The sequence below is a fragment of the Streptomyces sp. NPDC048338 genome, from assembly GCF_043201055.1.
GTDB lineage: Bacteria > Actinomycetota > Actinomycetes > Streptomycetales > Streptomycetaceae > Streptomyces.
In genome coordinates, this window is sequence record NZ_JBICYQ010000004.1 from 171024 (window position 1) to 286366 (window position 115343).

Annotated in this window: 88 protein-coding genes, 1 tRNA gene and 1 pseudogene (2 of these 90 cut by a window edge); 55 read left to right on the forward strand and 35 right to left on the reverse strand. The window is 73.6% G+C overall.

What is annotated here, in order from left to right:
• From dpgA to ACGFZF_RS11180, 7 genes are all read right to left on the reverse strand, one after another.
• On the reverse strand, positions 1 to 585 hold the 5' portion of the coding sequence (dpgA, locus tag ACGFZF_RS11150; protein ID WP_393553217.1) for a 3,5-dihydroxyphenylacetyl-CoA synthase DpgA. It extends 540 nt beyond the left edge of the window; 585 of the gene's 1125 nt are visible here — the first part of the coding sequence; the start codon lies at positions 583 to 585; its stop codon lies beyond the left edge, outside the window.
• 256 nt (positions 586 to 841) lie between these two features.
• Positions 842 to 3604, reverse strand: a complete 2763-nt coding sequence (locus ACGFZF_RS11155) for an AAA family ATPase (RefSeq protein WP_393553220.1) — start codon at positions 3602 to 3604, stop codon at positions 842 to 844.
• 302 nt (positions 3605 to 3906) lie between these two features.
• Complete coding sequence (locus ACGFZF_RS11160; RefSeq protein WP_393553222.1) at positions 3907 to 5361, reverse strand: MFS transporter; 1455 nt, start codon at positions 5359 to 5361, stop codon at positions 3907 to 3909.
• Positions 5362 to 5467: 106 nt separating this feature from the next.
• On the reverse strand, positions 5468 to 6127 hold the full coding sequence (locus ACGFZF_RS11165) for an isochorismatase family protein (protein ID WP_393553225.1): 660 nt from the start codon (positions 6125 to 6127) through the stop codon (positions 5468 to 5470).
• A 37-nt stretch (positions 6128 to 6164) separates the two neighbouring features.
• Positions 6165 to 6692, reverse strand: coding sequence for a flavin reductase family protein (locus tag ACGFZF_RS11170; RefSeq protein ID WP_393553227.1), 528 nt, complete (start codon positions 6690 to 6692; stop codon positions 6165 to 6167).
• 180 nt (positions 6693 to 6872) lie between these two features.
• A complete protein-coding gene (locus ACGFZF_RS11175) occupies positions 6873 to 8558 on the reverse strand; it encodes an NAD(P)/FAD-dependent oxidoreductase (protein ID WP_393553229.1) in 1686 nt (561 codons plus the stop codon).
• Positions 8559 to 8594: 36 nt separating this feature from the next.
• Complete coding sequence (locus ACGFZF_RS11180) at positions 8595 to 9875, reverse strand: NAD(P)/FAD-dependent oxidoreductase (RefSeq protein ID WP_393553231.1); 1281 nt, start codon at positions 9873 to 9875, stop codon at positions 8595 to 8597.
• 343 nt (positions 9876 to 10218) lie between these two features.
• Between ACGFZF_RS11180 and ACGFZF_RS11185 the strand changes: the two genes are divergently transcribed.
• The 7 genes and pseudogenes from ACGFZF_RS11185 to ACGFZF_RS11215 all read left to right on the forward strand — a co-directional run bounded on the left by ACGFZF_RS11185 (position 10219) and on the right by ACGFZF_RS11215 (position 27661).
• Positions 10219 to 17106, forward strand: coding sequence for a beta-ketoacyl synthase N-terminal-like domain-containing protein (locus tag ACGFZF_RS11185; protein WP_393553233.1), 6888 nt, complete (start codon positions 10219 to 10221; stop codon positions 17104 to 17106).
• Positions 17107 to 17150: 44 nt separating this feature from the next.
• A pseudogene (locus ACGFZF_RS11190) lies at positions 17151 to 21056 on the forward strand (type I polyketide synthase); the annotation flags it as partial.
• Positions 21057 to 21365: 309 nt separating this feature from the next.
• Positions 21366 to 22199 (forward strand): M55 family metallopeptidase, encoded by an 834-nt coding sequence (locus ACGFZF_RS11195; protein ID WP_393553235.1) that lies wholly within the window; start codon positions 21366 to 21368, stop codon positions 22197 to 22199.
• Positions 22192 to 23547, forward strand: coding sequence for a M20/M25/M40 family metallo-hydrolase (locus ACGFZF_RS11200; protein WP_393553237.1), 1356 nt, complete (start codon positions 22192 to 22194; stop codon positions 23545 to 23547). Before ACGFZF_RS11195 ends, ACGFZF_RS11200 begins: the two co-directional genes overlap by 8 nt.
• A gap of 11 nt (positions 23548 to 23558) precedes the next feature.
• Positions 23559 to 25550 (forward strand): prolyl oligopeptidase family serine peptidase, encoded by a 1992-nt coding sequence (locus ACGFZF_RS11205; RefSeq protein ID WP_393553239.1) that lies wholly within the window; start codon positions 23559 to 23561, stop codon positions 25548 to 25550.
• Positions 25547 to 26497, forward strand: coding sequence for an LD-carboxypeptidase (locus tag ACGFZF_RS11210; RefSeq protein WP_393553241.1), 951 nt, complete (start codon positions 25547 to 25549; stop codon positions 26495 to 26497). Before ACGFZF_RS11205 ends, ACGFZF_RS11210 begins: the two co-directional genes overlap by 4 nt.
• A 78-nt stretch (positions 26498 to 26575) precedes the next feature.
• The gene (locus tag ACGFZF_RS11215; protein ID WP_393553242.1) at positions 26576 to 27661 is read left to right on the forward strand and encodes a saccharopine dehydrogenase; all 1086 of its coding nucleotides are present in this window, start codon (positions 26576 to 26578) and stop codon (positions 27659 to 27661) included.
• Positions 27662 to 29155: 1494 nt separating this feature from the next.
• On the opposite strand, the gene ACGFZF_RS11220 is transcribed toward ACGFZF_RS11215, so the two are convergent.
• Positions 29156 to 30265, reverse strand: a complete 1110-nt coding sequence (locus tag ACGFZF_RS11220) for an adenosine deaminase (RefSeq protein WP_393553244.1) — start codon at positions 30263 to 30265, stop codon at positions 29156 to 29158.
• A 76-nt stretch (positions 30266 to 30341) separates the two neighbouring features.
• Positions 30342 to 31091, reverse strand: coding sequence for a GntR family transcriptional regulator (locus tag ACGFZF_RS11225; protein WP_393553246.1), 750 nt, complete (start codon positions 31089 to 31091; stop codon positions 30342 to 30344).
• Positions 31092 to 31429: 338 nt separating this feature from the next.
• Between ACGFZF_RS11225 and ACGFZF_RS11230 the strand changes: the two genes are divergently transcribed.
• Together ACGFZF_RS11230 and ACGFZF_RS11235 are read left to right on the forward strand one after the other, a co-directional pair.
• Complete coding sequence (locus tag ACGFZF_RS11230) at positions 31430 to 31837, forward strand: hypothetical protein (RefSeq protein ID WP_393553248.1); 408 nt, start codon at positions 31430 to 31432, stop codon at positions 31835 to 31837.
• Positions 31838 to 31905: 68 nt separating this feature from the next.
• A complete protein-coding gene (locus ACGFZF_RS11235; protein ID WP_393553250.1) occupies positions 31906 to 32454 on the forward strand; it encodes a GNAT family N-acetyltransferase in 549 nt (182 codons plus the stop codon).
• 90 nt (positions 32455 to 32544) lie between these two features.
• Here ACGFZF_RS11235 and ACGFZF_RS11240 read toward each other — a convergent pair whose 3' ends face one another.
• Positions 32545 to 32877 (reverse strand): DUF6204 family protein, encoded by a 333-nt coding sequence (locus ACGFZF_RS11240; protein WP_356600665.1) that lies wholly within the window; start codon positions 32875 to 32877, stop codon positions 32545 to 32547.
• A gap of 79 nt (positions 32878 to 32956) precedes the next feature.
• Here ACGFZF_RS11240 and ACGFZF_RS11245 point away from each other — a divergent pair, with 79 nt between their 5' ends.
• Both ACGFZF_RS11245 and ACGFZF_RS11250 read left to right on the forward strand, forming a co-directional pair.
• Positions 32957 to 33862, forward strand: a complete 906-nt coding sequence (locus tag ACGFZF_RS11245; RefSeq protein WP_393553253.1) for an arginase family protein — start codon at positions 32957 to 32959, stop codon at positions 33860 to 33862.
• Between the two features lie 49 nt (positions 33863 to 33911).
• Positions 33912 to 35864 (forward strand): DUF5107 domain-containing protein, encoded by a 1953-nt coding sequence (locus ACGFZF_RS11250; RefSeq protein ID WP_393553255.1) that lies wholly within the window; start codon positions 33912 to 33914, stop codon positions 35862 to 35864.
• 22 nt (positions 35865 to 35886) lie between these two features.
• Here the strand turns inward: ACGFZF_RS11250 and ACGFZF_RS11255 are convergent, their stop codons facing one another.
• The 3 genes from ACGFZF_RS11255 to ACGFZF_RS11265 form a co-directional block, all read right to left on the reverse strand.
• Positions 35887 to 36234, reverse strand: a complete 348-nt coding sequence (locus ACGFZF_RS11255) for a VOC family protein (RefSeq protein WP_393553257.1) — start codon at positions 36232 to 36234, stop codon at positions 35887 to 35889.
• 118 nt (positions 36235 to 36352) lie between these two features.
• A complete protein-coding gene (locus tag ACGFZF_RS11260) occupies positions 36353 to 37189 on the reverse strand; it encodes a methyltransferase domain-containing protein (RefSeq protein ID WP_393553259.1) in 837 nt (278 codons plus the stop codon).
• Between the two features lie 250 nt (positions 37190 to 37439).
• On the reverse strand, positions 37440 to 38063 hold the full coding sequence (locus ACGFZF_RS11265; RefSeq protein WP_393553261.1) for a GNAT family N-acetyltransferase: 624 nt from the start codon (positions 38061 to 38063) through the stop codon (positions 37440 to 37442).
• A gap of 340 nt (positions 38064 to 38403) precedes the next feature.
• On the opposite strand from ACGFZF_RS11265, the gene ACGFZF_RS11270 reads away from it, so the two are divergent.
• The 3 genes from ACGFZF_RS11270 (at position 38404) to ACGFZF_RS11280 (ending at position 42032) form a co-directional block, all read left to right on the forward strand.
• Positions 38404 to 39612: a sulfite oxidase gene (locus ACGFZF_RS11270; protein ID WP_393553263.1), complete on the forward strand. Its 1209-nt coding sequence runs from the start codon at positions 38404 to 38406 to the stop codon at positions 39610 to 39612.
• 93 nt (positions 39613 to 39705) lie between these two features.
• Entirely contained in the window at positions 39706 to 40989 is a 1284-nt protein-coding gene (locus ACGFZF_RS11275) for an aminotransferase class I/II-fold pyridoxal phosphate-dependent enzyme (protein ID WP_393553265.1), read from the forward strand.
• 14 nt (positions 40990 to 41003) lie between these two features.
• Positions 41004 to 42032, forward strand: coding sequence for an MBL fold metallo-hydrolase (locus tag ACGFZF_RS11280; RefSeq protein WP_393553267.1), 1029 nt, complete (start codon positions 41004 to 41006; stop codon positions 42030 to 42032).
• Here ACGFZF_RS11280 and ACGFZF_RS11285 read toward each other — a convergent pair.
• Together ACGFZF_RS11285 and ACGFZF_RS11290 are read right to left on the reverse strand one after the other, a co-directional pair.
• Positions 42012 to 42710, reverse strand: coding sequence for a DedA family protein (locus tag ACGFZF_RS11285; protein WP_393553729.1), 699 nt, complete (start codon positions 42708 to 42710; stop codon positions 42012 to 42014). The two genes, ACGFZF_RS11280 and ACGFZF_RS11285, sit on opposite strands and share 21 nt — an antisense overlap.
• 11 nt (positions 42711 to 42721) lie before the next feature.
• Positions 42722 to 43501, reverse strand: a complete 780-nt coding sequence (locus ACGFZF_RS11290) for an MBL fold metallo-hydrolase (protein ID WP_393553269.1) — start codon at positions 43499 to 43501, stop codon at positions 42722 to 42724.
• A gap of 399 nt (positions 43502 to 43900) precedes the next feature.
• Here ACGFZF_RS11290 and ACGFZF_RS11295 point away from each other — a divergent pair, with 399 nt between their 5' ends.
• The 4 genes from ACGFZF_RS11295 to ACGFZF_RS11310 all read left to right on the forward strand — a co-directional run bounded on the left by ACGFZF_RS11295 (position 43901) and on the right by ACGFZF_RS11310 (position 47466).
• A complete protein-coding gene (locus ACGFZF_RS11295; RefSeq protein ID WP_393553271.1) occupies positions 43901 to 44305 on the forward strand; it encodes a hypothetical protein in 405 nt (134 codons plus the stop codon).
• A 126-nt stretch (positions 44306 to 44431) separates the two neighbouring features.
• The gene (locus tag ACGFZF_RS11300) at positions 44432 to 46573 is read left to right on the forward strand and encodes a phage holin family protein (RefSeq protein ID WP_393553273.1); all 2142 of its coding nucleotides are present in this window, start codon (positions 44432 to 44434) and stop codon (positions 46571 to 46573) included.
• 234 nt (positions 46574 to 46807) lie between these two features.
• Positions 46808 to 47227: a hypothetical protein gene (locus tag ACGFZF_RS11305; protein ID WP_393553275.1), complete on the forward strand. Its 420-nt coding sequence runs from the start codon at positions 46808 to 46810 to the stop codon at positions 47225 to 47227.
• A 53-nt stretch (positions 47228 to 47280) separates the two neighbouring features.
• A complete protein-coding gene (locus ACGFZF_RS11310; protein ID WP_393553277.1) occupies positions 47281 to 47466 on the forward strand; it encodes a hypothetical protein in 186 nt (61 codons plus the stop codon).
• A gap of 161 nt (positions 47467 to 47627) precedes the next feature.
• On the opposite strand, the gene ACGFZF_RS11315 is transcribed toward ACGFZF_RS11310, so the two are convergent.
• Positions 47628 to 48842, reverse strand: a complete 1215-nt coding sequence (locus ACGFZF_RS11315; RefSeq protein WP_393553279.1) for a low temperature requirement protein A — start codon at positions 48840 to 48842, stop codon at positions 47628 to 47630.
• A 271-nt stretch (positions 48843 to 49113) separates the two neighbouring features.
• Between ACGFZF_RS11315 and ACGFZF_RS11320 the strand changes: the two genes are divergently transcribed.
• Positions 49114 to 50235, forward strand: coding sequence for a serine hydrolase domain-containing protein (locus ACGFZF_RS11320; protein ID WP_393553281.1), 1122 nt, complete (start codon positions 49114 to 49116; stop codon positions 50233 to 50235).
• 152 nt (positions 50236 to 50387) lie between these two features.
• Entirely contained in the window at positions 50388 to 51164 is a 777-nt protein-coding gene (locus tag ACGFZF_RS11325; protein WP_393553283.1) for a MerR family transcriptional regulator, read from the forward strand.
• Between the two features lie 45 nt (positions 51165 to 51209).
• Here ACGFZF_RS11325 and catA read toward each other — a convergent pair whose 3' ends face one another.
• From catA to ACGFZF_RS11340, 3 genes are all read right to left on the reverse strand, one after another.
• Positions 51210 to 51878: a type A chloramphenicol O-acetyltransferase gene (gene catA / locus ACGFZF_RS11330; RefSeq protein ID WP_393553285.1), complete on the reverse strand. Its 669-nt coding sequence runs from the start codon at positions 51876 to 51878 to the stop codon at positions 51210 to 51212.
• A 205-nt stretch (positions 51879 to 52083) separates the two neighbouring features.
• Complete coding sequence (locus ACGFZF_RS11335) at positions 52084 to 52251, reverse strand: hypothetical protein (protein ID WP_393553287.1); 168 nt, start codon at positions 52249 to 52251, stop codon at positions 52084 to 52086.
• Between the two features lie 512 nt (positions 52252 to 52763).
• A complete protein-coding gene (locus ACGFZF_RS11340) occupies positions 52764 to 53225 on the reverse strand; it encodes a hypothetical protein (RefSeq protein ID WP_393553289.1) in 462 nt (153 codons plus the stop codon).
• Positions 53226 to 54361: 1136 nt separating this feature from the next.
• On the opposite strand from ACGFZF_RS11340, the gene ACGFZF_RS11345 reads away from it, so the two are divergent.
• A complete protein-coding gene (locus ACGFZF_RS11345) occupies positions 54362 to 54784 on the forward strand; it encodes a hypothetical protein (RefSeq protein WP_393553291.1) in 423 nt (140 codons plus the stop codon).
• Here the strand turns inward: ACGFZF_RS11345 and ACGFZF_RS11350 are convergent.
• Complete coding sequence (locus tag ACGFZF_RS11350; RefSeq protein WP_393553293.1) at positions 54774 to 55583, reverse strand: helix-turn-helix domain-containing protein; 810 nt, start codon at positions 55581 to 55583, stop codon at positions 54774 to 54776. The two genes, ACGFZF_RS11345 and ACGFZF_RS11350, sit on opposite strands and share 11 nt — an antisense overlap.
• A 209-nt stretch (positions 55584 to 55792) precedes the next feature.
• Here ACGFZF_RS11350 and ACGFZF_RS11355 point away from each other — a divergent pair, with 209 nt between their 5' ends.
• Positions 55793 to 56095, forward strand: coding sequence for a 4a-hydroxytetrahydrobiopterin dehydratase (locus tag ACGFZF_RS11355; RefSeq protein ID WP_147976635.1), 303 nt, complete (start codon positions 55793 to 55795; stop codon positions 56093 to 56095).
• Between the two features lie 149 nt (positions 56096 to 56244).
• Positions 56245 to 57000: a class I SAM-dependent methyltransferase gene (locus tag ACGFZF_RS11360; RefSeq protein WP_393553296.1), complete on the forward strand. Its 756-nt coding sequence runs from the start codon at positions 56245 to 56247 to the stop codon at positions 56998 to 57000.
• On the opposite strand, the gene ACGFZF_RS11365 is transcribed toward ACGFZF_RS11360, so the two are convergent.
• Together ACGFZF_RS11365 and ACGFZF_RS11370 are read right to left on the reverse strand one after the other, a co-directional pair.
• Positions 56978 to 57448 (reverse strand): hypothetical protein, encoded by a 471-nt coding sequence (locus ACGFZF_RS11365; RefSeq protein ID WP_393553298.1) that lies wholly within the window; start codon positions 57446 to 57448, stop codon positions 56978 to 56980. The two genes, ACGFZF_RS11360 and ACGFZF_RS11365, sit on opposite strands and share 23 nt — an antisense overlap.
• Positions 57445 to 57924, reverse strand: coding sequence for a hypothetical protein (locus ACGFZF_RS11370; protein WP_393553300.1), 480 nt, complete (start codon positions 57922 to 57924; stop codon positions 57445 to 57447). Before ACGFZF_RS11370 ends, ACGFZF_RS11365 begins: the two co-directional genes overlap by 4 nt.
• Before the next feature lie 39 nt (positions 57925 to 57963).
• Between ACGFZF_RS11370 and ACGFZF_RS11375 the strand changes: the two genes are divergently transcribed.
• Entirely contained in the window at positions 57964 to 58950 is a 987-nt protein-coding gene (locus tag ACGFZF_RS11375) for a helix-turn-helix transcriptional regulator (protein WP_393553302.1), read from the forward strand.
• 98 nt (positions 58951 to 59048) lie between these two features.
• Here the strand turns inward: ACGFZF_RS11375 and ACGFZF_RS11380 are convergent, their stop codons facing one another.
• A complete protein-coding gene (locus ACGFZF_RS11380) occupies positions 59049 to 59900 on the reverse strand; it encodes an NmrA family transcriptional regulator (RefSeq protein ID WP_393553304.1) in 852 nt (283 codons plus the stop codon).
• Positions 59901 to 60033: 133 nt separating this feature from the next.
• On the opposite strand from ACGFZF_RS11380, the gene ACGFZF_RS11385 reads away from it, so the two are divergent.
• On the forward strand, positions 60034 to 60966 hold the full coding sequence (locus ACGFZF_RS11385; protein WP_393553306.1) for an AraC family transcriptional regulator: 933 nt from the start codon (positions 60034 to 60036) through the stop codon (positions 60964 to 60966).
• A gap of 76 nt (positions 60967 to 61042) precedes the next feature.
• A complete protein-coding gene (locus tag ACGFZF_RS11390; protein WP_393553308.1) occupies positions 61043 to 62056 on the forward strand; it encodes a class I SAM-dependent methyltransferase in 1014 nt (337 codons plus the stop codon).
• An 85-nt stretch (positions 62057 to 62141) separates the two neighbouring features.
• Here the strand turns inward: ACGFZF_RS11390 and ACGFZF_RS11395 are convergent, their stop codons facing one another.
• The 8 genes from ACGFZF_RS11395 to ACGFZF_RS11430 form a co-directional block, all read right to left on the reverse strand.
• On the reverse strand, positions 62142 to 62606 hold the full coding sequence (locus ACGFZF_RS11395) for an RICIN domain-containing protein (protein WP_393553310.1): 465 nt from the start codon (positions 62604 to 62606) through the stop codon (positions 62142 to 62144).
• On the reverse strand, positions 62603 to 63658 hold the full coding sequence (locus tag ACGFZF_RS11400; RefSeq protein ID WP_393553312.1) for a GlxA family transcriptional regulator: 1056 nt from the start codon (positions 63656 to 63658) through the stop codon (positions 62603 to 62605). Before ACGFZF_RS11400 ends, ACGFZF_RS11395 begins: the two co-directional genes overlap by 4 nt.
• 142 nt (positions 63659 to 63800) lie before the next feature.
• Complete coding sequence (locus ACGFZF_RS11405) at positions 63801 to 64595, reverse strand: aldo/keto reductase (protein WP_393553731.1); 795 nt, start codon at positions 64593 to 64595, stop codon at positions 63801 to 63803.
• A 91-nt stretch (positions 64596 to 64686) separates the two neighbouring features.
• Positions 64687 to 65448 carry an ABC transporter ATP-binding protein gene (locus ACGFZF_RS11410; RefSeq protein ID WP_393553315.1) on the reverse strand — a complete coding sequence of 254 codons (762 nt, stop codon included), beginning with the start codon at positions 65446 to 65448 and terminating at the stop codon, positions 64687 to 64689.
• Entirely contained in the window at positions 65445 to 68186 is a 2742-nt protein-coding gene (locus ACGFZF_RS11415) for an ATP-binding cassette domain-containing protein (RefSeq protein WP_393553317.1), read from the reverse strand. The genes ACGFZF_RS11410 and ACGFZF_RS11415 overlap by 4 nt, the downstream gene beginning before the upstream one ends.
• A 12-nt stretch (positions 68187 to 68198) precedes the next feature.
• The gene (locus ACGFZF_RS11420) at positions 68199 to 69479 is read right to left on the reverse strand and encodes an ABC transporter substrate-binding protein (RefSeq protein ID WP_393553319.1); all 1281 of its coding nucleotides are present in this window, start codon (positions 69477 to 69479) and stop codon (positions 68199 to 68201) included.
• A 112-nt stretch (positions 69480 to 69591) separates the two neighbouring features.
• Positions 69592 to 71421 carry an AMP-dependent synthetase/ligase gene (locus tag ACGFZF_RS11425; protein WP_393553321.1) on the reverse strand — a complete coding sequence of 610 codons (1830 nt, stop codon included), beginning with the start codon at positions 71419 to 71421 and terminating at the stop codon, positions 69592 to 69594.
• A gap of 313 nt (positions 71422 to 71734) precedes the next feature.
• Positions 71735 to 72601, reverse strand: a complete 867-nt coding sequence (locus tag ACGFZF_RS11430; RefSeq protein ID WP_393553323.1) for a LysR substrate-binding domain-containing protein — start codon at positions 72599 to 72601, stop codon at positions 71735 to 71737.
• 240 nt (positions 72602 to 72841) lie between these two features.
• Between ACGFZF_RS11430 and ACGFZF_RS11435 the strand changes: the two genes are divergently transcribed.
• The 3 genes from ACGFZF_RS11435 to ACGFZF_RS11445 all read left to right on the forward strand — a co-directional run bounded on the left by ACGFZF_RS11435 (position 72842) and on the right by ACGFZF_RS11445 (position 74980).
• Positions 72842 to 73885, forward strand: coding sequence for a bile acid:sodium symporter family protein (locus tag ACGFZF_RS11435; protein ID WP_393553325.1), 1044 nt, complete (start codon positions 72842 to 72844; stop codon positions 73883 to 73885).
• Positions 73886 to 74057: 172 nt separating this feature from the next.
• Entirely contained in the window at positions 74058 to 74582 is a 525-nt protein-coding gene (locus ACGFZF_RS11440) for an isochorismatase family protein (RefSeq protein WP_393553327.1), read from the forward strand.
• Complete coding sequence (locus ACGFZF_RS11445; RefSeq protein WP_393553329.1) at positions 74579 to 74980, forward strand: (2Fe-2S) ferredoxin domain-containing protein; 402 nt, start codon at positions 74579 to 74581, stop codon at positions 74978 to 74980. The genes ACGFZF_RS11440 and ACGFZF_RS11445 overlap by 4 nt, the downstream gene beginning before the upstream one ends.
• A 283-nt stretch (positions 74981 to 75263) precedes the next feature.
• Here the strand turns inward: ACGFZF_RS11445 and fdhD are convergent, their stop codons facing one another.
• Positions 75264 to 76112, reverse strand: a complete 849-nt coding sequence (gene fdhD, locus ACGFZF_RS11450) for a formate dehydrogenase accessory sulfurtransferase FdhD (protein WP_393553331.1) — start codon at positions 76110 to 76112, stop codon at positions 75264 to 75266.
• 310 nt (positions 76113 to 76422) lie between these two features.
• Here fdhD and ACGFZF_RS11455 point away from each other — a divergent pair, with 310 nt between their 5' ends.
• The 18 genes from ACGFZF_RS11455 to ACGFZF_RS11540 all read left to right on the forward strand — a co-directional run bounded on the left by ACGFZF_RS11455 (position 76423) and on the right by ACGFZF_RS11540 (position 99384).
• Positions 76423 to 77370 carry a beta-ketoacyl-ACP synthase III gene (locus ACGFZF_RS11455; protein WP_393553333.1) on the forward strand — a complete coding sequence of 316 codons (948 nt, stop codon included), beginning with the start codon at positions 76423 to 76425 and terminating at the stop codon, positions 77368 to 77370.
• 226 nt (positions 77371 to 77596) lie between these two features.
• Positions 77597 to 78436, forward strand: a complete 840-nt coding sequence (locus ACGFZF_RS11460) for a hypothetical protein (RefSeq protein WP_393553335.1) — start codon at positions 77597 to 77599, stop codon at positions 78434 to 78436.
• 140 nt (positions 78437 to 78576) lie between these two features.
• Entirely contained in the window at positions 78577 to 79287 is a 711-nt protein-coding gene (locus tag ACGFZF_RS11465; protein ID WP_393553733.1) for a class F sortase, read from the forward strand.
• Between the two features lie 152 nt (positions 79288 to 79439).
• A complete protein-coding gene (locus ACGFZF_RS11470; RefSeq protein ID WP_356776584.1) occupies positions 79440 to 80621 on the forward strand; it encodes an ROK family transcriptional regulator in 1182 nt (393 codons plus the stop codon).
• Positions 80622 to 80818: 197 nt separating this feature from the next.
• Entirely contained in the window at positions 80819 to 82309 is a 1491-nt protein-coding gene (locus tag ACGFZF_RS11475) for a sugar ABC transporter ATP-binding protein (protein ID WP_393553735.1), read from the forward strand.
• Positions 82306 to 83313 carry an ABC transporter permease gene (locus tag ACGFZF_RS11480; RefSeq protein WP_393553338.1) on the forward strand — a complete coding sequence of 336 codons (1008 nt, stop codon included), beginning with the start codon at positions 82306 to 82308 and terminating at the stop codon, positions 83311 to 83313. The genes ACGFZF_RS11475 and ACGFZF_RS11480 overlap by 4 nt, the downstream gene beginning before the upstream one ends.
• A gap of 122 nt (positions 83314 to 83435) precedes the next feature.
• Positions 83436 to 84473: a substrate-binding domain-containing protein gene (locus ACGFZF_RS11485; protein WP_393553340.1), complete on the forward strand. Its 1038-nt coding sequence runs from the start codon at positions 83436 to 83438 to the stop codon at positions 84471 to 84473.
• 194 nt (positions 84474 to 84667) lie between these two features.
• The gene (locus tag ACGFZF_RS11490) at positions 84668 to 85819 is read left to right on the forward strand and encodes a Gfo/Idh/MocA family protein (RefSeq protein WP_393553738.1); all 1152 of its coding nucleotides are present in this window, start codon (positions 84668 to 84670) and stop codon (positions 85817 to 85819) included.
• Positions 85820 to 85912: 93 nt separating this feature from the next.
• A complete protein-coding gene (locus ACGFZF_RS11495; protein ID WP_393553342.1) occupies positions 85913 to 86917 on the forward strand; it encodes a sugar phosphate isomerase/epimerase family protein in 1005 nt (334 codons plus the stop codon).
• A gap of 258 nt (positions 86918 to 87175) precedes the next feature.
• On the forward strand, positions 87176 to 90874 hold the full coding sequence (locus tag ACGFZF_RS11500) for a ThuA domain-containing protein (RefSeq protein WP_393553344.1): 3699 nt from the start codon (positions 87176 to 87178) through the stop codon (positions 90872 to 90874).
• A 221-nt stretch (positions 90875 to 91095) separates the two neighbouring features.
• The gene (locus ACGFZF_RS11505) at positions 91096 to 92208 is read left to right on the forward strand and encodes an inositol-3-phosphate synthase (RefSeq protein ID WP_393553346.1); all 1113 of its coding nucleotides are present in this window, start codon (positions 91096 to 91098) and stop codon (positions 92206 to 92208) included.
• The gene (locus ACGFZF_RS11510) at positions 92205 to 93362 is read left to right on the forward strand and encodes an SCO3242 family prenyltransferase (protein ID WP_393553348.1); all 1158 of its coding nucleotides are present in this window, start codon (positions 92205 to 92207) and stop codon (positions 93360 to 93362) included. The genes ACGFZF_RS11505 and ACGFZF_RS11510 overlap by 4 nt, the downstream gene beginning before the upstream one ends.
• Positions 93359 to 94270 (forward strand): sugar phosphate isomerase/epimerase family protein, encoded by a 912-nt coding sequence (locus ACGFZF_RS11515; RefSeq protein ID WP_393553350.1) that lies wholly within the window; start codon positions 93359 to 93361, stop codon positions 94268 to 94270. Before ACGFZF_RS11510 ends, ACGFZF_RS11515 begins: the two co-directional genes overlap by 4 nt.
• Positions 94264 to 94818 (forward strand): EboA domain-containing protein, encoded by a 555-nt coding sequence (locus ACGFZF_RS11520; RefSeq protein WP_393553352.1) that lies wholly within the window; start codon positions 94264 to 94266, stop codon positions 94816 to 94818. Before ACGFZF_RS11515 ends, ACGFZF_RS11520 begins: the two co-directional genes overlap by 7 nt.
• Complete coding sequence (locus tag ACGFZF_RS11525; protein ID WP_393553354.1) at positions 94818 to 95666, forward strand: TatD family hydrolase; 849 nt, start codon at positions 94818 to 94820, stop codon at positions 95664 to 95666. The genes ACGFZF_RS11520 and ACGFZF_RS11525 overlap by 1 nt, the downstream gene beginning before the upstream one ends.
• A gap of 13 nt (positions 95667 to 95679) precedes the next feature.
• Positions 95680 to 96849 (forward strand): metabolite traffic protein EboE, encoded by a 1170-nt coding sequence (eboE, locus tag ACGFZF_RS11530; protein WP_393553356.1) that lies wholly within the window; start codon positions 95680 to 95682, stop codon positions 96847 to 96849.
• Complete coding sequence (locus ACGFZF_RS11535) at positions 96846 to 98252, forward strand: alkaline phosphatase family protein (RefSeq protein ID WP_393553358.1); 1407 nt, start codon at positions 96846 to 96848, stop codon at positions 98250 to 98252. Before eboE ends, ACGFZF_RS11535 begins: the two co-directional genes overlap by 4 nt.
• A gap of 64 nt (positions 98253 to 98316) precedes the next feature.
• Complete coding sequence (locus ACGFZF_RS11540; RefSeq protein ID WP_393553360.1) at positions 98317 to 99384, forward strand: sugar phosphate isomerase/epimerase family protein; 1068 nt, start codon at positions 98317 to 98319, stop codon at positions 99382 to 99384.
• A 45-nt stretch (positions 99385 to 99429) separates the two neighbouring features.
• Here ACGFZF_RS11540 and ACGFZF_RS11545 read toward each other — a convergent pair whose 3' ends face one another.
• The gene (locus tag ACGFZF_RS11545) at positions 99430 to 100731 is read right to left on the reverse strand and encodes a DUF2254 domain-containing protein (RefSeq protein WP_393553362.1); all 1302 of its coding nucleotides are present in this window, start codon (positions 100729 to 100731) and stop codon (positions 99430 to 99432) included.
• Between the two features lie 213 nt (positions 100732 to 100944).
• Here ACGFZF_RS11545 and ACGFZF_RS11550 point away from each other — a divergent pair.
• Both ACGFZF_RS11550 and ACGFZF_RS11555 read left to right on the forward strand, forming a co-directional pair.
• Positions 100945 to 101032, forward strand: a tRNA-Leu gene (locus tag ACGFZF_RS11550).
• 157 nt (positions 101033 to 101189) lie between these two features.
• The gene (locus ACGFZF_RS11555; protein WP_393553364.1) at positions 101190 to 103973 is read left to right on the forward strand and encodes a SpoIIE family protein phosphatase; all 2784 of its coding nucleotides are present in this window, start codon (positions 101190 to 101192) and stop codon (positions 103971 to 103973) included.
• 52 nt (positions 103974 to 104025) lie between these two features.
• Here ACGFZF_RS11555 and ACGFZF_RS11560 read toward each other — a convergent pair whose 3' ends face one another.
• Together ACGFZF_RS11560 and ACGFZF_RS11565 are read right to left on the reverse strand one after the other, a co-directional pair.
• Positions 104026 to 104865 carry an ABC transporter substrate-binding protein gene (locus tag ACGFZF_RS11560; protein ID WP_393553366.1) on the reverse strand — a complete coding sequence of 280 codons (840 nt, stop codon included), beginning with the start codon at positions 104863 to 104865 and terminating at the stop codon, positions 104026 to 104028.
• Positions 104866 to 105137: 272 nt separating this feature from the next.
• Positions 105138 to 106193, reverse strand: coding sequence for a glycosyltransferase (locus tag ACGFZF_RS11565; RefSeq protein ID WP_393553368.1), 1056 nt, complete (start codon positions 106191 to 106193; stop codon positions 105138 to 105140).
• A gap of 350 nt (positions 106194 to 106543) precedes the next feature.
• On the opposite strand from ACGFZF_RS11565, the gene ACGFZF_RS11570 reads away from it, so the two are divergent.
• From ACGFZF_RS11570 to ACGFZF_RS11595, 6 genes are all read left to right on the forward strand, one after another.
• Positions 106544 to 108013 (forward strand): sugar transferase, encoded by a 1470-nt coding sequence (locus ACGFZF_RS11570; RefSeq protein ID WP_393553370.1) that lies wholly within the window; start codon positions 106544 to 106546, stop codon positions 108011 to 108013.
• Positions 108014 to 108029: 16 nt separating this feature from the next.
• Entirely contained in the window at positions 108030 to 109139 is a 1110-nt protein-coding gene (locus tag ACGFZF_RS11575) for a Gfo/Idh/MocA family oxidoreductase (protein WP_356776610.1), read from the forward strand.
• Positions 109136 to 111331: an aminotransferase class I/II-fold pyridoxal phosphate-dependent enzyme gene (locus tag ACGFZF_RS11580; RefSeq protein WP_393553373.1), complete on the forward strand. Its 2196-nt coding sequence runs from the start codon at positions 109136 to 109138 to the stop codon at positions 111329 to 111331. Before ACGFZF_RS11575 ends, ACGFZF_RS11580 begins: the two co-directional genes overlap by 4 nt.
• Positions 111328 to 112053 (forward strand): acetyltransferase, encoded by a 726-nt coding sequence (locus ACGFZF_RS11585; RefSeq protein WP_393553375.1) that lies wholly within the window; start codon positions 111328 to 111330, stop codon positions 112051 to 112053. Before ACGFZF_RS11580 ends, ACGFZF_RS11585 begins: the two co-directional genes overlap by 4 nt.
• Positions 112050 to 113165, forward strand: a complete 1116-nt coding sequence (locus ACGFZF_RS11590; protein WP_393553377.1) for a DegT/DnrJ/EryC1/StrS family aminotransferase — start codon at positions 112050 to 112052, stop codon at positions 113163 to 113165. The genes ACGFZF_RS11585 and ACGFZF_RS11590 overlap by 4 nt, the downstream gene beginning before the upstream one ends.
• A 62-nt stretch (positions 113166 to 113227) precedes the next feature.
• Positions 113228 to 115343: the 5' portion of a DUF4082 domain-containing protein gene (locus tag ACGFZF_RS11595; RefSeq protein WP_393553379.1), read on the forward strand. The gene runs 1145 nt beyond the window's last position; only the first 2116 of its 3261 coding nucleotides appear in the window; it begins with the start codon at positions 113228 to 113230; its stop codon lies off the right edge, out of view.

Genomic DNA, 115343 nt, shown 5'->3' on the forward strand with positions numbered 1-115343 from the left:
GACGTAGGCGGCCGAGCACACCTCGATGCACACCATCAGCGCGATCCTGCCGGGGTTGGCCGAGGCCCAACCGGTGGTCGCGTTCAGCGCGTTGAGCCCGGCGTTGCAGCCCATGCCGACGACGTCGAGCCGGCTGCAGTCGGTCGGGATGCCCACCTCGCGGATGAGCAGCGCGCTGAAGCCGGGCGTGAGCAGCCCGGTGGAGGACACACAGACCAGGTAGCCGATGTCGCTGACCGCGGCGCCGATCTGCTTGAGGCAGGAATGGAGCGCCCGGGCGCCCATCTCGGTCCCGCGCGCCTTGTGCTTGGCCAGCAGCTCGCCCTGGGTCTCCATCCGGGGGCGGCCGTCGTCGCCGAAGGGCGGCACGTCGAGGAACCGCTTGTCGATCGCGCAGTTGAGGAAGACCGAACGGATGCGCCGGTCCTGGATGTCGTACAGATCGAGGAGGTCCTCCTGCGTGTAGGAGGAGTCCGGGTTCGAGGTGCCGACGCCCAGGATCGACGGGCCGCCGCGGGTCGCGGCCCAGGGGGCGTCGGAGAGTCGGATGTCGTCCTGCCGGACCGGGTTTTCGCTCAGGAGCATGCTGACCGCCCATTGCTGAGAGCCGGCGGAGAATCACGCCGGTGCATCGGGAGTTCGGGAGAATCGGCTTTCGAATGCTTCGGGAAAGAGCCGTGTCCTCAGCCTAGTTCGGACCGGGGAGGCGACGTCATCCCTGTTTCGTGTGAACGCCGTCACCGCCTTTACTAGGGGGACTAGGGGGTGAATGCGGGAATCGCGGAAGACATAAGGGGTCGGGTTGCGGGGTGGGTGTTCCGCATTCAGGGGTGGCGGTTCTTCAGCGGCACAGCGACGGGTTCTCCCGGGCCAGTCCGGAATCCGGTCCCTCTTCGTCCTCCAGGAAAACCGGGAGGTCGGTGCGGTTCTTCACCCGGAGTTTCCGGTAGACCTGCGTCAGATGCTGTTCGACGGTGCTGACGGTGATGCACAGCCGGTTCGCTATCTGCCGGTTGCTGTGACCCTGCGCGGCGAGACTGCCCACGCGGTGCTCGGCCGCGCTGAGTTCCGCCGCCCGGTCGCCGAGCAGCGCGCCCGCGCCCTGCGCCGACGACGTCGCCGAGAGCCCGGGCAGCAGGGACCTGCTCAGCCCCTCCGCCTGGCACTCCCGCGCGGTCCGCCAGGCCCGTCGCAGCGCCGGACGGGCACGTCGCGCGTCGCCCGTCGCGTGGTACGCGCCGCCCAGATCGGCCAGGGTGTGGGCGAGTTCGACCCGGTCGCCGGCCGACTGGAGCGCCTCCACGGCGTCGGTGAGCAGGGCCGGACGTTCGTGCGGCTCCAGCGCCGCAGCCAGGTGCCGCAGGGCCCGGCCGAGCGTCCGCCCGTCGTCCCCGGGCACCCCGTCCAGCTGCTCCTCCAGCAGGGCGCGCGCCTCGGCCCGGCGGCGCAGACGCAGCAGGGCCTGCGCGGCGTCGATCCGCCACGGCAGGGCCCGCGGTCCGTCGTCGCCCCAGTCGCGCAGGAGCTGCCCGCAGGTCTGGAAGTCGCTGAGTGCCGCGTACGGCCGGTTGACCGCCAGCTGGTACTGCCCGCGGGCCTGGAGGTACCGCAGCCCGAACGGGGTCTCCAGCAGGGCGGGCGGCACCGGCATCGTCAGGTACGCCGCGGCGTCCTCGTACCGGCCCGTGCGGACGGCCGTCGTGAGCAGGCAGGCGAGCGGCGCGCCGACCTGGACGCCCCAGCTCGGCAGGGACGTCTCGTCCAGGGCCGCGGCGGCGAGCTCGGCGGCGGCCGGCAGGTCGCCGCGCAGCAGCGCCGCCTCGGCACGCGCCGCCCGCAACAGCCCCGGCCACTCCGGGCCGTCCTCTCCGGCCGCGTCGTCCAGCATCGGCAGGCACCAGGGCGCCACCGCGGCCAGCCGCTCCGGCCGGGCCAGCGTCAGCAGCCCGAGGGAGATCCGGGACAGCGGCTCCTCGGGGCGCAGACCCGGCCAGAGGCGCTCCCCCGGCACCGCCTCGTCGCCGCCCATCGCGCGCAGCACGGTGCCGACGAGCGAGGGGGCGCCCTGCCCGGCGGACGGGCGGGCCGGTGGCGCCGGAGCCGCGCCGTCGCGGGGGCGCTGTCCCGGGTAGCAGAGTTCGAGGACGGCCCGGACCTCGCGCAGCTCCGCGGCGTCCGGCCCCGCCGTCGTCGCCGCGAGCTGGTGCAGCGCGGAGGCGGCGTCGTCGACCCGGCCGTGCCAGAGCAGGTACTCCAGCGTGGCGAGGCTGTCGCGGTGGGCCAGCAGTCGCCGGTCGACGGCCTCGGTGAGCTGCCCGAGGTGCCGGACCACGCGGGCGGGTTCGATCCGCCACTCGGCGTCGGCGAGCACCGCCCGGCTGACGGCCCGCTGATGCTCGTCGTCGGCGATCGTGTGGGCCAGTTTGAGGCAGTCGAGGGCGAAGTCGACCCGGCCGTCGGCGGTCGCGCCGGCCGCGGACTCGTGGAGCACGGCCGCCGCCCAGGGCTCGGTGGGCTCACCGGCGGCGACGAGGTGGTGCGCGATCGCGGTCGGCCGGCCGCCCTCCGCGTGCAGCATGCGGGCGGCGCGCCGGTGCCGGGCGACCCGCTCCCGTGCTCCGAGGTCCCGGAGCACCGCGGCCTGCGCCGCCTGGTGACGGAAGCGCCCCTGCCGCAGGACGCCGGAGTCCTCCAGGAGCTCGACGAGCGCGCGGGTCTCGATGCCGCCGAGTCCGGACAGCCCGGCGACCAGTCCGGCCGCGGGCGTCCCGCCGAGCACGGCGACCGCCCGGGCGACCGCCAGGGCGTCGGGTTCGACGCGGTGCAGGCAGCTCACGACGCGTTCGGCGAAGCGGTCCCCGACGACGAGGCCCGAGGGGCCGGCGCCGCCCGCCGTCCGCGCCGCCGCCTGCCAGTCCTCGGCCAGCGCCCGGACCAGCAGCGGATTCCCCCCGGTGACGGCGAACGCGCCGGCGGCCAGACTGTGGGCGACGTGGGCGTCCAGTTCGTGGGCGAGCAGCGCGGCGACGCCGTCGCAGCCGAGCGGGTCGAGCCGGAGCTGCCGGCAGTACGGATGGCGCGACAGCTCGGTCCGCAGGTCGGCGGAGCCGGAGCCGGCGCGGTCCTGGTCGCCGAGCACCAGCATGACGCGGGAACGGCGCAGCCGGCGGGCGAGGAAGAGCAGGCACTGGAGGGAGCCGGTGTCCGCGTGGTGGACGTCGTCGACGCCGATGAGCAGCGGCTCGGCGTCGCTCATGTCGAGGAAGACGCGCGAGACGCCCTCCAGGACCCGGGGTTCGATCGTGCCGTCCGTCCCGCCCGCCTCGGCGAGCACGGCGTCGGCCCGCCGCGCGTACGCGGCGTCGGCACCGTGCAGGAGCTGGCTGAGCAGCCCGAACGGCAGGTGGCGCTCGGCCGGGGAGGCCGCGGCCCCGAGCCGGCGCACCCGGTCCCCGGCCACCTGCTCGGAAAAGGTGTGCAGGAGTTCCGTCTTGCCGACGGCCACGGGCCCCCGGACGACCACGACGCTGCCGGATCCGTCCAGGCAGTCGGCCAGCAGGTCGGACAGCAGGGTGAGTTCGGGGTCGCGTTCGACCAGCACCATCCGTGTGCACCTCCTCCAGGCGTCCGTTCGCCCCTCAGCGACGGGCTGCGGCGTTCGGCGTGCCGGGCGCCGTGACCGGTTCAGTCTGCGGGAGATCGTCTGAACGACTGCTGGACGTTCTCTCCCCGTCGCCGGACGGGGGCGCGGCGGGCCGGATCGGGGGTGTGGCGGGCCGGGCGGCCACGGGTGGCGGAGCGGGCACGGAGCCGCGGGGGCCGCGCACGCGAACGACCGGCCGCGCCGGGGATCCGGTGCGGCCGGTCGTGTCGGACCGGGTCGTTCGGGCGACGGCCGGGCGGCCCTCAGGGACGCGGGCCCTCACCGCCGACCGTCTCGGGCCGGCGGCCGGGCGCGCCGTTCTGCCGGGCCACCGGGCTCGGGCCGAGGTTCGGCCCGCGGCGCGGCAGGACGAACAGCGCGACCAGGACGGCGACCAGCAGCAGACCGCTGTTGACCGTGAACACCATGCTGTAGCCGTGGGTGAGCCGGGCGCCGGGCGAGTCCGTGACCGGCGCGCCGTCGGTGCTCGCCAGGGCGATCGTGCTCATCGCGGCCAGTCCGATGCTTCCGCCGATCTGCCGCGCGCTGTTGAGCAGGCCGGAGGCCATGCCGGCCTCGTTCGGGGCGACGCCCGCGGTGGCGGCGTTGGCGATCGGGACGAGGAGCGGCCCGATGCCGAAGCTGGTCACCAGGGACGGGCCCAGGACGTCGACGAGGAAGTTGCCCGTGGGGCGGATCTGGCTGAACCAGAACATGCCGACGGCGCCGATGATCCCGCCCACGATCAGCAGGTGACGCGCCTCGAAGCGGGCGAGCAGCCGGACCGCGTAGAGCGAGCCCACGACCAGGCCCAGGCAGAACGGCAGGAAGGCGAGACCGGCGGTCAGCGCCCCCATCCCGAGGACTTCCTGGAGGTAGAGGGAGACGAAGTAGAACGAGGTGAAGATGTTGATCGAGACCATCATCATGTAGATGTTCGCCCCGGACACGGACCGGTTGGTCAGCACCCCGAGCCGGAGCAGCGGTTCCTTGGCCCGTGTGCCCTCGTAGACGAAGAAGCCGGCGAGCAGCACCGCCGCGACCGCCAGCGAACCGATGGTCGCCGCCGAGCCCCACGGCTCCACGTCGGTCCTCACCAGGGCGAAGACCAGCAGCGAGGTGCCGAGGGTGGCCAGGATCGCGCCCACGACGTCGAGCCGGCGCGCGGTGTCGCCCGCCTGGGCCGCCGGGACGTGACGGCCCGCCAGCAACAGGCCGACGACCGCCAGCGGGACGTTCACCAGCATGACCCAGCGCCAGTCGATGTACTCCGTGAGCAGGCCGCCCACCACCACGCCGACGGCCGCGCCGCCCGCGGTGACGGCGCTGTAGACGCCGAGCGCCTTCCCGCGCTGCGGGCCGGCCGGGAAGGTCGTGGTGAGCACGGCGAGCGCGGCCGGGGCGATCAGCGCAGCGCCGACACCCTGGGCGGCGCGCGCGGCGATCAGCTGGCCCGGGCCCTGCGCGAGACCGCCGAGCAGTGACGTCACGCCGAAGAGCGCGAGACCGATGAACAGCAGCGGCCGGCGGCCGAACCGGTCGGCCGCCCGGCCGCCCAGGAGCAGTAAGCCGCCGAAGGTCAGCGTGTACGCGTTGACCACCCAGGAGAGCCCCGACTCGTCGAAGCCGAGCGCCGTTCGCATCGACGGCAGGGCGACGTTCACCACCGAGACGTCCAGCGAGACCATCAGTTGGGCGATCGCGACCGTCCACAGCACCCCGCCGGGGCTAACGGAACGTTCCTCTCGTGCAGTATTTTTGTACATGTATAAATAGTAGCCACGCAGGGTGCCTCTGTCGAGCGGGACCGGGGCCGGCGGCGGGTCAGACGGCGGCGGAGCGGACCCCCGCCGACAGGGCGTCCGCGAGTTCCGCGGTGGACCGCACGACCGCGCAGCAGCTCGCCGCCCACTCCAGGGCCGCCCGGTGCCGGTGCGCGTCGAAGTCGGCGACCGCGTCGGAGGCGAGGAAGACCTCCATGTTGCGGTCGAAGGCGTCCAGGGCCGTCGTGACGCAGCCCAGGTGCGCGTACACCCCGCAGACGACCAACTGGTCGCGCCCCGCCGCGCGCAGCTCCCGGTCCAGGCCGGACCCCGAGAAGGCGCTGTACCGCCAGGCGGGCAGGACGACCCCGGCCGCGTCCGGGGCGACCTCGCCGACGATCGCCGCGTCCTCCAGGACGTCGTCGAGGCCCTTGCCCCAGAAGTCCGTGAGCAGCCCGCGCTCCCCGGGGGCCTGGGTGCCGGGCTGCACGGTGTGGATGACCGGCATCCGCAGCCGGCGGGAGAGCGCGACGAGGGCGGCGGCGTTCGCCAGCAGGCCGGTGAGGGGCGCTTCGCCCGGGGCGTAGGGACGCAGGAAGTAGCCCTGCATGTTCAGCAGGAGCAGCGCGGCCCTTCCGGGGTCGGGGATCCAGTCGACCCGGTTCACGACGGGCCGTTCCGCCCCGGGCATCGGGTACGGGGGGATCGCGGAGACGTCCATGGCCCTCCTCACCCTCCGGCGCGGGCCGCCGTGGCGGTCACGAGATGAAGTCGTAGGAGAGGAAGCCGTTCTCCGCGTCCTCCGCCCAGGACCCGTACCGCCGCATGCCGTACAGCAGCGGCAGGGGGGAGCGCAGCGAGGTCACCACGGTGACGCGCGCCATCACGATCGCGTGGTCGCCGACGGCCTGGTCCTCGGTGACCACGCAGTCGGCGATGGTGTGCGCGGCCTCGACCAGGTGGGGACCGCCGTCCGGCGCGGCCGCCCAGGGGGTCCGCTCGAAGCGGTCCGCCGCCCCGGAGCCGAACAGCTCGGCGGTGGAACGGGCGTGCTGGTGCAGCAGGTTGACCGACAGCCTCCCGCTGCCGAGCACCGCGCCCAGGGTGGGGCTGTCGCGGCGCAGGCAGACCAGGAGGGTCGGCGGGTCGAGGGCGACGCTGCACAGCGACGTGCACGTCATCCCCCAGGGGACACCGTCCGGGGCGGTGGCCGTCACGACCGAGACACCCGTGGGGAATCCGGCCATCAGGCGGCGCAGATCGGCTTCGTACCGCTGGTGCGACATGGGTCCTCACTTGTGTCGGTCACGAGTGGCCCGCTCGGCCACCGGTGACGCGTACGTGCGGGGCGGGAGCCGGACGGCCCCGTGGCCGGAGTACGGGTCCACGGGGCCGGCCGGGTGGTCATGGCCCCGGCGCCGGGGCCGGGCGCGGTCGTCCGCGGCCCGGGCGCCGGGAGGTCGGGCTCAGTAGTCCGAGGCCCCCGTGCCGCTCTCGGCCTCCTTGGCGAGCGCCATGCCCCGGCTCGCGTTGAGCATGCGCCGCCCGATCTCCGGCGGTGCCTGGGTGCGCGACCACTCCTCGGCCGCGTCCATGCGCTCCCGCGTCATGTTGAAGCAGCGGTTCTCCGGAAGGCCGAACTTGTCCGCGTGCGCGATGAAGTCGACCTCCTTGCGGATGTACTCGTGGATGCGCTCGGCCGCGACCTCCGGCGCGAGGGTGCCCGCCTCGACCGACTCGCACAGCTCCCGGGTCAGCGTCCCCAGGCGGACGAAGGTCTCGCTGATGGGGAGCGGGGAACCCGGGTTGCCGGAGCGCTCGGCCTCCAGGAAGACGTCGGGGTCGCCGCTCTCGCTGTACCGGTAGTAGGCGTCCTCGACCATCATGTTGCCGCTCATCGTGCCGAGCATCCACGTCCGGTTGACCGCGTTCCACAGGTCGTAGTGGCCGAAGCCGACGAACGAGCTGTAGACGAGGTCGTCGTGGAAGTCGAACAGCCCCTGCTGGAGGTCCTCCACGTGGGCGAAGCGCTCCCGGGACCAGTCGCCGTCGCGGGAGGCGGCGATCAGCCGCCAGCCGAGCGCGTTGACGAGCTCCAGCGTGTTGGCCAGACCGCGCGAGTACAGCGCGTCGATGAAACCGGCGGCGTGCGAGGTCAGGCAGAAGCGGTCGCCCACGACCTGCCCGGCCGAGTACTGCAGCCGGCCGGTGGACACCCACGGACGGACCGCCTTGGCGCCCTCGAACTGCCAGGCGATCTCCGGGAACCGCTCGAGGAAGTCCGCGAACTCCTCCTCCGGGGGCATCGAGCCCTTCGGGTACTTCCGCGGGTCCAGGGTCAGCCCGACGCTGCACAGCGGATTGCGCGCCTCGGCGTGGTTGTCGAACGGGATCACCCAGAGCCAGCCGCCGTCGAAGACGTGGTGCAGCGTGCCGTGGTGCCACGGGCTCGGCTGGTCGTGCGGCTGCGCCGTGGGCGAGTCGTCGAACGGCTTCACCCCGATCATGTGCGTGAACAGGCAGCGCGAATGGGTCCGGGCCCGCGTCGGCGTCTCCCGGAGGTCGAACTTCTCGGCCAGCGGCGAGCGGAAGCCGCTGCCGTCGACCACGTAGGACGCCCGGAACTCCTCGCCGTGCTCGGAGCGCAGCACCGCGCCCTCGTCCGGGTCGATGTCGATCTCGGTGATCCGGGTCCCGACCCGCGCGTCGGCCCCGTAGGTGATCGCGACGTGGAACAGGTGCGCGTCCACGTCCTGCCGGAACAGGTGCGTCTCGGTGCGCAGTTCGAGCGGGACGACCAGCTGGTTGATCTCCTGCGGGTTCTGCGGCTGCCCCTCACGGTGGTAGACGAAGCCGAAGTTCTGCTTCTGGCCGCAGTTGGGGGAGATCTCCTCGATGGTCCCCTTGTAGTTCGACAGCGCCTTCAGCTCCGGCACGTCGTAGCGCTTGGCGATGAGCCGCGCCATGCCCGAGGTGTACGGGATGGTCGACTCGCCCACCGCGAACCGCGGATGGGTGCCCGCGTCGACGATGAGGGTCCTGACCCCGTTGCGGGCCAGCACCGCGCCCAGCATGCCTCCGGCCATGCCGCTGCCGAGGATCACCACGTCGTATCGTTCTGCATCCGCGGAGGCGGAGTTCTTGCCTGGCACCAGATTGTCCTTTCCTGGACGGTCGACCGGGACGGCTCAGCCCTTGGCGGCGGGGGACAGGGGCTCCTGCGGGACGAGGTCGTCGACGGTGATGTTCAGCGCGAGGTGCTTGCCGCGCAGGCCGCCGAGCAGCGTGACGAAGTCGGTCGCCGGGGTGTTCTTCTCCTCCGGGTCGATGATCGACTGGGCCAGCTTGTGGTAGTCCTCCTTCTTCAGCGTCCGGTCGTAGAAGCGCTCCACGAAGGAGCGGACCTCGTTGAAGAAGCTCAGGTAGGCGGTGGCGTAGCGCTTGAGCGCCACCTCCTCGATCTCCGGGTACTGCAGGATCTTGTCGATGACCCGGGACAGGATGCTGCCCGCGGTCGTCGCCAGCGCGACACCGGTCGAGATCAGCGGGTCGACGAACGCGGCCGCGTCACCGACGGCGGCCCAGCCCTTCCCGTAGACGGTCTGGTTCGTGTACGACCAGTCCCGCGCGCTGCGGAAGCCGGCCGACTGGCGGGCGTCCCGCAGCATGTGCTTGAGCTTGGTGGTCTTCTCGACCTCGTCGTGGAAGAGCTGCTCCAGGTTCTGGTCGCTCTCGCCGGCGACCGAGCTCGGCGTCACGAAACCGACGCTGACCGTGCCCTTGTCGAGCGGGATCCCCCAGAACCAGCCGTTCTCGATGCCCTCGATGAGGATGTTGGTGTACTGGTCGCCGGGCAGCCGCTCGCAGTTGTCGAAGTACGTCCACACGGCGACGTTGCGCAGCTTGTCGTGCCAGTTGATCTCCGAGTACTTACGGGTGAGGACACGCGCCTGGCCCGAGGCGTCCACCACCATCGAGGCGCTGACCTCGTAGGTCTCCTTGCTGCCCCGCACGGTGAAGCGGACGCCGGTGACGCGCCCCTCCTCGTCCTCGACCGGCTCCTTCACGGTGGCGTCCTCGACGACGAACGCCCCCAGCTCGCGCGCCCGGTCCAGGATCAGCGCGTCCAGGTCGGCCCGCCGGGTGTGGTACGCGAAGGGGTAGTCCCCGCCGTCGACGAAGGAGAAGTCCCAGGCCGCCTGCTCGCTGCCCCACACGAACGTTCCGCCGTACTTGCGCTCGAATCCGCGCTGCTCCATCCGCTCGGTCAGCCCCATTTCCTCCATGGGGGCCATCACGACCGGAATCAGGGATTCTCCGACGTGGTATCGCGGAAAGCGCTCACGGTCGAAAACAAGGACCTTGTGTCCGCGCTTGGCCAGAAGTCCCGCGGTGGTGGCACCGGCCGGCCCGCCACCGATGACGATGACATCGAATTCAGTGGGTATGCCGGTGAGAGTGGACGGCATGTGCGACCTTCCCGATCTGCAACGTGCCACGTCCCGCCGAAGCGGGTATCAGCAGCACTGCGTTGGCTGGACCCAGCCAGATTCGAGCACGCACGCTGAACGCCTTCTGCACGCCGTCTGGACGCCTTCTTGGCGAATCCGGGCGTCCGCTGGATTAGGGGCGGGAACAGTGGTTCGGCGGATCGAATAGGGGTTGTATTCGCCGTCCCGCCCTTTCTAGCGTTACGCCAGGTGTGCTCACCGGGGCGCGGCCCGAAGGCGAGCGAGCCGGAGGAAACGGCGCCGCCCGGCCTCCCGGGTGCTGCGCCGGCGGTGGAGACTCAGAGCAGGCAGGAGCGTGCGAGTGACGCAGGTCGAAGGCATCCGGCCACTTCCCGAAGTGCTGCGCGAGCACGCACTCGACCGACCGGACCAGGTCGCGTTCGCCGACGAGGAACGACAGGTCACCTACCGCCGGCTGGAGGAGCGCACGGCGCGCCTCGCCGGCCACCTCGCGGCGCACGGCCTCGGCCGCGGCGACCGGGTCGCGCTCCTCCTCGGCAACACCGTCGCGACGGTGGAGAGCTACCTCGCCGTCACCCGCGCCGCCGCGGTCGGCGTCCCGGTCAACCCGCAGTCCTCGGACGCCGAGCTGTCCCACCAACTCGACGACAGCGGGGCGCGGTTCGTCGTCACCGACGGATCCCACCTCGACCAGGTCACCCGGCTGCGGGCGGAGCGCCCCCACCTCACGGTCGTCCTCGCGCACGGCGAGCACCCCGGCGCCCTCTCCTTCGACGCACTCACCACGACGGAGCCCGCACAGGGCCCGCGGGACGATCTCGGGCTCGACGAGCCGGCCTGGATCCTGTACACCTCCGGCACCACGGGTCAGGCCAAGGGCGTGGTCTCCACCCAGCGCGGCTGCCTCTGGTCGGTCCACTCCTCCTACCGCGGCGTCCTCGGACTCGCCCCGGACGACCGGTTGCTGTGGCCGCTGCCGCTCTTCCACAGCCTCGCCCACATCCTCTGCGTCCTCGGTGTCACCGTCACCGGCGCCACCGCGCGCATCCTTCCGGGCTTCGGCGCCCGGGACGTCCTGGAGGCGCTGCGCGCCGAGCCGTACACCATGCTGCTCGGCGTCCCCTCGATGTACTTCCGGCTCCTCGACGCGGTCGAGGAGTCCGGCCGGCCGGTCCCGGACCTCCGGGTCTGCCTGGTGACCGGCGCCGCCACCGGTCCGGCACTGGCCGAGGCGGTCGAGCGGGTGCTCGGCGCGCCCCTGGTGAACAGCTACGGCAGCACCGAGACCTGTGGCGCGATCACCATGAGCCGCCCCGACTCCCCGCGGGTCCCCGGGAGCTGCGGCACCGTCGTGCCCGGCGCCGCGCTGCGGCTCGTCGACCCGCGCACCGGCCGTGAGGTGGCCCCCGGCGAGGAGGGGGAGGTGCTGGTCAAGAGCCCCGGTCTGCTGCTGGGTTACCACGGCCTGCCCGAGGAGACCGCCGCCGCGCTGCGGGACGGCTGGTACCGCACCGGAGACCTGGCCACCCGCGACGAGGAGGGCCGGCTGGCCGTCACCGGCCGCGTCAAGGAACTCATCATCAGGGCGGGCGAGAACATCCAGCCCGGCGAGATCGAGGCGGTGCTGCGGACCGTCCCGGGCGTCCGCGACGTCGCCGTGACGGGCCGCCCCGACGAGGCCCTGGGCGAGGTCCCCGTCGCCTACGTCGTCCCCGGGCCCGAGGGCTGGTCGCCGGCCGCCGCGATCGCGGTCTGCCGGGACCGGCTCAGCTACTTCAAGGTCCCGGTCGCGCTGTACGAGACCACCGCCCTGCCGCTCACCGGCTCGGGCAAGGTCAGCCGGCGGCGACTGCGCGAACTCCCGGCACGGCTGCGGGGCCTCGGCACGACGCATCACGACCGGCTGTGGGAGACGTGCTGGGAGCCGTGGCAGGGCCCGCGGCCGCGGCGGGACACCGACGAGGGCGGGCGGCGGGGGACCGGGGACGGCCCACCCGGCAGCGCGGTGCGCTGGGCCGTGATCGGCGGCCGGGAACCGGCGTTCGCCGAGGCCGTACGCCGCGCGGGCGGCACGACCACCGCCTTCGCGGACCTGCCGGCGGCGCGCGCCGCGGGGCCCTTCGGCGGATACCTCTGCGTCGCGCCGCCGGTGGCGGGCGGCGCCGGCGGAGGCGAGGCGGCCGACGGACCGGGCGGGCAGGACCGGCTCTCGGTCCTCGACCGGCTCACCGGCCTCGACGGGCCGGACGGGGCAGCCCCGTCCGGCGGCCGGGGCGGTGCGGACGGGTTCGGTGCCCTGGTCGGCTTCGCGGACCTCGGCGCGGCGGCGCCGGCGCCTCGCGTCGTCGTCCTCACCCGGGGCGCGGTGGCCGCCCGGTCCGGCGAGGTGCCGGATCCGTACGGCGCGGCCCTGCGCGCCTGGGCCCGCGCCCACGGCCGGTCCGGCGCCCCGCTCCTCGTCGATGTCGATGCCGATGCGGACACCCGTACCGATGCCGATGCGGACACCTCTGCCGATGCCGAGGCGGTGACGGTGCCGGCCGGGCACGAGGAGGACCCGCTCGTGGCGGCCTGGAGCACCGTGCTGGCCGGACCGGGCGAGGAGCGGGAGTTCGCCGTCCGCGGCGGACGGGTCCTCGTGCCGCGGCTGTCCCGGGTACGGGCGACGGACGAGGCCGGCGGGAACACGGGCGCCGCGCCCGGCACCGTGACCGGAGCGCAGCCCACCCGTGCCGGGGTCCGGCCGACGGGCCACCCGCAGGAGCCCGCCGGGTCCGTATCGACCGGCACCGTCCTCGTGACGGGCGCGGAGACCGCCCTCGCCCGCGTCCTCGCCACCCACCTCGTGGCCGGGCACGGCGCCCGCTCCCTGGCCCTCGCCGCCGACGACCGGGCCGCGGCGGACGACCTGGCCGCCGAACTGACCGGTCTGGGCGCCCGGGTGACGGTCCACACGGCCCCGCCCGACACCGCGGCCGGCGTCGCCGACCTGCTCGCGGCCGTCGGCGCGGACGGCCCGCTCGGCGCGGTCGTCCACCCCCTCACCGGACCCGGCGCCGCACGGACCGCGGCCCTGCTGCTCGCACGGACCGACGGGACCACGCCGGCCCCCCTCACCCTCTGCGGCACGCTCGGCGACGGGCCGGCCCACGCCGGCTCCCCGGCGGAGGCCGCGGCCGACGCGTACCTCGCGGCACTCGCCCAGGCCGCGCCCCACGCCACCTTCGTCGCCTTCGCCCCCGGAGCGGCGACGGAGGCGGGCACCGGCCCCCACCCCGAGCGGGTCGTCCCCGGAGCCGGCCCGCTCGACGCGCGCGAGACCGCCGACGCCTTCGACCTCGCCCGGTCGCTACGGTCCCCGGTCCTGGCCCTGCGCGTCGACCCGTGGCGGCTGCGCTCCGACGAGGGCGCCCCGCTGCGCGCCCTGCTGCGCGACCGCGCCCCCGGCGACACCGGTCCCGACGGGGCCGGGGACCTGCGGGCCCGGTTCGGCGAACTGCCCGCCAGGGCCCGGTCGAAGGCCCTGACCGACCTCGTACGCGAGGAGGCCGCGCACGCCCTCGGCCTCGACGGGGCGAGCGGGATCGACGCCGCGCTCGCCTTCACGCACCTGGGCCTCACCTCGCTCACCGCGGTCGCCCTGCGCGACCGGCTGGCGGCCCGCACCGGACTGCGGCTGCCCGTCACCCTCGCCTTCGACCATCCGACGCCGGCCGCCGTGGCGGAGGTGCTCGCCGCGGAACTCTTCGGCCGCCCGGCCGCCGGCGCGGCGCCCGCCCCGCGCCGCACGCCCGCCGCCGACCGGGACGACCCGATCGTGCTCGTCGGCATGAGCTGCCGCTACCCGGGCGGCGTCGCGTCGCCCGAGGACCTGTGGCGGCTCGTCGCCGAAGGGCGCGACGCCATCGGAGCGTTCCCGGCCGACCGCGGCTGGGACCTGGACCGGCTGCTCAGCGGTGACGGCACCGCCCCGGGCACCAGCGCCACCGGCCACGGCGGATTCCTCGACGCGCCGGGCGACTTCGACGCCGGCTTCTTCGGCATCAGCCCCCGCGAGGCGCTGGCCATGGACCCGCAGCAGCGCCTGCTCCTCGAAGTGGGCTGGGAGGCCCTCGAACGCGCCGGCATCGATCCACGGTCGCTGCGGCACACCGACACCGGCGTGTACGTCGGGCTGATGTTCCACGACTACGCCCGGAACCCCGGCGTCCTCCCCGAGGACCTCGAACGCCTCCTCGGCACCGGCACCGCCGGCAGCGTCGCCTCCGGACGCCTCGCGTACACCCTCGGCCTCAGCGGCCCCGCCCTCACCGTCGACACGGCCTGCTCCTCCTCGCTCGTCGCCCTCCATCTGGCCGCCCAGGCACTGCGGCGCGGCGAGTGCTCGCTGGCCCTGGCCGGCGGTGTCGCGGTGATGGCGACCCCGAGCACCTTCGTGGAGTTCAGCCGTCAGCACGGACTGGCCGGCGACGGACGGTGCAAGGCCTTCGGCGCCGACGCCGACGGCACGGGCTGGTCCGAGGGCGTCGGCGCCGTCGTCCTGGAACGCCTCTCCGACGCGCGCCGCCACCACCACCCCGTCCTTGCCGTCCTGCGGGGCAGCGCGATCAACCAGGACGGCGCGAGCAACGGCCTGACCGCCCCGAGCGGACCGGCCCAGCAGCAGGTCATCCGGCGGGCCCTGGCCGACGCCGGACTGTCCCCGGCCGACGTGCACGCCGTCGAGGCCCACGGCACGGGCACCGTGCTCGGCGACCCCATCGAGGCGAACGCGCTCCTCGCGACGTACGGCAGGGACCGCGACCCCGCCCGCCCGCTGCTCCTCGGGTCGCTCAAGTCCAACATCGGCCATGCCCAGTCGGCGGCCGGGATCGGCGGCGTCATCAAGATGGTGGAGGCCATCCGGCGCGGCGAACTGCCCCGCACCCTGCACGCCGACCGTCCGACGGAGGCGGTCGACTGGGACGCGGGCGCCGTGCGCCTCCTCCGCGAGCACACCGCCTGGCCCGCGACCGAAGGACGGCGCCGCGCCGCGGTGTCCTCCTTCGGCGTCAGCGGCACCAACGCCCACCTCATCCTGGAACAGGCCCCGGACGTCCCCGAGCGGCCGTCCGCCGAGTCGCCCGCGCCGCCTTCCGCGCCCTCCGCACCCGGAGCCGGCCCGCGCACCGCCGGACCCGCCGTGCCGGTGGTGCTGTCGGCCCGGACCGCGACCGCGCTGCGCACCCGCGCCGCGCACCTCCTCGACCGTCTGCGCGCGGACCCGGAGCTCACGGTCCCCGACCTGGCCGCCGCGCTGGCCACCACCCGTACGTCCTTCCCGCGGCGGGCCGCCTTCGTCGTGACCGGACGGGCGGATCTGGAACGCCGGCTCACCGCACTCGCCGCCGGCGAGGCCAAGGGCGGCGAGGGCGCCGAGCCGGCGTCGGGCGGGCTCGCGCTCGCCTTCACCGGTCAGGGCAGCCAGCGACCCGGTATGGGAAAGGAGTCGTACGACGCCCACCCCGTCTTCGCCGAGGCGCTCGACGCGGCCTGCGCAGCACTCGACGCGCATCTGGAACGGCCTCTGCGGGAGGTGATGTGGGCCGCCGAGGGCACCCCGGAGGCGGCCCTGCTGGACCGGACCGACTTCACCCAGCCCGCGCTGTTCGCCCTGGAGACGGCGCTCTTCCGACTCGTCGAGTCCTGGGGGATCCTGCCCGACCTGGTCCTCGGTCACTCCGTCGGCGGACTGACCGCGGCGCACGCGGCCGGCGTGCTGTCGCTGCCGGACGCGGCCTCGCTCGTCGCCGCACGCGGCCGGCTGATGGCGGCCCTGCCCGCCGGCGGCGCCATGGCGGCACTGGAGGCGACCGAGGAGGAGGTCCGCGCGGCCCTCGCCGCGACGGCCGCGACCGGGTCCGCCGCGAACGGCGGGCTCGCCGAGATCGCCGCGGTCAACGGGCCGCGCGCCGTCGTGGTCTCCGGCGACGAGGACGCGGTCGACGCGGTCGCCGCCGGGTTCCGGGCCCGGGGACGGCGGGCCACCCGGTTGCGGGTCAGCCACGCCTTCCACTCACGTCACATGGAACCGATGCTGGACGACTTCCGGGCGGTGGCACGCACGGTCACGTTCCGGCCGCCGCTCGTCCCCGTGGTCTCCGACGTGACCGGCCGGCCCGCCGAACCGGCCGAGCTGCGGTCGCCCGACTACTGGGTCCGGCACGCCCGCGAGGCGGTCCGCTTCGTCGACGCCGTGCGCGCGCTGCCGGCGACGGGGATCGGCGCGCTCCTGGAGATCGGGCCCGACGCCGTACTGACCGCGATGGCGCGCGACTGCGCCACCGAGGACGAACTGGTCCCGTGCGGGGGGCTCCGCCGGGGCCGCCCCGAGGTCCGCGCGCTGCTCGACGCGGTGGCCAGGGCCCACACGCACGGCGTACCGGTCGACTGGACGGCGTACTTCGGCGGCCGCCCGGCACGGCCGGTGGACCTGCCCGTCTACCCCTTCGAGCACCGGCGGTACTGGCTCGCCTCGCTGCCGGCGCCCGGACCCGACGGCACCCCGCCCGCCGCTCCGCCGGCGGCCGGCACCGCCGGTGCACCCCCCGTCGGGAGCGACGCCGCGGCGGACACCCCGCCCGACGCCGTGGCACCGGCCGCCCGGCTGCGGGCCGCGCTGACGGCCCTCCCCGAGGACCGGCGCGAGCGCCGGCTGCTCGACCTCGTCCGTACGGAGATCGCCGATGTCGCGGGCTTCGAGGGGCCCGAGGACGTCGAGGTCCGGCGCAGCATGAAGGACCTGGGACTGGACTCCGTGTCCGCCGTGGAGCTGCGCAACCGGCTGGCCGCCGGCACCGGCGTGGACCTGCCCGCCTCCCTGGCGTTCGACCACCCGACCGCGGCCGCGATGGCCCGGCATCTGCTCGGCGCGCTCCGGCCGGTCCTCGACGGCGGGGGTTCCGGCGACGGCGAGGGAGGGGGCACGGCCGACGGCCCGCGCACCGTCTTCGGTGAACTCGCCCGGTTCGAGGCCGCCGTCGAGGCGGAGCGCCTCGACGGCGCCGCCCGCGACCGGATCGCCGCCCGTCTGCGCGCGCTGACCGAACGACTCGTCGACGGCCCGCCGAGGCTCGTGGACAGCGCCGAGGGCATGGCCGAGATGGATCTCGACGCACTGATCGGGGCGGCCACGGCCGACCAGCTCTTCGACCTCATCGACAACGAACTGAAGGGGGACGTCACGTGACGGGCACCGAGGAGAAGCTGGTCGGCTACCTGAAGAAGGTCACCGCCGAGCTGCACGAGACCCGTCGCCGGCTGCAGCGGGCCGAGTCGGCGAGCCACGAGCCGATCGCGGTCATCGGCATGGCCTGCCGCTACCCGGGCGGCGTCCGCTCCCCCGAGGACCTGTGGCGGCTCGTGCTGGAGGAGCGCGACGCCGTCTCCGGCTTTCCGACGAACCGGGGCTGGGACATCGACGGCATCTACCACCCCGACCCCGACCGGCCGGGCACCTGCTACGCCCGCCACGGCGGCTTCCTGCACGACGCGGCCCTGTTCGACCCGGAGTTCTTCGGGGTGTCGCCGCGCGAGGCCCTCGCGATGGACCCGCAGCAGCGGCTCCTGCTGGAGACCTCCTGGGAGGCGTTCGAACGCGCCGGGATCGATCCGACGTCGCTGCGCGGCAGCGACACCGGCGTCTTCACGGGCGTGGTGCACCACGACTACGCCACCCAGCAGGTGCCCGAGTCCGTCGAGCCGTACCTCGTCACCGGGCTCTCCGGCGGCGTGGCCTCCGGCCGGATCTCGTACACCCTCGGCTTCGAGGGGCCGGCGGTGACCCTGGACACGGCGTGCTCGTCCTCGCTGGTCGCCCTGCACGCGGCGGCGCAGGCACTGCGCGCCGGCGAGTGCGGGCTCGCGCTGGCCGGCGGCGTCACGGTCATGGCCACACCCCGTGCCTTCCTCTCCTTCAGCCGGCAGCGCGGACTGTCCCCCGACGGTCGGTGCAAGGCGTTCGGGGCCGGCGCCGACGGCACCGGCTGGGCCGAGGGCGCCGGCATGCTCCTCGTGGAGCGGCTCTCCGACGCCCGGCGCAACGGCCACCCCGTCCTCGCGCTGATGCGGGGCGTGGCGGTCAACCAGGACGGCGCCTCGAACGGCCTCTCCGCGCCGAACGGCCCCTCGCAGCAGCGGGTGATCCGCAAGGCCCTGGCCCACGCGGGCCTGTCCGCGCGGGACGTGGACGTCGTGGAGGGCCACGGCACCGGGACCAGGCTCGGCGACCCGATCGAGGCCCAGGCCCTGCTGGCCACGTACGGGCAGGAGCGCGACCCCGGGCAGCCGCTCCGCCTCGGTTCGATGAAGTCGAACGTCGGCCACACCCAGGCCGCCGCCGGAGTGGGCGGCGTGATCAAGATGGTGGAGGCGATGCGCCACGGCATCATGCCGCGCACACTCCACGCGGAGGAGCCCTCACCGCACGTCGACTGGTCCGCGGGAGCCGTCGAACTCCTGACGGAGCGCCGCGACTGGCCCCGCACGGACCGGCCGCGCCGGGCCGCCGTCTCCTCCTTCGGGATCAGCGGCACGAACGCGCACGTGATCCTGGAGGAGGCCCCCGACGAGGACACCGCCCCGCGGCCGGACACGGCCCCCGCGGCCCTCGTGCCCTGGCCGCTGTCCGCCCGGGACCCGCAGGCCCTGCACGAGCGGATCTCCGCGCTGCGCGCCTACGCCGAGGACGCGCCGGCCGACCCGGCGGACGTCGGCGCCTCGCTCGCCCGGCGCGCCGTCTTCCGGCACCGGGCGGTGCTGCTCGGTGCCGGCGCCGACCGGACCGTGGTCGGCGGCGTCGCCACGCCCGGCGCCACCGCCGTGCTCTTCTCCGGCCAGGGCAGCCAACGCTCCGGTATGGGAAAGGAGTTGTACGAGACCTACCCGGTGTTCGCGCGCTCCTTCGACGAGATCGCCGAGCTGACCGGGATGCCGCTCAAGGACCTGGTCTTCGCGGCGGACCCCGAGGGCGCACTCGACCGGACCGGCAACGCCCAGGTCGCCCTGTTCGCCGTCGAGGTCTCGCTCTTCCGGCTCGTCCGGTCCCTGGGCGTCGAGGTCGCCGCCGTGGTCGGCCACTCCGTCGGCGAGGTCGCCGCCGCACACGTCGCCGGCGTCCTGAACCTCGCGGACGCCTGCCGCCTGGTGGAGGCCCGCGGCCGGCTGATGCAGCAACTGCCGCCCGGGGGAGCCATGGTGGCGGTCGAACGCTCCGAGTCCGAGGTGACGGCCGAGCTCGACGGGCTCGCGGCCCGGGTCGCGATCGCGGCCGTCAACGGCTCGGCGTCCGTCGTGGTGTCGGGCGAGGAGGACGCCGTCCTGGCGCTCATGGAGAGCTGGCGCGCCCGGGGCCTGCGGACCACACGCCTGAAGGTCAGCCACGCCTTCCACTCGCCGCTGATGGATCCGATGCTGGAGGAGTTCCGTGATGTCGTGGCAGGGCTGGAACTGCGGGAACCGACGATGGCGGGACTCCCCGCCGAGGTCGTGGACCCCGAGCACTGGGTACGGCACGTCCGGCAGCCGGTGCGCTTCGCGGAGTCCGTGGAACGCGCCCGGGCCCACGGCGCGGTGCGCTGGCTGGAGGTGGGGCCCGGCGGGGTGCTGAGCGCACTCGCCCAGAAGATCGTCCCCGAGGCCGACGACCAGGTGTTCGCCGCCGCACTGCGCACCGGCCGCCCCGAGACGGAGTCGTTCCTCACGGCTCTGGCCCGCCTCCACGTCGACGGCGGGACGGTGGACTGGACCCGGCTGACCGAGGGCCGCGCCACCCTGACGGACGTGCCCACCTACCCCTTCCAGCGGCAGCACTACTGGCTGGAGGACCCGCCCGGACCCACCGTCCTCGGCTCCCCCTCGGCCCCGGCCGCCGCCGCCCGTCCCGGCACGCCCGCCGCGACGCGCGAGGCCGTGGAGACCGCGCCCGCCCCCGAGGGGTCCGCCCCCGCCCCCGAGGCGTCCGCTCCGGCCGACGACGGCGCCGACAGCACGGTCCGGCGCCGGCTCGCCGGCCTCACCGGGACGGAGCGCACCGACGCCCTGCGCGAACTCCTGCGCGCCGAAGCCTCGGAGACCCTCGGCCACTCCTCACCCACGACCGTCACCGCCGACCGCTCCTTCCAGGAACTGGGCTTCGACTCGCTCACCGCGATCGAGCTGCGCAACCGGCTCGGCGGAACGCTCGGCCTGCGCCTGCCCCGTACCGTCGTCTTCGACCACCCCGACCTGGACGCGCTCACGGCGTTCGTCGAGGGACGGCTGGACGAGACCGGCGCCGCCGTCCCGCGCGGCGCGCTCGACCCGGACCGGCCGGACGCGGAGGAGGGAGCGGGGCTGCTCACCGAGCTCTTCTGGCAGGCGGCCGGCGACGGACGGCTGAACGAGGCCGGTGTGATGATCGAGGCCGCCGCGCTGATGCGCAGGAGCTTCACGCATCCCGCAGAAGCGGGCACGAAACCCGCCCCGGTCTGGTTCGGCCGCCGCGGCACCCGGCCCACCGTGGTCTGCCTGCCCGCATTCAGCGCGATCTCCGGACCCCACGTGTACGCCCGGTTCGCCACCGGCTTCAGCGAGACCTGGCGGCTCGCCGCCCTGCCCCACCCCGGCTTCGCGTCCGGCGAGCCGCTGCCGGCCACGGTCGAGGCCCTGGCCGAACTGCACGCCCAGGCGGTGCTCGACGCCGCGCAGGGCGCCCCGGTGCTGCTCGTCGGCCGGTCCGCCGGCGGCTGGGTGGCCCACGCGATCGCGGACGCGCTGGAGCGCCGGCACGCCGTACCCGCCGGCGTGGCCCTCCTCGACACCCCCGCCTGCGCGGACGATCCGCGCGGCCGGGACGTGATGGTCCGGGGCATGCTGGAGCGCGAGAGCAGGCTCGTCTCGCTCGACGACCACCGGCTCACCGCCATGGGCGCGTACGCCCGCCTCTTCCGGCAGTGGAAACCCCAGCCGATCAGCGCGCCCACCCTGCTCGTGCACGCGGCCGCGGCGTACGGCGAGACCGAGGAGCGGATCGCCTCCTGGCACCTTCCGCACGAGGTGGCGGAGGTCACCGGCGACCACTTCACGATGCTGGAGGACCACTCCGTCACCACGGCCGAGGCGGTCGAGCGCTGGGCGAGCTCCCTGCTGCCGCTCACCTGACGGTCACCGGACCCGGCGGGGACGGCGCCGCCGGGCCGGGGCGCCCCCCACCGCCCCGGCCGCCCCGCCCGTCGCCACGCGGCACGACCCCTCGCGGGTCGTGCCGCGCCGTGTGCGCGCACCGCCACCGGACTGGACCTCTGAACCTGTCGACGGTTCTGGCCTGGCCGTTCGTCAGCGCGTAACGTGACGCCGCATGAGCATGGACGTCGCCGTGCGCCGCCCCCGCGGCTCGGGGGAGCCGGGCATGCCCGGCCGTCGCCCCGCCCGGCGCTCCGTGCCCGGGCCCTGCGACGAACCAGGAGAGTCGTGAAGATCCTGATCAGCGCCGACATGGAAGGCGCCACCGGAGTCACCTGGCCCGCCGACGTGCTGCCCGGCACCCCCCAGTGGGAGCGGTGCCGCTCCCTGTTCACCTCGGACGTGAACGCGGCGGCGCTCGGCTTCTTCGACGGCGGTGCCACCGAGGTGGTCGTCAACGAGGCGCACTGGACCATGCGCAACCTCCTCCTGGAACAGCTCGACGAACGCGTCGAGATGCTCACCGGACGGCACAAGTCGCTCTCCATGGTCGAAGGCGTGCAGCACGGCGACGTCGACGGCATCGCGTTCGTCGGATACCACACCGGCGCCGGCACCGAGGGCGTCCTCGCCCACACCTATCTCGCCAACTCCATCACCGGGGTGTGGCTCGACGGCGAGCAGGCGAGCGAGGGCCTGCTCAACGCCCATGTCGTCGCCGAGTACGGAGTGCCGGTCGTCCTCGTCACCGGCGACGACCTGACCTGCGAGGACGCGCTCGGATACGCGCCCGGGGCACACAAGGTCGCCGTGAAGGACCACGTGTCGAGGTACGCCGCGGTCTGCCGCACCCCGAAGCGGACCGCGGCCGAGATCCGCTCCGCGGCCAAGGCGGCGACCGCCCTCGCCGTACGCCACGAGCCGGTGCGCGGCGGTCCGTTCACCGTGGAGCTGGAGTTCGACGCCGAGCACCTGGCGGCCGCCGCCACGGTGGTGCCCGGCGTGGCGCGCGGCGGAGAACGCCGGGTCGCCTACACCGGCGCGACCATGTACGAGAGCATTCGCACGTTCAAAGCGGTCACGACCATCGTCTCGGCCGCGGTGGAGGAGCAGTATGGCTGAGTCGCTCACGCAGACGGACCGGACACCCACGGCGGTCGACGGCACGGCGCTCGACGAGGTGGTGACCTTCACCTCCGAGCTGATCGGGATCGACACCACGAACCGGGGCGGCGGAGACTGCCGCGAACGCCCCGCCGCCGAGTACGTCGCCGAACGCCTCGCCGCCGCCGGCCTGGAGCCCGTCCTCCTGGAGCGGACGCCGGGCCGCACCAACGTGGTGGCCAGGATCGAGGGCACCGACCCGTCCGCCGACGCCCTCCTCGTCCACGGCCACCTCGACGTGGTCCCCGCCGAGCCCGCCGACTGGACGGTGCACCCCTTCTCCGGCGAGGTCCGCGACGGAGTGGTCTGGGGGCGCGGAGCCGTCGACATGAAGAACATGGACGCGATGGTCCTCGCCGTCGCCCGCTCATGGGCCCGCCGGGGCGTCCGGCCCCGCCGCGACATCGTCATCGCCTACACCGCCGACGAGGAGGCCAGCGCCGAGGACGGCTCCGGCTTCCTCGCCGACCACCACCCCGGCCTCTTCGAGGGCTGCACCGAAGGCATCAGCGAATCCGGGGCGTTCAGCTTCCACCCGGAGCCCGGCATGACGCTCTACCCGATCGCGGCCGGCGAGCGGGGCACCGCCTGGCTCAAGCTCACCGCCCACGGCCGCGCCGGCCACGGCTCGAAGGTGAACACCGCCAACGCCGTCACCCGGCTCGCCGCCGCCGTCGCCCGCATCGGCGCCCACACCTGGCCCGTCCGCCTCACCCCGACCGTCCGCGCCGCACTCCGCGAACTCGCCGCGCTGTACGGCGTCGAGACCGACGTGAGCGCTCCCGGCCTCGACGTCGACGCGCTCCTCGCCGAGCTCGGCCCGGCCGCCGCCATCGTCGAACCGACCGTCCGCAACAGCGCCAACCCGACCATGCTGGAAGCCGGTTACAAGGTCAACGTGATCCCCGGGCACGCCGTCGCGTACGTCGACGGACGGATGCTCCCCGGCTGCGACGAGGAGTTCGTCGCCACCATGGACCGGCTCACCGGCCCCGACGTCGCCTGGGAGTTCCACCACCGCGAGGTCGCCCTGGAAGCACCGGTCGACTCACCGACCTTCGCCAGACTCCGGGCCGCCGTCGAGCGCTTCGACCCGGACGGGCACGTCGTCCCCTTCACCATGTCCGGCGGCACCGACGCCAAGCAGTTCTCCCGCCTCGGCATCACCGGCTACGGCTTCTCGCCGCTCAAACTGCCCCCGGACCTGGACTACGCCGCCCTGTTCCACGGCGTCGACGAGCGCGTCCCCGTGGACGCCCTCCACTTCGGCGTGCGCGTACTCGACCACTATCTGCAGTCCGCCTAGGGGGAGTCGACATGGTACCCACCGGCCGCTACGGCAGCTGGCCGTCACCGATCGGCGCCGCGCTCGCCGCCTCGCACGACGGACGACCCGAGTACGTCGGCACCGTCGGCGACGAGGTGTGGTGGACCGCACCGCGCCCCTCCGAAGGCGGCCGGCGCGCCCTGATCCGCCGCACGGCCGACGGCACGGAGGAGTCGGTGCTGCCCGCCCCCTGGAACGTCCGCAGCCGGGTCGTCGAATACGGCGGACAGCCCTGGGCCGGCCGGGCCCGCCGGGACGACGGCCCCCTCGTCGTCTTCAGCCACCTCCCCGACCAGCGGCTCTACGCCTACGAGCCCGACCATGCCGGCGACGGCCCGCCGGAACCCCGCCCCCTCACCCCCGTCTCGGACACCGGCGGCGGCCTGCGCTGGGCCGACCCCGTGATCCACCCCGACCGCGACGAGGTCTGGTGCGTCCTGGAGGAGTTCACCGGCCCCGCGCCCACCGACGTCCGCCGGGTCATCGCCGCCGTACCGCTGGACGGCTCGGCGGCCGACGACCGCTCCGCCGTGCGGGAACTCTCCGACGGACGGCACCGCTTCGTCACCGGACCCCGGCTCTCCCCGGACGGCCGGCAGGTCGCCTGGATCGCCTGGGACCACCCCCGGATGCCCTGGGACGGCACCGAGGTGCTGCTCGCCGACGTCACCCCCGACGGCGCCTTCACCGACGCGCGGACCGTCGCCGGCGGGCCCGAGGAGTCGATCCCCCAGGTCGGCTGGACCGCCGACGGCCGCCTCCTGCACGTCAGCGACCGCAGCGGCTGGTGGAACCTCTACCGCACCTCCGCCGACGGGGAGACCCTCCCGCTCTGCCCGCGGCCCGAGGAGTTCGGCGGCCCGCTGTGGAAGATCGGCCACTGCTGGTTCCAGCCGCTGGACGACGGCCTGGTCGCCGTCATCCACGGCAAGGGCGCCACCGCCCTCGGGATACTGGACCCGCAGAGCGGCGAACTCGTCGACGCCGCCGGCCCCTGGACCGAATGGGCCCCCACCCTCGCCGTACGCGGCACCCGGGTCGTCGGCGTCGCGGCCAGCCCCCGCAGCGCCTACGAGGTCGTCGAACTGGACACCCGCACCGGCCGGACGCGGATCGTCGGCTCGCCCCACGACGACCCCGTCGACCCCTCGTACTACCCCGAACCCCTGATCCGCACCTTCCACGGACCCGACGACCGCGAGATCCACGCGCACGTCTACCCCCCGCACAACCCGGACCGCATCGCCCCCGACGACGAACTGCCGCCCTACGTGGTGTGGGCCCACGGCGGGCCGACCGGGCACGCCCCGCTCGTCCTGGACCTGGGAATCGCCTACTTCACCTCCCGGGGCATCGGCGTCGCCGAGGTCAACTACGGCGGTTCGACGGGCTACGGCCGGGAGTACCGCGAACGGCTCCGCGAGCAGTGGGGCGTCGTCGACGTCGAGGACTGCGCGGCCGTCGCCGAGGCCCTCGCCGCCGAAGGCACCGCCGACCCGGACCGGCTGGCCATCCGCGGCGGCAGCGCCGGCGGCTGGACCACGGCCGCCTCGCTGGTCACCAGCGACCTCTACGCCTGCGGCACGATCATCTACCCCATCCTCGACCTGCTCGGCTGGGCCACCGACGAGACCCACGACTTCGAGTCCCGCTACCTCGACTCCCTGATCGGACCGGTCGACGAGGTGCCCGCCCGCTACCGCGAACGCTCGCCCATCGACCACGTCGACCGGATCACGGCCCCCTTCCTGCTGCTCCAGGGCCTCGACGACGTCATCTGCCCACCCGCCCAGAGCGAGCGGTTCCTCGCCCGGATGGCCGGCCGGGGCATCCCGCACGCGTACATCGCCTTCGAGGGCGAGAGCCACGGCTTCCGGCTGGCCGACACCCTGATCCGCGCCCTGGAGGCCGAACTCTCCCTCTACGCGCAGACCTTCGGCATCGAACGGACCGACGTCCCCCGCCTGGAGCTGCGGAAATGACGCGGAACCCGGCGGACAGGCTCCGCCCCCTGACCCGGCCCCCACGGCTGCGCGCCGGCGACCGCGTCGCCGTCGTCGCACCCAGCGGACCGATCCCCGAGGAGCGCCTCGCGGCAGGTCTCGACATCCTGCGCGGCTGGGACCTCCAGCCCGTGGTCGCCCCCCACGTCCTGGACCGGCACCCGCGCTTCGACTACCTCGCCGGCACCGACGAGGCACGGGCCCGCGACCTCCAGGAAGCGTGGTGCGACCCCACCGTGGCCGCCGTCCTGTGCGCCCGCGGCGGCTACGGCGCCCAGCGCATGGTGGACCTCCTCGACTGGCGGGCGATCCGCGCGGCCGGCCCCAAGGTGCTGGTCGGCTACAGCGACGTCACCGCCCTGCACGAGGCGTTCGCCGTCCGCGCGGGACTGGTCACCCTGCACGGCCCGATGGTCGCCGCGGCCACCTTCCTGAAGGACCCCCGCACGCAGGAATCCCTCCGGGCCACGCTCTTCGAGCCCGAGTCCGTCCGGACACTCGCCCCGGCGACGGCCCGGACGATGGCGCCGGGACGGGCCCACGGCGTCACCCTCGGCGGCTGCGTCAGCCTCCTCGCCGCCGACATCGGCACCCCGCACGCCCGCCCCACCACACGAGGCGGCCTGCTCCTCCTGGAGGACGTGGGAGAGGAGGCGTACCGGCTCGACCGGATCCTCACCCAGCTGCTGCGCTCCGGCCTGCTCGACGGGGTCGCGGGCATCGCCCTCGGCTCCTGGGAGGAATGCGGGCCCTACGAGGACGTCCGGGCGGTCCTCGCCGACCGGCTGACCCCGCTGGGCGTGCCGGTGGTGGAGGAGCTGGGCTTCGGGCACAGCGCCACGGCCCTGACCGTACCCCTCGGGGTGCCCGGCGTGCTGGACGCGGACGCCCGCACGCTCACGCTGGACGAGCCCGCGCTCGCCTGACCACATCCCGGGCCTCCTGTCGCGCGGGCGGGTCACAGGTGCTTCCCTCGTAGGAGGGAGGCTGGAGGTGCTCGTGCCATGCGCTGGTGGATGCGGCACGAAGCGAGGCAGTCCGAGCGGCGCGCCCCGATCGTTCCCGAGGACGCACGGCGGCTGATCGACGCGGGGTTCGACCTGGTGGTGGAGACATCGTCCCGGCGCGCCTTCCCCGCCCGGGAGTACGCGGCCGCCGGCTGCCGCGTCGTACCCCCCGGAAGCTGGACCAAGGCACCGCCGGGGGACTGGGTGCTCGGGCTGGGCGAGCCGCCCGCGGAACCGTGGCCCCTGCGCCACCGGCACGTCTTCTTCGGGCACGCCTACCAGGGCCGGCCCGCCGGCGCCGCCCTGCTGGAGCGCTTCGCGGCGGGCGGCGGGGAACTGCTCGACCTGGAGCACCTGGTCGACGGCAAGGGCGCACGCCTCGCCGCCTTCGGCTACTGGGCGGGCTACGCGGGCGCCGCCCTGGCCGTCCTCCACCGCGCCGGGCTGCTCACCGTGCCCGTGGGCCCGCTGTCCCGGCCGGAACTGGACGCGAGCCTGCAGCTCTGCCGGCGGTCCTCCCGCGCGGGACGCGCCGTGAGCGGGGGAGCCGTCAGCGTGCTGGTCACCGGGGCGGACGGCCGCTGCGGGCGAGGAGCCCGGGACGCCCTCGCCGAGGCGGACGTCGACACGACCGGCTGGGGGCCACGGGACACCGCGCCCCTGCCGCGGGGGCGGCTGCTCGCCCACGACGTACTGATCCACGCGATCGGCCCCGACCACCCGGTCCCGCCCTTCCTGACCAGGGCGGACCTGGGCGTGCCGGGACGCAGGCTGTCCCTGCTGTGCGACGTCAGCTGCGACCTCGGCTCGCCCTTCGACGCGGTACCGGTCTACGACCGGCTCACCGACTGGGAGCGGCCCGTCCGGCGGCTGCCCGGCACGGGACGCCCGCTGGACGTGATCGCCATCGACAACCTGGCCACGCTGCTGCCCGTCGAGTCGAGCCGTGACTTCTCCGCGGCGCTCACGCCGCACCTGCTCGCGCTCGCCACCGGGACGACGAGCGGGCAGGAGCCCTGGGAACGGAGCCAGAACGCCTTCCGCCGGGCAACGGCGGCACGCGCGGCCCGCCGGGTCGCGTGAGGGGGGCTTGAGGACGGGGCGGTCTTGGGGGCGGGGGGCTTTTGGGGTCTTGGGGCGGGCCGGTCTTGGAGGGTGCGGGTTTTGGTGCCTTGGGGCCGGGGCTCTTGTCGGCTTCTGGTGGTTGGCCGCCCTCTCTCCGAGTGTGGCAGCCGGGTCCGTGCCCTCAAGGGCGCTCCTCGTTCCTCGTCGCGTCGCTGCGCGATGGGCTGCGCCCACCCTTGACCGCCCGGTCCCGGCTGCCTTTTCACACTCGGAGGGCGGCCCGGGGGAGGGGCATCCGCTCCGGGGCCCGGTGCCTCTCGGGCGCCGTAGGCGGCCGTCTGGTCCGGGGGTGGCTTCCCGCATTCATTGAATGGGGTGACCCGGCAGTGCTTAGCGGGTGCCACTCGTCTCTCGGCTGGGATTCATGCCCCGCTGGTCATTCTCCGGTGGGGGTGAAGCCGAATCTGCAGCCAACATTGCCAGGACGGGCCAGGGCCAGGGGCAGGGGTCGCGCGGGGTGGCAGGCCGGGTGGGTCCCATCCGTCACGCCCGTCCCATCGCCCGTCGGTATTCGACCGTGCAATGACGCTACGGCGTACATTAAGCCTCCCGAGAGTCCGAAATGACCCGTGAAGTCCCATATCCCATCCAGTTACCGCGAGTAATGTACGCGCTAGCGTCATTCGGGATGACTCCGCCTGCCGGGATGGACCCGACCGGGTGGAGGAGGCCCGCCCGGGTCGGCAACCATCCCAAGGGCTCTTGGATTCGGCTTCACCCACCACCGGAGAATGACCAGCGGGGCATGAATCCCCGCCAGGAATCGAGTCGCATCCGCTAAGCCGTGCCCGACTGCCCCATTCAATGGCTGCGCTGAACCCCCCCCGGACCCGACGCGGGCCGACGGCGCTGCGCGCCCCCGGCCCCCCGCCCTGGGCCCCCTCCCCGGGCCGCCCTCCGAGTGTGAAAAGGCGGGTGAAGGCGACGGGTCAAGGGTGGGCGCAGCCCATCGCGCAGCGACGCGACGAAGGAGCGCCCTTGATGCGGCGCCGTAACCCGCCACACTCGGAGAGAGGGCGGCCAACCACCAGAAGTCACCGAAGACCGGCCCGCCCCAAGCCCCCAGGCCCCACCCGCAAGGCCCTGTGCCGCCGTCGGTGCCTCGCCCCTCGTCGGCCCTTTCCGTCCGTGCCTCGCCCCGCTGCCGCCCGACCGACCGTTGCCCCTGCCAGCCGCTCCCGCTGCCAGCCGCTCCCGCTGTCGCCCGGCCCGCTGTCGCCCGGCCCGCTGTCGCCGCGCCCCGTCGCCCGGCCTGCCTTCGCCCCGCCCCCCCCGCCCCCTGCCTTCGCCCCGCCCCCGCCCGGCGCCCGCCCCGTGCCGGCCGCCGGGCGAGGCCGGTGCGGATCCCTTCGTCCCGACAGGACCCCTGCCGGGACGAAGGGATCCACGCCCCCGCCGCAGGATCTCGCCCCGCTGGGATCTCGCCCCCGCTGGGATCTCGCCCTGCCGGACCTACGCCGAGGCCAGGCTCGCGTAGCCCGGGCGGACGATCTCGGCGATCAGGCGGCGGCGCTCGGGCAGCGGCAGGAACGCGGCGTCGAGGGCGGCGACCGTGAACTCCTCGAAGATCTCGGGGCCGTAGCCGAACGCGTCCGCCATGTGCTGGAACTCCTCGCTCATGGTCGTGCCGGAGACCAGCCGGTTGTCCGTGTTGAGGGTGATCCGGAAGCCGAGCCGGCGCAGCTCCTCGATCGGGTGCGAGGCGTAGTCCTTGGCCGCGCCCGTCTGGAGGTTGGAGGTCGGGCAGACCTCCAGTGCGATGCGGTTGTCCCGGACGTACGCGGCCAGGTCGCCGAGCGTCCCGTCCTCGCCGATGTCGTCGGTGATCCGCACGCCGTGGCCGATCCGCTCCGTGCCGCAGACCTGCACGGCCTCGTGGATCGACTCCGCGCCGACGGCCTCGCCGGCGTGGATGGTGAAGTGGCAGTTGTGCCGCTTCAGGTGCTGGAACGCCGGCAGGTGGCGGGCCGGCGGGTTGCCGACCTCGCCGCCCGCGATGTCGAAGCCGGCCACCCCGTTCTCGCGGTGGGCGACCGTGAGCTGCGCGATCTCCAGCGAGCGGTCGGTGTGGCGCATGCCGGTGAGCAGCGTGCGGACGGTGATCCGGCCGCCGGCGCGGCGCTCGCCCTCGCGGAAGCCGTCGTTCACGGCCTCGACCACCTCGTCGAGGGTCAGCCCGCCGTCCAGGTGCTGCTCGGGGGCGTAGCGGATCTCGGCGTAGACGACCCCGTCGGCCGCCAGGTCCTCGGCGCACTCGGCCGCGATCCGGAACAGCGCCTCGCGGGTCTGCATGACCGCGCAGGTGTGGGCGAAGGTCTCCAGGTACCGCTCCAGCGAACCGGAGTCGGCGGCGTCCCGGAACCAGACCGCGAGCGCGGCCGGGTCCTCGGTCGGCAGCGCGGTGTAGCCGCAGGCGCGCGCCAGCTCGACGATCGTGGTGGGACGCAGGCCGCCGTCGAGGTGGTCGTGGAGGACGGCCTTGGGAGCACGCCGGATCCACTCGGCCACGGGGGTGCGGGCAGGGGTCTCGGCAGCGGTGGCAGAGTTGTCAGACAAGTGCATGGCGCGGAAGTGTACGCCACGGGGAGCCCCCGCGGCTGTGACGGTCCCGACAGGGGCGCGGAGGCTGCGTGGACGCTCAGTTCGACTGGAGGACGGGCAGGGCCGGCGCCCCTGTCGGGAGCATGTGCTTGGCCGCCAGGACCGGGGTCTCGCCGGCCCGCACCACCTGGGTGACCAGGACCGCGGGGGTGTCGGCAGGCCGGCCGAGCTGCTTCCCGCGCCGCTGGCCGAGCAGGGTCGCGGTGACGCTGCTGTGCGCCTCCAGCGGCACACCGCGCGAGGCGGCGACGAGCACGGCGAGCATCGAGGTCCGCTCGGGCGCGGGCTCCTCGCGCAGCGCCCGGGCGAAGTCCGGATGGGTCCGGTCCAGCACGTCGTCGGCGGCGGCCCACTCGTGGCTGAGCGCCGCCGCGGCCCCCTCGCCGGTCAGGACCGTCTCCCAGAAACGCAGCTCGGCCCGGGCGGACGCGAGCAGGTGCTGGGTGGTGAAGTCGGTGGGCTCCTCGACCGTCCGCAGCAGGGCGCGCACCCGCAGCGGGGTGCCGGCTCCGATCAGTTCCTCCAGCGGCTGGATCTGCTCGAATCCGCGCCGCGGCGGGTGGTCGTTGACGGTTCGGCCGACCCCGCGCCGCACCGACAGCAGGCCGTCCTCCTGGAGCAGCAGCAGCGCCTCGCGCAGCGCGGGCCGGCTGACGCCGAGCTCGGCCGCGAGCTTCGGTTCGGAGGGGAGGGTCGAACCCGGCGGGTAGACGCCGTCGTGGATGGCGTCCGCGATCCGTTCGTAGAGCACCACGACCGGTCGTCGCCGCTGTCCGCTGACTGCCACTGCCCGTCCTCGCTCCGCTTGGCGGCTCACCTGTCGGCTCACCTGTCGGCAGGCTAAGCCGACCTGTTCCCGAGGGGCAACGCCGCCCCGGGCCGTTCAGCAGCGGATATCGTCCGTGACGCGCGTAGAGCCAGGTCGGGACGCCTCTGTGTTGTCTGACAAGTGAGACCTGAGGTGGGCGTCGACTCGTGGACGAAGCCGCGCCGGGCGCCGCGCCGGCCCGTACGTCCGCGGCCGCGCTCACCCGTACGGCCCCCTCCAGCGCCCCGGTGGCGGCCGATCCCCCCATCCTGGTCCCACGGGCGGCGGGTCGCGTACGACGGAGAAGAGGGCCGGGAATGGCGCAGGGCGACATCGGGCACGGACCGGGTTTCGCGCGGATCCCGTGGCGCCGGCCGGCGGCGCGCATGAGGCGGGCCCTGGTCTTCGGTGCCGGGGTGGCCGTGGCGCTCGCCGCGGTGGCGGTGAGCTCGGCGGAGGCGGTCGAGGCGGACGAGCCGCCCTCGATGCCGGATGTGCTGGGCCGGAGCCTGTGGCGGGTCTTCACCACCCTCGACCACCGCACGCGGGTCGACGTCCATGACGTGAGCGGGCGCGACCGGCGCGTGCTCTGGCCGTCGCGCTGGCAGGTGTGCACCCAGTACCCGGCGCCCGGCATCGAGCTCGACCGGCGGGCCACGGCCGTCATCGGCGTCGTGAAGAAGGGCGAGAGCTGCCCCGCGAAGGTCACCTCCGCCCGCCGCTGAGGCCGTTGCTCCTACGGGGCGTCTTGTCCTCCCCGCGCGCCCCCGCGAAGGGCCGTTAACCTGAGCGAATGTCCGACGACCGCGCGCTGCCCTACCTCGCCACCGGCCCGCGCGTGGGGCTGCGGCCCTACCGCCCGGAGGACGCCGGGGAGTTCACCGCCCGGGCCCGCGAGAGCCGAGCGCTGCACCGCCCCTGGCTCTTCCCGCCCGACCACTCCGAGGCGTACGCGGCGTACGTCCGGGCCCTCACCGAGGACCCCGCGAAGACCGGGTTCCTGGTCTGCGACCACACCGCGGACGGCCGGATCGCCGGCTTCGTCAACATCAACAACATCGTCCGCGGCGCCTTCCTCAGCGGCGCCCTCGGCTACGGCGCCTTCGCCCACGCCGCCGGCCGCGGGATGCTGACCGAGGCGCTGGGACTCGTCCTCCCGTACGCCTTCGGCCCGTTGGGCCTGCACCGCCTCGGGGCCGACATCCAGCCGGGCAACGCCGCCTCCCGCGCACTCGTCCGCCGGGCGGGCTTCCGGCTGGAGGGCTTCTCGCCCGATCTGCTCTTCATCGACGGCGCCTGGCGCGACCACGAACGATGGGCGATCACGGCCCCGCGCTCCTGAGGAGCCCGCGTCCGTCCCGCCGGTCGAGGCCCGGGCCCACCTGTCCCCGCGCCGGCCCCGTCACGCCGCACCCCCGGCGCGGGGCATACGTCAGCGCTTGCGGTTGATCTTCATCGTGTCCATGTCGGTCACCGTGGACTTCAGCGGACCGTGGCCGTGCCCCAGCCCCGCCAGCGCCGTCTCCACCCGGTCCTCGGCGAGCGCCGCCGCCATCTCCTCGCCGTCCGCGGCGTCCGAGACGACGACCAGGCGGTACGAGAAGTGCTTGAGCGTGCGGTCGTACGCCAGCGACCCCTCCGTCGTGAACTGCATCGCCGTCAGCCCGTGCGCGTCCACCTCGGCGAGGAGCCGCTCCCGGCTCTCCGCCGACAGCCCGTCGAACGTCCCGCGCACGATCACCCGGTAGGTGTGCTGCGTACTCATCCCTCGCGTCCTCACATGCTCGCCGCGGGTCCCGCCCGCGTCATTGAAGATCCAGACTACGGCGGTGAGGATGGACCGCATGCGGAATATCGTCGTCATCGACGCGCCCTCGAACCTCGGTCTGCGACCTCCCGCCCCCGGCGCCGTCCCCGGCTGCCACAAGCTCGCGGGCGCCCTGCGCGAGCAGCGGATCGTGCAACGGCTCGGCGCCTTCGAGGGCGGTGTCGTCGTCCCGCCCCGCTACGACCGCGGCGACTGGCAGGAGGGCGACGGGGTCTTCCACGCGGCCCCTCTCGCCCGCTACACCCGCACCCTCGCGGACCGCATCGAGCGGCACGTGCGGGCCGGCGACCTCCCCGTCGTCCTCGGCGGCGACTGCTCCGTCCAGCTCGGCGCCTCCCTCGCCCTGCGTCGCGTCGGCCGCTACGGACTCGCCGCCGTCGACGCCTCCCCGGACTTCCGCCATCCGGGCAACTCCGGCCGGGTCGGCGCCGCCGCCGGCGAGGAGCTGGCGCTCGCCACCGGTCGCGGCCAGGACGACCTCACGGACCTCGAAGGGCTGCGGCCCTACCTGCGCGACGAGGACGTCCGCCTCTTCGGCATCCGCGACGCCTACCGCGACGATCCCGAGGTCGTCGACCTGCGCGCGCTGAAGGTCCCCCTCGTGACCGTCTCCGAACTGCGCTCCTGGGGACCGGCCGAACTCGCCGCCGCCACCGCCCTCAGCCTGGGGACCCCGGCCCTCGACGGCTTCTGGGTCCATCTCGACGCCGACGTCCTCGACCCCTCCGTGATGCCGGCCGTCGACAGCCCCGACCCCGACGGACTCCTCCCCGACGAACTCGTCGCACTGCTGCGCCCGTTGGTGCGCTCCGCGCGGTGTGCCGGGCTCAACATCACCATCTACGATCCCGACCTCGACCCGGACGGCACGGCCGGCGCCCTCCTGACCGACCTCGTGGTGGCGGCCTTTACCGAAGACTGACGCACAGCGCCCCTGGTCAGCCGTCGAACCGCCGTGTTCCATGGTCGACATGACGACCGTACGACGTGCCGTACTGACCCTGCCCGCGGCCCCTCTGGGCCCGGACAACCCCCTGCCGGCCCTGCGGACCCTCGACACGGCGCACGCCGTCGACGCGCGCGCCACGGCGGACATGCCCCGCGACATGGCCCGTCAGCTGCACTACGGACCTCTGCGCACCCTGCTGCCGACACCGGTCCGGGACGGCTACGGACGCGACCGCACCCCCACGGCCCTCGACGCCGTCGTGATCGAGAACGACCGGCTCCGGGTCACCGTCCTGCCCGGTCTCGGCGGCCGGATCCACTCGCTGCACCACAAGCCCACCGGACGCGAACTGGTCCACCGCAACCCGGTTTTCCAGCCCGCCGCCTTCGCGCTCAACGGCGCCTGGTTCGCCGGCGGCATCGAGTGGAACATCGGCGCGACCGGCCACACCACCCTGTCCTGCGCGCCGCTGCACGCCGCCGTCGTCCCCGCCCCCGACGGGGGCGAGATGGTCCGCCTCTGGGAATGGGAACGCCTGCGGGACCTGCCCTTCCAGGTCGACCTGTGGCTCCCCGAGGGCTCCGACTTCCTCCACGTCGGCATACGGATCCGCAACCCGCACGAGCGGCCCGTCCCGGTCTACTGGTGGACCAACACCGCCGTGCCCGAGGACCTGCGCGTCATCGCCCCCGCCGACTCGGCCTGGCACCACGGCTACGAACGCGGACTCCGTCGGCTGCCCGTCCCGCGCACCGAGGACGGCACCGACCGCACCCTGCCGCTGCGCGGCACCCTGCCCGCCGACTACTTCTACGAACTCGCGGACACCCAGCGGCGCTGGATCGCCGCCCTGGACGACAGCGGCGCCGGACTCGTCCAGACGTCCACTGACCTGCTGCGCGGACGCAAGCTGTTCCTCTGGGGCACGGCCGCCGGCGGACGGCGCTGGCAGCGGTGGCTCACCGAACCGGGGGCGCCCGGCTACGCGGAGATCCAGGCCGGCCTCGCCCGTACCCAGCTGGAGCACGTCAGGCTGGAGGGCGGCGAGGAGCTCAGCTGGCTGGAGGTCTACGGTCCGCTCGCTACCGAGGCGGCCGAGGCACGCGGCGACGACTGGGCCGCGGCGCGGGCCGGGGTCGAGACGCGGCTGGAGGAGGTCCTGCCGCGCGCGGCCGTGGAGACCGCGTACCGGACGTGGCGGGACGGGCCGGCCGACGCCGATCCGGTCACCCCGCTGGCCGCGGGCTCGGGCTGGGGCGCCCTCGAAGTCCTGCGCGGGGCGCACGTGTTGCCCGGCACGCCGTTCCCCGCCTCCACACTGGGCGAGGAGCAGAAGCCCTGGCTGGAGCTGCTCCGCACCGGGGTCCTGCCGCCGTGGGGCGAGTCCGTGGTGCCCGGCCCCCCGCTCGTGGCGGATCCCTGGCGGGACATGCTGGAGACCGCTCCCGCCGATCCCCGGACCGAGTACCACCTCGGTCTCGCGCAGTGGCACGCCGGCGACCTCGCCCAGGCCGTCCGCAGCTGGGAGCGGGGCCTGGCCGGGACACCCGTGCGCTGGCCGCTGCTCTACTGTCTCGCCGTCGCCGACCAGGAGGGCGGGCACCCGGTCCGCGCCGCCGAACGCCTGGCGGAGGCCTTCGACGCCCTGCCCGAGGGCGAGGAGGCCGTCGCCGCCGCCCTCGGACGGGAGGCGGTCGTTGCGCACCTCGTCGTCGGCCGGGCCGAGGAGGGCCGTGCGCTCTGGGACCGGCTCCCGGAACGGGCGCGGGAACAGGGCGCCTTCCGGTTCCTGGAGGCGCGGCTGCTGCTCGCCGAGGGCCGCCGGCGCGAGGCCCGCGCCGTCTTCGACGCGGGCTTCGAGGTGGCGGACCTGCGTGAGGGCGCCGAGGAACTGGGCGAGGTCTGGGCCGCCCTCACCGACGAACCCCTGCCGGAGCACTACGACTTCCGGATGCGTCCCTGCGACAGGCCCTGAGGGGCGCGGGCCGGGCGGGGTGTCAGGAGCGGAGGTCGACGTACTCGAAGACGGAGCCGTCCGGGTGGACCGCGATGAGGTTGCGGCCCACCGGGGTCGGCACCGGTCCGGCGACGACCTTGGCCCCGGCCTCGGTCAGCGCGGTGAACGCGACGTCCAGGTCGTCGACGGAGATGGTCGCCGCGACCTTCCGCAGCACCTCCAGCTCCGACTCCGGACCACTCATGAGGAGGAAGCAGCCGACGGCCGCGACCGAGACGCCTCCCCGTTCGAACCGCTGGGCGCGGCCCCCGGTGAGGCGCTCGTAGAAGAGCACCGCCGAGTCGAGATCGTCGACGCAGATACGCAGCGTTGTGCCAAGAATCTCCATACGGATCAGCGTAGTTGACGGCTTCGGACGGGTGGAGGCGGCCGCCTGGACGGGCCCCGGGAAGGGCCCCGGGAAGGGCCGCCTTCCCGGCCGGCCGGGCCGTCGACGTGGGGCCGGGTCAGGAGACCCGGCACAGGATCTCGCCGTGCGGGACCATGAACCACGCGTCCTCCTGGCGGCCCCACTCCCGCCAGGCTTCGGCGATCTCCGCCAGGTCCTCGGAGGTCGCGTGGCCGCCGTCCACCGCCAGCTCCGCGTAGACGGACTCGGTCGTACGGTCCGCCCACAGTCCGCTCCACCAGGCCCGCTCGTCCGGCTGGGCGAAGCACCAGGTCGCCGCGGTGGTCGTGACCTGAGTGAAGCCGGCCTGGCGCGCCCAGGAGAACAGGCGCCGGCCGGCGTCCGGTTCACCGCCGTTGGCCCGGGCCACCCGTCGGTACAGGGCCTGCCACGCGTCCAGTGCCGGCCGTTCGGGGAACCAGGTGAAGGATCCGTAGTCGCTGTCCCGGGCGGCGACCACTCCGCCGGGGCGGCAGACCCGGCGCATCTCGCGCAGTGCCTGTACCGGATCGCCGACGTGCTGCAGGACCTGGTGGGCGTGGACGACGTCGAACGAGTCGTCCGGGAAGTCCAGGGCGTGGACGTCGGCGACGGCGAACTCGACGTTCTTCAGGCCGCGTTCGTCCGCGACCGCGCGCGCCCTGTCCAGCGCGTCCGGGGCCGCGTCGACGGCGGTGACCCGGCCCGGCGCGACCAGCGCCGCCAGGTCGGCCGTGATGGTGCCCGGCCCGCAGCCGACGTCCAGCACGTCCAGGCCGGGGCGGAGCGCGGGGATCAGGTACGCCGCCGAGTTCGCGGCGGTCCGCCAGCTGTGCGAGCGCAGCACCGACTCGTGGTGGCCATGGGTGTAGACGGCGGTCTCGCGGGACGTGGACTGCTCGGAAGCGTGCGTCATGACCTGACTCCCTCGTGTGGGTGGTACGGCCACGGTACGCGGCTCCGCCGAATGCTGAGACCCCGATCTCGGATACTGGGCAGCCGGTCAGGTGAACAGGGCCCGCCGGTAACGCAGTTCGTCGAGTTCGTGACCGGCGGTCGTCTCGGTGGCGACCGTGCCGTCCGGCTCCCAGCCGACGGCCTCGTGGAACGCGCGCCCCCGGAGGCGTCTCGGACGACCCGTCCCGGGTGGACGCCCGCGGGCCGTCTCAGCTGTGGGGGAGGGCCAGCTCCCAGCGGACCTCGCCGTCCTGCCGGCCGGCGGTGGGGGAGAGGCCGGCGGCGGCGGCGACGGCCGCGGAGGCGTGGTGGTCGGGGTGGACGTGGGCGACGACCGTGGACACGCCCTGGGTGCCCAGCCAGGCCACCAGGGCCCGCGCGGCCTCGGAGGCGAGCCCGCGGCCCTGCCGCTCCGTGCCCACCACCCAGGCGATCTCGGCGACCCGTCCGGACGCCCTCGCGGGACCGGACGAAGCGGAGCCGGGTGCGGGGGAGTCGTGCGAGGCGGAGCCGGGAGGGGCCGTGTGCTCCCGCCCGGCGGGTGGAGCCGCCTCTCCGGCCGGTGCGAGCGTCGCCTGGACGGTGCCCGTCAGAGCGCCGTCCGCCCGCAGGCGCAGTACCCAGTTGCACCAGTCCACACCGGGGTCGGGTGCGCCCGCGAGCATCCGCGTGTACCGTGCCCGCAGTTCGTCCACGGTGGCGGGCGCGCCGCCCGTGAACGCGTAGAGCGCCGGGTCGGCGAGGACGGCGGCCATCTCGGCGGCGTGGTCGATCCGCAGCGGCACCAGGTCGAGCCGCTCGCTGTGCAGGGGGACGGTGAGGAGGTCGCGCATGCGAACAGTGTGCCTGCCGCGCCCGACGGGACCGCGTCGTACCTGCCCTCGGCACGCCCCCCAGGCGCCGACGCCGGGCGGTCCCCGGCCGTCGCGACCGAGATGACGATCCGTCACATGAAGGCACTGTGAACGGACCGTTCCCGGCGCCTTCCCGCCCCTAGGCTGTGCCCGGAAAGCCCACCTGGCCCGCGGCCCCGCCCTGCGGGCAGACGACGCTCCTCTCCGGACGCGGCCCGGGATCGGCCCGCCGTCCGACGGCCCCGCTCCCGTCGCCGCCCCTCTCTCCGCCGTCCCCCGCCGCGTGCTGCCCGCCGCCCCGACGCGCCGAGGAGTCCCCGTGCCCCACCCGCCCGCTCGCCGCTCCCTTCTGAAGCTGCTCGCCGCCGTGCCTGCGGCCGGCGGCCTCGCGGCAACCGCCGCACCCGCGCACGCGACCGGCGCGCCGCAGACCGCCGGCGCCACCGTGCCCGGCATTGTCAAACCCCTGCCTCCGGAGCTCTTCACCGTTCGGGGCACCAATGCCGAGGCCCGTTTCGACGCCTTCGGGGACACCGGCCTCCTCACCCCCGTAGACCGCTTCTTCGTCCGCAACCACACCAGCACCCCCGTCCTCGACGCCGCCGGCTGGCGGCTCACCCTCTGGGGAGACGGACTGCACGGCCGCGCGCCCGTCCACCTCACCTACGGACAGCTCCGCGACCTGCCCTCCGTCACCCGGACGGCCCTCGTCGAGTGCGCCGGAAACGGCCGCAGCCTCTACACCACCCAGCAGGGCGAGGCCGTGACCGGCACCGCCTGGACCCTCGGCGCGGTCGGGGCCGCCCGCTGGCGGGGCGCCCGCCTCCGCGACGTGCTGAGACGTGCCGGCATCGCCTCCGACGCCGTCGCCGTACAGCCCCGAGGGCTCGACGACGAGTACGTCACCGGCGGCGTCGACCTCGGCCGCGTCCGCCGTCCCCTGCCGGTGGCCAAGGCGCTGGACGACGTGATCCTCGCCTACGAGATGAACGGCGAGCCCCTCCCGTACGACCACGGGTACCCGGTCCGTCTCCTCGTGCCGTCCTGGGTGGGCATCGCCTCGATCAAGTGGCTCGGTGACATCGAGGTCTCCACCGTCCCGCTCTCCTCGCCCTGGTCCACCGACTACTACCGCCTCTTCGGTGCCGCCCACCCGCCCGGGGGCAGCGCCCCGATCTCCCGGCAGGCCCTCAAGAGCGGCTGGGAACTCCCCTTCGGCGCCACCCTCGAGGCCGACCGCACGCAGCGGCTCACCGGCCGCGCCTGGTCCGCCCACGCACCCGTCCGCAAGGTCGAGGTCTCCACGGACGGCGGCGCCCACTGGCGTCCCGCCCGGCTCCACGACGCGCCCCGGCGGAACAGCTGGGTCCGCTGGAGCACGGTGTGGCGCCCGCACCGCACCGGGCCCGCGACCCTGCTCTCCCGGACCACCGACGAGGCCGGGAACGTCCAGCCCGATCGCGCGGTCCACAACACCCAGGGGTACCTCTTCGACGCGGTCGTGCGGCACCCCGTCACCGTCGCCTGATCCGCACCCCTGAAGGGCGAATCGCCCCGATCCTCCGTATAAAGGCACTGGGGCGCCGTCCAGGCGCCGCTCGGTGCTCAGGAGGTGCGGGAGATGCGGCAGACGGCTCCGGAAGGGCGCGGACCGGTGCGCTACGGACCGCCGGCCCCGGAGCCGGACCTGCCCGTGCTCCCCGGACTCGCCGCGATCCTCGCCGCGTCCGCCGGCCGCACCGGCGTCGAACCGCCCGGCGGCGGCCCCGTCCTGCGCGAGGCCGCCGCCGGATACTGGTGGCGCCGCGGCCTGCGCACCCACGCCGAGGACGTCGCCGCCGCCCCCGGCGCGCCACCCCTGCTCCTCGCCCTGCTCGCGGCGCACGGCGGCGACGTCCTGCTGCCCCGGCCCTGCCCGCCGTGGTGGACCCCGCAGGCCCGCCTCCTCGGCCGCCCCGCCTACCACGTGCCCACCCCCGCCGAGTGCGGCGGCGTACCCGACCCGTACGCCCTGCTCGAAACCGTCCGGCGGGTCCGCGCCGAGGGCGGACGGCCCCGGGTGCTGCTGCTCTCCGTCGCCGACGACCCCACCGCCACCGTCGCCCCGCCCGAACTGGTCCGGGAGGCCTGCGAGGCCGCCGTCGGCGAGGGCCTGCACATCATCAGCGACGAGACCTGGCGCGACACCCTGCACCGCCCCCACGAGACCGTCCTCCTGAGCCCCGCCGAGATGTGCCCGGACGACGTCACCGTCCTGTGCGACCTCGGGGCCGCCCTCACACCCGCCGCCTGGCCCTGCGCGGTGGCCCGCTTCCCGCCCAGCGCCCCCTCCCGTGCCGACCGCTACACCGATCGCCGCGCCCGCACCCTCGACGTCCTCACCGCCCTCGGCGCCGTCGTCACCGGGCCCGTCGCCCCCGCGGCGGCGCACGCCCTCGACGAACCCGAGGAGGTCGTCGTGCGCGCCGCCCGCGCCGCCGCACTCCACGGGCGGGTGGCCGCCGCGGCGCACCGTGTCGCCCTCGCGGCCGGCGCCGTCGCCCGCCCCCCGCAGGCGGGCCGCCATCTCTACGCCGATCTCGGACCGTTGCGGGCCGGGCTGGCCGCCCGCGGGGTCACCGACTCCATGGAGCTGGAGAACCACCTCACCCGGCGGCTCGGCACCCCCGTCCCGGGCGGCCACCGCTTCGGTGACGAACTCGGGGCCCTGCGCGTCCGGTTCGACACCGGCCCGCTGCTCGGCTCGGACGAGGAGGAGCGGACGGAATCCCTCGGTTCGGCGACCCCGGAGGAACTACCGCACGTGGCAAGGGCGTTGGCGGACCTCGGTGCCGCCCTCGAAGAACTCCGGACGGAGCCGGCAAGCGCTGCGCAGAACCCTGCCGGACCGCGCCGCCACGCGTAGAACGGAGCCCGCAGATGACGGAACAGACGGCGCGCCCGGCCGAGTCCCCGCGGAAGGCCCGCGACGCGCGCACCGCTCCCGCCCTCCAGCCGCTCGGCCGGATGCGGCTGGACTGGCCCCGTTCCTTCGCCGACCGGCTCACCGCTCCGCTGCCCGGCGTCCGCGCCATGGCCCGGCTCGCCCGCGAAGGCGCCGTCCGCCCCCGCCCCGACGGGCTGCGCGACATCCCCCTGCTGCCGTTCGCGCCCGGACCGCTCCCCGCCGCCGGCCCCGACACCCTCGCCGTCACCTGGGCGGGCCACGCCAGCTGGATCCTGCGGGTCGGCGGCCTCACCGTGCTGACCGACCCCGTGTGGTCCCGCCGGATCTTCGGCACCCCCGCCCGCATCACGCCCGTCGGGGTGCGGTGGGAGGACCTCCCGCCCGTCGACGCCGTCGTCATCAGCCACAACCACTTCGACCACCTCGACGCGCCGACCCTCCGGCGCCTGCCCCGGGACACCCCGCTCTTCGTCCCCGCCGGCCTGGGCCGCTGGTTCGCCCGCCGCCGGTACACCCGCGTCACCGAGCTCGACTGGTGGGAGGCGGCCGAACTGGACGGCGTCCGCTTCGAGTTCGTGCCCGCCCACCACTGGTCCAAGCGGACCCTCCTCGACACCTGCCGCTCGCTCTGGGGCGGCTGGCTCCTCACCGACCGCGCCGGGTGCAGGGTGTACTTCGCCGGGGACACCGGCTACGGCCACTGGTTCACCGAGATCGGCCGCCGCCATCCCGGCATCGACCTCGCCCTCCTGCCCATCGGTGCCTACGACCCGCGCTGGTGGCTCAGCGACGTGCACACCGACCCCGAGGAGGCGGTCCGCGCCTTCCGGGACCTGGGGGCGCGCCGGATGGCGCCGATGCACTGGGCGACCTTCGTCCTCTCCGCCGAGCCGGTCCTCGAACCGCTGACGCGGGTCAGGGCCGCCTGGGAGAAGGCCGGGCTGTCCCGCGAGGACCTCTGGGACCTGCCGGTCGGCGCCTCACGGGTGCTCGCCCCGTGACGTCTCCGAAGACCCGGACGCGCCCGTGGACCCCGAAGTCCCTGACGCGCCCGAAGCCGGTGACGCGTCCCGCCGCGGACCGCGGACGCGCCGCCAGAGCGCCGGGATCAGGCTGACCAGCACGGTCAGGCCGATCGCCGCCATCACGCCCTGCCACGGTTCGGGGAACAGCGAACCTCCCAGGATCCCGATCAGCTGGTACGTCGCCGCCCAGGCCAGACACGCCGGAAGGTCCCCGCGGACGAACCGTCGCAGCGGCATCCGGGCCAGCAGGCACGCCAGCATCACCGGGATCCTGCCCGCCGGCACCAGCCGCGAGAGCACCAGCACCGACACCTGGTGGGTGTCCAGCTTCGCCTGCGCCTGGGCCAGCCGGTCCGCGGTGACCCGGCCGCGCAGCGCGGCGAGCCACCGCGACCCGTTCCTCGACCGGACCCCCCGCTGCCCCAGCCAGTACAGCGCCACATCACCCAGGAACGCGGCGGAGGCCGACACCAGGAAGACCAGCAGCAGCGCGTACGGCGTCTGGTGGTGGAAGGCCACCACGGCCGCCGAGCTGACGATCGCGCCCGTCGGCACCACCGGCACCAGCGCGCCGAACGCCACCAGCAGGAAGAGGGACGGGTAGCCGACCGCCTGCTGCGTCGACTCCGGCGGCAGCTCCCGTACGGCGCGCATGAGCCCGTCGATCACCGCGCGACCTCGGGCCGTACCCGCTCCCCGTGGCCGAGCAGATGCACCGCCACCTTCGGGGCGAGTCGGGCCGCGTGCCGTACGAACTCCTGGCCCGGCGCGTGGAACTCGTGCGGGCGCACCGCGTCGAGCCCGACCGGCCAGTAGGTGCCGTAGTGCACCGGCACGGCCGCCGCCGGGGACAGCTCCGCGAGCGCCTGGGCGGCCCGCCCCGCGTCGAGGTGCCCGTGCCCCAGGAAGGGGCCCCAGCCGCCCACCGGCAGCAGCGCCACGTCGACCGGGCCGACCGACTCCGCCATCGCGTCGAAGAGACCGGTGTCGCCGGCGAAGTACGTCCGCGCCTCGCCCTCGACGACGTACCCCAGCGCGGGGGAGTGGTGCGGCCCCACCGGCAGCCTGCGGCCGTCGTGCAGCGCCGGCACGGCCCGGACCGTCAGCCCCTCGACCGACACCGTGTCGCCCGGTGCCATCTCGGTCAGCCGCAGACCGCGCGCGTCCAGCTTCCGCAGCGCGGGCACGGCCCGCGGCGCGCCGCGCGGCACGAGCACCCGCGTACCGGGCGCGAGCCGGGCCAGCGAGGGCAGATGCAGGTGATCGGCGTGCAGGTGGGAGACGAGCACCGCCTCGGCGACCGCGGCCTCGGGCGGCGGCAACGCGCCCCGCCGACGGCGCAGATGCGCGAGCCGGCGCACGAACAGCGGATCGGTGAGGAAGCGGACCCCGGAGTCCTCGACCGTGCACGTGGCGTGACCCCACCAGGTGACCTCCACCGGCATGCCCGCCCTTCGCGCCGTCGACGACTTCGGAACTCCTCCCACGAGGGTAGATGTCCGCGGCGGACGATGCGGGGAGTCCTCGACGCGGCCCCGGGCTGCCGGCCGGGCGCGGAGCCGGGAGAGCCAAGATGGACGCGGGACCCGGGACCCGGGACCCGGGACGCGGGACCCGGGACCCGGGACGCGGGACCCGGGACGCGGGTCGGGCCGGGTGGCCACGAGCAGGCCCCCCTCCGTTCGGCGCCCTCCGGGTCCTGTCCGCCCGCCTCCCCGGGTCGCGCGCGAACCCTCCGCTCCCTCCGCCTCCCCCCGGACCTGCGGATCACGCTCGCGACGCGTGCGCCCCCTCCGCTCCCTGGCGCCCTCCTCCACGAGCGGCGATCGGAGTAGGGTCGGCCCATGGACGACGTTCGGGTGGCGGCGATCGCCAGCCTCACCCCGCTCGAGGAACTCGACTGCGACCCCTTCCTGGTCGACACGCGCACCCAGCACGCCATGTGCGCCCGCTGGGCCGTGGACAAGGGCTACGTGGTGACGAGACAGCTGCTCTTCTACGGGATGCGTCCCGACCAGGAGGCCCTGTGGGCCGACGTGGACGCCGGTGAGGTCGACCTGTTCGTCGCGCCGAACGACCGGGTCCTCGGGCGGGCGTTGACCGACGTCTCCGGCTTCCTCGCCGAGTGCGAGCGCCGCGGTGTGCGCCTGGAGACCGTGGGTCTCGACGAGCCGGCCTACGACGCGGCCGGCAAGGCCGGTGTCCACCGCCGGCTGTCCATGCCCACCGCCGGTTACGACGGCTGCTGACCCGGCCCGCCACCCCGGCGCGAGCCGTCGCGCCGTGCGCCGTCCCTGGGCGCCACCCCCTGACCGCCCCGCCGGCAGGCGTTGTGTCACGCTTGAGGCAGGAAACGGGTGAAAGGTGCGCCGGGCGTGGGTGACGGGCGAGGGCGAACCGCCGGACGCTGGCGGACCGCGGGGAGCGCCCTGGTGCGCGTCGTCGTCGTATGGGCCGTCTCGACCCTGACCCTGCTCGCCCTGGCGGGCCTGCTCCCCGACTTCCAGCTCCAGTCCGCCGACGGCGACAGTCCCACCCGCCTCGCCGTCACCGCCGCCCTGGGTGCCGGCGCGTTCGGTCTGCTCAGCGCTCTGGTGTGGCCGGTGATCGTCCGGGCGCTGCTGCTCGTCCCCGCCCTCGTCCTCGGCCTGTTGGTGTTCTTCCTCAACGGCTCCCTGCTGCTCGTCGCGCTCCGGCTGGTGCCGGACAGCAGCGCCGCCGCCGCTCCCGAGACCGCCGTCGTCGTCGCCGCCGTGATGTCGGCCGTCGCCTCCGCCACCTCCACCGCCCTCGCCGTCCGCGACGACGACGCCTACCGCCGCCGCCTCTACCGGCTCGCCGACCGCACCAGACCCCGGAGCCGGACCGCCGAAGGAGCCCCCGAGCCCGCCCACGGCACCGTCTTCCTGCAACTCGACGGCGTCGGCCACCAGGTGCTGCGCGACGCCGTCGCCGACGGCCTGATGCCGACCGTCGCCCACTGGCTCGACACCAGCCACCGGCTCACCCCCTGGCGCACCGACTGGTCCAGCCAGACCGGCGCCAGCCAGCTCGGCATCCTGCACGGCTCGAACGAGGACGTGCCCGCCTTCCGCTGGTACGAGAAGGACACCGGCCGACTGATGGTCAGCAACCGTCCCGCGAGCGCCGTCGAGCTCCAGCGCCGGGCCGTCGCCCGCACCCGGGACGGCGGACTGCTCACCGTGGACGGCGCCTCCCGCGGCAACCTCTTCAGCGGCGGTGCCGACCAGATCGCCCTCGTCCTGTCCGTGGCCGCCCGCCGCGGCCGGCGCAACCGCTCGCGCTCCGGCTACTTCACCTACTTCTGCGATCCCGCCAACGCGGTCCGCACGGCGGGCTCGTTCGTCGCCGAGGCGGTCCGCGAAGCCGTCCAGTCCACCCGGGCGCGCCTGCGGGGACAGACCCCACGGGTCTCGCGCGGCTACTCCTACCCCTTCATCCGGGCCTTCGCCACGGTCGTGGAGCGGGACGTGGTCGTGGCGGCCGTCGTGGGCGACATACTCGCGGGCCGCACCGCCGTCTACGCCGACCTCGTCGCCTACGACGAGGTGGCCCACCACTCCGGCCCCCACGGACACGACACCGACCAGGTCCTGGCCCGGCTCGACCGGTCCCTCGCGCTCATCGCGCGGGTCGCCGAGCACGCGCCCCGCCCGTACCACTTCGTGCTGCTCTCCGATCACGGCCAGAGCCCCGGCCCGACCTTCGAGGGCGTCTACGGACTCACCCTCAAGGACCTGGTGCGGGCCGGCTGCGGGCTGCCCGTCTCGCGCCGCGTCCGGCGCACCCGCAGCGGGTCGGAGGCCCGGGACGCCGCCCGCGACGCGCTGCGCAGCGCGCTGCACCGGCCCATGGACGAGATGGAGCGGGAGACCGAGGACCTGGGTCCCGTCCGGCCGTCCGAGCCGGTCGTGCTCGCCTCCGGCAACCTCGGACTCGTCTCCTTCCCGGGCGTGCCGCACCGCATGACCCGCGAGGAGATCGACCGCAGCCACCCCGCACTGCTCCGCACCCTCGCCAACCACCCGGGCATCGGCTTCCTGCTCGTCGCGAGCGCCGAGCACGGCTCGGTCGTCCTGGGACCGGACGGCGCCGAGATCCCGGTCGGCGCGCTCGCCGACGACGGACCGCTCGCGGTCTTCGGCCCGGGCGCGGCGGACGCCGTACGGCGCACGGACGGCTTCCCCCACGTCGCCGACATCATGGTCAACTCGATGTACGACCCGGCGACGGGCACGGTCCACGCCTTCGAGGAGCAGATCGGTTCGCACGGCGGCCTCGGCGGCGAGCAGACGCGTCCCTTCCTGCTGTCGCCGACGGACCTCGCCGCCCCGCCGGAGCCCCTGGTCGGCGCCGAGCAGGTGCACCGGGTCCTGCGCGGCTGGCTGCGCGCGTGCGCGGGCCCGCAGGTCCCGCTGGAGCCGGTGCCCCGGCCCGAGGCGGCTCGGGCACTGCTCCCGGTGGACGAGCAGTCCCTCCGGGAGCCGAGCGACTGACATGGCCGGTGTCGGCATGCGGCCATGGCCGGTGTCGGCCGGGGGCGCCCCGCCGTCCTGTCCGGCGGGAGCACCGTCGGGGGGTTCCGCCACCCGGCGGTACGGCGGCGCTCGGCCACCCGGCCGTACCGGTGCGGCCGGGGCGGGGCATTCGGGTCCGCCGCGTAGGCCGGCCGGGCGGTTCCGGCGCGGCCTCCGGCACGTCGGGGCCGTGCCGGGGCAGGAGGCATCTTCATGAGCCCCGCGCCCGCGCACCACGCCGAACCCGCCGCCCCGGCGGGCGGGCGGACGCGTGCGGGTCGGCCCGTGGACCGGGCGCCTTGCGTGCCGGGCCGGCGCCGCGCGCGGCGTGCCGTACTGGTGCTGGGGCTCGTGCTCGCCGCGCTGTTCGGCGTCTGCGGCGGGGCCGCCGGAGCGTCGGGCGGCGAACTCAGGCCCGCGGCGAGCGCCGCACCGGACCCCGGAGGCGAGACCACCGAAGTCGCCGAGACCGAGGCGACCTCCCCCCGCCGGGCCGCCGTACGGCCCTGCGGAGGACAGCGCTCCACCCGGCCGTCCGCCCCGGTTCCGGGCCTGCCCGCCCTCGGGGCGCGGGCAGCCGTACGGCTCCCGGGCGAGGACGCCGACAGCCGGTGCGTGGTGATGCGCTGCTGAGAGGCCCGTACCTCTCGCAGCCCGTTCCACCCCCCACCGCAAGGAGCTTCGTCATGCCCCTCGACCCCTTCGCCGTCCTGAGCGCCCTCGTGCGCGCCGAGGCCGCCCGCACCGCCGGCTCCCGCTCCACCACCCGGGCCGCCGGCTCCGGGACCACGCCGGAACGCGACGAACCCGGCCGCCGGGACCGGGCCGCCGCCGCACCCGCGCCCGCCGGAGACGAGAACACCACGCGCTGATCCGGGATGCCCCGGCCGCCGTTCACCGACGCGCCGGGGCGGACGGGCGGTCCGACCGGGCCGCCCGCCCGGTTCGGGCCGTCGACGTACGGACCGCCCCGCTCCTGCCGGACGCACGCCGTCCGGACGGTGCCTTGGTCCTACGGCGTGATCCGTGCCCGTCAGCCCTGCGGAGCGAGCCGGGCCCCGGACCCGCCGCGGCCCACTCGGCCGTGCAGGGCCACGAGGACCGTCGCCACGGTGGCCAGGACCGCGAGCGCCACCAGCGCGGGCACCCGCCCGACGAGCGGACCGGCGGCCAGACAGCACACCCCGCCCACCAGCAGCGCCGTCGGACGCCGACCCGACGTGCGCAGGACGATGGCGGCGGCGCCGAGCAGGAAGACGCCCACGCCACCGGTCAGCGACCAGGCCACCACCCCGTGCAGCGGCTCCGCGAGACCGTAGTGCCCGGTGTCGGCGACCTGTGCGAGGACCTTCTTCATGCCCAGCGCGCAGAGCACGACGCCCGCCACCAACGGCAGGTGCAGGAAGGTGTAGACGTCCCGGGCGAACCGGGTGCGCTCGTCGTCCGCGAGCCCGCCCAGCCGGTGCTCGGCGGCCTCGCCGAGCTGCCGGAAGTACAGGCGCCACAGCCCGGCCGCCAGCAGCAGCCCCGCCGCCGAGGCACCGAGCACGGCGTAGGTCAGCGGGAAGTCGGCCACCCCGACGCCCATCGCCACGATGGACTCGCCGAGCGCGATGATGACGATCAGGCCGTGGCGCTCCGCGAAGTGGCCCGGCGAATTGACGCGCCAGCCGGAGGAACCGGTGAGGTAGATCCCGCCGTAGTCGACGGCCACCGCACCCAGCCACATCAGCAGCTGGAGCCGTCCGCTGAACGCGCATCCGGCCAGCAGCAGGACCAGCGGCGGCAGTACGGAGATCAGCGCCGTGCGCCGCAGCGTGGCGTGCAGCGCCGCGTCGCCCGGACTGGCGAGCCGGTACGAGACGAGGTGCAGGACGCGGACCGCCCCGTAGCAGAGCACGAAGAGCAGCGGCGCCGGGATCCCGCCGGGCGCGTCCGCCAGTACCTCCGGCACGGCGAGCGACACGATCAGGACGACGGCCATCACCGTGATGAGGACGGCGAACAGGGCACCGGAGTCTGCCCGGACGACGTTGCCCAGCCAGGCGAAACAGCACCAGCACCACCACAGCAGCGCCAGCACCACCATCGCCCCGACCACCCGCGTCGGCGCCGGCGCCGCCGCCATCAGTGCGGTGACCTGCGTGATCGCGTACACGAACACCAGGTCGAAGAAGAGCTCCGCGGGCGTCACCTTGTGATCGTCCCCGGTGGCCACCAGTCCGGCCCGTTCCCTGCCCCATGCCATCGCGTCCATCCCCCTCCGGCGCGGCCCCCCGGCCGCCCCGGCGCGAACGATACCCATGCCCGCCGCGGCCCCGAGCGCCGGCGACCCGGGTCCGGAAATCCATGGGGCACCACGGAACTTGGGAGCGCACCGTCGGTCCTTCGCTCACCTGCCCCGGACGGCACGCGGCAGTTGTGAGCCGGAACACCGTTGAGGTTGACCTCGGGTCAGGGTGGAGGCTCGTCGCAGCGGCCCGGGATCGCCCCGGACGCGATCGATGTGAAGGAGCGTCATGACTCTCTCCCCTTCCGGCTGGCGACAGGATCGCCCGGAGCTGCAGCGGGCGATCGAGGAGATCGTCGAGTCCGGCTTCCTGGGCGTGCAGCTGCGGGTGAACGACGAGCACGGCGAGTGGGTCGGCAGTGCCGGCGCACGCGAGACGGGCCAGAGCGCCGAGCCGCTGACCGACGGGCACTTCCGCATCGGCAGCACCACCAAGAGCTTCGTCGCGACCTCGGTGCTGATGCTGGCGGCCGAGGGCAGGATCGGCGTGGACACCCCGGTCGACGACTACCTGCCGGAGTTCGGGCTCGACCGCAGGATCACGGTACGGACGCTGCTGCAACACACCAGCGGGATCTTCAGCCACACCGGCGAGCTCCACGAGGACGGGACGATCGCCGAAGGGATCCCCTGGCGGGGCAAGGAGTGGGTCGACAACCGGTTCCGCGCCTACCGGCCCGAGGAACTGGTCCGGCTGTCGCTGTCCAGGCCGGCGCGGTTCGAGCCGGGGACGGGCTGGAGCTACTCCAACACCAACTACGTGCTGGCCCGGCTGGTGATCGAGAGCGTCACCGGCCGTTCGTTCGCCGAGGAACTGCGACGGCTGGTCCTGGATCCGCTGGGGATGGCCGGCACCGTGGCGCCGGGCAGCTCCCCGGAGGTCCCCGAGCCGCACCACCACAGCTACTACCGCTACGAGGACGCCGGACAGGAGAAGACGGTCGACGTCACGCGCCACGACCCCTCCTGGGTGGCGGCCGGCGGCGACATGATCTCGACCACGCGGGACCTGCACACGTACTTCTCCGCGCTGATGGCCGGCAAGCTCCTGCCGCCCGAGCTGCTGGCCGAGATGCGCACGCCGGAGGCGACGGTCGGCTACGGCCTGGGCGTGTTCGCGCAGGACCTGGGCCCGGGCGCCGGCACCGTCTTCCACCACAACGGCGCCACCATCGGCTCGGCGGCGCTGATGTACGGCACACCCGACGGCGGCACGACCCTGACCGCCGGCCTGAACTACGTGGACGACCCCGGCCTGTCGATAGCGCCGGCGTTCCAGAACGCCCAACGACGGCTCGTCGACGCGGTGTTCCGGGCGGGACACGTCTCGCCGGCCCGGCGGACGGGCTGACCGGCCGCGCCCCGTACGCTTCGACGACCGATCCCTTCCGTCATGCGTGAGGCGGTACGCGAACCGGGCCACGCCGACCTCGGCGTGGCCCGTCCCCCCGCTCGGCCGTGGTGTGCACAGCCGCCGAGCCGAGCACGAGGCAGGCCGAGCAGATGATGAACGGAGTCACGATCGGGCAGGCGGCGGCGTTCGTCGGCGTCACGGTGAAGACGGTGCGGCACTACCACCGGCACGGGCTGGTCGACGAACCGCGACGCGACGCCTCCGGATACCGACGCTACGGATCGGCCGAGCTGCTGAGGCTGGTGCAGGTCCGGACGCTGGCCGCCGCCGGGGTGCCGCTGGCCGAGATCGGGCCCCTGCTCGAGGCCGACACCGCGGACTTCGCCGCCGCCCTCACCGACGTCGAGCGGCGGCTGACCGACCGGATCGCGGACCTGACCGCGCGCCGGGACACGCTGCACCGGCTCGCCGAAGGCGACCGGGCCCTGCTGCCCGAACGCGCGGCCGCAGTCCTGGACCGGATGGCCGGACTCGGCTTCAGCCCCGAATACGTGGCCGGGCAACGCGAGGCCCTGGTCCTGACCCGGGCGCTGGTGCCGGACGGCTTCGACGGCTTCCTGAGCCGGCTCGAACACTGCCTCGACGACCCCGGGTACGTCGACCTGACCAAGCGCGGCCACGAGGCCGAGACCTGGGCACCGGACGACCCGAGGATCGAGGAACTCGCGACCGCCATGGCCGACCACTACCTCGCGAACCCCGCGCTGCTCGGCGACCCCGCCGGCCTGCGTGCCTGGGCCAGGGCCTCCGCCCAGTACGGGCTGATCAACAACCATCTTGAGGACCAGGCACCGATAGCGGTCCGGCTGACCGCACTCACGGAGGCGCGGCTGCGTGCCGCCGGGGTTCCGTTTCCGCAGCGCTGACGGGAGCCGACGACTTCCGGCCGTTCCTCGACGCACGGAACAGGCTCACGACCTCGGGGTCTCCGCCAGCCACGACGGATCCGTCACGAGGGCCTGCAGCTCGTTGACGAGACGTGCCGAGTGGAAGCCGTCCGCGGCGGCGTGGTGCACCTGCAGGGCGAGCGGGAGCAGGACGCGGCCGTCCCGCTCGACGTACCGGCCGAGCGTGAAGATCGGCGCGAGGTGGTCCCAGCTGTCGCGGATATGGAGGTTGAACCCGGTGAACGACGCCCACGGCAGGCTCGACACGTCGAACGCGTTGGGCGGCAGCGCCCCCTGCGGGAAGAACTCGGTGGCCCCACCGTGTTCCGCGAGCAGTGGGGCGGCGACGTCGTGGAACGCACCGAAGTCGGGATCGTAGGGCGCCCACACGCACGCGAACGTCTCGCGTTCCGCGTTGAGGACAGTGAAGGCCGGGTGCACGACGGGCCAGACGGCCGGGTCGCCCGAAGCGGTGAGGCACATCCTGAACTCGTCGTGACGGTTGACGACCGTCGCGAGTGCCCAGACCTGAGCGAGGTAGGACTTGCGACGCGAGGCACGCAGCGCCGCGGCGAACGCGGTGACGTCGAGCTCCACCGTCATCGAGTACGTGCACGGAACGAGCCGCCGGTAGTGCTCGAAGTGCTGCCGGCGCGGCCACGTGTCCAGGTCGATCAGGGTAGGAGCATCCATCCGGTCATCCTGCCAGCGGTCGGCATCCGCCCCGGAACGGTTTTCCGGATGCCGGCCGGGGGAAGTACCGGCGTCCCGGGGCAAACCCTGGAAGGCCCCATAGCCTCCGACATAACTCAATCCTTGCCGCGGGACCAGTCTTTGCCCAGTTCAGACGCTTTGACTGGGGCCGCGCCCGTCGCAGGGAGTCAAAGAGGGAGCCCGGTCACGTGTGCCGGCTGCTGTCGGGCCTGAAGATCTCGTCCACGGCCTCCGCCCCGTCGGTGATCACAGGGCGAATCTGCTTCCGGTAGACGGTCTCCTTCGTCGCGGTCCCCGAGTGGCCCACGAGCCTGGCGATGACCTCGATCGAAGTCCCGTGATCCGAGAGCAAGGAGACAAACTTGGGGCGCAGTTCGGGTCGTGGCTCCCCAGGCCCCTCCCCAAAGCGCAACGCTCAATCGTGGCTGCACCGTCCCCCCGGCTCTGACAGCAGTGTGCATCAGCGGGTCGTTGTGCCCTGCCCGTGCTCGTCCGGCCGGGAGACGACAAGGAACACTGGTCGCCGGCAGAAAAGCGCACGAGAACAACCCCTGACCGGCTTGGCTGTTCAGGGGCCGTTCACCTGCGGCATGGGTGTGGGATTTGCACCCACCGTGACGCGCTATGACGGTTCTCAAGACCGTTCCCTTGCGTCGCTCGGGCAACCCACCTCGCACCGGCTCGCCAGTGGCGGAGCGGGTGCAGCGTACCGGCCTCGCGCGGGGGGAGGGGTTCGTGGTCGAACACAGGGGCCATTGGCTCTGACTTTGCCCGGCGGCGACGCCGCCTCGCTCAGCACCCGATAACAGTCCGAGTCAGGCGTGGGGAAGCCTTGCTCTGTCCCCGGCTCCGAGCACCTGGAGGTTATGCGCGACTGCAAGCCGGATCCACAAACTGCCATCCTCCGAGTTTCTTGAATGCGATATAAGCGATTCGACTGTTCTCTTTCGCGTCCAATATGCCCCCCACCCGGCCGCCTAGGTCATCAAAAACATCCCTCCTGAGCTGGAAAAGTCCGTAGAAGCGCCCTGTGTGATCAATCACCCTCGGGTTCAGGTTGGATTCACAGTCGGCAACCCTGACCGCCTTGGCGTCATTCTGGGTACCCTTGAATTCGGCCTTGATGATCTCTATCATTTCAGCCCTACTTGCTACGCCCGCCGCCCTTTCAGTGACGATGTTTGAGCCTAAGGATGCTTCACTGGCCACTTTCTTGGCGGCAAGCGACGGGGCGGCGCTCGTCGAACCGGCAGGCATCCATAGCAGTGTGGCGGTGAGGGTGCCGACAATAATTGAAGCCTTTGTTGCGGTTGAATGGCAGCGCATGCTTACTCCTACCGGTAGGCGAGAATGGCTATCGGGAGTATGGCATGCGCGTTGTTCAGATAGCTACCCCCTCGCTTCATCAACTACCCATGCGCCACAGCGACTTCACCGCACCTCTATTTCATTTACCATCTCGGCGCGCCGTGTTGCCGTCAAGACGCGGACACGCTACCGATCCGCGTAGCGTGACGGCAATTTCAGGGAGTAGATCCACAACTCACGCGGACAAGTCGATCCGGTAGATCGTTTGGCTTCAGAAGCTGAGCGCGAGGGTGGAGGGGAGGCGATCGCGTCGGTCAGGCGCCGATCCATGAGGAGATCGAGGCGTGCCGGCAGTACTGCCTCTGGATCCCGCACATTCCGATGCTTGTCTTTCAACGAGGTCATCGCAGGTAATCCGTGGCCGCCGAGCTTGATGCCCAGGATGACGGGCTAGCCACGACGCTCCCGCAGTGGCAGGGACCTGGAGTCCTTCACACGCTATGACGGACACGGGCAGCGTGGACTATCGCGGGCCGCAACGGGATCAACCCACCCGAGTGCGGAGGGTGCAACGCCACAGTCAGTACCGATCGGCTGACATGCGTTGACGTTTGCCGCCAGCCGAATACACGCCCCGCCGACCATGGCTGGGGGTCTTCACGCCACATGGATGCCCTGGGCGCTGCCTGCGGGCCGTCCGAGGGCCGCCGGAGGCTTCCGATGCCCACCACAGGCCACCGGTCGAGAGTCGCTCTCACGTCAAACGTTCTGGAAGAGGCCAGGCGGCGTTGGCAGTGGGCGCCCAGCGCAAGAATCGGGAGCGGGCGGTCCACGGGAGGCGCGGCGTCTTGAGGCGCCGAGTTGGCGAGCGTCCCTGCCACAGTGGCCCACCGAGTCGGACTGGGGGAGCTACGCGGGGAGCCACGCCATGCGACGCACAGAGGGCGTCGGGGAATCGACGACCGCCGTGGCCTCCCGACCCGCGGGGGAGCGGCCCACCCGTCGTGGCCGCACGAGGCCCCCATTACCCCCGACGTAATCGACCCGCCTCCCCCCGCCCGGCATTCTCGTGGTCACCGGGACTCGGGCGGCGCACTCCGGCCGAGTCCCGGGCTCGTCGTCAGTGCCAACGTCCCCGTGGAGGGTGATCCGTCATGTCCCAGGCCCTGTTCACCGGTCTTGCCCGTACCTCTCGGCCGCAGGTCGCGGTGCGGCGGTTTCTCGCCCTCGACGCCGTCGTCACCGGCGGGAACGGGCTCGCCTACGTCGCCGCCTCCGGGCCGCTCGGGGAGCTGCTCGGGATCGGGTCCCGGCTGCTGTTCGGGCTCGGGCTCTTCCTCACCGCCTTCGCCGCCGGAGTCGCCTGGCTCGCGAGCCGGCGCCGGCCGCCGGCCCTCGGGGTCAAGCTCGTCGTCGACGCCAACGTCCTGTGGGCCGCCCTGAGCCTCGTCGCCCTCGTCGGCTGGCTGGAGCCCGGCACCGCCGGACTGGTGTGGGTCCCGATGCAGGCCGCCACCGTCGCCGGCTTCGCCGCGCTCCAGTGGACGGCCCTGCGCGCCGCCTCCGCTACTCCTTGAGGGTCCGCAGATACGCGACCGTCGCGGGGTCGGCCGGGAGGAACGTCTCGATGGCCAGCTCGGCGACCGTCACGTCCATCGGAGTGTTGAACGTCGAGATCGACGAGACGAAGGACAGCACCCGTCCGTCGTGCTCGATCCGCATCGGCAGCGCGAAGTACGGATAGGGCTGCGGGTCCTCCCGGTCCGCCCCGCCTCCCGGGCCCGCCGGCAGGGGGTACCCGGCGACCTCCTCGTACAGCTCCCGCAGCGACTCCGAGCGGGCCAGCCCGATCTGACGCTCCATCTGGGCCAGCAGGTGCCCCCGCCACTCCCGCAGGTTGAGGATCCGCGGCGCCAGCCCCTCCGGGTGCAGCGTGATCCGCATCGCGTTCATCGGCGGGGTCAGCAGGTGCTCGGGAAGCCCCTCCATCAGCATGCCGATGCCGCGGTTCGCCGCCACCACCGTGTACGCGCCGTCCACGACGAGCGCCGGATACGGGTCGTACCCCGCAAGCAGCTGCTCGATGCCCTCCCGCAGCGCCTCCAGCCGCGGCTCGTCGAGCGTCGACTCGGCGTACCGCGGCGCGTAACCCGCCGCGAGCAGAAGGGTGTTGCGCTCCCGCATCGGCACGTCCAGGTGCTCGGCCAGGCGCAGGATCATCTCCTCGCTCGGCCGGGACCGGCCCGTCTCGACGAAGGAGATGTGGCGGGCCGAGGAGTCGGCCCGCAGTGCCAGCTCCAGCTGGCTCAGCCGCCGCTGCTCGCGCCAGCCGCGCAGCAGCGGCCCCACTCCCGTGTCCGTGGCGACAGTCGTCATGGGGAGAACGTAACCCAGGCGCTGCGCCGATCGGGCTTCGCCCATGTGTTGACCCGGAGGCGGGGGCCGGAGACCGTATCGTCACCGTCATCGTCCGTACGGCGCCGTCACCGCGGCGCCGTCACCGTCGACCGGGTCGTCGCCGTCGTCACGCCGTTGTCGTCGTCGGCCGTGGCCCTGGTCGTCACCCGACCGGAGGGAGTCCGCGCATGCCCACGGAGCCGCTGTCGCAGAAGGAGATCGAGGACCGGCTGCGGGAACTCCCCGGCTGGTCCCTGGCCGGTGACCGCATCGAGCGCCGCTACCGGCTCGGCGACCACTTCGCCGCCACCGCTCTTGTCGTCCATGTCGCCCAGATCCAGCAGGAGTTGAACCATCACTCGGATCTGACGCTCGGTTACGACAGCGTAGCGGTCTCCGTGAACACGCACAGCGCCGGCGGCATCACCGACAAGGACTTCGAACTCGCCGCCCGCGTGGAGGGCGTCGCGCCGGGCCACGGCGCCAGCTGACGCACCGCCCGCACCGTCCGGCCGCGCCCGTCCGCCCGCACGTTCACCGCGTCTGCGGGCACCGTGCGTACGTGGCCGCGTGCGTACGAGGTGCGGGTACGCGCGCACGCCCGGCCCACGGCCGGACGTGTGCGCGTACCCTCTGCGGGATGACGCAGACCCTGCTCGACTACGACGCCGAGGCCGGCCGCTACGACGCGACCCGCGGCGGAGTACCCCGCGCCCGGGCGGCCGCCGACGCCGTGCTGAGCTTGGTCCCGCCCGGGGCCCGCACCCTGCTGGACCTCGCGTGCGGGACCGGCCTGGTCACCGAGCGGCTGAACCGCCCCGGTCTGCGCGTGTACGGCGCCGACGCGTCCGCCGGCATGGCGCGCAAGGCGCACGAGCGCGTGCCCGGCGGGGTCGTGCTCGCCGACGCGCGGCGCCTCCCCATCCCGGACGCCTCGGTGGACGTGGTCAGCGCCGTCTGGCTGCTGCACCTCGTCCCCTTCGCCGACGCGATCGTCGCCGAGGCGGCCCGGGTCCTGCGCCCCGGCGGCGCGCTGATCGTCACCGTCGACAAGGACGCCGCCCACGACGTCGGCAGCGACGTCGACCGTGTCCTCGGCCCGTACCGCAATCACGAGCGGAGCATGGACCGGGCCGACCGGGTGACCGCGGACGCCGCCGCCCACGGCCTCGACCCGGCCGGCGAGACCCGCTTCACCGGCCACGGCCAGGGCAGCACCCCTCGGCGCGTGGCCGGGAACCTGCGCCGCGGCCACTACGCGTCGTGGTTCCGCGGCGACACCGCGACCGTCGGCGCGCTCTGTGCGGCGCTCGCCGACCTGCCGGACCAGGACCGCCCCCGTGACGACCCCGAGTACCGGCTGGTCTCCTACCTCAGGCGCGGCCCGCGCGGCTGAACTCCATCACCCAGTTGGTCACCCACTCCCCGCCGTCCGGGGCGAACGCCTGCTCCCACCGGGCCGTACGGGCCGAGATGCCCGACCAGCGGAAGCGGACCCGCACGTCCTTCCCGGCGTAGTGGTCCTCGCCGTGGAACGCGCCCGTGCCGTCCTCGGCGAACCGGCCCCTGACCGGCGGGTCGAGACGTCCCGTGCGGCTGCTGGACCAGTTCAGCGTCCATTCGCCGGTCTCCGGCTCGTACAGCCGCAGCGTCAGACCGCTGAACCCCTTCGACGGGAAGACGATCTCGTCGACGTGCGCCCGGCCGTCCCGGAAGAGCCGTCCCGTGGTGTGTCCCTCGAACTCCTCCCAGCCGCTGTCCGGGTCGAGGAAGTCGTGGAGGCGGCGGTTGTGGACGAGCCAGTCGCCGACGAGGAAGGCGAAGCCGTCGCCGGTGGCCCTCACGGGCGGTCTCCCGTCGTGCCGGCGGGCAGGGAGTCGAGCACGTACCCGTCGAGGTCGGGGGCGTCCGGCGCCAGCATGTGCCGTACCCAGGCGTCCCGTTCGTGCAGGACCGGGGGAAGTTCCCAGACACAGCCGATCCACGGCCGGCCGGTCGGCACGAAGTGCGTCGGGTCGGTGTCCGGGCAGTCCAGGGCCGGCTGCCCGGCCGCCGCGCCGGCGAAGTGCAGGACGTTGTCCCACACCCAGCTGTACACGTTGAGGTAGGCCCCGCTGTCACCGCCGCGGTGCAGCACCACGAAGGTGGCCGGCGGGGTGCCGTCCGGCGCGGGCAGCAGCTCGGGCAGCAGCGCGTACGCCGCCTTCTCGATCCCGGGCTCGATGCCGGCGGGGTCGGCGGTGACGTGGTAGCGCTTGACACGACGGCCGGACACCTCGACCGGCGGCGGAACGAAGAGCAGTTTCTCGCTGAAAGCCATGGCTGGACTGTAGGGACCCTTCACTGACACCTTGTGTCAGTGAAGTCCAGCCGACTCATCTCGCTCCTGCTGCTGCTCCAGACCCGGGGCCGGATGACCGCCGCCCAGCTCGCCGAGCAGCTCGAGGTGTCCGTACGGACCGTCTACCGCGACATCGAGTCGCTGCACGCCGCCGGGGTGCCGCTCTACGGCGACGCCGGCCACAGCGGCGGCTACCGGCTCCTGGCCGGCCACCGCACCCGCCTCACCGACCTGTACGCCGGGGAGGCGGAAGCCCTCTTCCTGGCCGGTGTCCCGGGGGCGGCGGACGAACTCGGCCTCGGCTCCCGCTTCGTGGACGCGCAGCTCAAGCTGCGCGCCGCGCTCCCGGCACCCCTGCGGGAGCATGTCGACCGGCTGCGGACACGGTTCCACATCGACGCACCGAGCTGGTACGCCGAGGACACCGGGACGCCCTTCCTGACGGAGGTCGCCGACGCGGTGCGCCGGGGACGGGTCCTGCGGGTCCGGTACCGCCGCTGGAAGGAGCCGACGGACGTCGACCGGCGCCTGGAGCCCTACGGTCTGGTGCTCAAGGCCGGCCGCTGGTACCTGGTCGCCGGGCCGGGCCCGCGCACCTACCGCGTCGACCAGATCCTCGAACTCGTCCTGGACGAGGCGGAGTCCGTCATCCCGGAGGGGTTCGACCTGCCCGCGTACTGGCGGGAGTACCAGGCGGGCTTCCGGGAGCGGCTCCACCAGGGCGAGGCGGTGGTGCGGCTCACCGTGGAGGGCGGCGGACGTCTCACGGGGCCGGCGGCCCGCGCGTGGGCCGAGACCCGCACCCCGGAGCCGGACGGCTGGACCCGGGCCACCCTCCCGATCGAGTCCCTCGCCCACGCTCACGACACCTTCCTCGCCCTGGGCGCCGACGTGGAGGTCCTGGAGCCCGCCGCACTCCGGGCCCGTCTCACCGCGACCGTCACGGCGCTGGCGGCCCGGTACGCCACCCCTCCGGGGCAGGCCGCGGAGTCCGCGGGAACCTGACCGGGGCCGGAGCCGGGGCGGGCGCGGCCACCCGTGTTCCGCGCACCCCGGGCCCGGGGTGCCGGCCCGCACCGGGGGCGTCCGCGGCATCCGGCGGCTCAGGCGTCCCACGCCCCGGCCGCGAAAGCGGTGAAGTCGCGCGGCTCGCGGCCCAGCACCCGCTTCACCCCGTCCGTCACCGTGGCGTTGTGGCCGTCGAGGAGCATCGCGAAGAGGCCCGAGAGCCACTGCGCCTCGGGCTCCGGGAGCCCGAACCGCACCAGCAGGCCGGCGTACTCGGCCTCGCTCATCGGCACGTACGCCACCGGCCGACCCGACGCCCGGGAGATCTCGGCGGCCACCTCGGCGAAGGTCAGCAGCCGCGGCCCCGTCACCTCGTGGACCAGGCCCGCGTGACCGTCGCGCGTCAGGGTCTCGACGATCACGTCGGCCAGGTCGTCGGCGTCGATGAACGGCTCGGCCGTGTCACCCGCCGGGAAGGCCAGCGTCCCGGCCGCCACACCGCCGGCCATCGCGCCCTCGTCGAAGTTCTGGGCGAAGAACGAGGCCCGTACGACGCTGAGTTCGGTGACCGCGGCGCGCAGGGCCTCCTCCGCGTGGACCGCCTCGGGCTCACCTCGCCCGGAGAGCAGCGTCAGCCGCCGTACCCCGGCGTCCGCGGCCAGCCGGCCGAAGTGCTCCATCGCCGCGACCGCACCGGGAGCGGCGAGGTCCGGGTAGTAGTTCACGTACGCGGCGTCCGCGCCCCGCAGGGCCGGGGCCCAGGTGCCCGTGTCCTCCCAGTCGAAGCGGACCGTGCCCGAGCGGGACCCGGCCCGTACGGCCGCCCCGCGCGCCCGGAGCCGCTCGGCCACGCGGCGTCCTGTCTTGCCGGTGGCGCTCGTGACCAGGATCGTCCGCGCCGCCGGAGTCGTCCGCGTGCTGTTCGTGTCGTTCGTGTGCGTCGTCATGCCTCCAGACTCGCGTCCGGCGGGCCCGCTTCCCATGCTCCGGAGACTCACTCCCATACGCCGTCGTCCCACCCGGTCCCGGATCCCGCGCGGACGCCCGGTCGACGGGGCGGCGCCCTTAGGCTTGCGCCCCATGGACGCACTCGCCGGACTTCTCGACGGGCCTCGGGCCAAAGGCGCCTTCCTGCTGCGGATGATCATGGAGCCGCCGTGGTCCGTGCGGATCGAGGACCGTGCGCCGCTCTGCCTCATGTGCGTCACCGAGGGCGAGGCGTGGATCGTGCCCGCCGAGGGCGACGCCGTCCGCCTGCGGCCCGGCGACATCGCCGTCGCCCGCGGCCCGGAGCCGTACACCGTCGCCCACGAGCCGGGCGCCGCGCCGACCGCGACGATCGGACCCGGCGGCGTCTGCACCACGCTGAGCGGCGAGCCGCTCTCGGAGTCCATGCGGCTCGGCGTGCGGACCTGGGGCAACTCCCCGGACGGGGCGCACACCATGCTCGTGGGCACCTACCAGATGGACGGGGAGGTCAGCCGGCGGCTCCTCGACGCGCTGCCGCCCCTGCTGCACCTGCCCGCGGAGGTGTGGAGCTGCCCGCTGATGCCCTTCCTCGACGAGGAGATCTCCCGCGACGAACCCGGCCAGAGCGTCGTCCTGGACCGGGTCCTGGACCTGCTCCTGATCGCCGCCGTCCGGGCCTGGTTCGCCCGGCCCGGCGCCGAGCCCCCGGCCTGGTACAACGCGATGGCCGACCCCGTGGTGGGGCGGGCGCTGCGACTCCTGCAGAACGATCCGGCCCGTCCCTGGACCGTGGCCTCGCTCGCCGGCGCGGCCGGGGTGTCGCGGGCCGCGCTGGCCCGGCGGTTCACCGGGCTGGTGGGGGAGCCGCCGATGGCCTACCTCACGGGCTGGCGGCTCGCGCTCGCCGCCGACCTGCTGCGGGAGACCGACCTCACGGTCGAGTCGGTGGCCCGGCAGGTCGGCTACAGCAGCGCGTTCGCGCTCAGCGCCTCGTTCAAGCGGGTGCGGGGCGTCAGCCCGCAGGAGCACCGCACGCGGGTGTGAGCGGCCGCCGGTGACAGGACTTGCCGAAGCGGCAAGAATTCTGGCGCTTTCCGGCAGCTCGTCGGACCCTGGCCGCATGAGTCGACACGAGCACCAGACCGAGCGGTCCGAGCGCTGCCAGGAACCCGGCCACGTCCACGGCGAAGGCCACGAAGGTCACGGCGGGAAGCACGGCGCGGGTCACGAAGGCCAGGCCCAGGGCGCCGGCCACGCGCACGGCGCGGTCCACGGCCACCACCACGACAGCGCCCACATGCCGTGGGCCGAGATGGCCACGCACCTGGAGCGCCAGGCCGAGATCCAGAGCCCCGTCTACACCGCGGCCACCGCCTGGCTCGGCGAACTCGTGCCCGTCGCCGGAGTCCGCCGGATCCTGGACATCGGCAGCGGGCCCGGTGTCCTCACCGCGCTGCTCGCCGAGGCGTTCCCGGCCGCCGAGGTCGTCGCCGTCGACGGCACTCCGGAGCTCCTGGAGCGGGCCCGCGCCCGCGCCGAAGCCCACGGGCTGGGCGACCGCGTCTCCACCCTGCACGCCGAACTCCCCGACGCCATCGGCGAGCTGGGCGAGGCCGACCTGATCTGGGCCGGCAACTCCCTCCACCACATCGGCGACCAGGGCGCCGCCCTCGCCGCCTTCGCCGGACTGCTGCGCCCCGGCGGTCTGATGGTGCTGGTCGAGGGCGGACTGCCCGCCCGCCACCTGCCGTGGAACATCGGCATGGGCCGGCCCGGTCTGGAGGCGCGGATGGACGCGGTGATCGCGGACTCGTTCGGCGACATGCGGGCCTCGCTGCGGGACAGCAAGGACGAGGTGGACGACTGGCGCGGGCTGCTCGCCGGCGCCGGTCTCACGCCGAGCGGTACCCGGTCGTTCCTGGTCGACGCGCCGGCGCCGGTCGCGCCCGTCGTCCGGGACCTGGTCGTCGATGCCTTCGCCCGGCTGCGCGACGGGCAGGCGGAACGTCTCGCCGAGGACGACGTGAAGGTGCTCGACCGGCTGCTCGACCCGGCGGACCCGGAGTCCCTGCACCGGCGCGCGGACCTCTTCCACCTGGCCGCCCGCACCATCCACACCGCGATCAAGGGCTGACGCGGGCCCGGCGGGCTCGGTCCACCGTGTCCGCCGCCACCGCGGGGCGGGCCCGCCGACGCCGGGCGCGCCCCCCGCCGGCGGGTCAGGCCACCGGTTCCAGCCGCCACCACTGGGCGGGGGAGTCGGTGTCCTCCCACTGGCGTACGTTCCCGCCGTCGTCCGGCGAGGCGTCCTCGACCTCCAGCAGCAGGCCGCTGACGAAGCTGACCAGCGCGACGATGCCGGGCGACTGGAGGTCCTGCTCGATGATCCACTCCTGGGCGCCGAAGTTGTTCGCCCTCCACTGCTGGACGTTGGCGCCGTTCTCCGTCGAGGCGCCCGCGACGTCGAGCCGCTTGCCGCCCGCCACGTTCACCAGGTGGTAGAGCCCGCTGCCGTTGGGTACGGGGCTGATGTGCCAGTGCTGGGCCGGAGTGCCGTTCTCGGTGCCCTGCCGCACGTCGGCGCCGCTGCGGGTCGATCCGCCGTACACCTCCAGGAGCAGCCCGCTGGCCACGTTCCGCACCCGGTAGACGCCCTCGGCGACGGGCGGCGGAGACGCGCTCACCGTGCGAACTCCCGGTCCGGCGCCCGGGTGACGCCCGCCGCCGCGTGACCGGACGCGGTCAGGGTGGTGTCCGCCGTCCGGTGGAAGGCGCGCCGGTAGGCGGCGGGAGAGATCCCGACCAGGCTGCGCATGTGCTGGCGCAGGGAGTTGCCGCTGCCGAACCCGGTCCGGTCCGCGATGTGATCGACCGTCAGGTCGCTGGTCTCCAGCAACGTCTTCGCCAGCTCCACCCGTTGCGCCGTGAGCCACTGCCCCGGCGTGGTGCCCGCCTCGTCACGGAAGCGGCGCGTGAAGGTCCGTACGCTCATCCGGGCGTGCCCCGCCAGCTCGTTGAGGGTCAGCGGGCGGTCGAGCCGCTCCAGGGCCCACGCGCGGGTGGGCGCGGTGGTGGTGGCCGTCGGCTCCGGGACGGGGCGCTCGATGTACTGCGCCTGGCCGCCGTCCCGCCACGGCGGGACCACGCAGCTCCGGGCCACCTTGTTGGCGGTGGCGCTGCCGTGGTCCTTGCGGACCAGGTGCAGGCAGAGGTCGACGCCCGCGGCGGCGCCCGCCGAGGTGAGGACGTCGTCGTCGTCGACGAACAGCACGTCCTCGTCCAGCAGGACCTCCGGGAACAGCGACTGGAAGTGCGCGGCCTCCCACCAGTGGGTCGTGGCGCGGCGGCCGTCCAGGAGGCCGGCGGCGGCGAGCGCGTACGCGCCGGTGCAGATGGACACGACGCGGGTGCCCGGCCGGACCCGGCCCAGTGCCTCGGCCAGGACGGCGCCCAGCGAGCCCTCCTCGGCGAGGGTGCGCAGCTCGTGCGTCGGCGGGACGACGACGGTGTCCGCCCACGCGAGCTCCTCGGCTCCGTGCTCGGCGACGATCGCGTACCCGTCGGCGGTCCGGACGGGCCCGCCGTCCAGGGTGCAGACGCGCACGTCGTAGAGGGCGGAGCCGTCCTCGGCGACGGCGCAGCCGAAGATCCGGGACGGGATGCCCAGCTCGAAGGGGATCACGCCGTCCAGGGCGAGGACGGCGACCCGGTGGGGCGGTGGAACGGAAACGCTCATGGCCAGATTCTGTCACATCCGGATATCCAGCCAGATCCAGGCCGGTCCGGGTGGTCCGGGGCGGGGTCCCGCCGGGGCGTCGAAGGGGCGCGGCGCCGGCTGTACCGGGTCCGCGCCCCTCCGCACGTCTCGCGCGGGAGCCTCAGGCGCCGACGCTGAACTCGGCCGGGTCCGGCCCGAGCCGCCGGTTCTCGTCGAGGGCGGCGATCGCGGCCATGTCCTCGGCGTCCAGCTCGAAGCCGAAGACGTCGATGTTCTCGCGGATGCGGGCCGGGGTCACCGACTTCGGGATCACCACGTTCCCCGTCTGGAGGTGCCAGCGCAGTACCACCTGGGCCGGGGTGCGGTCGTGCTTCCGCGCGATCGCGACGATCGCCGGCACCTCGAGGAGGCCCTTGCCCTGACCCAGCGGAGACCAGGCCTCGGTGGCGATCCCGTGGCGGGCGTGCGCCGCACGGGACTCCTGCTGCTGCAGATGCGGGTGGAGCTCGATCTGGTTGACCGCGGGCACGACCGAGGTCTCGCCGATCAGTCGATCCAGGTGCTCCGGGAGGAAGTTGGACACGCCGATCGCCTTGGCCCGGCCGTCGGCGTGGATCTTCTCGAAGGCCCGGTACGTGTCGACGTAGGCGTCCTTGGCCGGCAGCGGCCAGTGGATCAGGTAGAGGTCGACGTAGTCCAGCCCCAGCTTGTCGAGGGAGGCGTCGAAGGCACGCAGGGTCGAGTCGTAGCCCTGCTCGCTGTTCCACAGCTTGGTGGTCACGAACAGCTCGCCACGGGCGATCCCCGAGCCGGTGAGGGCGCGGCCGGTGCCCTCCTCGTTGCCGTAGATCGCGGCGGTGTCGATGGAGCGGTAGCCGGCCTCCAGGGCCGTGGTCACGGCCTGCGTGGCCTCGTCGTCCGGCACCTGCCAGACGCCGAATCCGAGCTGCGGCATCTCCACGCCGTTGTTCAGAGTGAGGGAGGGGACCTTGTTGTCCGTGCTCACGAGGGGTCGATCCTAACGTCGTCGGGTGGTACTCCCAGGGTCAACGATTCCGTGGCCGTTCGCATTCCGTTCCGGGAAGACTCGAACCGAGATACGCCGCGCGGACGGCCGGGTCGGCGCGGACCTCGTCCGGCGGGCCCTCTGCCAGGACCCGGCCCAGATCGAGGACGACGACCCGCGCGCACAACTCCATGACGAAGGCCACGTCGTGCTCCACCAGCAGCACCGCGCAGCCCTCCGTATGCGCCGTCCGCCGGATCACGTCGGCGAGCCGGACCCGCTCCTCGGCCGTGGTGCCGGACGCCGGCTCGTCCAGGAGGAGCACGCGGGGCGGGTCGGCGAGGGCCCGCGCGAGCTCCGTCATGCGGGCCTGGCCGACGGGCAGCGTGCCCGCGTACTCGCCGGCCGCGGCGTCGAGCCCGCACGCGCGCAGCACGGAGGCGGCCCGTTCCCGGTGACCGTGCGCCCCGGACCGCCACTCCCGCGCGACGACCAGGTTCTCCTCGACCGTCAACTGGCCGAAGAGCTGGCGGCGTTGGAAAGTGCGCCGGACGCCGTGCCGGGCGCGCCAGACGGGCGAGCGGCGGGTGACGTCCCGGCCGTCGAGCAGTACCCGGCCGGCGTCCGGCCGCCGGATCCCGGACAGCACGTCGAACAACGTCGTCTTGCCCGCGCCGTTCGGCCCGATGAGGCCGCAGATCTCGCCGGGGCGGACGGACACGGACACCTCGTGCAGGGCCAGGACACCGCCGAAACGGACCCCGACCGCGGACGCCTCCAGCACCGGGGCGGGCTCGCTCATCGCCGCACCCCCCTTCCCAGATAGGCCTCGGCGAGCCGCTCGGGGTCCACCTCGTCCCGAGGCCCGGACCAGGTGACGCGGCCCTGCGCGAGGTACGCGACGCGGTCGGCGACACCGAGCACCCCGGCGGCCTTCTCCTCGACCAGGAGCAGTGCGGTGCCGCGGCCGCGGAGCTCGGTGAGGAGTCCGAGGACCTCCTCCGCGACACGCGGTGCGAGACCGAGGGACGGCTCGTCGGCGACGAGGAGGGCGGGCGGGCACTGGAGCAGCGGAGCGAGCGCGAGGAGCTGCTGCTCGCCGCCGGACAGACTGCCCGCGGGCACGGTGCGGCGGGCCGCGAGCGCGGGGAAGCGCTCGTACACGGCCTCCCGGTCGGCGCGGTCCGTCAGCTGCAGCGCCAGGTTCTCCTCGATGGACAGCCCGGCGAAGATCCCCCGGCCCTCGGGGGCCAGGCGCACGCCCCGCCGGGCCCGGGCGACGGGCGTGTCCGGGGCGGCGGGCCGGCCGAGCACGGCGACCTCGCCGCCGTCCGGCCGGACGACCCCGGCCGCCACCTGGCAGAGCGTCGACTTGCCGGCCCCGTTGGGCCCCAGCAGGACGAGCACCTCGCCGCGGCGCACCCGCAGGTCCACGCCCTGGAGCACCGCCACGCCGCCGTACCCGGCCCACACCCCGGTCAGCCTCAGCGCGTCGCCCGCCGCCTCGGCGCGCTCGTCGGACGGCCCCGGCCCGCCTTCCGCGCCGGCGACCGGTGGGGCGCCGGCCGGGCCGGACGGCGACGGCGCGGTGCCGGCCGCGAGCGCCGCCCTCGGCGCCGTCCGGGATCCGCGGCGCCGCGCCCGCGCCGCCCGGCGGGACGGCCAGGCCGCGCAGTAGCCGTCCGGGTCGTTCGCCAGCGCGAGCCCCGCCAGGCCGAAGAGGATCACCGGCAGGTGCGCCGAGGACGTGACGTACGTCGTCAGGACGTGCGGGGCCACCGCGAAGACCAGGCCCGCCACGACCGCGAACTGCGGTCGCCGGACGCCCGCCGCGACCACCACCGCCAGCCACACCAGCCCGGTCATCGCCGTGAAGTCCGTCGCCGTGATGCGGGTGTTGTACGAGGCGTACAGCACCCCGCCGAAGCCGGCGAGCCCCGCCGACACCGTGAAGACCAGCAGCTTCGTCCGTACCACCGACACGCCCACCGAGGCCGCGGCCTCCGGCGCCGAGCGGACCGCCAGCATCGCCCGGCCCCACCGGGAGTCCCGCAGCCGCGTCAGCAGCCACACCGCCGCCGCGCACAGCACCACCAGCGCGACCCCCATCGCGCGGTCGTCGCCGAGGTCCACCGGCCCGACGACCGGACGCGGGATCTCCCAGCCGGTGTCGCCGTTGCGCAGCCACCGGAACTGGAAGAGCACCTGGTCCGCCAGGAAGGCCAGGGCCAGCGTGGCCAGCGCCAGCGAGCGGCCGCCCAGCCGCAGCGCCGGCAGCGCGACCACCGCGCCCAGCAGCGCCGCCGCAAGCGTCCCGGCCGCCGCCGCGGCCGCGAAGGGCCAGCCGTGGCTCATCAGCAGCCCCGCCACCAGCGCCGCCCCTGTCACGAAGGTCGCCTGTGCCAGCGACACCATCGCGCCGAGACCGGTCACCACCGTGAACGACATGAACACCAGCCCGATCGCGAGACCCTGTGCCAGGGTCCCGCTCCAGAAGGGCGTGGTGACGGTGGAGAAGGCCGTGGCGAGCAGCGCGGCGGCCGCGGCCCACGGCCCCCACCTGCGGGCCCGGCCCCTGCCCGCCAGGTAGTCGACCGGCGGTGGATCGGCCGCCGTCGTCCCCGCCGCCCGCCGCCGCCGGGCGAGCACCACCAGCCCGCCGAAGAGGATCAGGAACGGCACCGCCGTACGGAAGCCGGTGACGCCCTCGGCGAAGGAGGCGTACCCGGCGACCAGGTTCTGCAGCACCCCGAGCCCCAGGCCGCCCGCGAACGCGAGCGGCACGGACGCGAAGCGCCCCAGCACGGCGGCCGTCGCGGAGACGAAAAGGAAGAGGGTGTAGTCGTGGGCCGACAGTCCGAGGAGCGGGGTCGCCAGCACGCCGGCCAGCCCCGCGAGCCCGGACGACAGCATCCAGGCGACCGAGGACAGCCGGTCCGCGTCGACGCCCCGCAGCTCCACGAGCGCGCGGTCGTCGACCGCGGCGCGCAGCCGGAGGCCCAGCCGGGTGTGCCGCAACAGCACCCACAGCGCGGTCGCCGTGCACGCCGTCGCGACCCAGGTGATCAGCTGGTCCGAGTCGATCCCGACGCCGTCCAGCGGCTGCCAGGACACGGCCGGGCTCGGCCCCACACCGGGGAGCCCGAACTGGTTCTCCGCCGGCAGGACCGGCGCCCCGGCCCGTTCCAGCAGCTCGACCACCCACAGTCCGGCCGCGGGAAGCGCGACGAGCAGGCCGATCGTGGCGACGATCTGCGCCGTCTCGCCGACCCGCGCGAGCTTGCGGAACATCAGGCGGTCCAGGCCCCGGCCGAGCGCCGGCGCGACGACGAGGACGAGCAGCAGCGCCGTCGGGACGGCCGGCCAGCCGAAACCGGAGTGGAGTTCGTAGTAGGCGAGCGCGCACAGGTAGGCGGTCGCCCCGTGCGCGAAGTTGAACAGGCCGGAGGCGGAGTACGACAGGACGAGCCCGGTGGCGAGCAGCGCGTACAGCGCGCCGGAGACCAGGCCGCTCAGCACGAAGCCCAGCAGGTCACCCATGGACGGCGCCGGCTACCGGAAGGGGATCGGCGGGTAGCACCGGAACGGCACCGCCACCTCGTACCGCCCGTTCCTCAGCCGCACCAGCGCGCCGCAGCCGAAGCTCTCCTTCTGGCCCTTGGGCTCCGCCCGGTCGCCGACCAGCGTGCCGGTGTCCGAGAAGCCGCCCGCGGCCCGCTGGAAGGACGCGGCGGTCAGCTCCTTGCCCGCGGCGGCCGCGATCGACAGGAAGAGATCGGCGGACATGTACCCCGTCATCATGTGCATGTTGAGAGGCGCGTCCTTGCCGCCGGCCGCCTTGCGGATGTCCGCCTTGAACTGCCGCATCGCGGGGCTGTCGGACTCGAACGGCTGGAACTGGAGCAGCACGTGCACCCCGTCCAGCGCCTGCCGGGTCGCGTCCTTGGCGAGCAGCCCGGGGTCGTAGTCCGTGGGGTCGGAGATGATCCCCCGGTAGCCGGACCGCTTGAGCGCGGTGAACAGGCCGATGTTGTACGGGGTCTGCATCACCGAGACGACCGCGTCGGGTGCCGTGCCGCCGGGACCGGAGCGGAGGATCTCCTTGGTGTAGGCGGACCAGTCGCTCGGCACCGAGGTCGCCGGCACGACCGCCTTCGCGTACGGGACGGCGAATCCGGCCGCCTTGAAGCCCTGGGTGAAGGTGCGGATGCCGAAGGTGCCGGCGTCGTTGTCCCCGGCGATCAGCGCGACCGACCGGCCCTTGGCCCCGCCGAGGACATGCGCGATCCCCTCCGGCCAGGTCTGGTTGAGGGTGCCGCCGGGGGTCGGGACGAGGCAGCCGTTGAAGCCGTAGATGTGCTTCGGGCCGCAGAAGGAGGGGAGCGTGCCCCAGCCGACGGTGGGCACCTGCTGCCCGTCGAGGAAATCGGCGCCGGAGAAGGTGACCGAGCTCATGGGGGAGACCGCGAAGACCTTGTCCTGCTGGACGAGCTTGCGGGCCGCGGCCAGGTTCCTCGCCGGGTCCTGGCCGTCGTCCTCGGCGCCGAGGTAGTCGATCCTGCGGCCGTTGACCCCGCCCTCGGCGTTCGCCCGGTCGTAGCGGGCCCGGGCGCCGAGGTCGGTGTCCTTCTTCGAGTAGCCGCTGGCACTCGTCATGGAGACGATGCCACCGACCTTGATCGAGTCGGCGGTCACTCCGCGTGCCGAGGCACCCGGCCGACCGTCGGAGGTGCCGGAGCCGCCCGATCCTCCGCCGGTGGAGGCGGAGTTGCACGCGGTGGCGAGGAGCAGGGCCGCTGCGGCGGCGGCGAGGGTGCGGATCGGTCGCGACACGGTCGGTCGTCCCTCCGTCGGGTGACCGCATTCTGTGACCGGCCTGATGAAGCGTCAATAACTGATGCACCGTCAATTGACGAACCATCAGAAATGTTCGCCGGAGCGGGACTCAGCCGTACAGCGCCTCGACCTCCGTCGCGTACGCCTTCTCGATCGCCTTCCGCTTCAGCTTCAGGGAAGGGGTGAGCAGGCCGTGCTCCTCGCTGAACGGATGCGCCAGGATCCGGAACGTACGGATGGACTCGGCCTGCGACACCAAGGTGTTGGCGGCCACCACCGCCCGCCTGATCTCGGTCTCCAGGCTCGGGTCGCGCACCAGATCCGCCGGGGACATCGGAGGCCGCCCCTGGATCGACAGCCAGTGCTCCACCGCCTCCTGATCCATCGTCACCAGTGCGGCGATGTACGGCCGGTCGTTGCCCACCACGATGCACTGCGCGATCAGCGGATGGGCGCGCACCCGCTCCTCCAGCCCGGTCGGCGACACGCTCTTGCCGCCCGAGGTCACCAGGATCTCCTTCTTCCGCCCGGTGATCGTCAGATAGCCGTCCTCGTCGAGCATCCCCAGGTCGCCCGTGGCGAGCCAGCCGTCGTTCAGCACGGCGGCGGTGGCCTGCGGGTGGTTCAGGTACCCCGAGAAGACGTGGCCGCCGTGCAGCCACACCTCCCCGTCCTCCGCGATGTGCACCGTCGTCCCCGGGACCGGCTGCCCCACCGTCCCGTACTTCGTCCGCTCAGGCGGGTTCGCCGTCGCCGCCGCCGAGGACTCCGTCAAGCCGTACCCCTCGAAGACGGTCACCCCGGCCCCCTCGAAGAACAGCCCGAGTCTCCGGTCCATCCCGGAGCCGCCCGACATCGCGTGCCGGACCCGGCCGCCCATCGCCTCCCGGACCTTGCCGTAGACCATCTTCTCGAAGAACTGGTGCTGCATCCGCAGCCCGGCCGACGGCCCGGGACCGAGGCCGAACGCCTTGTGCTCCAGCGCCTCCGCGTACTTGACCGCCACGTCGACGGCCTTGTCGTACGGGCCCGCCTTCCCGTCGGTCTCCGCCTTGCGGCGCGCCGCGTGGAAGACCTTCTCCAGGACGTAGGGGACGGCCAGGATGAACGTCGGCCGGAAGGAGGCGAGGTCCGGCAGCAGGGCGGCCGCGTTGAGCGCAGGCTGGTGCCCCAGCTTCACCCCGCCCCGGATCGCCGCGACCTCCACCATCCGCCCGAAGACGTGCGCCAGCGGGAGGAAGAGCAGCGTGGACGCCTCGTCGCCAGGCTTGGAGTGGAAGACCGGCTCCCAGCGTCCGATCAGCATGTCCGTCTCGAACATGAAGTTGGCGTGGGTGATCACGCAGCCCTTGGGGCGGCCGGTGGTGCCCGACGTGTAGATGACCGTGGCGACGGAGTCGGGAGTGACCGCCCGCCGGTGCCGGTGCACCACGTCCTCGTCGATCGCCGCTCCGGCCGCCACCAGCTCGGCGACCGCGCCGTCGCCCGAGTCCAGCTGCCACAGCCGCTGGAGCCGGGGCAGCCGGTCGATGACCGAGCCGATGGTCATGGCGTGGTCCTCGTGCTCCACGACGCACGCCGTGACCTCGGCGTCGTGCAGCATCCAGTAGACCTGGTCGGCGGAGGACGTCGGGTAGATCGGCACGGGCTGGGCGCCCAGGGTCCACAGGGCGAAGTCGAACAGGGTCCACTCGTAGCGGGTCCTCGACATGATGGCGACCCGGTCGCCGAACCGGACGCCGTGGGCGATCAGGCCCTTCGCGAGGGCGAGCACCTGGTCCCGGAACTGCGCGGACGTGACCTCACGCCACTGCCCCGCGGCGTCCTTCCGGCCGAGGGCGACGTGGTCCGGGTGTTCCTGGGCGTGGTCGAACACGGCGTCCGCCAGACCGCCGACCTGAGGCGCCGCCTCGACGGGCGGCACGGTGAACTCGCGCAATGACCTGCTCCTCGACCGCTCGTTGTCGCGCTCCGTACGGCGCGGGTGACGGTACCCCACCCGACTGCCGGGCGGGAGGGGCTTCACCAAGCCGGGACATTGGGCGTTGTCACAGGTCAGCGGCGCGGGAGCGGGCAAGTGGCGGCGGCCCTGGCCTCGTTACTGACTGTTCGGTAAGCAGCCTGGGCCCGAATCTCCACGGAATCTGTACCGAGCGCTCACTCGCCGTCCCGAGCCGGGGCGGAGCGGGGCCGGACGCGGCCGAACGGCGAGGTGGGGGCAGGGGCGGGGCGCTCGTCGGACCCGTCGGCGATCAGCGCGGTCGGTGCAGGCGGTCGCCGCCCGCCAGGATCGCCGCGGCCAGGGCGTCGGCCGCCTCCTGGGTCGCCCCGCGTCGCCGTCCCTTGCGCAGGACGAAGTCGACCTCCCCGAGATCCGGCAGCCCCGCCCGGGCCGGCACCGGCGTGAGCCCCGGCGGGACCAGGCCGCGGGTGTGGGCCATCACGCCGAGACCGGCGCGCGCCGCCGCGACCGTGCCGCTCAGGCTCGTACTCGTGCACACGATCCGCCAGGCGCGGCCCTGCGCCTCCAGCGCCTCGAGCGCCCGGGCGCGGGTGATGCCCGGCGGCGGGAAGACGATCAGCGGCACCGGGCGCTCCGGATCGAGACGCAGCTGCGGCGACCCGATCCAGATCAGGGCGTCCTGCCAGACCAGCTCGCCGCCGCTCTCCTCGGCCCGTCGCTTCGCCAGGATCAGATCCAGCCGACCGGCCTCCAGGCGGGCGTTCAGCGTCCCGGACAGCTCGACCGTCAGCTCCAGATCCACCTCGGGGTGCTCACGCCGGAACGACTCAAGGATCTCGGGCAGCCGCGTCACCACGAAGTCCTCCGAGGCCCCGAACCGCAACCGCCCCCGCAGCCGCGTCCCGGTGAAGAAGGCCGCGGCCCGCTCGTGGGCCTGCAGGATCGTCCGGGCGAAGCCGAGCATCGCCTCGCCGTCCTCGGTCAGCTCCACGCTGTGGGTGTCCCGGGTGAACAGAGGCCGGCCCGTGGCCTCCTCCAGCCGCCGGACGTGCTGGCTGACGGTCGACTGCCGCAGCCCGAGACGCCGTGCGGCCTGGGTGAAGCTCAGCGTCTGGGCGACCGCGAGGAAGGTGCGCAGCTGGGACGGTTCGTACACCCCCCGAGGCTACGGCGCCCCGTGCGCCACGGCCATCGCGAAACGTGATGACAGTCAGAGCGCTGTACGGGATTCCCGATCGCAGAAGCCCGGAGCAGGATGGGGAGGGTACGACTCGGCCCGGACGCGACGGCACCCCGCCGAGCCGGACGACCCCGTCCCGGCCGCGCCGGCCGTCGGGCCGGTGCGGCCGCCCAGGGGCGGCGCGACCCCGAACGAGCGAACAGAGCAGTGGAGCCCATGAGCCGCCGTACGACCCCCCTGCCGTCCTGGCTGCCCCTCGATCCGTACGTCCTGGCGCTGCTCGGCACGGTCGGCCTCGCGGCCCTGCTGCCCGCCTCGGGGGCGGCGGCGGACCTCGCGGAGGGCGCGTCGACGGCGGCGATCGCGCTGCTCTTCTTCCTCTACGGCGCCCGGCTGTCCACCCGCGAGGCACTCGACGGACTCCGGCACTGGCGGCTCCACCTGACCGTCCTCGGCGCCACCTTCCTGGTCTTCCCCCTGTTCGGCCTCGCCGCGCGGGGGCTCGTTCCGGCCGTTCTGACGCCCGCGCTGTACAGCGGGTTCCTCTTCCTGTGCCTGGTGCCCTCCACGATCCAGTCCTCGATCGCGTTCACCTCGATCGCCCGCGGCAACGTGCCGGCCGCGATCTGCGCGGGCTCCTTCTCCTCCCTCGCCGGCATCGTGCTGACCCCGCTGCTCGCCGCGGCCCTGCTCGGCGGCGACGCGGGCGGCTTCTCCGCGGACTCCCTGGCGCGGATCGTGCTCCAGCTGCTGGTCCCCTTCGTGGCCGGGCAGCTCCTGCGCCCGTGGGTGGGCGGATTCCTCGCCCGGCGCCGGAAGGTGCTCGGGTACGTCGACCGCGGTTCGATCCTGCTCGTCGTCTACACCGCCTTCAGCCAGGGCATGGTCGCCGGGATCTGGCACCAGGTCACCCCGGCCCGGCTGGGGCTGCTGCTGGCAGTCGAGGCCGTGCTGCTCGCGGTGATGCTGGCGCTGACCTGGTACGGGGCGAGGCGGCTCGGCTTCGGACGGGAGGACCGGATCGCCGTCCAGTTCGCCGGCTCGAAGAAGAGCCTGGCCGCGGGGCTGCCGATGGCGAGCGTGCTCTTCGGGGCCCACGCCTCGCTGGCCGTCCTGCCGCTGATGCTCTTCCACCAGATGCAGCTCATGGTCTGCGCGGTCATCGCGAAGCGCCGCTCCCGCGACCCCGAGGAGCCGGCCGCGGACCGCGGTACGGCCGAGGAGGCGGAACGGGCGACGGCGGTCCCGGGCCCGGCCTGACCGGTACGTCCGGACTCCGGTGCCGGGCGTCGCGGGCAGGACGTCGGCGGGATCGCGCACGGCCGGCATCGGACGGCTGGTCGTCGCCCCGGTGCCGGGCCTCGTGTCCGGCGTCGGCGGGATCACACACGGTCCGCGCCGCGATGATCAACGAGCCCGCTACGGTGCTCCCATGACCGCTCTCGATCCCCGCCGCGCGGCGCTCGTCCTCGTCGACCTGATGGAACGCATCGTCGCGCTGCCCCTCGCCCCCCGTGCCGGATCCGATGTCGTCACGGCCGCGACCCGGCTCGCCGACACCTTCCGGGCCGCCGGCGCACCCGTCGTCCACATCCGGGTCGAGCGTCCCCACGTCGACACCCAGCCCCCCGGCAGCGAGCTCGTGCCCTCCCTCGTCCACGAGGGCGACCACGTCGTCGTCAAGCGGACCATCGGCGGCTTCCAGGGCACCGGACTTCACGAACTCCTCGCCGAACGGTCCGTCTCCACCGTGGTGTTCGGCGGCATCGCCACCAACCTCGGCGTCGAGTCCACCGCCCGCGCCGCGGCCGACCTCGGCTACGACCTGGTCTTCGCCGAGGACGCCATGGCCGCGCTCACCGCCGACGAGCACCACGCGTCGGTCACGCTCGACTTCCCCCGCCTCGGCACCGTCGCCGAGAGCGCGGCGATCACCCTGGACGGGAAGCCGGAGTGAGCCCGATCCCGATACGTTACGGAGCCCGCCCCTGCTCCCTCGTCGTCTGCCGTGGCTGCTGCTGCGGCGACGCCCGCAAGAACCCCGGCGTCGACCACGCCGGCCAGCTCGCCCGGCTCCGCCGGGCCGCGGCCGAATCCGGCGGCCGGCTCGCGGTCCGCGTCAGCGACTGCCTCGGCCCCTGCGCCCAGGCCAACGTCGTGGTCGTCCAGCCGTCCACCGAGGGCCGGCGGCGCGGCGGCAGGGCCGCGTGGATCGGCTTCACCGCGGACGACGACTGCGTCGACGACATCCTCGCCTGGACGGCGGCGGGCGGCCCCGGCATCGCCGAGGCTCCGGCCACCCTCACCCTCCAGATGATCGACCCGCCGGCCGAGGCGAAGCGCCGCGCCCGCTGACGCGCCCGCCCGAGGGCGGCCACGCCGGGTCCGCCGACCGTCGCGGCCCGCACCCGGGGCGACGGTTCCGGACCCGGACACCGGTCGGATCAGGGGCCGAGCAGCTGCTGCGGGGACGCGACCGCGGCGAGCACCCCGCTGCCCGCCGCGGCCCCGTCCCGCACGGTGGCCGGCCACGCGCGGACCGCCCCTCGTCCAGGGGCCGTTCCATCGTCCGAGGGTCGCCCCTCGTCCAGGGGCCGTTCTTCGTCGCGGACCGCCCCTCGTCCAGGGGCGGGCTCCGTCAGTTCCGGGAGGCCGCCGCCCCGAGGACGATCCGGTGCTCGCCCGCGTACACGTTCATGTCGGCGCCGCGCAGGAAGCCCACCAGCGTCAGACCGGTCTCCGCCGCCAGGTCCACCGCCAGCGACGACGGCGCCGAGACCGCCGCGAGCACGGGGATGCCGGCCATCACCGCCTTCTGTGCCAGTTCGAACGAGGCCCGGCCGGAGACCAGCAGCACCGCCCGGTCCAGGGGCAGCAGATCCTCCCGCAGCGCGCGGCCCACGAGTTTGTCCACCGCGTTGTGGCGGCCCACGTCCTCGCGGACGTCGAGCAGTTCGCCGTCCTCGGAGAACAGCGCTGCCGCGTGCAGACCGCCGGTCCGGTCGAAGACCCGCTGCGCGGCCCGCAGCCGATCCGGGAGCAGGGACAGCAGCTCGGGCGTGAGACGGACCGGGGGAGTGTCGGCGATCGGGAACCGCGTCGTGGTCCGTACGGCGTCCAGGCTGGCCTTGCCGCACAGCCCGCACGACGACGTCGTGTAGACGTTCCGCTCCAGACTGATGTCCGGGACCGGGACACCGGGCGCCAGCTGCACGTCCACCACGTTGTACGTGTTCGTGCCGTCGTCCTTGGCGCCCGCGCAGTAGACGATGTTCCGGACCTCGGCGGCGGCGCCGAGCACCCCCTCGCTCACCAGGAACCCGGCGGCCAGGGCGAAGTCGTCGCCCGGCGTGCGCATGGTGATGGCGAGCGGCCGGCCGTTCAGCCGGATCTCCAGGGGCTCCTCGGCGACCAGGGTGTCGGGGCGCTCGTTCACGGCGCCGCCCCGGATCCGGATGACGCGTCGTCGTTCGGTGACCCGTCCCATGGTGCCTACACCCGATTCTGTACGTGCGGGAAACCCCGCGGCGGAGCCCTCCCTGGATCCGGCAGGATCGACGGGACCTCAGGGCGGCGCTGACCTCGACGCCCCATTGTCCTGCACCCCCGGGGAGGGGACGAACCGGGCCGTGGAGCGGGCCCGGGCGGGAGCCGGCCCGGGCAGCGCCCGCACGGCTGTTGTCACGGTCGCCCAACAGGTTCGGGTGAATCTTGGTGGTTTACGTGTCCTGTTACCCATGAGTCGCTGGCAAGACTGTGTGGTTCCTGCACTTTCGAGCTCCTAGGGGGTCCCGGGCATGACCGGCACTCGTATCGCCGCGCTCGGGCACTATCAGCCCGCGAAGACACTGACCAACGAGGACCTGGCCGCGCTGGTCGACACCAGCGACGAGTGGATCCGGAGCCGGGTCGGCATCCGCACCCGCCACGTCGCCGGGCCCGACGAGCCGGTCGACGAGCTGGCCGCGCACGCCGCGGGCAAGGCGCTCGCCACCGCCGGTCTCGGCCCCGAGGACATCGACCTCGTGCTGGTCGCCACGTCCACGGCGATCGACCGTTCGCCGAACACGGCCGCCCGGGTCGCCGCCCGGCTCGGCATGCGCTCGCCCGCCACCCTCGACCTGAACGTGGTCTGCGCCGGATTCACCCATGCGCTCGCCACCGCCGACCACACGGTGCGGGCGGGCGCGGCCCGTCGCGCGCTGGTGATCGGCGCGGACAAGATGACCGAGGTGGTGGACTGGAGCGACCGCACCACCTGCGTCCTGGTGGGGGACGGTGCCGGCGCGGCGATCGTCGAGCCGGTGCCGGAAGGCCAGGAGCCGGGCATCGGCCCGGTCCTGTGGGGCTCGGTCCCGGAGATGGGCCACGCCGTCCGCATCGAGGGCACCCCGCCGCGCTTCGCCCAGGAGGGCCAGTCGGTCTACCGCTGGGCCACCCAGCAGCTGCCCGCGCTCGCCCGGCAGGCGTGCGAGCGGTCCGGCCTGACGCCGGAGGACCTCGCGGGCGTCGTGCTGCACCAGGCCAACCTGCGGATCATCGAGCCCCTCGCCGCGAAGATCGGCGCGGTCAACGCGATCGTCGCCCGGGACGTGGTCGAGTCCGGCAACACCTCGGCCGCCTCGATCCCGATGGCCCTGTCCAAGCTGGTCGAGCGCGGCGAACTGCCCTCCGGCGCACCCGCACTGCTCTTCGGCTTCGGCGGCAACCTCTCGTACGCCGGTCAGGTCGTCCGGGTCCCCTAGGGCGGTGTCACCCTGGTCTCCCGCCGGTCCCGCCGGGCCGCCCACGGTCGCTCGCCGCTCCCTGGCCGATCGGCGGGGCACCCCCTTGAGGGTGGTCCGGTGCTCCGTCCGGCGGAGCCCGGTGGCGGCGTGCCGGGGGGCGGCCTAGCTTCGATCGCGGTGAGGGTCGTTTCCTGCCGTATGCGGAAAATCCCGCACGGACCCTCGCGTGATCTGGAGGACCGTCATGCGCGCGATACGCGTCGCTTCCGCCGCCCTGCTCGCCACCGTCGCCCTGTCCCTCGTCACGCCGCCGGCGCTGGCCGACGAGGTGCCCGTGGGTGACGTCCCGGGCAGCGCCACCGGCGACGGCGGTCCGGCGAGCGGCGGTACGAGCACCGGCGGAACGGGCGGCGCGCTCACGGGAGACGCGGTCACGGGAGGCGCCGGCGACGGCGCTGCGGCGCACGGCACCGGCAGCGATACCGCGGGCGGCACCGGCACCCCCGGTACCGGTACCCCGGGTCTCCCCGGCACCCTCACCGGTACTCCCGGCACCCCCACCGGCACTCCCGGCACCGCGACCGGCGGTGTGGGGGCCGACGACACAGGAACGGACGGGACCAGGAGCGACATCACCTCGTTCGGCTACTCGGTGACACCGGCGAAGATCGCCCCCGGCGGCACGGTCACCCTCAAGTCCGACGGCTGCGAGGTGCCGTCCGTGACCGTCACCTCGGGCATCTTCGAGACCGTCACGCTCGACGGCAGCGGCCAGGGCACGGCCGTCATCGACGTCGAGGCCAGGGTGGACGCGCAGTACGAGGTGACCTTCGACTGCAAGGGCGAGCGCGGCACCGCCATGCTCACCGTCGCCCGCGACGCGGGCGGTCACACCGGCACGACGACCGGCACCGGTGACACCGGCGCCCACCGGGGCGTCAGGGCCGGCTTCGGCAGCGGTTCCGCGGGCGCCGGCGGGCTCGGCACCGCCGAGGTGGCCGCGGGCTCCGCGTTGATCGCGGGCGCGCTCGGCGGAGGCGGCGTCCTGCTGATGCGCCGCCGCCGCGCCGCCGGCCGAGGCTGACGGCGGGACCGGCGGAAGCGGCCCCTCCGCCCCGGGGTGACGAGGCCCGGGGCGGAGGGGCGTCATCGCGCGGGCGGCCGGGTTCGGGCCGCGCGCGAGCGGCGAGCGGGAAGGGAACGGTACGGATCGTGCAGGGGCAGATGGGCGTGGGCAGCCGCGGCGCCTGGGGCGTCGTGATCGTCGTGCTGCTGATCGGCGTGCACCTGGTGCGCACCGGGACGGCGGAGTGGCGTGCCGACCGGCCGCCGCCGCAGCCCGTCGCCGCCGCGGCCCCCGACCCCCGCGCCGCCGCGGCCGACCCGCCCGCCACCCCCGGTCCGCTGCCCGCCTCCCGCCCGGCCCGCGTCCGGGTGCCGGGCGCGGGCATCGACGCCCCGGTCGTCGCCGTCGGCCTCGACGGCAGGGGTGGCATCGACACCCCGACGGCCAGGGACCGGAACCTGGCCGGCTGGTTCACCGGCGCCGTCACGCCGGGGGAGAAGGGGACCGCCGTCGTCGTGGGCCATGTCGACACTCCGGCCGGCCGGGCCGTCTTCTTCGACCTCGGAGCGCTTCGCAAGGGGCAGCGCATCGAGGTCGCCCGGCAGGACGGCCGCACGGCCGTCTTCTCCGTGTACGGCGTCGAGGTCGTCCCCCAGGAGGGCTTCCCCGCCGAGCGGGTCTACCGGCCCGCCGCCGCGCCCGAACTGCGCGTCCTCACCTGCGGGGGCCGCTTCACCGAGGGCGCCGGCTACGACGGCAACGTCGTCGTCTTCGCCCGCCTGGCCGAGGTCCGCCCCGCGCCGGCCGCTCCCCGCGAGGCCCGTACGGACACGGTCCGCCCCGCCGGGGTCCACCGGGCCGCCGTCTGAACACTCCCCGAACGGCTTTGTCCTCAGTCGGGAAGAAGTCGTGATGGATTGCTGCGCAAGTCCTTCCCACTCCGGGACACCGCTGCTACGTTCCCCTCGAAAGCACGACGGAACGCCGGCGGACTTCGACAGGGGAGGGGCGCGTGAGACGCATGACGGCACGACCTGCCAACGCGCACCAGGCGCGACTGCTCCGACTGCTGCGCGACGGAGGTCCCAACTCCCGTGCACAGCTGGGCGATCAGATCGACCTCTCACGTTCCAAACTCGCCGTCGAGGTCGACCGGCTCCTGGAGACCGGCCTCGTCGTCGCGGACGGCCTCGCCGCCTCCCGCGGCGGACGCCGGTCGCACAACATCCGGCTCGCCCCCGAACTCCGCTTCCTCGGCATCGACATCGGCGCCACGTCCATCGACGTCGCCGTCACCAACGCCGAGTTGGAGGTGCTCGGGCATCTCAACCACCCGATGGACGTCCGCGAAGGACCCGTCGCCATCTTCGAGCAGGCCCTGTCGATGGCCGCCAAACTGCGCGCCTCCGGGCTCGCCGAAGGCTTCGACGGCGCCGGCATCGGGGTCCCCGGCCCGGTCCGCTTCCCCGAAGGCGTCCCGGTCGCCCCGCCGATCATGCCCGGCTGGGACGGCTTCCCCGTACGGGAGGCCCTCAGTCAGGAACTCGGCTGCCCCGTCATGGTCGACAACGACGTGAACCTGATGGCCATGGGGGAGCAGCACGCCGGCGTCGCCCGCTCCGTCGCCGACTTCCTCTGCGTCAAGATCGGTACCGGCATCGGCTGCGGCATCGTCGTCGGCGGTGACGTCTACCGCGGGACGACGGGCAGCGCCGGCGACATCGGGCACATCCAGGTCGAGCCCGACGGCCGCGCCTGCGCCTGCGGCAACAAGGGCTGCCTGGAAGCCCACTTCAGCGGTGCCGCCCTCGCCCGCGACGCCGAGGACGCGGCACGCGGCGGCAGGTCGGACGAGCTCGCCGCGCGCCTCGCGGCGAACGGCCGGCTCACCGCCGTGGACGTCGCCGCGGCCGCCGCCGCCGGCGACGCCACCTCGCTCGACCTCATCCGTGAGGGCGGCAACCGGGTCGGGCAGGTCATCGCCGGACTCGTCAGCTTCTTCAATCCCGGTCTGGTGGTGATCGGCGGCGGGGTCACCGGCCTCGGTCACAACCTCCTCGCCAGTATCCGCACCCAGGTCTACCGGCAGTCCCTCCCCCTGGCCACCGGCAATCTCCCCATCGTGCTCGGCGAGCTGGGCCAGACCGCCGGGGTCACCGGCGCGGCCCGCCTCATCAGCGACCACCTCTTCTCCCCGGCGTAGCGCCCGCCGCGGCGGCTTCCCGTACCACCCCGCCCCCGGGCCGGCGGTGGCACGGCGATCCCGGCCGCCCTCCTGGACGCGCGCGCCGGTCCGACCCCAGCCCACCCACTCAGGCGTCACCCGCACCCGCCGAGGGGAAGTCCGCCATGGCTTCAGAACCGCCTCCGCACGCTCCCGCACCCCCGCCCCTGCTCACCATGTCCGGCATCACCAAGTCGTTCCCCGGCGTCCGCGCCCTCGACGGAGTCGACCTGGAGGTCACGCCCGGCGAGGTGCACTGCCTCCTCGGCCAGAACGGCGCCGGGAAATCCACGCTCATCAAGGTCCTCGCCGGCGCCCACCAGCCCGACGACGGGCAGATCACCTGGCGCGGGGATCCCGTCCGGCTCCGCTCGCCGATCGCCGCCATGCGCCTGGGCATCGCCACGATCTACCAGGAACTCGACCTGGTCGAGGGGCTGTCCGTGGCGGAGAACGTCCACCTCGGGCACGAACCGACCACGGCCGGCTTCGTCGTCCGGGGCCGCGCCGCCCGGGCCTCGGCCGCCCGGCTCCTCGCCCGACTCGGACATCCCGAGATCGACCCCGCCCGCCTCGTCGGCGACCTCTCCGCCGCCCAGCAGCAGATCGTCTCGATGGCCCGCGCGCTCTCGCACGAGGTACGCCTCATCGTGATGGACGAGCCGTCCGCCGCGCTCGACCCCGACGAGGTCGACAACCTCTTCCGCATCGTCGCCGACCTCACCGCCGACGGGGTCGCCGTCGTCTACATCTCGCACCGCCTGGAGGAGATCCGCCGCATCGGCGACCGGGTCACCGTCCTCAAGGACGGCCGTGCGGTGGCGGGCGGACTGCCCGCCGCGTCCACCCCGACCCGGGACATCGTCGCCCTGATGACCGGCCGGAACGTCGAGTACGTCTTCCCCGAGCGCCCCGCCGATCCGCCGTCCGCCGCCCCCGTCCTCCAGGTCCAGGGGCTGTCCAGGGAGGGCGAGTTCACCCCCCTCGACCTGGAGCTGCGGCCCGGCGAGATCGTCGGACTGGCCGGACTCGTCGGCTCCGGACGCTCCGAGATCCTGGAGACGATCTACGGCGCCCGCCGCCCCGGCACCGGCCGGGTCCTCGTCGACGGCCGGCCCCTGCGCCCCGGCAGCGTCCGGGCCGCCGTACGCGCCGGCCTCGGTCTCGCCCCCGAGGAGCGCAAGGCGCAGGGCCTGCTGATGCTGGAGTCGGTCACCCGCAACGTCTCCGTCTCCTCACTCGCCCGCTTCTCCCGCGCCGGCTGGATCGACCGGGCCCGCGAACGCGCGGCCTCCCGCGCGGCGACCCGGGAACTCTCCCTGCGGCCCGACAACCCCGACGCCCCGATCCGCACGCTCTCCGGCGGCAACCAGCAGAAGGCCGTCCTCGCCCGCTGGCTGCTGCGCGGCTGCCGGGTCCTGCTGCTCGACGAGCCGACCCGCGGTGTCGACGTCGGCGCCCGCGCCGAGCTCTACGCCGTGATCCGCCGCCTCGCTGACGACGGCCTCGCCGTCCTCCTCGTGTCGAGCGAGGTGCCCGAGGTCCTCGGCCTCGCCGACCGCGTCCTGGTGCTCAGGGAGGGCAGCGTCGTCCACACCGCGCCCGCCCGTGACCTCGACGAACACCGTGTCCTCGACCTCGTGATGGAAGGGAGCCCGACGTCATGACGCTGTCCACCGCCAAGAACACCCCCGCACCCGCGCAGGAGGGCGGCCGGCGCCCCCTCGGACTCAGGGCCGACGTCCGCAACCTCTCCCTGCTCGGCGTGCTCGCCGCACTGATCGCGGTCGGCGGCATCACGAGACCGGACGAGTTCCTGGCCGGCTCCAACCTCCAACTCGTCCTGACCCAGGCGTCCGTGATCGGCGTCGTCACGGTCGGCATGACCTTCGTCATCACCAGCGGCGGCATCGACCTCTCGGTCGGCGCGATCGTCGCCCTCGCCTCCGTGTGGGCCACGACCGTCGCCACCCAGGAGTTCGGCTTCGCCGGCATCCTCTTCACCGCCGTGCTCGTCGGTCTCGGCTGCGGTCTGGTGAACGGCCTGCTCGTCGCCTACGGCGGCATGGTCCCCTTCATCGCCACCCTGGCCATGCTCGCCTCCGCCCGCGGACTCGCCCTCCAGATCACCGACGGCCGCACCCAGATCGTCACCGTCGACTCCGTGCTCGACCTCGGCATCCCCGACGCGTACCTGCTCGGCATCCCGCCGCTCGTCCTCGTCTTCGCCGCGGTCACCGTCGCCGGCTGGCTCGTCCTCAACCGCACCACCTTCGGCCGGCGCACGGTCGCGGTCGGCGGCAACGCCGAGGCCGCGCGCCTCGCCGGCATCGACGTCCGGCGCCAGCGCCTCTACCTCTACCTGCTCTCCGGACTCTGCTGCGGCATCGCCGCGTTCCTGCTGATCATCCTGTCCGGGTCCGGCCAGAACACCAACGGCAACCTCTACGAACTCGACGCCATCGCCGCCGCGATCATCGGCGGCACCCTCCTCACCGGCGGACGCGGCACGATCGTCGGCTCGGTCCTCGGCGTCCTGGTCTTCACCACCATCACCAACATCTTCGCGCTCAACAACCTCCAGAGCGACGTCCAGCAGATCGCCAAGGGCGCGATCATCGTCGCCGCCGTCCTGGTCCAGCGCCGCACCGTGCGGGGCGGTGAGGGCTGACCCGCCCCGAGCGGCGCCACCCACGTCTCCCCACCTCCTCCGTCCCCCGACTCCCCGCCCCCGACTCCCCGCCCTCCGCACCCCGTTCCCTCCCGCCCCTCCCGTCGAAGGGATCCATCGCCATGCAACAGACCAGCCGCAGAGGACTGCTGTTCGGCACCGCCGCCGTCTCCGCCGGGGCGCTGCTGACCGCCTGTACCAGCAACGAGCCGAAGAACCAGGCACCCGCCGCGAGCAACGTCCCGGCCGCCGACGACAAGCCCGGCACCCCCGTCACCATCGGCTTCGCCGGCCCCCAGGCCGACCACGGCTGGCTCAACGCGATCAACCAGAACGCCAAGAACCGGGCCAAGAAGTACTCCGACGTGACCCTGGAGATCACCGAGGGCTCCAACGACACCGCGATCCAGATCGGCCAGATCCAGACCCTGATCAACAAGAAGGTCGACGTCCTGGTCATCCTGCCCGCCGACGGCAAGGCGCTCACCCAGGTCGGCCTCCAGGCCATGAAGGCCGGTATCCCGGTCATCAACCTGGACCGGATCTTCGCCTCCCCGCAGGCCTACCGCTGCTGGATCGGCGGCGACAACTACGGGATGGGTCTCAACGCCGGGCGCTACATCGGCGAGAAGCTCAAGGACAAGCCGGGCGCCACGGTCATCGAGCTGGCCGGCATGGACAGCCTGGAGCTGACCAAGCAGCGCACCCAGGGCTTCGACGACGCCCTGAAGAACTACCCCAACATCCGCAAGGTGGCCCGCCAGGCGGCCGACTTCACCGTCGAGTCGGGCCAGGCCAAGATGGCCCAGCTCCTGCAGGCGCAGCCGAAGTTCGACGCCCTGTGGAACCACGACGACGACCAGGGCGTGGGCGCGCTGCGCGCCATCGCGCAGGCCGGCCGCAAGGACTTCCTCATGGTCGGCGGCGCCGGCGCCAAGTCCGCGATGGACGCCATCAAGGCCGACGACGGCGTCCTGAAGGCGACCGTCCTCTACCCGCCGACCATGGCCGCCTCCGCCATCGACCTGGCCCGGGCCCTCGGCCAGCAGAAGGGGGTCGGCGGGATGGCGGAGCTGGAGATCCCCGCCTCCATCACCCTCTACTCGGCGGTCGTGACCAAGGAGAACGTCGACGAGTACCTGCCCACCGGCTTCAGCTGACCGGCGCGGGCGCGGGGTCGACCGCCCCGCCGCACCGATCGCCGCCGCGTACGACGAAACGGAGGAACCGTATGGAACAGCGGGAGAGTGCCGCCGGGGAGCCCGGCGAGGCCGCCGGCTCCACAGAGGCAGGAAGGGCCGGTAGCACCGCGCGGGGGAGCGGGTCGGGCGTACCGCCGACCCTGGGCGTCGGCATGGTCGGATACGCGTTCATGGGCGCCGCGCACTCCCAGGGCTGGCGCACCGCCGGACGTGTCTTCGACCTGCCGATGCGGCCGGTGCTCGCCGCCGTCGCGGGCCGTGACCCGGCCGCCGTCCGGGCCGCCGCCGACCGGCACGGCTGGGCGGCGGCCGAGACGGACTGGCGCGCCCTCGTCGCCCGGGACGACGTCCAGCTGGTGGACGTGTGCACGCCCGGCGACAGCCATGCGGAGATCGCCGTCGCCGCCCTGGAGGCGGGCAAGCACGTGCTGTGCGAGAAGCCGCTCGCCAACTCCGTCGCCGAGGCGGAGGCCATGGTCGCCGCTGCCGAGGCCGCCGCCGCCCGCGGCCAGGTGGCCATGGTCGGCTTCAACTACCGCCGGGTGCCCGCGATCGCGTACGCCCGCCGCCTGATCAGGCAGGGCCGGCTCGGCGCGCTGCGCCACGTCCGGGTGAGCTATCTCCAGGACTGGCTGGTCGACCCGGACTTCCCGCTGACCTGGCGCCTGGAGCGGGAGCACGCCGGATCGGGGGCCCTCGGGGACCTCGGGGCGCACGCCGTCGACCTGGCCCAGCACCTGACGGGGGAGCTGCTGGTCGGGGTGTCGGCGCTCACCGAGACCTTCGTCCGGGAGCGGCCACGGCTCGCCGGGGTGTCGGCGGGCCTCTCCGGGGCCGCGGCGGAGGGGGCGTACGGGGCGGTGACGGTGGACGACGCGGCACTGTTCACCGGACGCCTCGCTTCCGGGGCGCTCGCCTCGTTCGAGGCGACGCGGATGGCGGCAGGCCGCAAGAACGCCCTGCGCCTGGAGATCAACGGGGAGAAGGGCTCGCTCGCCTTCGACCTGGAGCGGCTCAACGAACTGTCCTTCCACGACCACACCGAGCCGGCCGTCTCGGCCGGGTTCCGCCGCATCCTGGTGACCGAGCCGGACCACCCGTACCTGGAGGGCTGGTGGCCTCCGGGCCACGCGCTCGGCTACGAGCACACCTTCGTGCACCAGGCGCGCGACCTCGTCATCGCCGTCGCGTCCGGGACCGCGCCCGCGCCGTCCTTCGCGGACGGCCTCCAGGTGCAGCGGGTGCTCGCCGCGGTGGAGGAGAGCGCGCAGAAGAACGCCGTCTACACCCCCGTTCCGCAGTAGTCCGGGCGCCCGCTCCCGGACGCCCGGGGTGTCCGCCCCAGCGGGGGCGCACCCCGCCGCCCTGTACGAACCGCCCAGAAGGAGGCCGTCCCCGTGCCCCGTCCCTTCACCCTCTTCACCGGCCAGTGGGCCGACCTGCCGCTGGAGGAGGTCTGCCGGCTCGCCCGCGACTTCGGTTACGACGGTCTCGAACTCGCCTGCTGGGGAGACCATTTCGAGGTCGACAAGGCACTCTCCGACCCTTCGTACCTGGACGGGCGGCGGGCACTGCTCGACAGCTACGGGCTGAAGTGCTGGGCGATCTCCAACCACCTGGTGGGCCAGGCGGTCTGCGACCATCCGATCGACGAACGGCACCAGGCGATCGTGCCGCCCCGGATCTGGGGCGACGGCGACGCGGAGGGGGTGCGCCGGCGGGCGGCGCGCGAGCTGGCGGACACCGCCCGGGCCGCCTCGGCCTTCGGCGTCGACACCGTCATCGGCTTCACCGGCTCGTCGATCTGGCACCTGGTCGCGATGTTCCCGCCGGTGCCGGAGCGGATGATCGAGCGCGGCTTCGAGGACTTCGCGGAGCGCTGGAACCCGATCCTGGACGTCTTCGACGCCGAGGGCGTCCGCTTCGCGCACGAGGTGCACCCCAGCGAGATCGCCTACGACTACTGGACCACGCAGCGGGCCCTGGAGGCGGTGGACCACCGGCCGGCCTTCGGGCTGAACTTCGACCCGAGCCACTTCGTCTGGCAGGACCTCGATCCGGTGGGCTTCCTCTGGGACTTCCGCGACCGGATCTACCACGTCGACTGCAAGGAGGCCCGGCGTCGCCTCGACGGGCGCAACGGGCGGCTGGGCTCGCACCTGCCCTGGGGCGATCCGCGGCGCGGCTGGGACTTCGTCTCCGCCGGGCACGGGGACGTGCCGTGGGAGGACGTGTTCCGGATGCTCCGCTCGATCGGATACGCGGGTCCCGTGTCGGTGGAGTGGGAGGACGCGGGGATGGATCGGCTGACCGGCGCCCCGGAAGCGCTTTCCCTCCTCAAGCGGTACGACTTCGATCCGCCGGCGGCCTCCTTCGACGCCGCCTTCGGGGGCGATCACTGACGCTCCGTCCGCTCTGAACGCAGGTCAGGCCCGGAGGCGGGTCACGTCGCCGGGTCGGTCCGCCCTGCCCGCGGGAGGCTTTGTCCTCTCTCTGTGAAAAGTTCGACCGAAGTGCCGCGCAAGGGCTTTCCGTCAGGGACGAACCCCGATACGGTCCTTGATGTGTACATGACGTGATAGTGGGATTCGACCAGCGTGACGGCGCACGCCGGCTCCCCGGACACCCCCGCACACCCGGCCCTACTCCGGAGGACATTCGTGTACGGAAGACGACTCCGAGCCAGCAAGCCACTCGCCCTGATCACCGTCGGACTGCTCGCCCTGGCCACCCCGCAGGGCTTCGCCGCCGACCCGGCCGGCCCGGCCGCCCCCGCCGGCCCGGCCGCCGCGGCCGCCGCCGAGGACTTCCAGCAGGTCACGCTCGCCAAGGGCGGTGAAGAGGTCGGCGAGCCCATGTCGCTGGCCGTGATGCCCGACCGCAGCGTCCTGCACACCTCCCGGAACGGCGAACTGCGCCGCACCGACGCCGCGGGCAACACGCAGGTCATCGGCACGATCCCGGTCTACTCCCACGACGAGGAGGGCCTCCAGGGCATCGGCCTCGACCCCGACTTCGCCCGCAACAAGGCCCTCTACCTGTACTACGCGCCCCCGCTGAACACCCCGGCGGGCGACGCTCCCAACGACGGCACCGCCGCCGACTTCACCCCGTACGACGGCGTCAACCGGCTCTCCCGCTTCACGCTGAAGGCCGACGGCACCCTCGACAACGCCAGCGAGAAGAAGGTCATCGACATCCCCGCCACCCGGGGCATCTGCTGCCACGTCGGCGGCGACATCGACTTCGACGCGCAGGGCAACCTCTACCTGTCGACGGGCGACGACTCCAACCCCTTCGCCTCCGACGGCTACACCCCCATCGACGAGCGCGCCGGCCGCAACCCCGCCTACGACGCCCGCCGCACCTCCGGCAACACCAACGACCTGCGCGGCAAGATCCTGCGCATCAAGGTCGCCGACGACGGCTCGTACACCGTCCCCGGCGGCAACCTCTTCGCGCCCGGTACCGACCGGACCCGGCCCGAGATCTATGCGATGGGCTTCCGCAACCCCTTCCGCTTCAGCGTCGACAAGGCCACCGGCGTCCTCTACGTCGGCGACTACGGCCCCGACGCGGGAGCGGCCGACCCCGCCCGCGGACCCGCCGGCCAGGTCGAGTTCGCCCGGATCACCAAGCCCGCCAACTTCGGCTGGCCCTTCTGCACCGGGAACAACGACCCCTACGTCGACTACGACTTCGCCACCAAGACCTCCGGAGCGGCCTTCGACTGCGCCGCACCGAAGAACGACTCGCCCCACAACACCGGCCTCGTCGATCTGCCGCCGGCCGAGCCCGCCTGGATCCCGTACAACGGCGGCTCCGTACCCGAGTTCGGCAGCGGCTCCGAATCCCCCATGGGCGGGCCCGTCTACCGCTACGACGCCGCCTCCACCTCCCCGGTGAAGTTCCCGGAGTCGTACGACGGCGACTTCTTCGCCGGAGAGTTCGGCCGGCGCTGGATCAAGCGCATCGAGCAGGGCCCGGACGGCGCCGTCCAGTCCATCAACCCCGTGCCGTGGACCGGCACCCAGATCATGGACATGGCCTTCGGCCCCGACGGCGCGCTCTACGTCCTCGACTACGGCACCGCCTGGTTCGGCGGAGACGAGAACTCCGGCCTCTACCGCATCGAGAACGCCACCGGAGGGCGCTCACCGGTCGCCGAGGCGAGCGCGAACAAGACCTCCGGCACCGCGCCGCTCAAGGTCGCCTTCTCCTCGGCCGGCACCACCGACGCCGACGGTGACGCCCTCGGCTACAGCTGGGACTTCGGCGACGGCACCACCTCCGCCGAGGCCGACCCCACGCACACCTACCGGACGAACGGCACCTACGTCGCCACCGTCACCGCCCGCGACGCCTCGGGCCGCACCGGCTCCGCCTCCGTCCACGTGGTCGTCGGCAACACCGCACCGAAGGTGACCCTGCAGCTTCCCGCCGAGGGCGCTCTGTTCGACTTCGGCGACGAGATCCCCTTCACCGTGCGGGTCACCGACCCCGAGGACGGGACGATCGACTGCTCCAAGGTGAAGGTGACCTACGTCCTGGGCCACGACAGCCACGGCCACCCCGTCACCTCCGCCAACGGCTGCACCGGGACCATCAAGACCTCGGCCGACGGCGGCCACGACGACGACGCCAACATCTTCGCCGTCTTCAACGCCGAGTACACCGACGGCGGAGGCGGCGGCCAGGCCGCGCTCACCGGCCACGACCAGGCCAAGCTCCAGCCGAACCACCGCCAGGCCGAGCACTTCGACGCCCAGCACGGCATCAGGACCTACGACAAGACCGAGGCCCACGGCGGGCGGACCGTCGGGGACATCGAGGACGGCGACTGGATCTCCTTCACGCCGTACAACCTGACCGGCTCCACCCGCCTCACGGCCAGGGTCTCCTCCGGCGGCGCCGGCGGCTTCCTGGAGGTCCGCACCGGATCACCCACCGGCACCCTGCTCGGCTCCGCACCGATCCCGGTCACCGGCGGCTGGGAGACCTTCCAGGACGTCGACGTACCCCTGCGCAACGTCCCGCGCCGGACCACCGAGCTCTTCCTCGTCTTCAAGGGCGGCGCCGGAGCGCTCTACGACCTGGACGACTTCACCTTCTCCGACGCGCCGGTCGACCGCAGCGCCAAACGGGTCCTGGTCTTCTCCCGCACGGCCGGATTCCGGCACGACTCCATCGGCAGCGGCATCACCGCCCTGAAGGAACTCGGCGCCGACAGCAAGATCACCGTGGACGCGACCGAGGAACCGCGCCAGTTCACCACCTCCAACCTCGCCCGCTACGACGCCGTCGTCTTCCTCTCCACCACCGGCGACGTCCTCGACGCCACACAGCAGGCCGCGTTCGAGAAGTACGTGGCGGCCGGCGGCGGCTACATGGGCATCCACGCCGCCGCCGACACCGAGTACGACTGGGGGTTCTACGGCGGCCTCGTCGGCGCCTACTTCAGCTCCCATCCGCAGATCCAGCCCGCCACCGTCCGCGTCGAGGACCACGCCCACCCGGCCACCGCCCACCTGGACGGACCCTGGGAGCGGACCGATGAGTGGTACAACTACCGCACCGACCCGCGAGGCACCGCCCGCGTCCTGGCCACCCTCGACGAGACGACCTACCAGGGCGGCACGATGAAGGGCGACCACCCGATCGCCTGGTGCCAGACCTACGGGGGCGGCCGGTCCTTCTACACGGGCGGCGGCCACACCAAGGAGTCGTACGCCGAACCCGCCTTCCGTCAGCACCTGCTCGGCGGACTGCGCTACGCCACCGGCCAGGTCACGGCCGACTGCCGGCCGCAGTCGGGCTACCGCGACCTCTTCAACGGCGTGACACGGGAGGGCTGGAAGCAGGCCGGCCCCGGCGGCTTCGACGTCGTCGACGGCGAACTCCGCTCCACCGGCGGCATGGGCATGCTCTGGTACCAGGCCAAGGAGTTCTCCTCCTACTCGCTCACCCTGGACTGGAAGGCCGCGGGAGACGACAACTCCGGTGTCTTCGTCGGCTTCCCCGCCTCGGACGACCCCTGGTCGGCCGTGAACAAGGGCTACGAGATCCAGATCGACGCGACCGACGCCGCCGACCGGACGACCGGAGCCGTCTACGGCTTCAAGTCGGCCGACCTCGCGGCGCGGGACGCGGTCCTGCGGCCTCCGGGCCAGTGGAACAGCTACGAGATCCGGGTCCGCGGCGAACGGCTCCAGGTGTTCCTCAACGGGGTGAAGATCAACGACTTCACCAACACCGACCCGGTCCGCAGCCTGAAGGACGGCTACATCGGCCTCCAGAACCACGGGGCCGACGATCAGGTGTCCTTCCGCGACATCCGGCTCAAGGAGCTTCCGAGCTGACCGGCTCGAGGAGCGTCCGGCCTGATCCGTGAGACGCCCCCAGGGGCTTCTTGATCGGGCCGGCCCCCGGCCCGGGCCCCCCGGGCCGGGCCCCCGGCCAGGGGGCCCGGCCCAGGCTCCGGCCACTCGGGCCCGGGCCGGTCACAGCCGGCGGCGGGCGGGGAGGCGCCGTACCCCCCGCCCGCCGTCTCCACCACCACCGCAGTCAGGGAGGCAGCGTCGTGACCACGGGAACACGCACAGGAGTCTGGCTGATCGGGGCGAGAGGCTCCGTCGCCACCACGACGGTCGCCGGCTGGGCCGCGGTCACGGCCGGACTGCACCCGCCCACCGGGATGGTGACCGAGACCGAGGCGTTCGCCCCGGCCGGTCTCCCGCCCCTCGCCGCCCTGGTCTTCGGCGGACACGACACGGCGGCGTGTCCGCTGCCCAAGCGGGCCGAGCAACTGACCGTCGCCGGAGTCCTCCCGCACGGGCTGGCGGCGGCCGTGGCAGGTGAACTGCGGGCCGCGGAGGACGAGATCAGGCCGGGCGGCCCGCAGCCGGGCGAGAACCGGAGCGAGGAGGAACTGGTCTCCGCGTTCGCCACCGACCTGACGGACTTCGGATCCCGGCTGGACCTCGACCGCGTGGTCGTGATCAACGTGGCCTCCACGGAGCCGGCGTCGGGGGGCGCCGGGCTCCCGCCCAGCTCGCTCTACGCCGCCGCGGCACTGCGCGCCGGCTGCCCCTACGTCAACTTCACCCCCTCCTCCGGACTGCGCCATCCGGCCCTCGCCGCCGACGTCGCCGCGAGCGGCCTGCCGTACGCCGGACGCGACGGGAAGACCGGCCAGACGCTGCTGCGCTCCGTCCTCGCGCCGATGTTCCTCCGGCGGGCGCTGACCGTACGGTCCTGGTCCGGCACGAACCTCCTCGGCGGCGGGGACGGTGCGGCCCTCGCCGACCCGGCCGCCGCCGCGGCGAAGAACGCCGGCAAGGAACGCGTGCTGGCCGAGGTGTTCGGCCGGGCCCCGGAGGGCGAGGTGCACATCGACGACGTACCGGCCCTGGGGGAGTGGAAGACGGCCTGGGACCACATCGCCTTCGACGGATTCCTCTCCTCCCGGATGACCCTCCAGACCACCTGGCAGGGCTGCGACTCGGCGCTCGCCGCCCCTCTCGTCCTCGACCTGGCGCGGCTCACCGCCCGCGCCCACGAACGGGGCGTGAGCGGCCCGTTGGAGGACCTGGCCTTCTACTTCAAGGACCCCGAGGGCGCGGCACCGGCGGACCTCGCCGAGCAGTACACGCGACTCGTGGCGTTCGCGACGCGGCTGGGGGAGAGCCGATGAGCACATCGGACACGGGCCCCGCACACGACACCGACCGCGCACCGGGCGCTCGACGCCCGAGGGCGAGCGCGGAGCCCGACACGAGCGACGCGCGCGACACGAGCACGGAGGCCGTCGCGCACATCGCGCACGTCGCGCGTGACACGAGCGACGCGCATGACAACAGCGGCGAAGGGTCGACGCGGTCCGCGGGACCCCGGCCCGGGGCCGGCGTCGGTACCGTGTGCGCGGCCTGGGCCGAACTGCTCCGTGTGTCGGCACTGTTCACGGTGCCCGGAGACGCCCTGGCCGGGGCGGCCGCGGCAGGCATGCGCCCGAACCGTCGCACCCTGCTCGCCGCCGGCGCTTCCCTCTGCCTCTACGAGGCGGGCATGACGCTCAACGACTGGGCGGACCGCGACGAGGACGCCCGAGACCGCCCCCACCGCCCCCTCCCCTCCGGCCGCATCACCCCTCGGGCCGCCCTCACCGCCTCCGTGGCCCTGACAGCGGCCGGCCTCGGCCTCGCCGCACGCGCGGGCCGTCCCTCCCTCGTGGTCGCCACCACGCTGGCCGCCACCGTCTGGTCCTACGACCTGCGCCTCAAGCACACTCCGGCCGGCCCCGCGGCGATGGCGGCGGCGCGGGGCCTCGACCTGCTGCTCGGCGCCACGGCCACGGGCCCCCTCTCCCCCCGCCCCCTCCCCTCCGCCGCCCTCCCTTCCGCCGCCCTCCTGGCCGCGCACACCTGGGCCGTCACCTCGGTCTCCCGGCACGAGACCCGAGGCGGCTCCGGCCGAGCCCCGTTACTGGCCCTGGCGGCCACCCTCGCGGTGGCCGCCACGGCGGCCCGCCCACGCCCCTCCGTCCGGCGCCCACCGCCACCGTCCATCCCCGGGCGACCCGTGGCAGCCCCCCTCGGTGTGACGGCCGGCCGGCTGCTCACCGCCGCCGTCGCCGCGGGCTACGCACGCACCCCCGCCGCCCCGTACCTCCACGCGGCCCTCCACCCCTCCCCGCCGCTCGTCCAGCGCTCCGTCGGCGCCGGGATCCGCGCCCTCATCCCCCTCCAGGCCACACTCGCCCTCCGCGCCGGCGCCCCCGGCACCGGCCTCGCGCTGCTCGCCCTCGCCCCGCTCGCCCGCGCCCTCGCCCGGAAGGTGAGCCCCACATGAGCCCCACACCCTCCGGCGCCCCCACCCGGCCCCACCCCCTGCGTCTCGGCTACGGCACCAACGGACTCACCGACCTGCGCCTCGACGACGCGCTCACCCTCCTCGCCGACCTCGGCTACGACGGCGTCGGCCTGACCCTCGACCACATGCACCTCGACCCCCTCGCCGCCGACCTCCCCGCCCGTACCGCCGCCGTCGCGCGCCGGCTGGAGCGGCTCGGCCTGGGCGTCACCGTCGAGACCGGCGCCCGCTACGTCCTCGACCCGCGCCGCAAGCACGGCCCCTCACTCCTCGACCCGGACCCCGAGGCCCGCGCCACCCGCACCCGGTTCCTCCTGCGCGCCGTCCGGGTCGCCGCCGACCTCGGCGCCCACGCCCTCCACTGCTTCAGCGGCATCAAACCGCCCGCGACCTCCGACACCGTCGCCTGGAAGCACCTGACGGAGTCCCTCACCCCCGTCCTCGAGGCCGCCTCCGCCGCCCGCGTCCCCCTCGCCGTCGAACCCGAACCGGGACACCTCCTCGCCACCCTGGACGACTTCCACCACCTGCGGGAACTTCTCGGCGCCCCCGGTCCCGACCTCCTCGGGCTCACCCTCGACCTCGGCCACTGCCAGTGCCTGGAACCCCTCCCACCGGCCGACTGCGTCCGCGCCTCCGCCCCCTGGATACGCCACATCCAGATCGAGGACATGCGCCGCGGCGTCCACGAGCACCTGCCCTTCGGCGACGGCGAGATCGACTTCCCGCCCCTCCTCGCCGCCCTCACCGAACTCGCCGCCGGCGGCTACCCGGGCCTCACGGTCGTCGAACTGCCCCGCCACTCCCACGCCGGCCCCGAACTCGCCCGCACCTCCCTTTCGTTCCTCCGCAGCCGACTCGCCCCCGAGGAGGCCCCGGCATGCTGACCGAACCCGCCCGCCACTGGCTCGAAGCGGCCCTCGCCGACGCAGCCGCCCGCACCCCCGCCTGGGAGCTGCGCTTCGCCTCCGCCGGTCGTCACTGCGGCCCCGCCCACGCCGACTCCGTCCGCACCCTCCTGCTGAAGGAGGCCGCGGCGGACACGGCCACCCTCACCCGCCTCTACAGGCACGGCACCGCCGCCGAGCGCCGCGCCGTCCTCCTCGCCCTCCCCTCACTCGTGTCCGGCCCCGACGCCCTGCCGATCGTCGAGGACGCCCTGCGCACCCACGACACCGCGCTGATCGCCGCGGCCCTGGGCCCCTACGGCGCCACCCACCTGACCCCCCACCTCTGGCGCCAGGCCGTGCTCAAGTGCCTCTTCACCGGCGTCCCGACCGACGCCGTCGCCGACCTGCCCCGCCGGGCCCGCGGCGACGGAGAACTCGCCCGGATGCTCACCGACTACGCCGCCGAACGCACCGCCGCCGGCCGCGCCGTCCCCGCCGACCTCCCCCGCGTCCTCGCGCTCGCCACCCCCACCGAGGAGTCCTGATGCGCATCTTCGACCCCCACATCCACATGTCCTCGCGCACCACGGACGACTACCGCGCCCTGCACGCCGCCGGTGTCCGCGCCCTCGTCGAACCCTCCTTCTGGCTCGGCCAGCCCCGTACCTCGCCCGACTCCTTCCTCGACTACTTCGACTCCCTCCTCGGCTGGGAGCCCTTCCGCGCCGCCCAGTACGGCATCGCCCACCACTGCACCCTCGCCCTCAACCCCAAGGAGGCCAACGACCCCCGCTGCACCCCCGTCCTCGACGCCCTGCCCCGCTACCTCGTCAAGGACCACGTCGTCGCCGTCGGCGAGATCGGCTACGACTCCATGACCCCGGCCGAGGACCACGCCCTCGCCGCCCAGCTCCAGCTGGCCGCCGACCACGACCTGCCCGCCCTCGTCCACACCCCGCACCGCGACAAGCTCGCCGGCCTGCGCCGCACCCTCGACGTCGTGCGCGAATCGGCGCTCGCGCCCGACCGGGTCCTCCTCGACCACCTCAACGAGACCACCGTCAAGGAGGCCGCCGACAGCGGCGCCTGGCTCGGCTTCTCCATCTATCCCGACACCAAGATGGACGAGGACCGGATGGTCGCCATCCTCAAGGACCACGGGCCGGACCGCGTCCTCGTCAACTCGGCCGCCGACTGGGGCGACAGCGACCCCCTCAAGACCCGCCGGGTCGGCGACGCCATGCTCGCCGCGGGCTTCTCCGACGACGACGTCGACCGGGTCCTGTGGCGGAACCCCGTCGCCTTCTACGGCCTCAGCGGCCGGCTGCGACTCGACCTCCCCTCCACCGACGCCACCCACGAGGGCAACTCCGTCCTGCGCGGCGGCGAGTAGGGAGGGCCGAACCGTGCGCTTCCGCCACCCCGACGGCTCGACCGTCCACCTCGCCTACTGCACCAACGTCCACCCCGCGGAGACCCTCGACGGCGTCCTCGCCCAACTCCGCGACCACTGCGAGCCGATCCGCCGCCGCCTGGGCCGCGACCGCCTCGGCATCGGACTCTGGCTCGCCCGGGACGCCGTCCACTCCCTCATCACCGACCCCGTCTCGCTCCGCGGCCTGCGCGCCGAGACCGATCGCCGCGGCCTGGAGGTCGTCACCCTCAACGGCTTCCCCTACGAGGGGTTCGGCGCCGAAGCGGTCAAGTACCGCGTCTACCAGCCGGACTGGACCCGCCCCGAACGCCTCGCCCACACCACCGACCTCGCCCGCCTCCTCGCCGCGCTCCTTCCCGACGACATCACCGGGGGATCCGTCTCCACCCTCCCGCTCGCCTGGCGCTCCCCCTTCGACTCCCACGCCGCGGACACCGCCCTCGCCGCCCTGACCACCCTCGCCGAACGCCTCGACGCCCTCGAGGAGCTCACCGGGAAGTCCGTCCGGATCGGACTCGAACCGGAGCCCGGCTGCACCGTCGAGACCACCGCCGACGCCATCGCCCCGCTCACCGCCGTGGCGAGCCCCCGTATCGGCGTCTGTGTCGACACCTGCCACCTCGCCACCTCCTTCGAAGACCCCCGCACCGCCCTGGACGCCCTCGCCGCGGCCGGCATCTCCGTGCCCAAGGCCCAGCTCTCCGCCGCCCTGCATGCCGAGCACCCCCATCTCCCCGACGTGCGCGCCGCACTCGCCGCCTTCGACGAGCCCCGGTTCCTCCACCAGACCCGGACCCGCACCTCCGCCGGACTGCGCGGCACCGACGACCTCGCCGAAGCCCTCGCGGGCCGCACCCTCCCCGACGGCGCCCCCTGGCGCGCCCACTTCCACGTCCCCCTGCACAGCCCTCCCGCCCCGCCGCTCACCTCCACGCTGCCCGTGCTCCGGGACGCGCTCGCCCTCCTCGTCGGCGGACCGCACCCCCGCACCCACCACCTGGAGGTGGAGACCTACACCTGGCAGGCCCTCCCGGCCGCACAACGGCCCCGCACCCGCGCCCGCCTCGCCGACGGCATCGCCGCCGAACTCACGCTGGCCCGGGATCTCCTGACCGAACTCGGCCTCAAGGAACTCCCATGACCGGCCCCCGGAGCGACACCCCGCCCACCCCCCTCCTCGTCCTCGACGTCGTCGGCCTCACCCCCCGGCTGCTGCCCCACATGCCCCGCCTGCAGGCCCTCGCCCGCTCCGGATCCGAAGCCCTCCTCTCCACCGTCCTGCCGGCCGTCACCTGCACCGCCCAGTCCACCTTCCTCACCGGCACGCTCCCCTCCGAGCACGGCATCGTCGCCAACGGCTGGTACTTCCGCGAACTCGGCGACGTCCTGCTCTGGCGCCAGCACAACGGACTCGTGTCCGGCGACCGGATCTGGGACGCGGCCCGCCGCGCCCACCCCGGCTACACCGTCGCCAACATCTGCTGGTGGTACGCCATGGGCGCGGACACCGACATCACCGTCACCCCCCGTCCCGTCTACTACGCGGACGGCCGCAAGGAACCCGACTGCTACACCCGCCCCCCGGCCCTCCACGACGAACTCACCGACGCACTCGGCACGTTCCCCCTCTTCCACTTCTGGGGACCCGGCGCCGACCTCGTCTCCAGCCGGTGGATCATCGATGCCACCCGCCACATCCTGCGCACCCGCCACCCGGACCTGGCCCTCTGCTACGTCCCCCACCTCGACTACGACCTCCAGCGCTACGGCCCCGACGACCCCCGCTCCTTCCGCGCGGCCGCCGAACTCGACGCCGCCCTCGCCCCGCTCCTCGACGACGCCCGTGCCGAAGGCCGCACGGTCGTCGCCCTGTCCGAGTACGGCATCACGCGTGTCAGCCGTCCCGTCGACATCAACCGGGCCCTGCGCCGGGCGGGTCTCCTGGAGGTGCACACCCAGGACGGCATGGAGTACCTGGACCCGATGACCTCCCGCGCCTTCGCGGTCGCCGACCACCAGCTCGCCCACGTCTACGTCCGCGACCACGGCGATCCCGGGGAGATGGCCCGCGTCCGCGACGCCCTCGCGGGCGTCCCCGGCATCGAGCGGCTCCTCGACGACGAAGGCAAGAAGGAGTACGGCCTCGACCACCCCCGCTCCGGGGAGTTCGTCGCCCTCGCCGAGCCCGACGCCTGGTTCACGTACTACTACTGGCTCGACGACGCGAAGGCCCCCGACTTCGCCCAGCTCGTCGAGATCCACCGGAAACCCGGCTACGACCCCGCCGAACTGTTCATGGACCCGCTCGACCCCTACGTCCGGGTCAAGGCGGCCACGGCGATCGCCCGCAAGAAGCTCGGCATGCGCTACCGGCTGGCGGTCGTGCCGCTCGATCCCTCACCTATTCGCGGCAGCCATGGCCGCCTCCCCACGAGCGATGACGAAGGTCCGCTCATTCTGTGCTCCACCCCCCGCGCCGTAAGCGGCCGCGTCGCGGCCACCGATGTGAAATCCCTGCTGCTTCGACTCGCCGGTCTCCACTGACCCGATCCCGGTGCAACGGAATCCAGTGAAGCAGACGAATCCGACAACGAGGAGTTATCCACAGATGAGCCGCATCCCCCGTACGTCCGTGGACCCGGAACTCACCCACAAGCTCAGCCGGCGGGCCATGTTGGGCGTCGCGGCCGGCGCGACCGCCGCCGGCATCCTCGCGGCCGCCGCCCCGGCCGCCTCGGCGGCCGGACCCGCGCCCTCCGCGGCCGACCCCGCCACCCGGGGCAGGGGCCACGGCCGCCCCGTCCTGCCGCCCGGCCGTCTCGGCATCCAGCTCTACTCGCTACGGGACAAGGTCGCCACGCTCGGCTTCGACACGGTCTTCGCCGAGCTCAGGAAGTACGGATACGACGAGGTCGAGTTCGCCGGCTACACCCAGGGTTCGGCAGGAGCCATCACCCTGCCCGAGCTCAGGCGCCTCACCCGCGACCACGGTCTGCGGGCCATCGGCAGCCACGTCGGCTACTACTCCTCCGACCCGAACGCCTACACCTTCGCCCAGAACCTCACCCGGGTCCTCGACGACGCCCAGGCCCTCGGCCTCCCGCACATCGGCACGGCCTCGGGCCCCTGGCGCTACGGCAGCACCGTCGACGGCTGGAAGCGCTGCGCCGAGGAGTTCAACCGGTACGGCGCCGAGGCGAAGAAGCGCGGCATGAAGTTCTACCAGCACAACCACGCCGAGGAGTTCTCCTTCGCCACCGACCGCCCCGACGTCCGCCTCTACGACGTCCTGCTCGCCGAGACCGACCCCGAGCTCGTCCATCTCGAACTCGACATCTACTGGGCGTACGTGGCCCAGTTCCGCTTCTCCCGCCGCGTCGACGGCACCCCGGCCCCCTTCGACCCGCTGGACTACGTCCTGCGCCAGCCCCACCGGTACCCGCTCTTCCACGTCAAGGACGGCGAGCACGACGACTCGGTCCGCGACGGCTACCGGATGTCGGACGTCGGCGACGGGGACATCGACTACCAGCGCTTCATCTCCGCGGTGAACCGCACCCGCCACGGGCGCAACGCCCACCACTGGCAGGCCGAGCACGACAACCCCGTCGAGTCCTTCGCCTTCGCCCGCAAGTCCAGCGCCCACCTCCACTCCCTGCGCGAGAAGGACTGCTGACCGAAGGGCCCGGGGCCGCGGAGGCCCCGGGCCCCCGGCCCCGGATCAGCCGATCCCCTGACGATCGGCCTTCAGGGCGAAGTCCCGGTCGGCCGGCTCCGGGATCGTGCGCTCCACCAGCTGCACCAGGAGCGTGCGATGCCGCAGGAGCGGCTGACGGCGCTCGGCGGGTACCAGCGAGAGCAGATCGTCCAGACCCGCGAGGAGCCGGCGGATCACCTGCGGGTTGCCCTCCGCGCAGGCCCGGACCTCGGCGAACCCCAGGTCCACCAGATCCGTCCACCCCGGCACCTCCTGGACCAGCCGGACCGCGCCCTTGCGGTCGCGATGGCGGACCGTGCCCAGCGGGCGGTCCGCGAGCGCCGAGAGGAACTGGGTGGTCCGGTCCAGGCACTGCACGGCCGTCGTCGGATCGTTCACGGAGGAGGAGAGGGCCCGCAGCGCGATGTCGGAGAGCTGCCGCAGCCCGAAGGAGAGGTCCTGGTAGAACGACCGCTCGATGCCGACCGACACGGCCGAGGACAGCAGGCGGGGCACCTGCCCGTCACCGTGGACGGCCAGGATCCGGGTACCCGGCAGGACGAAGTCGCCGATGCGGGGGATCAGCCGCAGCACCACCCCGTGCCGCCGGGCGGCCCGCACCAGCAGCGCGACGTTCACGTCGCGCAGCACGCCCGCCCGGCCCCGGTGGGTGAGGAATTCCGTCGCCGGCCCGAGGTCCTCGACCACGCCCTCGTACCGGGGCTGCTTCGCGAGGACCCGGAACGCCTCGCTCGTGATCAGGTCCACCACGTGTCCCACCCGCATCAGCCGCAGCGTGGTGTTCACGTACGCCACGAAGAGCAGCAGGCTCAGCCCCAGCATGAGGAGCGTCAGGATCGACTGCACCAACGGCACGGCCGTGACGCGCTCGGGGTCGGTCTCGCCCTCGTACGCGGCGAGGACCAGCAGGGAGAGCAGGAACGTCGCCAGGAAGACGGAGAAGGTCGCCTTGGTGATCCGGCTCCGGATGAACATCGGCACCACCCGGGGGCTGAGCTGCCCACTGGCCATCTGCAGGGCGACCAGGGAGATCGAGAACACCACGCCGATGAAGGTCATCATCGCCGAGCTGATCGTCGTCACGATCGTCTTCGCGTCCTCGGCGATCTTGATCAGGTCGGCGACGTCGTCGTAGGCCTGCTCGCCCTGGAGGTACTCGACGAGGGCCCGGTCCAGCTCGTCGGCCACGACCCACAGCACGAAGACGGCGACCATGGCGGCGACCGGCGCGAACCAGAACGTGTCCCTCAGGTGCTCCCGCAGCGGCGTCAGGATCCGGGGTCTGCGGTACTCGGAGTAGCTCACCCGGGCAGGCTAGGGGGCCGAACGCCGAGAAACGCACACTCCGTAGGGGAATCGCCACATTCTGTACGCCTGGCGGTGCAACGCGTCCGTGATCAAGGCCGTCGGGGCCGCCGCACCGCACTGACCACGGAAAACGTGGGTGAAAGCCACCTCGAACCCCTGGTAGAGTTATCCATGTCGCCGCGGGAAACACCCCAAAGCGGCAGACACCTGGTCCGGGTGGCGGAATGGCAGACGCGCTAGCTTGAGGTGCTAGTGCCCTTTATCGGGCGTGGGGGTTCAAGTCCCCCCTCGGACACCAGCGGGAACGATCGCGATCGTTCCCCATGCGTTCACGAATTACCGGTGAGTCATGTGACTCGCCGGTAATTTTGCGTTCCGGAGCTCTCCCGCCCCACCGGACCGGCCCGGGCCCGTCCTGAGCCGCGCCCTCCGGATCGGTCGCTGATACTGGGAAAATGGGCAAACTCGGGCGATACGTCCCAGCGAGCCGCCGGCGCGACCGCGTGCCACCGGAGGCCGGGCCGCCGGAAGCCGGCCCGAAGACCCGTCACCGTTCGGCCGGTCGGCGTGTGCCGTGGTTGCGGTTGCCGCGCAGCGTCGCCGGTCAGGTCTTCCTGCTGCAACTGGGCGTCGTCCTGCTCCTCATCGCCACGGCCGTGCTGGTGCTCGTGATCCAGGACCGGAACCGCGCGATCCAGGAAGCCGGCGACCGGTCGCTGGTGGCGGCCGAGTCGTTCGCGAACGCCCCCGGCACCGCGGAGGCGATGCAGAGCGACGACCCGACGGCGGAACTCCAGCCACATGCCGAGGTGGTGCGCAAGAAGACCGGCGTCGACTACGTCGTGGCGCTGAGCCCCTACGGCTTCCGATGGACCCACCCGGACCCCGACCAGATCGGGAAGCACGTCTCCACGTCCTACGGCCAGGCGCTCGAAGGAGAGCCCCACCAGACCACGTTCGACAGCAGCCTGGGGAAGGCGGTCGACTCGACGGTGGCCGTCTTCGACGAGAAGGGGAACGCGGTGGGCCTCGTCACCGTGGGGGTCACGGTGGACAAGGTGACCAGCGTGGTGCAGCACCAACTGCCGGTGATCTTCGCCGCCGGCGGAGTCGCGCTGCTGCTGGCCGCGGGTGGGTCGGCGCTGGTCAGCGGGCGTCTGCGGCGCCAGACCCGGGGTCTGGGGCCGGTGGAGATGACCCGCATGTACGAGCACCACGACGCGGTGCTGCACGCCGTCCGTGAGGGCGTGATCATTCTGGACGGTGACGGAAGGCTGCTGCTGGTCAACGACGAGGCGCGCCGGCTGCTCGCACTGCCGCCGGAGGCCGAGGGCAGGCCGGTCACCGGACTCGGGCTGAGCCCGGCCCTGGCGGAACTGCTGGCATCGGGCCGGGCGGCCACGGACGAGGTCTTCCTGGCCGGGGACATCCTGCTCGCGGTCAGCGTGCGGCCGGTGGTCGGCCCGCAGGGGGGCAGTGTGGCCACCCTGCGGGACACCACGGAGCTGCGCGCCCTCGCGGGCCGGGCGGACGTGGCGGGTGGGCGCCTGCAACTGCTCTACGAGGCCAGTACGCGCATCGGTACGACGCTCGACATGGAGCGCACCGCCGAGGAGCTGACCGAGGTGGCGGTCCCGCGCTTCGCCGACTTCGCCACCGTCGAGCTGGCGGAGTCCGTGTTGCAAGGGGGCGAACCGACGGGGGCGAGCATGGAGTTGCGCCGTGTCGCAATCGAGGGCATCCGGGACGACGTGCCCCTCTACCCCGTCGGGAGGCGTATGAACTACGCGCCCGGCAACCCCGTGGCCATCGGGATGGCCACCGGCCGGCCGGTCCTGGTGGCTGATCTCGCCCTGGCCGACGGATGGCGGGTCCAGAACCCGGAGCGGGCCCGGAAGGTCATCGAATTCGGTGTCCACTCCATGATCTCGGTGCCGCTCCGGGCCCGAGGCCAATTGCTCGGGGTCGTGGAGTTCTGGCGTTCGGAGCAGGACCCCTTCGAGCCGGACGACCTGTCGCCCGCCGAGGAACTCGCCGCCCGGGCGGCCGTGTGCATCGACAACGCGCGCCGGTACACCCGCGAGCACACCACGGCCGTCACCCTCCAGCGCAGCCTGCTGCCCGGCGCACTCCCCGAGCTGTCCGCCCTGGAGGTCGGGCACCGGTACCTGCCCGCCCAGGCGGGGGTGGGAGGCGACTGGTACGACGTCATCCCGCTGCCGGGGGCCCGGGTGGCCCTGGTGGTCGGCGACGTCGTCGGACACGGTCTGCACGCCGCCGCGACGATGGGTCGCCTGAGGACCGCGGTGCACAACTTCGCCGCCCTGGACCTGCCTCCGGACGAGCTTCTCGCGCACCTGGACGACCTGATCACCCGGATCGACCAGGACGCGGCGGCCGAGGGCGAGACCGAGTCCGTCACCGGTGCCACCTGCCTGTACGCGGTCTACGATCCGGTCTCCGGGCGGTGCGTTCTCGCCCGGGCCGGTCATCCCGGCCCGGCGCTGGTCTCGCCCGACGGCTCCGTGACCTTCCCCGACATCCCCGTCGCCCCGCCACTCGGCGTGGGAGGCGGTCTGCCCGTCGAGACCGCCGTGCTCCGGCTGGCCGCCGACAGCCGGCTGGTCCTCTACACCGACGGCCTCGTCGAGGCCCGCGGCCGTGACATCGACACCGGGCTCGGCATGCTGAGCGAGGCGCTCGCCCACACGGACGGCGCCACCCCGGACGACACCTGCCGGGCGGTGCTCGACGCGATGCTGGGCACCGGGTCGAGTGACGACGTCGCCCTGCTCGTCGCACGGACCCGCCTGCTCGACCCGGAGCAGGTCGAGGAGTGGGAGGTGCCCGACGATCCCGCCGCCGTCTCCCGGATCCGCGCCGAGGCGACCCGCAGGCTGGAATCCTGGGGGCTCGGCGAGGCCGCCTTCACGACCGAGCTGATCCTCAGCGAACTCGTGACGAACGCCATCCGGTACGGGGCGAGCCCCATCAGCCTGCGGCTGCTGCGCGACGGCGACAGCCTGATCTGCGAGGTCGCCGACGGCACCAGCACCTCCCCGCACCTGCGCCGCGCGGCCTTCACCGACGAGGGGGGCCGTGGTCTGTTCCTCGTCGCTCAGATGTCCCGCCGCTGGGGGACCCGGTACACCGACCGAGGCAAGATCATCTGGGCTGAGCAGGCGCTCGGCGCCGGAGGCGCCGGGGACCTGACCGGTCTCCTGATGGCGGACCTGTGACGCGGGACGGAGACCGGACCGGCGCCCCGAGGTGTCCGCCCGCCCGGAGCGTTCAGGAGCTCTCCTGGACCGTGAAGTACGGGATCTTGGCCGGGTCCTGGCCGAACGCGGCCCCGAGATAGACGGCCGACAGCTTGGTGAGCGTTCCGTCGTCGATCAGCTGCCTGATGATCCGGTCCAGCTCGTCCCGGTTGGCCGACCCCTTCGGGTACAGGGCTCCGTATCCCTGGTCGGTCCTGTACTGGCCGACGAGGCGCACCCTGCTCTCCCGCTTCTGGGGATAGGCCAGCAGGATCGTCGTGTCGTGGACGACCGCGTCGATGCGGCCCTCCTCCAGCGCCGTGACCAGCTCCGGGTCGTTGGCGAAGGCGGTCGCGGGCCTGGTCGGCTTGAGGATCTTCCCGACGAACTCCTCGCCCGTGGTGCCCTCGGCCACCCCGATGCGGACGTCGCGGATGTTGTCCTCGCCGATCTTCTCGCCGTCCCTGATCAGCACGCCCAGGGTCGAGGAGAGGTAGGGCGGGGAGAAGTCGGCGACCTTGCTCCGTTCCGGGGTGATCGTGATCTGCGCCAGGGCCAGGTCGAAGTCCGTGGTCCGGCCGGACACGACCTCCGGGAAGGGGGCGTTCACCACCTTCACCCGGTCGAGTCCGGACCGGTACGCGATATTGGCGGCCATGCAGTACTCGTAGCCGCTCTTGATGGAGTCCGGTGTGCTGCCGTTCCACCAGCCGGGCGCGGGCAGGGTCGTCTTGACCGTGAGGGCGCCCGCCGTCCTGGGGGACAGCTGGAACTCCCCGTGATGTCCCGAGATCGGACAGTCGCCGTACTGGGCGTTCGACGACTTCGACCCGCCGTCGTCGCAAGCCGATGTCGTGACGATGAGCGCCACGCTGACAGCCAGAGAGACGAGCGCTGCCGCGGCGCGCATCATTGCACCTCCGGTAGGGGGCGTACTCCTTGAGTCACCATAAATCACCCCGAACCATACGACTGCCCGAGCCACGTGGGAGGACCGCGGGGCGCGGGCCGGGTCGCCCGCCTTCCGGCGGTGTCGCAGTGGCCGTCCGGAAGCGCGGGCCGTGTCCCGGTCGTGCCGCGCCCCCCCGCCGGGCGGTACGGGGCCCGGCGGCCACGCGCCGGGCCCCGTCGTCTCCGCCGCCCTCAGCCCTGCCGGCTGCTCTCGTCGCGCAGCCAGGTGTGGAAATCGCCCGCCCGGATCGCCTTCTTCGCGCCCCTCCGCGCGGAGACCGCCGCAGCCACGAAGACGAGGACGGACGGCAGCAGCCGGGGCTCGGCGCGCAGCAGCGCGCGGAGGTCGCCCATGCTGGTGCGCGCCGACGGGCGGTCCGCCGGTCGGCCGGGTGAGGCCTCCCCTGTCGGTGCGGGGTCCGCGGCCGCCTCGTTCCGTGCCGCACGCTCCTGCTCGCTCTCCAGCTGGGCCGTCGACGTGGCCGCCCGGACGCGCCGGCGGATCAGGTCGGACCAGGTCCGCGGCGGGTGGACCACGACGCGGGCCGCGTCGACCACCGTCCGCTCCTCGGGTCCGAAGGCGAGCGAGGCGGCCAGGTCGTCGGCCATCAGGGGAGGCAGTGCGGCGATACGGGCATGGCCGGCCCCGGACATCGCGATCACCCCTCGCCCGAACAGTCCCTCCCGTACCGCGGGCAACCGCTGCCACACGCGGTAGTACGCGCGCACACGCCAGCCGCAGCCGGTCATCGGCAGATGCCGCTCCGGGGCCGCGGCCAGTTTGGCGTCCGGGCCGTCGAGGGCCGCCGCGAGGGCCCGGGCGTCGGCCGCTCCGAGGACCACGTCCGCGTCCACGTACAACCGGGGGAAGCCGCGCGCGTGCTCGTCGCCGGCGCGCAGCGCGGCGTGCTTCGAGGGGACCGGTATCTCGACCACGCGGACCCGCGCCCCGCGGGCGGCGGCCACGCCCGCCGTGTCGTCCGTGCAGCCGTTGCACACGACGACGATGTCGAAGTCGTCCGCGGAGGGCCGGTCCGGGGCCGCGGGTGCGAGTGAGGGGGCGGACGGGTCGTCGGCGGCGGAACCGGAACGGTCGGGTCTGTCGGTGGGAGCAGCAGGAGCGGCGGAATCACCGGAAGCGGAGGGATCGGAGGACCCGGAAGGACCGCCCGCCTCGGCCAGGAGCGAGTCCAGGAGTCGGCCGAGTGTGCGCTCTTCGTTGTGGGCAGGGATCACGATGCTGGGCACCGGGCCAGTATGACGAATGCACGCCACGCTCACAGTTTCTTTGACGCTTGGTGGGAGTTTTCCACAACTCCTTCATGACCTGCCCCACTTGCTCTAGATTGAGCGCTGCCGGATCCGCGCGGACGCGAGCACCCCTCGCGACGGGTGGATTCTGCGTCGTTGTGCGGACTCCGGTCGCGGGGGGGCTTCTTGCGATCGGTTCGCACCGTTTGGTCAGGCGGAAGACCCGCGTTCCCTCGACGCGCCATCAATGCCCGTCCTCCACCCCGCGAGTTGTGCGCTCGCACGGGCGGGACATGGGGCACGGGTGGCTCAACGGGGTACGCGCGAAGCGCCCTTGGGGGGAATGGATGACCGTCCTGCCGGTCACACATGAGCGGCATCGTGTTGAATCCACACACTTCGACGTCCACCGGCTGTGGTGGAAACGGAGACATCAGATCGGCCTGCTGGTCGCGGACCTGGTCGCGGCCTCCGCTGCCTCGCTGCTGGTCCTGGAGGCGGTCGGACGCTGGCACGTGGTCCTCGGACTGCCGCCGGCCTGGATCGCGATGATGTACGGCCACCAGGCCTACGAGCACAGCTCGCTGGGGGCCGGGAGCGAGCTGTACCGGCGAGTGCTGCGCGGCGCCCTCGTGCTGCCGGCCCTCGCCGCGGCCATCGGCTGGGGCATGGCCGGTGACCTCGACCTGCTGCACGACATGATCCTGGCGGCTCCGCCGACGGCCCTGCTGGCCCTGGCCGCCCGGTTCGTGATGCGCCGCTGGCTGCACCGGCGCTGGGCCCAGGGCCGGCACCGCACCACGGCGGTCCTGGTCGGGTCCTCGGCCTCCGCCGTCGAACTGGTCGAGGCGCTCTGGCGCCGCGGCCAGGGCTTCGCGCCGATGGGTCCCGACCTTCGGGGCCTCGACATCGCCGGGGTGTGCCTGACCGACCCGGGGAACGCGCCGGTCGTCGCCGAGCTGGGGATTCCGGTGCTCGGCGGGGTCGCGGACGTGCCCGGGGCGATCCGCGCCCACGGCGGTACGGCCCTGGTGGTCCTGCCGACCTCCGAGATCGACGCGGCCCAGCTGCGCCGGCTCGCGTGGACCGCCGACGCCGCGGGCTGCGACTTCCTGCTGGCCCCCGCCCTGGGCGAGACGGCCGTCGCCCGGGTCGCGGTCCGGCCGGTCGGAGGCGTGCCCATGGTCCAGGTCCGGGCACCCCGGCTGTCGCGGACCGCCCGGCTGCCCAAGGAGTTCGCGGAGCGGCTCGTCGCCGCGACCCTCCTGCTGCTCCTCGCACCGCTGCTGTGCGTGGTCGCGGTGACGATCCGGCTCGGGAGCAACGGCCCCGCGCTGTTCCGGCAGAGCCGCGTGGGGCTCCACGGAAAACACTTCACCATGCTGAAGTTCCGCACCATGCGGCCCGACGCGGAGGCGTGCCGGGCGGAACTGGAGCACGCCAACCACAACAGCGACGGTCTGCTGTTCAAGATGCGGGACGATCCGCGCGTCACCCGCGTGGGCGCCACGCTCCGCCGCTACTCGATCGACGAACTGCCGCAGCTGATCAATGTCCTGAGCGGCCGGATGTCGCTGATCGGGCCGCGCCCGCCGCTGCCCGAGGAGGTGGCCGGCTACGGCCACGAGGTCCGGCGCCGGCTGCTCGTCAAACCGGGGCTCACCGGTCTGTGGCAGGTGAGCGGACGCTCGGACCTGCCGTGGGACGAGGCGGTCCGGCTCGACCTGGCGTACGTCGACAACTGGTCCCTCGGACTGGACGCGTCGATTCTGCTGCGCACCGGCCCCGCCGTGATGCGCGGAACGGGGGCTTACTGAAATGAAGGGGAACAAAGTGAAGGACGTGGATCGGCCCGACGAGCGGCTCGGAGTCGCGGTCGTGGGCGCCGGCTACTGGGGACCCAACCTCGTGCGCAACTTCCAGGCCAGCGACCGCTTCCTGCTGCGCTGGCTCTGCGACCTGGACGTCACACGCGCCCAGCGGGTCCTCGGCGGATACTCCACCGTCCAGGCGACCGACGACTTCGAGGCGGTGCTCGCCGACCCCTCCGTGGACGCCATCGCCGTCGCGACCCCGGCCGGAACGCACCTGGACGTCGCCCTGGCCGCGCTGCGCGCCGGCAAGCACGTGCTGGTCGAGAAGCCGCTGGCGACCACCTACGCCGACGGCGCGCGCCTGGTCGCCGAGGCCGAGGAGCGCGGCCTGACCCTGATGTGCGACCACACCTACTGCTACACCCCGGCCGTCGGCCGGATCCGCGAGCTGGTGCACTCGGGCGAGCTGGGCGAGATCCACTACGTCGACTCGGTCCGGATCAACCTCGGGCTGGTCCAGAAGGACGTCGACGTGCTGTGGGACCTCGCCCCGCACGACCTGTCGATCCTCGACTTCATCCTCCCCGAGCACGTGGAGCCGGTCGCGGTCGCCGCGCACGGCGCCGACCCGATCGGCGCGGGCCAGGACTGCATCGCCTACCTGACCCTCCAGCTCAACACCGGCGCCATCGCCCACGTGCACGTCAACTGGCTGTCGCCCACCAAGGTGCGCACCACCATGGTCGGCGGCGCCAAGCGCACCCTGATCTGGGACGACCTGAACCCGGCCCAGCGGGTCGCCGTCTTCGACCGGGGCGTCGACCTGGCGACCCCGCAGGAACTCGGCGCGGACGAGCGGCGCCAGGCGCTCATCTCCTACCGCAGCGGCGACATGGTCGCGCCCGCGATCGGGGAGAAGGAGGCCCTGCGCAGCATGGTCGACGAGTTCGCCGCCGCGATCCGCGAGCGCAGGGCGCCGCTGACCGACGGGCGGGCGGGCCTGCGCGTCCTGGACATTCTCGAGGCGGCGTCGCGGAGCCTTGAGTTCCGCGGCGCGGTCGTCGGGCTGCGGACCGGCGCCGGCCGGTCCCTTCGTACGGTGAACGATTCTGTGGGGGAACGGCGTTGAGCGATATTCGCGGTAAGAAGGTCCTGGTCACCGGCGGTGCCGGCACGATCGGCTCCCATGTGACCGACCTTCTCGTGGCGGGGGGCGCGCGGGAGATCGTCGTCCTCGACAACTTCGTCCGGGGACGCCGGGCCAATCTCGCGCGGGCCCTGGAGAGCGGCGTCGTCGACCTCGTCGAGGGGGACATCCGCGACGCGGCCACGGTCCACCGGGTCACCGAGGGCGCCGATCTCGTCTTCCACCTCGCCGCCATCCGCATCACCCAGTGCGCGGAGGAGCCCCGCCTCGCCAACGAGGTCATGGTGGACGGCACGTTCAACGTGCTGGAGGCGGCCGCCGCCGCCGGAGTGGGCAAGGTGATCGCCTCGTCCTCCGCCTCCGTCTACGGCCTGGCGGAGACCTTCCCCACGACCGAGCGCCACCACCCGTACAACAACGACACGTTCTACGGCGCGGCCAAGGCCTTCAACGAGGGCATGCTGCGCAGCTTCCACGCCATGTACGGCCTGGACTACGTGGCGCTGCGCTACTTCAACGTGTACGGACCGCGGATGGACATCCACGGCCTGTACACCGAGGTCCTGATCCGCTGGATGGAGCGGATCGAGGCGGGCGAGCCGCCGCTGATCCTCGGCGACGGCACCCAGACGATGGACTTCGTCGACGTCCGGGACATCGCCAGGGCCAACCTGCTCGCCGCGCAGTCGGACCTCACCGACGAGGTGTTCAACGTCGCGAGCGCGACCGAGACCTCGCTGCGGGAACTCGCCCTGAACCTCCTTGAGGTGATGGGCTCCGACCTGGAACCGGTGCACGGCCCCGCCCGCGCCGTGAACGGTGTGACCCGCCGGCTCGCGGACACCTCGCAGGCCGAACAGCGCCTCGGCTTCAAGGCGGAGATCGACCTGCGGACCGGCCTGAAGGACCTGGTCGACTGGTGGCGGTCCGAGCGCGCCGCCGGGTCCGCCCCGGCCACCGCGACCGCCCCCGCGCCGACCGTCACGGCACCCGTGGCCGAGCCGGAGGAGGCCCCCGCCGCGTCTCCGGCCTCCGGCCCGGCCCGTACGCCGGTGATGGTGCCGTGGCTCGGCGAGGAGGAGGCGGAGGCCGCGGCCGAGGCCGTACGTTCCGGCTGGGTCGCCCAGGGCCCGCGGGTCGCCGCCTTCGAGAAGGCGTTCGCCGAGCGGGTGGGCGCCGCGCACGCCGTCGCGGTCAGTTCCTGCACGACGGCCCTGCACCTCGCCCTGCTCGCCCTCGACCTGGGGCCGGGCGACGAGGTCGTGGTCCCGTCGCTGTCGTTCATCGCCACCGCCAACGCCGTGCGCTACGTCGGCGCGGAGCCCGTCTTCGCCGACGTCGACCTCGACACCGGCAACCTCACCGCCGACACCGTGGACGCGGTCCGCACCCCGCGGACCAAGGCGGTCGTCCTGGTGCACCAGGGCGGCGTGCCCGCCGACGTCCGGGCCGTACGGGCCGCGTGCGCCGGCTGGGACCTGCCGGTGGTGGAGGACGCGGCCTGCGCCATCGGCTCCACCGTCGACGGCGCGTCCGTCGGACGCGGGGCCCTGCTCGCCGCCTGGTCCTTCCATCCGCGCAAGCTCCTCACCACCGGCGAGGGCGGGATGGTGACCACGGACGACGCCGCCTGGGCGGCCCGTCTGCGGCGGCTGCGCGAGCACGGCATGAACGTCTCCGCCGCCGAGCGCCACGCCAGCGGGAAACCGGTGCTGGAGAACTACCTGGAGACCGGCTTCAACTACCGGATGACCGACATCCAGGCCGCGGTCGGACTGGTGCAGCTCGGCAAGCTGGACGCGATGGTGGCACGCCGCCGCGCTCTGGCCGCCCGCTACGGCGAACTGCTGCACGGCATCCCCGGCCTGCGGCCGGTCAGCGACCCCGGCCACGGTCAGGGCAACTTCCAGTCCTACTGGGTGCTGCTCGCCGAGGACTTCCCGGTGGGCCGCGACGAGCTCCTCGCCGTCCTCGCCGAGGCCGGGATCTCCGCCCGCCGCGGCATCATGGCGTCGCACCTGGAGCCCGCCTACGCGGGGCATCCGGCGGCACCCCTGCCGGTGACCGAGCGGATCAGCCGCGACTCGCTGATCCTGCCGCTGTTCCACACCATGACCGAGGTCCAGCAGGACCGGGTGGTCGAGGTGCTGCGGGAAGCGGCGGGCCGCGCGTGAACGACCTGGTCATCATCGGCGCGGGCGGTCTCGCACGGGAGACCGCCCAGGCCGTGCGGGACGCCGGAGCCGGCGGCCACCGGCTGCTCGGCCACCTCGACGACGACCCGGCGCTGCACGGCGTCGAGGTGGACGGCGTGCCCGTGCTCGGAGGCTGCGACCTGGCGCGCGAACTGCCGCACGCGTCCTTCGTGGTCTGTGTCGGCAGCCCGCGCGACTACGCCGCGCGGGCCCGCCTGGTACGACGGCTCGGCCTGCCGGCCGACCGCTACGCCACGGTGGTGCACCCCAGTGCCGTCGTGCCCGCCGGCTGCACGGTGGGCCCGGGCTCGGTGATCCTCGCGCAGACCGTCCTCACCGCCGCGGTGCGGGTGGGCAGCCATGTCGCGGTGATGCCGCAGACCGTCCTCACCCACGACGACGAGGTCGGGGACTACTGCACCCTCGCCTCCGGGGTCCGGCTCGGCGGCGGTGCCCGGCTGGAGCCGGGCGCGTACCTCGGGGCCGGGTCCCTGGTCCGCGAGTACACGACGATCGGCGCCTGGTCGCTGGTCGGCATGGGCAGCACCGTTCTGGCCGACGTGCCGCCCGGCGAGGTCTGGGTCGGCAGCCCGGCCCGCCGGCTGCGCGCGGCGAACCCCGCGGCGCTGGAACAACTCCGGTCGGACGACACCGACGCCCTCGCGCAGCAGGCCGAGGCAAGGGAAGTGAAGGGCAGATGAACCAGATACCGCTGGTCGACCTCAAGGCGGCCCACTCCGAAGTCGCCGACGAGGTCCGGGAGGGCTTCGACCGCGTCCTGGCCGGTACCGCCTTCATCGGCGGCGAGGAGGTGCGGGAGTTCGAGCGCGAGTACGCCGCATTCGCCGGCGTCGCCCACTGCGTCGGCGTCGCCAACGGCACGGACGCACTGGAGCTGGCCCTGCGCGCGAGCGGCGTCGGGCCGGGCGACGAGGTCGTCCTGCCCGCCAACACCTTCATCGCCACCGCCGGCGCCGTGGCCCGGACGGGCGCCCGCCCCGTGCTCGTCGACTGCGACCCCGACAGTCTGCTGATCGACACGCAGGCCGCGCTCGACGCGGTCGGCCCCGCCACCCGCGCGGTGGTACCGGTCCACCTGTACGGGCAGAGCGCCGACGCCGCGCGGCTGGCGGCCGGTGTGCCGGACTCCGTCCGCGTCGTCGAGGACGCGGCCCAGAGCCAGGGCGCCACCCGGGACGGCCGTCAGGCCGGCAGCGGCGGCATCGCCGCCACCAGCTTCTATCCGGGCAAGAACCTGGGCGCGTACGGCGACGCGGGCGCGGTGCTCACCGACGACCCCGAGGCGGCGGCCGTCGTCCGGGCGATCGCCAACCACGGCGGCGTCCAGAAGTACCGGCACGACCTGCCCGGGTTCAACAGCCGGCTCGACGGGCTGCAGGCCGTCGTCCTGCGCGCGAAGCTGCGCCGGCTGGCCGCCGGGAACGAGGCCCGGCGGACGGCCGCGGCGCGCTACGACGAGCTGCTCGCGCCGCTCGCCGACGCGGGCCGCCTCGTGCGGCCGACGACGGTCGACGGAAACGTGCACGTGTGGCACCTGTACGTGGTCCGCGTCGCCGGGGCCGACCGGGACGAGGTGGTGGGCAAACTCAACGCGAGCGGCATCGGCGCGGGCGTGCACTACCCGACCCCGGTCCACCTGACGCCCGCCTACCGCTCCCTCGGGCACCACCGCGGGGACTTCCCGCACGCCGAACGCGCGGCCGACGAGATCCTCTCGCTGCCGCTCTTCCCGCAGATCACCCCCGACCAGCAGCAGCAGGTCGTGGATGCGCTGGCGGGCGCACTGAGCTGACGCTCACCCTCACCACCCCCGGCCGGTAGGCCAGGACCTGTACTGCCCTGAAAGGTACAGCGATGAAGAACCACCTCAGTCGGGCCAGGGGCGCCGTGTTCGCCCTGGTCGCGGCATTGCTATCGATCGTCCTGCCACCGGTGGGGAGCGCGAGCGCGGTCGCCGATCCCTGCGGGGCGGGCAGCAATCCCATCGTGTGCGAGAACTCCAAGCCGGGCACGCCGATGTCCGACTGGTTCGCCGCCAACTCCTACGGCGACATCGCCGGCTTCCCCACGAAGACGAGCCTCCAGGCAGGGGAGAGCATCGCCTTCAAGGTCCAGTCCCCCTCGGCCTACCACGTCAAGATCTACCGGCTCGGCTGGTACGGCGGCGACGGCGCCCGGCTGATGTCCACCGCCGCCCAGGCGGCCCAGACCTACCCCGCCAACTACACGACCAAGCACGCCGACTGCCTGAAGAACCAGCCCACCGGGCTCATGGACTGCGGCAACTGGCCCACCACCGCGACCTGGACCGTGCCGAGCGACGCCGTCTCCGGCCTGTACATCGCCAACTTCGACCAGGCCGACGGCAACGGCCTCATGCCCTACCCCTTCGTCGTGCGCAACGACTCCAGCCACTCCGACATCCTCGTGCAGACCTCGGACCAGACCTGGCAGGCGTACAACGACTGGGGCGGGACGAACCTCTACGACGGCCAGGGCCCCGCGCCCGACGGACGCGCCTACAAGGTCAGCTACAACCGGCCCATGGACATCGGCGGTGACAACGGCGTCTACGGCTCCGAGTTCGAGATGATCGCCTGGCTGGAGCGCAACGGCTACGACACCAGCTACGTCTCCGGCGTGGACACCGCGGGTCGCGGCGCCTCGCTGCTGCCGAACCACAAGATGTTCATGTCCCAGGGCCACGACGAGTACTGGACCCAGGAGCAGTTCACCAACGTGCTCAACGCGCGGAAGGCGGGCCAGCACCAGACCTACTTCGCGGGCAACGAGATCTTCTGGAAGACGCGCTTCGAGCCCAGCATCGACGGCACCAACACCGCCGACCGGACGCTGGTCTGCTACAAGGAGACCAAGCTCAAGTTCCCCACGCCCAACGGCGTTCCCGACCCGAGCCCCGAGTGGACCGGCACCTGGGTCGACCCGGACAGCACCAAGGAAGGCGCGCCCTACCAGCCGCAGAACATCCTCACCGGTTCGCTGTTCCAGGTGAACGGGCCCCGCAACGACGCGATCACGGTGCCCGCCGCCTACTCCAAGATGCGCCTGTGGCGGAACACCACGGTCGCCGGCCTGACCGGCAACCAGGTCGCCACCTTCCCGGCGGGCACCCTCGGCTACGAGTGGGACAGCGACGTCGAGAACGCCAGCCGTCCGGCCGGTCAGATCCGGATGTCCTCCACCACCGTGGAGGTCACCGACGGCACCTACCTGCTCGACTGGGGCAACAACTACGGCAACGGCACCGCGACGCACAGCCTCGTCGCCTTCCGCGACCAGACCTCGCACGCCCTGGTGTTCGGCACCGGCACCGTGCAGTGGTCCTGGGGTCTGACCAACGTCCCGACCGCCGACCCCGGCGGCGGCGTGGTGACCGAGGACAAGCGGATGCAGCAGGCGACCGTCAACATCCTCGCCGACATGGGCATCCAGCCCAAGACCCTGCAGTCCGGACTGGTCGCGGCCTCCGCCTCCAGTGACACCACGGGTCCGGCCGTCACGGTCACCAGCCCGGCCTCGGGCAGCTCCGTCTCCGCCCTCCAGCAGGTCACCGTCACGGGCACCGCGGCCGACTCCGGCGGCGGTGTGGTCGCCCGGGTGGAGGTCTCCACCGACGGCGGCACCACCTGGCACGCCGCCAACGGCACGGCCTCGTGGAACTACACCTGGACCCCGATGACCACCGGGCCCGCCCAGATCAAGGTCCGCGCGGTCGACGACAGCGTCAACATGGGCGCCGTCACCACCGTGCCCCTGACCGTCGAGCCGCAGAAGTGCCCCTGCACGGTCTGGCCCCCCTCCACCACGCCGACCAAGGTCAACGGCGGCGACGGCAGCTCTGTCGAACTCGGGGTGAAGGTCCGCAGCTCCGTGCCCGGCTCCATCACGGGCGTCCGCTTCTACAAGTCCGCCGCGAACACCGGCACCCACAAGGGCAGCCTGTGGAGCA

Excerpts from the sequence above, each read along its gene's own strand:
- ACGFZF_RS11155 (WP_393553220.1), bottom strand. The coding sequence starts at position 3,604 with ATGGTGCTGGTCGAACGCGACCCCGAACTCACCCTGCTGTCCGACCTG.
- ACGFZF_RS11165 (WP_393553225.1), bottom strand. The coding sequence starts at position 6,127 with ATGGACGTCTCCGCGATCCCCCCGTACCCGATGCCCGGGGCGGAACGG.
- ACGFZF_RS11170 (WP_393553227.1), bottom strand. The coding sequence starts at position 6,692 with ATGTCGCACCAGCGGTACGAAGCCGATCTGCGCCGCCTGATGGCCGGA.
- ACGFZF_RS11180 (WP_393553231.1), bottom strand. The coding sequence starts at position 9,875 with ATGCCGTCCACTCTCACCGGCATACCCACTGAATTCGATGTCATCGTC.
- ACGFZF_RS11200 (WP_393553237.1), top strand. The coding sequence starts at position 22,192 with ATGGCTGAGTCGCTCACGCAGACGGACCGGACACCCACGGCGGTCGAC.
- ACGFZF_RS11205 (WP_393553239.1), top strand. The coding sequence starts at position 23,559 with ATGGTACCCACCGGCCGCTACGGCAGCTGGCCGTCACCGATCGGCGCC.
- ACGFZF_RS11210 (WP_393553241.1), top strand. The coding sequence starts at position 25,547 with ATGACGCGGAACCCGGCGGACAGGCTCCGCCCCCTGACCCGGCCCCCA.
- ACGFZF_RS11215 (WP_393553242.1), top strand. The coding sequence starts at position 26,576 with ATGCGCTGGTGGATGCGGCACGAAGCGAGGCAGTCCGAGCGGCGCGCC.
- ACGFZF_RS11220 (WP_393553244.1), bottom strand. The coding sequence starts at position 30,265 with ATGCACTTGTCTGACAACTCTGCCACCGCTGCCGAGACCCCTGCCCGC.
- ACGFZF_RS11230 (WP_393553248.1), top strand. The coding sequence starts at position 31,430 with ATGGCGCAGGGCGACATCGGGCACGGACCGGGTTTCGCGCGGATCCCG.
- ACGFZF_RS11235 (WP_393553250.1), top strand. The coding sequence starts at position 31,906 with ATGTCCGACGACCGCGCGCTGCCCTACCTCGCCACCGGCCCGCGCGTG.
- ACGFZF_RS11240 (WP_356600665.1), bottom strand. The coding sequence starts at position 32,877 with ATGAGTACGCAGCACACCTACCGGGTGATCGTGCGCGGGACGTTCGAC.
- ACGFZF_RS11245 (WP_393553253.1), top strand. The coding sequence starts at position 32,957 with ATGCGGAATATCGTCGTCATCGACGCGCCCTCGAACCTCGGTCTGCGA.
- ACGFZF_RS11250 (WP_393553255.1), top strand. The coding sequence starts at position 33,912 with ATGACGACCGTACGACGTGCCGTACTGACCCTGCCCGCGGCCCCTCTG.
- ACGFZF_RS11255 (WP_393553257.1), bottom strand. The coding sequence starts at position 36,234 with ATGGAGATTCTTGGCACAACGCTGCGTATCTGCGTCGACGATCTCGAC.
- ACGFZF_RS11260 (WP_393553259.1), bottom strand. The coding sequence starts at position 37,189 with ATGACGCACGCTTCCGAGCAGTCCACGTCCCGCGAGACCGCCGTCTAC.
- ACGFZF_RS11265 (WP_393553261.1), bottom strand. The coding sequence starts at position 38,063 with ATGCGCGACCTCCTCACCGTCCCCCTGCACAGCGAGCGGCTCGACCTG.
- ACGFZF_RS11275 (WP_393553265.1), top strand. The coding sequence starts at position 39,706 with ATGCGGCAGACGGCTCCGGAAGGGCGCGGACCGGTGCGCTACGGACCG.
- ACGFZF_RS11280 (WP_393553267.1), top strand. The coding sequence starts at position 41,004 with ATGACGGAACAGACGGCGCGCCCGGCCGAGTCCCCGCGGAAGGCCCGC.
- ACGFZF_RS11285 (WP_393553729.1), bottom strand. The coding sequence starts at position 42,710 with ATGCGCGCCGTACGGGAGCTGCCGCCGGAGTCGACGCAGCAGGCGGTC.
- ACGFZF_RS11290 (WP_393553269.1), bottom strand. The coding sequence starts at position 43,501 with ATGCCGGTGGAGGTCACCTGGTGGGGTCACGCCACGTGCACGGTCGAG.
- ACGFZF_RS11295 (WP_393553271.1), top strand. The coding sequence starts at position 43,901 with ATGGACGACGTTCGGGTGGCGGCGATCGCCAGCCTCACCCCGCTCGAG.
- ACGFZF_RS11305 (WP_393553275.1), top strand. The coding sequence starts at position 46,808 with ATGAGCCCCGCGCCCGCGCACCACGCCGAACCCGCCGCCCCGGCGGGC.
- ACGFZF_RS11310 (WP_393553277.1), top strand. The coding sequence starts at position 47,281 with ATGCCCCTCGACCCCTTCGCCGTCCTGAGCGCCCTCGTGCGCGCCGAG.
- ACGFZF_RS11315 (WP_393553279.1), bottom strand. The coding sequence starts at position 48,842 with ATGGCATGGGGCAGGGAACGGGCCGGACTGGTGGCCACCGGGGACGAT.
- ACGFZF_RS11320 (WP_393553281.1), top strand. The coding sequence starts at position 49,114 with ATGACTCTCTCCCCTTCCGGCTGGCGACAGGATCGCCCGGAGCTGCAG.
- ACGFZF_RS11325 (WP_393553283.1), top strand. The coding sequence starts at position 50,388 with ATGATGAACGGAGTCACGATCGGGCAGGCGGCGGCGTTCGTCGGCGTC.
- catA (WP_393553285.1), bottom strand. The coding sequence starts at position 51,878 with ATGGATGCTCCTACCCTGATCGACCTGGACACGTGGCCGCGCCGGCAG.
- ACGFZF_RS11340 (WP_393553289.1), bottom strand. The coding sequence starts at position 53,225 with ATGCGCTGCCATTCAACCGCAACAAAGGCTTCAATTATTGTCGGCACC.
- ACGFZF_RS11345 (WP_393553291.1), top strand. The coding sequence starts at position 54,362 with ATGTCCCAGGCCCTGTTCACCGGTCTTGCCCGTACCTCTCGGCCGCAG.
- ACGFZF_RS11350 (WP_393553293.1), bottom strand. The coding sequence starts at position 55,583 with ATGACGACTGTCGCCACGGACACGGGAGTGGGGCCGCTGCTGCGCGGC.
- ACGFZF_RS11355 (WP_147976635.1), top strand. The coding sequence starts at position 55,793 with ATGCCCACGGAGCCGCTGTCGCAGAAGGAGATCGAGGACCGGCTGCGG.
- ACGFZF_RS11360 (WP_393553296.1), top strand. The coding sequence starts at position 56,245 with ATGACGCAGACCCTGCTCGACTACGACGCCGAGGCCGGCCGCTACGAC.
- ACGFZF_RS11370 (WP_393553300.1), bottom strand. The coding sequence starts at position 57,924 with ATGGCTTTCAGCGAGAAACTGCTCTTCGTTCCGCCGCCGGTCGAGGTG.
- ACGFZF_RS11380 (WP_393553304.1), bottom strand. The coding sequence starts at position 59,900 with ATGACGACGCACACGAACGACACGAACAGCACGCGGACGACTCCGGCG.
- ACGFZF_RS11385 (WP_393553306.1), top strand. The coding sequence starts at position 60,034 with ATGGACGCACTCGCCGGACTTCTCGACGGGCCTCGGGCCAAAGGCGCC.
- ACGFZF_RS11390 (WP_393553308.1), top strand. The coding sequence starts at position 61,043 with ATGAGTCGACACGAGCACCAGACCGAGCGGTCCGAGCGCTGCCAGGAA.
- ACGFZF_RS11400 (WP_393553312.1), bottom strand. The coding sequence starts at position 63,658 with ATGAGCGTTTCCGTTCCACCGCCCCACCGGGTCGCCGTCCTCGCCCTG.
- ACGFZF_RS11405 (WP_393553731.1), bottom strand. The coding sequence starts at position 64,595 with ATGCCGCAGCTCGGATTCGGCGTCTGGCAGGTGCCGGACGACGAGGCC.
- ACGFZF_RS11410 (WP_393553315.1), bottom strand. The coding sequence starts at position 65,448 with ATGAGCGAGCCCGCCCCGGTGCTGGAGGCGTCCGCGGTCGGGGTCCGT.
- ACGFZF_RS11415 (WP_393553317.1), bottom strand. The coding sequence starts at position 68,186 with ATGGGTGACCTGCTGGGCTTCGTGCTGAGCGGCCTGGTCTCCGGCGCG.
- ACGFZF_RS11435 (WP_393553325.1), top strand. The coding sequence starts at position 72,842 with ATGAGCCGCCGTACGACCCCCCTGCCGTCCTGGCTGCCCCTCGATCCG.
- ACGFZF_RS11440 (WP_393553327.1), top strand. The coding sequence starts at position 74,058 with ATGACCGCTCTCGATCCCCGCCGCGCGGCGCTCGTCCTCGTCGACCTG.
- fdhD (WP_393553331.1), bottom strand. The coding sequence starts at position 76,112 with ATGGGACGGGTCACCGAACGACGACGCGTCATCCGGATCCGGGGCGGC.
- ACGFZF_RS11455 (WP_393553333.1), top strand. The coding sequence starts at position 76,423 with ATGACCGGCACTCGTATCGCCGCGCTCGGGCACTATCAGCCCGCGAAG.
- ACGFZF_RS11460 (WP_393553335.1), top strand. The coding sequence starts at position 77,597 with ATGCGCGCGATACGCGTCGCTTCCGCCGCCCTGCTCGCCACCGTCGCC.
- ACGFZF_RS11465 (WP_393553733.1), top strand. The coding sequence starts at position 78,577 with ATGGGCGTGGGCAGCCGCGGCGCCTGGGGCGTCGTGATCGTCGTGCTG.
- ACGFZF_RS11470 (WP_356776584.1), top strand. The coding sequence starts at position 79,440 with ATGACGGCACGACCTGCCAACGCGCACCAGGCGCGACTGCTCCGACTG.
- ACGFZF_RS11475 (WP_393553735.1), top strand. The coding sequence starts at position 80,819 with ATGTCCGGCATCACCAAGTCGTTCCCCGGCGTCCGCGCCCTCGACGGA.
- ACGFZF_RS11480 (WP_393553338.1), top strand. The coding sequence starts at position 82,306 with ATGACGCTGTCCACCGCCAAGAACACCCCCGCACCCGCGCAGGAGGGC.
- ACGFZF_RS11485 (WP_393553340.1), top strand. The coding sequence starts at position 83,436 with ATGCAACAGACCAGCCGCAGAGGACTGCTGTTCGGCACCGCCGCCGTC.
- ACGFZF_RS11490 (WP_393553738.1), top strand. The coding sequence starts at position 84,668 with ATGGTCGGATACGCGTTCATGGGCGCCGCGCACTCCCAGGGCTGGCGC.
- ACGFZF_RS11510 (WP_393553348.1), top strand. The coding sequence starts at position 92,205 with ATGAGCACATCGGACACGGGCCCCGCACACGACACCGACCGCGCACCG.
- ACGFZF_RS11515 (WP_393553350.1), top strand. The coding sequence starts at position 93,359 with ATGAGCCCCACACCCTCCGGCGCCCCCACCCGGCCCCACCCCCTGCGT.
- ACGFZF_RS11520 (WP_393553352.1), top strand. The coding sequence starts at position 94,264 with ATGCTGACCGAACCCGCCCGCCACTGGCTCGAAGCGGCCCTCGCCGAC.
- ACGFZF_RS11525 (WP_393553354.1), top strand. The coding sequence starts at position 94,818 with ATGCGCATCTTCGACCCCCACATCCACATGTCCTCGCGCACCACGGAC.
- ACGFZF_RS11535 (WP_393553358.1), top strand. The coding sequence starts at position 96,846 with ATGACCGGCCCCCGGAGCGACACCCCGCCCACCCCCCTCCTCGTCCTC.
- ACGFZF_RS11540 (WP_393553360.1), top strand. The coding sequence starts at position 98,317 with ATGAGCCGCATCCCCCGTACGTCCGTGGACCCGGAACTCACCCACAAG.
- ACGFZF_RS11555 (WP_393553364.1), top strand. The coding sequence starts at position 101,190 with ATGGGCAAACTCGGGCGATACGTCCCAGCGAGCCGCCGGCGCGACCGC.
- ACGFZF_RS11570 (WP_393553370.1), top strand. The coding sequence starts at position 106,544 with ATGACCGTCCTGCCGGTCACACATGAGCGGCATCGTGTTGAATCCACA.
- ACGFZF_RS11590 (WP_393553377.1), top strand. The coding sequence starts at position 112,050 with ATGAACCAGATACCGCTGGTCGACCTCAAGGCGGCCCACTCCGAAGTC.